The 115,343-nt window shown below is 64.7% G+C and carries 93 protein-coding genes, 2 tRNA genes, 1 rRNA gene, 1 CRISPR repeat array and 2 riboswitches (1 of these 99 running past the window's edge); of the genes, 22 read left to right on the top strand and 74 right to left on the bottom strand.

The window, feature by feature from the left end; genetic code table 11:
• The 12 genes from EWU68_RS05105 to sdhC all read right to left on the bottom strand — a co-directional run.
• On the bottom strand, positions 1-293 hold the 5' portion of the coding sequence (locus EWU68_RS05105; RefSeq protein WP_129315033.1) for a hypothetical protein. The gene continues 1,501 nt to the left of window position 1, outside the view; only the first 293 of its 1,794 coding nucleotides appear in the window; the start codon lies at positions 291-293; the stop codon falls past the left edge of the window.
• 76 nt (positions 294-369) lie between these two features.
• The gene (locus EWU68_RS05100; RefSeq protein WP_129315030.1) at positions 370-1,677 is read right to left on the bottom strand and encodes a thymidine phosphorylase; all 1,308 of its coding nucleotides are present in this window, start codon (positions 1,675-1,677) and stop codon (positions 370-372) included.
• 45 nt (positions 1,678-1,722) lie between these two features.
• Positions 1,723-2,148 carry a cytidine deaminase gene (locus EWU68_RS05095; RefSeq protein ID WP_238692331.1) on the bottom strand — a complete coding sequence of 142 codons (426 nt, stop codon included), beginning with the start codon at positions 2,146-2,148 and terminating at the stop codon, positions 1,723-1,725.
• 4 nt (positions 2,149-2,152) lie between these two features.
• Complete coding sequence (locus tag EWU68_RS05090; protein WP_129315027.1) at positions 2,153-3,460, bottom strand: ABC transporter permease; 1,308 nt, start codon at positions 3,458-3,460, stop codon at positions 2,153-2,155.
• Positions 3,457-4,773 carry an ABC transporter permease gene (locus EWU68_RS05085; RefSeq protein ID WP_129315025.1) on the bottom strand — a complete coding sequence of 439 codons (1,317 nt, stop codon included), beginning with the start codon at positions 4,771-4,773 and terminating at the stop codon, positions 3,457-3,459. Before EWU68_RS05085 ends, EWU68_RS05090 begins: the two co-directional genes overlap by 4 nt.
• A complete protein-coding gene (locus EWU68_RS05080) occupies positions 4,770-6,329 on the bottom strand; it encodes an ABC transporter ATP-binding protein (protein WP_129315023.1) in 1,560 nt (519 codons plus the stop codon). Before EWU68_RS05080 ends, EWU68_RS05085 begins: the two co-directional genes overlap by 4 nt.
• Positions 6,330-6,341: 12 nt before the next feature.
• Positions 6,342-7,460 carry a BMP family lipoprotein gene (locus tag EWU68_RS05075; protein WP_129315020.1) on the bottom strand — a complete coding sequence of 373 codons (1,119 nt, stop codon included), beginning with the start codon at positions 7,458-7,460 and terminating at the stop codon, positions 6,342-6,344.
• A gap of 135 nt (positions 7,461-7,595) precedes the next feature.
• A complete protein-coding gene (locus EWU68_RS05070) occupies positions 7,596-8,825 on the bottom strand; it encodes an amidohydrolase (RefSeq protein WP_129315018.1) in 1,230 nt (409 codons plus the stop codon).
• Positions 8,826-8,953: 128 nt separating this feature from the next.
• Positions 8,954-9,745, bottom strand: a complete 792-nt coding sequence (locus tag EWU68_RS05065) for a succinate dehydrogenase iron-sulfur subunit (RefSeq protein WP_129315016.1) — start codon at positions 9,743-9,745, stop codon at positions 8,954-8,956.
• The gene (gene sdhA, locus EWU68_RS05060) at positions 9,745-11,505 is read right to left on the bottom strand and encodes a succinate dehydrogenase flavoprotein subunit (protein ID WP_129315014.1); all 1,761 of its coding nucleotides are present in this window, start codon (positions 11,503-11,505) and stop codon (positions 9,745-9,747) included. Before sdhA ends, EWU68_RS05065 begins: the two co-directional genes overlap by 1 nt.
• 82 nt (positions 11,506-11,587) lie before the next feature.
• Complete coding sequence (locus EWU68_RS05055) at positions 11,588-12,073, bottom strand: succinate dehydrogenase hydrophobic membrane anchor subunit (protein ID WP_129315012.1); 486 nt, start codon at positions 12,071-12,073, stop codon at positions 11,588-11,590.
• Positions 12,074-12,076: 3 nt separating this feature from the next.
• Positions 12,077-12,478 carry a succinate dehydrogenase, cytochrome b556 subunit gene (gene sdhC / locus EWU68_RS05050; protein ID WP_129315108.1) on the bottom strand — a complete coding sequence of 134 codons (402 nt, stop codon included), beginning with the start codon at positions 12,476-12,478 and terminating at the stop codon, positions 12,077-12,079.
• Between the two features lie 331 nt (positions 12,479-12,809).
• Here sdhC and EWU68_RS05045 point away from each other — a divergent pair, with 331 nt between their 5' ends.
• Positions 12,810-13,919 (top strand): mannose-1-phosphate guanylyltransferase, encoded by a 1,110-nt coding sequence (locus tag EWU68_RS05045; protein ID WP_238692330.1) that lies wholly within the window; start codon positions 12,810-12,812, stop codon positions 13,917-13,919.
• Positions 13,920-13,997: 78 nt separating this feature from the next.
• Here EWU68_RS05045 and EWU68_RS05040 read toward each other — a convergent pair whose 3' ends face one another.
• From EWU68_RS05040 to glyA, 6 genes are all read right to left on the bottom strand, one after another.
• The gene (locus EWU68_RS05040) at positions 13,998-14,525 is read right to left on the bottom strand and encodes a 2'-5' RNA ligase family protein (protein WP_129315008.1); all 528 of its coding nucleotides are present in this window, start codon (positions 14,523-14,525) and stop codon (positions 13,998-14,000) included.
• Positions 14,526-14,576: 51 nt separating this feature from the next.
• The gene (gene trpS / locus EWU68_RS05035) at positions 14,577-15,614 is read right to left on the bottom strand and encodes a tryptophan--tRNA ligase (RefSeq protein WP_129315006.1); all 1,038 of its coding nucleotides are present in this window, start codon (positions 15,612-15,614) and stop codon (positions 14,577-14,579) included.
• Between the two features lie 67 nt (positions 15,615-15,681).
• Complete coding sequence (locus EWU68_RS05030; RefSeq protein ID WP_129315004.1) at positions 15,682-16,551, bottom strand: exodeoxyribonuclease III; 870 nt, start codon at positions 16,549-16,551, stop codon at positions 15,682-15,684.
• Between the two features lie 113 nt (positions 16,552-16,664).
• The gene (locus tag EWU68_RS05025) at positions 16,665-17,201 is read right to left on the bottom strand and encodes a hypothetical protein (protein WP_129315002.1); all 537 of its coding nucleotides are present in this window, start codon (positions 17,199-17,201) and stop codon (positions 16,665-16,667) included.
• A 101-nt stretch (positions 17,202-17,302) separates the two neighbouring features.
• Positions 17,303-18,256, bottom strand: coding sequence for a bifunctional methylenetetrahydrofolate dehydrogenase/methenyltetrahydrofolate cyclohydrolase (locus EWU68_RS05020; RefSeq protein ID WP_129315000.1), 954 nt, complete (start codon positions 18,254-18,256; stop codon positions 17,303-17,305).
• The gene (gene glyA, locus EWU68_RS05015; RefSeq protein ID WP_129314998.1) at positions 18,250-19,536 is read right to left on the bottom strand and encodes a serine hydroxymethyltransferase; all 1,287 of its coding nucleotides are present in this window, start codon (positions 19,534-19,536) and stop codon (positions 18,250-18,252) included. Before glyA ends, EWU68_RS05020 begins: the two co-directional genes overlap by 7 nt.
• Before the next feature lie 214 nt (positions 19,537-19,750).
• Here glyA and EWU68_RS05010 point away from each other — a divergent pair, with 214 nt between their 5' ends.
• Entirely contained in the window at positions 19,751-23,062 is a 3,312-nt protein-coding gene (locus EWU68_RS05010) for a beta-phosphoglucomutase family hydrolase (RefSeq protein ID WP_238692329.1), read from the top strand.
• Between the two features lie 387 nt (positions 23,063-23,449).
• Here EWU68_RS05010 and EWU68_RS05005 read toward each other — a convergent pair whose 3' ends face one another.
• The 8 genes from EWU68_RS05005 to purN form a co-directional block, all read right to left on the bottom strand.
• The gene (locus EWU68_RS05005) at positions 23,450-24,421 is read right to left on the bottom strand and encodes a bile acid:sodium symporter family protein (RefSeq protein ID WP_129314996.1); all 972 of its coding nucleotides are present in this window, start codon (positions 24,419-24,421) and stop codon (positions 23,450-23,452) included.
• Between the two features lie 9 nt (positions 24,422-24,430).
• Positions 24,431-24,976, bottom strand: coding sequence for a gluconokinase (locus tag EWU68_RS05000; protein ID WP_238692328.1), 546 nt, complete (start codon positions 24,974-24,976; stop codon positions 24,431-24,433).
• Positions 24,970-26,199 carry a D-mannonate dehydratase ManD gene (gene manD, locus EWU68_RS04995; protein WP_129314993.1) on the bottom strand — a complete coding sequence of 410 codons (1,230 nt, stop codon included), beginning with the start codon at positions 26,197-26,199 and terminating at the stop codon, positions 24,970-24,972. The genes EWU68_RS05000 and manD overlap by 7 nt, the downstream gene beginning before the upstream one ends.
• Positions 26,200-26,238: 39 nt before the next feature.
• Entirely contained in the window at positions 26,239-27,630 is a 1,392-nt protein-coding gene (locus EWU68_RS04990; protein WP_129314990.1) for a mannitol dehydrogenase family protein, read from the bottom strand.
• Positions 27,627-29,036, bottom strand: a complete 1,410-nt coding sequence (gene uxaC, locus EWU68_RS04985; RefSeq protein WP_129314987.1) for a glucuronate isomerase — start codon at positions 29,034-29,036, stop codon at positions 27,627-27,629. Before uxaC ends, EWU68_RS04990 begins: the two co-directional genes overlap by 4 nt.
• A 155-nt stretch (positions 29,037-29,191) precedes the next feature.
• Positions 29,192-30,211 (bottom strand): LacI family DNA-binding transcriptional regulator, encoded by a 1,020-nt coding sequence (locus EWU68_RS04980; protein WP_129314985.1) that lies wholly within the window; start codon positions 30,209-30,211, stop codon positions 29,192-29,194.
• 171 nt (positions 30,212-30,382) lie between these two features.
• Positions 30,383-31,993, bottom strand: a complete 1,611-nt coding sequence (gene purH / locus EWU68_RS04975; protein ID WP_129314982.1) for a bifunctional phosphoribosylaminoimidazolecarboxamide formyltransferase/IMP cyclohydrolase — start codon at positions 31,991-31,993, stop codon at positions 30,383-30,385.
• Between the two features lie 54 nt (positions 31,994-32,047).
• Positions 32,048-32,611: a phosphoribosylglycinamide formyltransferase gene (gene purN / locus EWU68_RS04970; RefSeq protein WP_129314980.1), complete on the bottom strand. Its 564-nt coding sequence runs from the start codon at positions 32,609-32,611 to the stop codon at positions 32,048-32,050.
• Positions 32,612-32,650: 39 nt separating this feature from the next.
• Here purN and EWU68_RS04965 point away from each other — a divergent pair, with 39 nt between their 5' ends.
• A complete protein-coding gene (locus EWU68_RS04965; protein WP_129314978.1) occupies positions 32,651-33,073 on the top strand; it encodes a hypothetical protein in 423 nt (140 codons plus the stop codon).
• Positions 33,074-33,095: 22 nt separating this feature from the next.
• Here EWU68_RS04965 and EWU68_RS04960 read toward each other — a convergent pair whose 3' ends face one another.
• The gene (locus tag EWU68_RS04960) at positions 33,096-35,063 is read right to left on the bottom strand and encodes a cell division protein PerM (RefSeq protein ID WP_129314976.1); all 1,968 of its coding nucleotides are present in this window, start codon (positions 35,061-35,063) and stop codon (positions 33,096-33,098) included.
• Positions 35,064-35,210: 147 nt separating this feature from the next.
• Here EWU68_RS04960 and EWU68_RS04955 point away from each other — a divergent pair, with 147 nt between their 5' ends.
• Positions 35,211-36,527, top strand: a complete 1,317-nt coding sequence (locus tag EWU68_RS04955) for a glycosyltransferase family 4 protein (protein ID WP_238692327.1) — start codon at positions 35,211-35,213, stop codon at positions 36,525-36,527.
• Positions 36,528-36,603: 76 nt separating this feature from the next.
• On the opposite strand, the gene EWU68_RS04950 is transcribed toward EWU68_RS04955, so the two are convergent.
• Both EWU68_RS04950 and EWU68_RS13245 read right to left on the bottom strand, forming a co-directional pair.
• Positions 36,604-37,044, bottom strand: coding sequence for a PIN domain-containing protein (locus tag EWU68_RS04950; protein WP_129314970.1), 441 nt, complete (start codon positions 37,042-37,044; stop codon positions 36,604-36,606).
• Positions 37,041-37,226: a hypothetical protein gene (locus tag EWU68_RS13245; RefSeq protein WP_129314968.1), complete on the bottom strand. Its 186-nt coding sequence runs from the start codon at positions 37,224-37,226 to the stop codon at positions 37,041-37,043. The genes EWU68_RS04950 and EWU68_RS13245 overlap by 4 nt, the downstream gene beginning before the upstream one ends.
• Before the next feature lie 27 nt (positions 37,227-37,253).
• Positions 37,254-37,385, bottom strand: a riboswitch (SAM riboswitch).
• Positions 37,386-37,468: 83 nt separating this feature from the next.
• Between EWU68_RS13245 and EWU68_RS04940 the strand changes: the two genes are divergently transcribed.
• From EWU68_RS04940 to EWU68_RS04925, 4 genes are all read left to right on the top strand, one after another.
• Positions 37,469-41,164, top strand: coding sequence for a DEAD/DEAH box helicase (locus EWU68_RS04940; protein ID WP_162421417.1), 3,696 nt, complete (start codon positions 37,469-37,471; stop codon positions 41,162-41,164).
• A 126-nt stretch (positions 41,165-41,290) separates the two neighbouring features.
• Positions 41,291-43,534 (top strand): choline BCCT transporter BetT, encoded by a 2,244-nt coding sequence (betT, locus tag EWU68_RS04935; RefSeq protein WP_129314965.1) that lies wholly within the window; start codon positions 41,291-41,293, stop codon positions 43,532-43,534.
• Positions 43,531-45,006 (top strand): aldehyde dehydrogenase family protein, encoded by a 1,476-nt coding sequence (locus EWU68_RS04930; protein WP_129314964.1) that lies wholly within the window; start codon positions 43,531-43,533, stop codon positions 45,004-45,006. Before betT ends, EWU68_RS04930 begins: the two co-directional genes overlap by 4 nt.
• Positions 45,007-45,031: 25 nt before the next feature.
• Positions 45,032-46,633 (top strand): GMC family oxidoreductase, encoded by a 1,602-nt coding sequence (locus EWU68_RS04925; protein ID WP_129314961.1) that lies wholly within the window; start codon positions 45,032-45,034, stop codon positions 46,631-46,633.
• A gap of 154 nt (positions 46,634-46,787) precedes the next feature.
• Here EWU68_RS04925 and EWU68_RS04920 read toward each other — a convergent pair whose 3' ends face one another.
• Entirely contained in the window at positions 46,788-48,173 is a 1,386-nt protein-coding gene (locus EWU68_RS04920) for an MFS transporter (RefSeq protein WP_129314959.1), read from the bottom strand.
• An 83-nt stretch (positions 48,174-48,256) separates the two neighbouring features.
• On the opposite strand from EWU68_RS04920, the gene EWU68_RS04915 reads away from it, so the two are divergent.
• The 4 genes from EWU68_RS04915 to EWU68_RS04900 all read left to right on the top strand — a co-directional run bounded on the left by EWU68_RS04915 (position 48,257) and on the right by EWU68_RS04900 (position 53,465).
• Complete coding sequence (locus EWU68_RS04915; protein WP_129314956.1) at positions 48,257-49,093, top strand: aldo/keto reductase; 837 nt, start codon at positions 48,257-48,259, stop codon at positions 49,091-49,093.
• A 235-nt stretch (positions 49,094-49,328) separates the two neighbouring features.
• The gene (locus EWU68_RS04910) at positions 49,329-50,735 is read left to right on the top strand and encodes a TY-Chap domain-containing protein (protein ID WP_129314954.1); all 1,407 of its coding nucleotides are present in this window, start codon (positions 49,329-49,331) and stop codon (positions 50,733-50,735) included.
• A 54-nt stretch (positions 50,736-50,789) separates the two neighbouring features.
• Positions 50,790-52,049 carry an MFS transporter gene (locus EWU68_RS04905; protein ID WP_129314952.1) on the top strand — a complete coding sequence of 420 codons (1,260 nt, stop codon included), beginning with the start codon at positions 50,790-50,792 and terminating at the stop codon, positions 52,047-52,049.
• Between the two features lie 213 nt (positions 52,050-52,262).
• Positions 52,263-53,465, top strand: coding sequence for a VIT1/CCC1 transporter family protein (locus tag EWU68_RS04900; protein ID WP_129314950.1), 1,203 nt, complete (start codon positions 52,263-52,265; stop codon positions 53,463-53,465).
• A 63-nt stretch (positions 53,466-53,528) separates the two neighbouring features.
• On the opposite strand, the gene EWU68_RS04895 is transcribed toward EWU68_RS04900, so the two are convergent.
• From EWU68_RS04895 to pcrA, 5 genes are all read right to left on the bottom strand, one after another.
• Positions 53,529-54,986 (bottom strand): protein adenylyltransferase SelO, encoded by a 1,458-nt coding sequence (locus EWU68_RS04895; RefSeq protein ID WP_129314947.1) that lies wholly within the window; start codon positions 54,984-54,986, stop codon positions 53,529-53,531.
• A gap of 133 nt (positions 54,987-55,119) precedes the next feature.
• Positions 55,120-56,037 (bottom strand): succinate--CoA ligase subunit alpha, encoded by a 918-nt coding sequence (gene sucD / locus EWU68_RS04890; protein WP_129314945.1) that lies wholly within the window; start codon positions 56,035-56,037, stop codon positions 55,120-55,122.
• Positions 56,038-56,074: 37 nt separating this feature from the next.
• Positions 56,075-57,244, bottom strand: a complete 1,170-nt coding sequence (gene sucC, locus EWU68_RS04885) for an ADP-forming succinate--CoA ligase subunit beta (RefSeq protein WP_129314943.1) — start codon at positions 57,242-57,244, stop codon at positions 56,075-56,077.
• A 207-nt stretch (positions 57,245-57,451) separates the two neighbouring features.
• Entirely contained in the window at positions 57,452-58,846 is a 1,395-nt protein-coding gene (locus tag EWU68_RS04880; protein ID WP_129314941.1) for an MFS transporter, read from the bottom strand.
• Positions 58,847-58,947: 101 nt separating this feature from the next.
• The gene (gene pcrA / locus EWU68_RS04875) at positions 58,948-61,506 is read right to left on the bottom strand and encodes a DNA helicase PcrA (RefSeq protein WP_129314939.1); all 2,559 of its coding nucleotides are present in this window, start codon (positions 61,504-61,506) and stop codon (positions 58,948-58,950) included.
• An 81-nt stretch (positions 61,507-61,587) separates the two neighbouring features.
• Between pcrA and EWU68_RS04870 the strand changes: the two genes are divergently transcribed.
• Entirely contained in the window at positions 61,588-62,286 is a 699-nt protein-coding gene (locus EWU68_RS04870; protein ID WP_129314936.1) for a hypothetical protein, read from the top strand.
• A 264-nt stretch (positions 62,287-62,550) separates the two neighbouring features.
• Positions 62,551-64,232: direct repeats of the CRISPR family, unit length 29 nt; unit sequence GGGAACACCCCCGCAGGCGCGGGGAAGAT.
• 78 nt (positions 64,233-64,310) lie between these two features.
• Here EWU68_RS04870 and cas2e read toward each other — a convergent pair.
• The 11 genes from cas2e to EWU68_RS04815 all read right to left on the bottom strand — a co-directional run bounded on the left by cas2e (position 64,311) and on the right by EWU68_RS04815 (position 76,500).
• Entirely contained in the window at positions 64,311-64,757 is a 447-nt protein-coding gene (gene cas2e / locus EWU68_RS04865) for a type I-E CRISPR-associated endoribonuclease Cas2e (protein WP_129314934.1), read from the bottom strand.
• Positions 64,754-65,698, bottom strand: coding sequence for a type I-E CRISPR-associated endonuclease Cas1e (cas1e, locus tag EWU68_RS04860; protein WP_129314931.1), 945 nt, complete (start codon positions 65,696-65,698; stop codon positions 64,754-64,756). The genes cas2e and cas1e overlap by 4 nt, the downstream gene beginning before the upstream one ends.
• Positions 65,691-66,374, bottom strand: a complete 684-nt coding sequence (gene cas6e / locus EWU68_RS04855) for a type I-E CRISPR-associated protein Cas6/Cse3/CasE (protein ID WP_129314929.1) — start codon at positions 66,372-66,374, stop codon at positions 65,691-65,693. The genes cas1e and cas6e overlap by 8 nt, the downstream gene beginning before the upstream one ends.
• On the bottom strand, positions 66,374-67,177 hold the full coding sequence (gene cas5e, locus EWU68_RS13500) for a type I-E CRISPR-associated protein Cas5/CasD (protein ID WP_129314927.1): 804 nt from the start codon (positions 67,175-67,177) through the stop codon (positions 66,374-66,376). Before cas5e ends, cas6e begins: the two co-directional genes overlap by 1 nt.
• Before the next feature lie 5 nt (positions 67,178-67,182).
• Complete coding sequence (gene cas7e, locus EWU68_RS04845) at positions 67,183-68,304, bottom strand: type I-E CRISPR-associated protein Cas7/Cse4/CasC (RefSeq protein WP_129314924.1); 1,122 nt, start codon at positions 68,302-68,304, stop codon at positions 67,183-67,185.
• Complete coding sequence (casB, locus tag EWU68_RS04840; RefSeq protein ID WP_129314921.1) at positions 68,301-68,921, bottom strand: type I-E CRISPR-associated protein Cse2/CasB; 621 nt, start codon at positions 68,919-68,921, stop codon at positions 68,301-68,303. The genes cas7e and casB overlap by 4 nt, the downstream gene beginning before the upstream one ends.
• Positions 68,918-70,567 (bottom strand): type I-E CRISPR-associated protein Cse1/CasA, encoded by a 1,650-nt coding sequence (gene casA / locus EWU68_RS04835; RefSeq protein WP_129314919.1) that lies wholly within the window; start codon positions 70,565-70,567, stop codon positions 68,918-68,920. Before casA ends, casB begins: the two co-directional genes overlap by 4 nt.
• A complete protein-coding gene (cas3, locus tag EWU68_RS04830; protein ID WP_129314917.1) occupies positions 70,560-73,460 on the bottom strand; it encodes a CRISPR-associated helicase Cas3' in 2,901 nt (966 codons plus the stop codon). Before cas3 ends, casA begins: the two co-directional genes overlap by 8 nt.
• A gap of 390 nt (positions 73,461-73,850) precedes the next feature.
• Positions 73,851-75,458, bottom strand: coding sequence for a DHA2 family efflux MFS transporter permease subunit (locus EWU68_RS04825; protein WP_129314915.1), 1,608 nt, complete (start codon positions 75,456-75,458; stop codon positions 73,851-73,853).
• Entirely contained in the window at positions 75,455-76,072 is a 618-nt protein-coding gene (locus tag EWU68_RS04820; protein WP_162421415.1) for a PadR family transcriptional regulator, read from the bottom strand. The genes EWU68_RS04825 and EWU68_RS04820 overlap by 4 nt, the downstream gene beginning before the upstream one ends.
• Before the next feature lie 355 nt (positions 76,073-76,427).
• A tRNA-Arg gene (locus EWU68_RS04815) sits at positions 76,428-76,500 on the bottom strand.
• A 41-nt stretch (positions 76,501-76,541) separates the two neighbouring features.
• Between EWU68_RS04815 and EWU68_RS04810 the strand changes: the two genes are divergently transcribed.
• Entirely contained in the window at positions 76,542-77,435 is an 894-nt protein-coding gene (locus tag EWU68_RS04810) for a DUF4031 domain-containing protein (RefSeq protein ID WP_129314911.1), read from the top strand.
• Between the two features lie 9 nt (positions 77,436-77,444).
• Here the strand turns inward: EWU68_RS04810 and EWU68_RS04805 are convergent, their stop codons facing one another.
• From EWU68_RS04805 to EWU68_RS04785, 5 genes are all read right to left on the bottom strand, one after another.
• Positions 77,445-77,705 carry a hypothetical protein gene (locus tag EWU68_RS04805; RefSeq protein ID WP_129314909.1) on the bottom strand — a complete coding sequence of 87 codons (261 nt, stop codon included), beginning with the start codon at positions 77,703-77,705 and terminating at the stop codon, positions 77,445-77,447.
• A 228-nt stretch (positions 77,706-77,933) separates the two neighbouring features.
• The gene (locus EWU68_RS13155) at positions 77,934-78,857 is read right to left on the bottom strand and encodes an NlpC/P60 family protein (RefSeq protein ID WP_202976689.1); all 924 of its coding nucleotides are present in this window, start codon (positions 78,855-78,857) and stop codon (positions 77,934-77,936) included.
• A gap of 180 nt (positions 78,858-79,037) precedes the next feature.
• Complete coding sequence (locus tag EWU68_RS04795) at positions 79,038-79,649, bottom strand: C40 family peptidase (protein ID WP_129314906.1); 612 nt, start codon at positions 79,647-79,649, stop codon at positions 79,038-79,040.
• A gap of 8 nt (positions 79,650-79,657) precedes the next feature.
• Positions 79,658-79,804, bottom strand: a riboswitch (cyclic di-AMP (ydaO/yuaA leader).
• Positions 79,805-80,238: 434 nt separating this feature from the next.
• Positions 80,239-80,865 (bottom strand): thymidine kinase, encoded by a 627-nt coding sequence (locus EWU68_RS04790; RefSeq protein WP_129314904.1) that lies wholly within the window; start codon positions 80,863-80,865, stop codon positions 80,239-80,241.
• 6 nt (positions 80,866-80,871) lie between these two features.
• Positions 80,872-81,567, bottom strand: a complete 696-nt coding sequence (locus tag EWU68_RS04785) for a metal-dependent transcriptional regulator (protein WP_129314902.1) — start codon at positions 81,565-81,567, stop codon at positions 80,872-80,874.
• 171 nt (positions 81,568-81,738) lie between these two features.
• Between EWU68_RS04785 and serC the strand changes: the two genes are divergently transcribed.
• Entirely contained in the window at positions 81,739-82,863 is a 1,125-nt protein-coding gene (gene serC, locus EWU68_RS04780) for a phosphoserine transaminase (protein WP_129315104.1), read from the top strand.
• Between the two features lie 53 nt (positions 82,864-82,916).
• Here the strand turns inward: serC and EWU68_RS04775 are convergent, their stop codons facing one another.
• From EWU68_RS04775 to EWU68_RS04765, 3 genes are all read right to left on the bottom strand, one after another.
• Complete coding sequence (locus EWU68_RS04775; RefSeq protein WP_129314900.1) at positions 82,917-84,179, bottom strand: MFS transporter; 1,263 nt, start codon at positions 84,177-84,179, stop codon at positions 82,917-82,919.
• Positions 84,180-84,313: 134 nt separating this feature from the next.
• Positions 84,314-84,835, bottom strand: coding sequence for a DUF3027 domain-containing protein (locus tag EWU68_RS04770; protein WP_129314898.1), 522 nt, complete (start codon positions 84,833-84,835; stop codon positions 84,314-84,316).
• A 30-nt stretch (positions 84,836-84,865) separates the two neighbouring features.
• Positions 84,866-85,249, bottom strand: coding sequence for a cold-shock protein (locus tag EWU68_RS04765; protein ID WP_129314896.1), 384 nt, complete (start codon positions 85,247-85,249; stop codon positions 84,866-84,868).
• A gap of 351 nt (positions 85,250-85,600) precedes the next feature.
• On the opposite strand from EWU68_RS04765, the gene EWU68_RS04760 reads away from it, so the two are divergent.
• From EWU68_RS04760 to EWU68_RS04745, 4 genes are all read left to right on the top strand, one after another.
• Positions 85,601-85,912, top strand: coding sequence for a hypothetical protein (locus EWU68_RS04760; RefSeq protein ID WP_129314894.1), 312 nt, complete (start codon positions 85,601-85,603; stop codon positions 85,910-85,912).
• A 103-nt stretch (positions 85,913-86,015) separates the two neighbouring features.
• The gene (locus tag EWU68_RS04755) at positions 86,016-86,723 is read left to right on the top strand and encodes a response regulator transcription factor (protein ID WP_238692325.1); all 708 of its coding nucleotides are present in this window, start codon (positions 86,016-86,018) and stop codon (positions 86,721-86,723) included.
• A 75-nt stretch (positions 86,724-86,798) separates the two neighbouring features.
• Positions 86,799-88,229 carry a sensor histidine kinase gene (locus tag EWU68_RS04750; protein WP_129315103.1) on the top strand — a complete coding sequence of 477 codons (1,431 nt, stop codon included), beginning with the start codon at positions 86,799-86,801 and terminating at the stop codon, positions 88,227-88,229.
• A 136-nt stretch (positions 88,230-88,365) separates the two neighbouring features.
• On the top strand, positions 88,366-88,656 hold the full coding sequence (locus EWU68_RS04745) for a WXG100 family type VII secretion target (protein WP_129314889.1): 291 nt from the start codon (positions 88,366-88,368) through the stop codon (positions 88,654-88,656).
• A gap of 7 nt (positions 88,657-88,663) precedes the next feature.
• Here EWU68_RS04745 and EWU68_RS04740 read toward each other — a convergent pair whose 3' ends face one another.
• The 7 genes from EWU68_RS04740 to EWU68_RS04710 form a co-directional block, all read right to left on the bottom strand.
• Positions 88,664-89,632, bottom strand: coding sequence for an RNase H family protein (locus EWU68_RS04740; protein ID WP_129314887.1), 969 nt, complete (start codon positions 89,630-89,632; stop codon positions 88,664-88,666).
• A gap of 10 nt (positions 89,633-89,642) precedes the next feature.
• The gene (locus tag EWU68_RS04735; protein ID WP_129314885.1) at positions 89,643-90,827 is read right to left on the bottom strand and encodes an isochorismate synthase; all 1,185 of its coding nucleotides are present in this window, start codon (positions 90,825-90,827) and stop codon (positions 89,643-89,645) included.
• Between the two features lie 73 nt (positions 90,828-90,900).
• Positions 90,901-92,037 carry a 23S rRNA (uracil(747)-C(5))-methyltransferase RlmC gene (gene rlmC / locus EWU68_RS04730; protein WP_129314882.1) on the bottom strand — a complete coding sequence of 379 codons (1,137 nt, stop codon included), beginning with the start codon at positions 92,035-92,037 and terminating at the stop codon, positions 90,901-90,903.
• Between the two features lie 44 nt (positions 92,038-92,081).
• A complete protein-coding gene (locus EWU68_RS04725) occupies positions 92,082-93,347 on the bottom strand; it encodes an MFS transporter (RefSeq protein WP_238692324.1) in 1,266 nt (421 codons plus the stop codon).
• Positions 93,348-93,530: 183 nt separating this feature from the next.
• Positions 93,531-95,168 (bottom strand): chaperonin GroEL, encoded by a 1,638-nt coding sequence (groL, locus tag EWU68_RS04720; protein WP_129314880.1) that lies wholly within the window; start codon positions 95,166-95,168, stop codon positions 93,531-93,533.
• 403 nt (positions 95,169-95,571) lie between these two features.
• Entirely contained in the window at positions 95,572-96,300 is a 729-nt protein-coding gene (locus EWU68_RS04715) for a LytR C-terminal domain-containing protein (protein WP_162421413.1), read from the bottom strand.
• A 106-nt stretch (positions 96,301-96,406) separates the two neighbouring features.
• Complete coding sequence (locus EWU68_RS04710) at positions 96,407-96,619, bottom strand: DUF3263 domain-containing protein (protein WP_238692323.1); 213 nt, start codon at positions 96,617-96,619, stop codon at positions 96,407-96,409.
• A gap of 49 nt (positions 96,620-96,668) precedes the next feature.
• Here EWU68_RS04710 and EWU68_RS04705 point away from each other — a divergent pair, with 49 nt between their 5' ends.
• Positions 96,669-97,349: a uracil-DNA glycosylase gene (locus EWU68_RS04705; protein ID WP_129314876.1), complete on the top strand. Its 681-nt coding sequence runs from the start codon at positions 96,669-96,671 to the stop codon at positions 97,347-97,349.
• 18 nt (positions 97,350-97,367) lie between these two features.
• On the opposite strand, the gene EWU68_RS04700 is transcribed toward EWU68_RS04705, so the two are convergent.
• From EWU68_RS04700 to EWU68_RS04660, 9 genes are all read right to left on the bottom strand, one after another.
• Positions 97,368-99,476, bottom strand: a complete 2,109-nt coding sequence (locus tag EWU68_RS04700) for a threonine/serine exporter family protein (RefSeq protein ID WP_129314874.1) — start codon at positions 99,474-99,476, stop codon at positions 97,368-97,370.
• A 79-nt stretch (positions 99,477-99,555) separates the two neighbouring features.
• Positions 99,556-100,668, bottom strand: a complete 1,113-nt coding sequence (locus EWU68_RS04695) for a lipid II:glycine glycyltransferase FemX (protein WP_129314872.1) — start codon at positions 100,666-100,668, stop codon at positions 99,556-99,558.
• Between the two features lie 206 nt (positions 100,669-100,874).
• Positions 100,875-101,153 carry an HPr family phosphocarrier protein gene (locus tag EWU68_RS04690; RefSeq protein ID WP_129314870.1) on the bottom strand — a complete coding sequence of 93 codons (279 nt, stop codon included), beginning with the start codon at positions 101,151-101,153 and terminating at the stop codon, positions 100,875-100,877.
• Between the two features lie 64 nt (positions 101,154-101,217).
• On the bottom strand, positions 101,218-102,915 hold the full coding sequence (gene ptsP, locus EWU68_RS04685) for a phosphoenolpyruvate--protein phosphotransferase (RefSeq protein ID WP_129314868.1): 1,698 nt from the start codon (positions 102,913-102,915) through the stop codon (positions 101,218-101,220).
• A gap of 37 nt (positions 102,916-102,952) precedes the next feature.
• The gene (locus EWU68_RS04680; protein WP_129314865.1) at positions 102,953-105,190 is read right to left on the bottom strand and encodes a PTS fructose transporter subunit IIABC; all 2,238 of its coding nucleotides are present in this window, start codon (positions 105,188-105,190) and stop codon (positions 102,953-102,955) included.
• A 78-nt stretch (positions 105,191-105,268) separates the two neighbouring features.
• Positions 105,269-106,228 (bottom strand): 1-phosphofructokinase family hexose kinase, encoded by a 960-nt coding sequence (locus tag EWU68_RS04675; protein ID WP_129314862.1) that lies wholly within the window; start codon positions 106,226-106,228, stop codon positions 105,269-105,271.
• Positions 106,225-107,016: a DeoR/GlpR family DNA-binding transcription regulator gene (locus tag EWU68_RS04670; RefSeq protein WP_129314859.1), complete on the bottom strand. Its 792-nt coding sequence runs from the start codon at positions 107,014-107,016 to the stop codon at positions 106,225-106,227. Before EWU68_RS04670 ends, EWU68_RS04675 begins: the two co-directional genes overlap by 4 nt.
• Before the next feature lie 165 nt (positions 107,017-107,181).
• Positions 107,182-107,775 (bottom strand): histidine phosphatase family protein, encoded by a 594-nt coding sequence (locus EWU68_RS04665; RefSeq protein ID WP_162421411.1) that lies wholly within the window; start codon positions 107,773-107,775, stop codon positions 107,182-107,184.
• A 100-nt stretch (positions 107,776-107,875) separates the two neighbouring features.
• Positions 107,876-108,802 carry a LysR family transcriptional regulator gene (locus tag EWU68_RS04660; RefSeq protein WP_129314855.1) on the bottom strand — a complete coding sequence of 309 codons (927 nt, stop codon included), beginning with the start codon at positions 108,800-108,802 and terminating at the stop codon, positions 107,876-107,878.
• Between the two features lie 91 nt (positions 108,803-108,893).
• Here EWU68_RS04660 and EWU68_RS04655 point away from each other — a divergent pair, with 91 nt between their 5' ends.
• Entirely contained in the window at positions 108,894-109,991 is a 1,098-nt protein-coding gene (locus tag EWU68_RS04655) for a TDT family transporter (RefSeq protein WP_129314852.1), read from the top strand.
• On the opposite strand, the gene EWU68_RS04650 is transcribed toward EWU68_RS04655, so the two are convergent.
• From EWU68_RS04650 to EWU68_RS04640, 3 genes are all read right to left on the bottom strand, one after another.
• Positions 109,960-110,883, bottom strand: a complete 924-nt coding sequence (locus EWU68_RS04650; RefSeq protein WP_129314850.1) for an SDR family oxidoreductase — start codon at positions 110,881-110,883, stop codon at positions 109,960-109,962. The two genes, EWU68_RS04655 and EWU68_RS04650, sit on opposite strands and share 32 nt — an antisense overlap.
• A 181-nt stretch (positions 110,884-111,064) precedes the next feature.
• Positions 111,065-111,141: transfer RNA gene (locus tag EWU68_RS04645), tRNA-Thr, on the bottom strand.
• Between the two features lie 123 nt (positions 111,142-111,264).
• Positions 111,265-112,158 (bottom strand): DsbA family protein, encoded by an 894-nt coding sequence (locus EWU68_RS04640; RefSeq protein WP_129314848.1) that lies wholly within the window; start codon positions 112,156-112,158, stop codon positions 111,265-111,267.
• A gap of 154 nt (positions 112,159-112,312) precedes the next feature.
• Here EWU68_RS04640 and otsB point away from each other — a divergent pair, with 154 nt between their 5' ends.
• Entirely contained in the window at positions 112,313-114,772 is a 2,460-nt protein-coding gene (gene otsB, locus EWU68_RS04635; protein WP_129314846.1) for a trehalose-phosphatase, read from the top strand.
• Between the two features lie 230 nt (positions 114,773-115,002).
• On the opposite strand, the gene rrf is transcribed toward otsB, so the two are convergent.
• A 5S ribosomal RNA gene (rrf, locus tag EWU68_RS04630) occupies positions 115,003-115,120 on the bottom strand.
• Positions 115,121-115,343: the final 223 nt, after the last annotated feature.

Below are 115,343 nucleotides of genomic sequence, written 5' to 3'. Positions count from 1 at the left end.
CAGGGCGACTGCGTATCGACCGTGGTCTTGCGTTCTGGCTTCTCGCTCGGGTCCATGACCGCGGTCATTTCGTTGCCCCGCTGATTCAGCTGGAGCGTGGCCACGCGGTCGGACTCCATCATCTTGACGATGTCCGGAAGGCCGTTGGTCGTCGGAAGCTCGGGGCGGTCCGGCAGAGCCCGAACTTCCGAGCCGGCAGTATCTTCGTCCTGCCGCTCCGTTCCGTTCAGCTCATCGTCCGAACGCCGCACGGCGTCGTCGTCCGAGTTCTTGCGGAAAAGCTTGAAAGCCACGACTCACCTTGATTTTCTGCGCCCGCACGGGCGCCTCGAGATCTGCCCCACTCGCACGGGACAAGAATGTTGAACCCTATTCTGCCGTCAGTCTATCGAGGATCAGGGGCCTTGCGACATCCACCGGGCCCGATGAAGAAATCTCAAAGCCGCCGTCCAGAGTTTTCAGGGCTCGGTCGAAGCGCTCTGGCGTGTCGGTCAGCAGGGTCATCAGGGGCTGGCCCGCCTCGACCCGGTCACCCGGCTTCGCGTGCAACCGGACTCCCGCACCCGCCTGCACCGGATCCTCCTTGCGGGTGCGTCCGGCCCCGAGCCTCCACGAGGCGGTGCCCACGGCCAGCGCATCGAGGCGGCTCAACGTGCCCGATTGCGGTGCGGTCAGAACGTGCGACTCGCGTGCCGTGGGAAGCGCGGCCTCAGGGTCTCCGCCCTGCGCACGAATCATGTCCTTCCAGACGTCCATGGCCCGCCCGTCCGCGAGCGCCTCGGCCGGGTCCTCGTCGATTCCGGAGGCCAAGAGCATTTCCCGAGCAAGCGCCACGGTCAGCTCCACGACGTCGTCGGGCCCGCCCCCGGCGAGGACCTCGACCGATTCCTCGACCTCGATCGCGTTCCCGACGGTGAGCCCCAAGGGGGCGGACATGTCCGTCAGCAACGCCGTGGTGCGCACCCCCGCGTCGTCTCCGAGATCGACCATCGTCTGCGCGAGCAGTCTGGCCGAGGCTTCGTCCTTCATGAAGGCCCCCGGGCCCACCTTGACGTCCAGGACCAGGGAATCCGTGCCCTCGGCGATCTTCTTGGACATGATCGAGGAAGCGATCAGCGGAACGGCTTCGACCGTTCCGTTCACGTCGCGCAACGCATACAGTTTCTTGTCCGCCGGGGCCAGCCCGGTACCGGCCGCGCAGATCACGGCCCCGACGCTCCCCAGGATCCGCATCATGTCCTCGTTGCTGAGGGACGCCTGCCACCCGGGGATCGATTCCAGCTTGTCCAGTGTGCCCCCGGTGTGCCCGAGCCCCCTGCCGGAGAGCTGCGGCACGGCGACCCCGTAGACGGCCACGAGGGGTGCGAGCGGCAGCGTGATCTTGTCCCCCACCCCGCCGGTCGAGTGCTTGTCGGCAGTCGCGATCTTGCCCCGCGGCCCGAGGATCGGGGAAAAGTCCAGTCGCTCGCCGCTGGCAATCATCGCTCGCGTCCAACGAGCGGTCTCCTCCGGCTCCATGCCCCTGAGATAAATCGCCATAGCCAGCGCGGACATCTGTTCGTCCGCGACCGTGCCCCTCGTATAGGCGTCCACGACCCAGTCGATCTGGTCTGCGCTCAATGACCCGCCGTCACGTTTCGTGCGGATGACGTCGACCGCGTCGAATTCTTCGCTCATCGCTCAGGTGTCCTTTGCTCGGGGTGGTCGGGGAGGTTGTCGGTATCAGGTCGGCCGGACGTCGAATCCGCCGACGTCGTGCGGGCCGAAGGCTTGGGGAAGCACCTCGTCCATGGTTCGCGGTCCTTCCGGGGTGAGGATCCTCATCTCCGGCGCGCAGTGCTCGTTCAGCAGCTGACGGCATCGTCCGCACGGCATGATGATGTCCTCCGCGCCGTTGAGGCACACGAAGTCCGTGAGCCTGCCGCCGCCCGTGCGGAACAGATCCGAGACCATCGAGCATTCGGCACACAGCGTCACGCCGTACGAGGCGTTCTCGATGTTGGCCCCGACGACGATCCGGCCGTCCTCGGTTCGGCCGGCGGCGCCCACGGGATAGTTCGAGTACGGGCTGTAGGACCTTCCGAGGGCCTCGCGGGCCGCATCGATCAACGGCCCCCACCGGGGATCGTCGACAGGGGGTGTGCTCATGCGATCACTCCTTGACATACGGGACGCCGCTGGCGGCGGGTCCGCGGGAACGGCCGACCAGCCCGGTCACGGCCGCGATGGTCACCAGGTACGGCAACATGGCCAGGAACTGGCTCGGAACCGTGGTCCCGAGAAGGGACAGGACCGACTGCAGGTTGGTCGCAAATCCGAAGAGCAGCGCGGCGAACAACGCGCCGAACGGGCGCCACCTGCCGAAGATCAGTGCGGCCAACGCGATGTACCCCTGGCCGGCCGTCATGTCCTTGTTGAAGGAGGAGACCGAGACGAGCGTGAAGAATGCGCCGCCCATGCCTGCCACGGCGCCGGCCACCAGCACATTCCAGAAGCGCAGACGGTTGACGTTGACTCCGAGCGTGTCGGCCGCCTTCGGGTGCTCGCCCACCGCACGGGTTCGCAATCCCCACCGGGTCCTGGTCAGGCAGTACCAGATCAGGAAGACGACGCCGTACATCAGGTACACGATCACGGACTGGTCGAACAGCACCGGGCCGATCACCGGGATCTTCGACAGCACCGGCACCGCGTAATCCGGCAGGTGGTCCGGGGCATTCAGACCGACATTGGAGCGCGAGAGCACCGTCGAGTAGAGGAAACCCGTCAGACCGGAGACCAGCACATTGACCACAACGCCCACGATCACCTGGTTGACCAGGTACTTGATCGAGAACACGGCCAGGACCAGGGACACCAGAACTGCTCCGAGCATCGCGGCGAGGAGACCTACCCAGGCATTGTGCGACACGGATCCGGCAACGGCCGCGGAGAACGCACCGAACAGCAATTGCCCCTCGATCGCGATGTTCACGACGCCGCTGCGTTCGCACAACAAACCGGACATCGACCCGAAAATCAGCGGCACGGCGAGCGTCAGTGAGCCCCCGAGCAAACCGGGCAGGGAAAGACTGTTGCTGTCCGCGTGGCTGACCGCCCACACCAGCATGGCGATCACGAAGGCCGCCCAGAACACTGCCGTGCACCACCAGGGAACCTTGCGTCCCTTCGAGCCGGCCGTCCACGCGACGGCGGCCATACAGATCGCGACGACGGCGAGCACCCAGCCCGTCACCCGGGACCCCAGGGCGACGTCGCCCAGGCGTATGGTGTCTCGAGTCTCCGAGAGCCTGAACACGACCGTGTCGTCGGCCGCGCTGATGGCGCAGACCAGCAGGGTGACAAGGGCAAGGACCGTGAAGATGATGGCGGTGCGCCAGTGCCTGACCACGGTCTTCTCCGGTTCGGAGGACTCGGGTGGCCGGACAGTGTTTCTGTTTTCCTGGACGGCGGTGCTCACTGGGCTGCTCCTGCCTTGGGTGCGGATGCCTTGCGGGCCTTTTTGTCGCGGCCGGTCTTCGACGGGTCGGGCAGGCGGAAGATCGCGCGGACCAGCGGCGGGGCCGCAATGAACAGAACGATCAACGATTGGACCACCAGAACGATGTTGATGTTGGTTCCGGTATTCGTCTGCATCGCCACTCCCCCTGCACGGAAGGCGCCGTAGAGAAGGCCGGCCCAAAAAGTCCCCCAGGGTTTCGACCGTCCGAGGAGCGCAACGGTGATCGCGTCGAATCCGAAGGACGCCGCGACGTCGCCCGTCAGGACCTTCTCCGTGCCCGAGATCTGGGAGACTCCGGCCATCCCGGAGAGACCACCCGCCATGACCATCACGACGATGTATCCGGCGGTCACGTTGATTCCCGCGGTCTTCGATGCTTCGGGGTTCGAGCCGACCGCGCGAAGCCGGAATCCGACCGTGGAGCGGTTGATCATCCACGAAACCAGCAGGACCGCCAGGATGGCCAGAACGAATCCCCAGTGGAGCCGGAAGGAGTCGCCGAACAGCCTGGGCAGTTGTGCGCTCCGGTCAATCTGCGGAGAGATCGGGTTCGTGGATCCTTCCCTCTGGAATCCCGGCGTAGTGAGGACGTACAGGACCAGGTTCAGGGCCACGTAATTGAGCATGATGCACAGGATCACTTCGTGGGCACCGGTCTTCGCCTTGAGCAATCCGACCAGACCACCCCACACGGCACCGCCGAGCATGCCCCCGACGATCACCAGGATCAGGTGTATCGCTACCGGCAGGTGCCAGCTGAATCCGATGTACCCGGCCACGATGGCGCCGAGGATGATCTGCCCCTGGGCGCCGATGTTGAACAGGCCCGATCGGAACGAAATGGCGACGCCCAGGCCAGCGAAGATGAGCGGTGTCGCAATGGTCAGCGTCTCGGTCAGAGGATAGATCCGTTGGGTCCAGTCCTCGCCGTGCGGGTCGAAGATTGCACCTTCGAACAGCGCCACGTAGGCCGAGCTGGCGGCCTTCCACGCGGCCTCGAAGGTGTCGCTCGGACGGTTGAAGAAATAATTCATGCGGGTCAGCACCCGCTGGTCCGTGAAGACGATGAGAAGTCCGCCGACGACGAGAGCGGCGATCAGCGCGGCCACGGAGAGAACGAGCGGCGACGACGTGAAACGGTACGCCAGAGACGGCTTCTCCGGCCCCGAGGCCCAGGGCGGTGTGACGGGAGCGGCCGCCGCACCTTCGGAGGCCGCTCCCGCGCCGTCCACGGGCGGCGCGACGGGCTGCTGCGACTCTGACGAGCTCATGCGGGCTCTCCTTCGGTGGTGTTCTGGACCGCGGGCTGCGGCGCGTTCGCCTGGAGCTCTTCCGCCGTGGCACCGGCCATCATCTGTCCGAGCATCTCGCGCGGAACGTCCGGGCCCACGATGCCCATCAGGCGTCCGTGGTGGAATACGGCGATACGGTCCGCGAGTGCATAGACCTCATCCAGCTCGGTCGAGACGATCACGACCGGGGTTCCGGCGTCGCGCTCGGCGACGATCCGCTCGTGGATGAATTCGATCGATCCGACGTCCACCCCGCGCGTCGGTTGGGAGGCGACGAGGAGCTTGAGCGGCCTCGAAAGCTCCCTGGCGACCACGACCTTCTGCTGGTTGCCGCCCGAGAGCGTCGCCACATGGTCGGACACCGAATTCATCCGGATGTCGAAGGCCGCTGCCTTCTTGCGCGCGTTGGATCTGATCGCGCCGCGCCGGAGCGACGGCCCGGCAGAAAACTGCTTGGTGTCGAATTGATTGAGCACCAGGTTTTCCTCGATGCTGAAGGCCCCGACCAGCCCGTCGACGGTTCTGTCCTCAGGGACGAAGCCGACGCCGGAGTCGATGATCTTCTTGGTGGTCATTCCCAACAGGTCCTCACCGTCCAGGACGATGCGTCCCGTGGCCTTCGGGTGCAGGCCCATGACCGTCTCCGTGAACTCGGTCTGGCCGTTGCCCTGGACACCGGCGATCGCGACGATTTCGCCGCCGCGGACGTCCAGGTCGATCCCATCGAGAACCGTGACCCCCGTGTCCGAGACGAGGGAGAGATCGCGAACAGAAAAGGTGTTGTCACCGTACTGTGGGGCTTCCTTGTCCACGGTGAGGTTCACGTCGTGGCCCACCATCATGGAGGCCAGTTCGGTCGTCGCGGCGGTCGGGGCCACGGTACCGACGACCTTGCCGCGACGGATCACGGTGATCTCGTCGGAAACCGCACACACCTCGCGCAGTTTGTGGGAGATGAACAGCAATGATTTTCCGTCGTCGCGCAGCTGGGCCATGATCGCCAACAACTCGTCGGTTTCCCCCGGCGTCAGTACGGCGGTCGGCTCGTCGAGGATGAGAATCTCCGCGTCGCGCACCAGGGCCTTGATGATTTCGACCCGTTGCTGCACGCCCACGGGCAGGTCCTCGACGACGGCGTCCGGGTCGACACGGAACCCGTACCGGTCCGAGATCTCACGGATGCGGCGACGCGTCTGTTCGAGGTCCAGGCTGGTGCCCCGCGTGGATTCGGCGCCGAGGGCCACGTTCTCGGCGACCGTGAAGACCGGGACGAGCATGAAGTGCTGGTGGACCATCCCGATGCCGGCTCGCATGGCCTCTCCGGGACCGGCAAACCGTTTCTCCTGCCCGTCCAGCAGGATGTGGCCCTCGGTCGGTTCGTACAGACCGTAGATCACGTTCATGAGGGTCGATTTTCCGGCCCCGTTCTCCCCCAGGAGGCAGTGCACGGTTCCCGGTTCGACCACGAGGTCGACCGAGTCATTGGCCGTGAACGCGCCGAAGCGTTTCGTCACTGACCGCAATTCGAGTTTCATCGTCGAGGGTCCTTACTGCTTCTTGACCGGGCTGGCCTTGGATTCGACAGGGACCTCTCCGTTGCTGATCCTGGTCTTGAGGTCCTTCAGCTCATCCTTCATGTCGTCGGAGACGTTGCCCGACTGGTCATGGAACGGAGCGAGCCCGACGCCGTCGTTCGCGAGGTCTCCGATGTACGGCTCATTGGTGAACTTGCCGTCCATGTCGGCGACGTAGGCGTCCTCGACCGCGTCGCCCATCTTCTTGATCACCGAGGTCAGAACGTACTCCTGGCCCCCGGCGAGGGTTTCGTATCCGTCCGAGTCAACCCAGATGATGCGGGCCGGGTTCTTGGGTTCGTCTGTGTTGAACCCATTGACGGCGTCCATGGCCCCGTTGCCCACGGGACCCGCCACGGGCATCACGATGTCGGCGCCCTCGTTCAGGAAGTTCTGGGTGGTCGTCTTGCCCTTGCCCGTGTCCTCGAAGTCGCCGGTGAAGCTCCCTGTCTGCTTGTCGACGTCCCAGCCCAGCAAGGACACGTCCTTGCCCTTCTGCTGGTTGTAGTAGTTGACCCCTTCGGCGAATCCGTCCATGAAGATCGTGACCGTGGGGATCTCCTGTCCCCCAAAGGTCGCGACCTTGCCGGTCTTGGTCGACCCTGCGGCCAGGTAGCCGGCGAGGAAGGCCGCCTGCGAGGTGTCATAGACGATGGGCCGGACATTGGGAAGGTCGATCGAGTCGTCGTCCACGGTCGCGAAGTGCTTGTCCGGGTGGGCCTCCGCGGTGGATTTCGTGACGTCCGACAGGTTGAAACCGACCGTGACGGTCAGACCGCACCCGCCCCGGACCATGGAGCTCACGTTGGGCTCGTAGTCCGTGATGGCCTGGGACTCTGCCTGCTTGGTCTCGATGCCGTAGTCGTCCTTGGCCTTCAGCAGGCCTTCGTAGGAGTTCTGATTGAAGGAGCGGTCATCGAAGCCGCCGGAGTCCGAGACGATACAGCCGGTGTAATCGGAGCGGTCCTGGGCAATGTCCGCGTCTTCGTCGGGTGCGGGCGCGCATCCGGTGAGCAAGAGCGCCGATGCGCTGATGATGGCGCCGCCGGTCACCAACGTTCGGCGCAGGCCCTGGGGGAAAAGGACGGGCATGAGGTACCTCCGGGTGCGTCGCCGACCACGTGGCGGCGGATTCCCTGCCCGTGCGGCGGCCGCGAATGATCTGCGGTGTGCACCACAGTGTAGCCCCTCATAAGCCCTTTTGCTGGGAGCCTCCCGGGTCGGAACTCAGAGTTTGCCCTGATCGCCACGCCGTTGGTGGTTGATGGCCCGCAGAGCGGTCGCGGTCATGACACGCACGCCGCACTCGATGGCCCGCTCGTCCGCCACGTAATCCGCCTGGTGCAGGTCGTAGGTCTGTCCACCCGGCGGGCGTGTTCCGAGCCGCATCATCGACCCCGGCACCTCCTGGAGCATCCACGCGAAGTCCTCGCCGCCCATCGACTGTTCCATGAGAACCACGGAGTCCTCCCCCAGCTCGGCTCGCGCCGCGTTCTCCAGCAAGGTGGTTTCGGTCTCCGTGTTGACCACCGGTGGGACGCCCTGGACGTGTTCGAGTTCGACCTCGACGCCGTAGGGAGCGGCAACCTGCTCGACCACCTCGTCCAGCAGCTCCGCGGCCTTGTACCACGCGTCCGCGTCCAGACACCTCATGGTTCCGGCCATGTAACCGGTGGCCGGAATCGCGTTCGGGGCCACCCCGGCCTCGATCTGCCCCCAGACCACCAGGACCCCGGCTCTGACATCGAGGTTCCTGGACAACACCGCAGGAACGTTGATCGCGATCTGGCCCATCGCGTAGATCAGGTCCTCCGTGAGGTGGGGCCGGGATGTGTGGCCCCCGTGTCCACGAACGGTCAATTTGATCGTGTCGGTCGCCGACGTGATCGCACCGATGCGCGTGCCCACTTGACCGACGTCGACCTTCGGCTCGCAATGGAGCGCGAAGGCACGCGGAACGTCCTTCAGTACGCCCTCCTTGATGACCGAGACTGCACCCCCGGGAAGCTTTTCCTCGGCGGGTTGGAAGATGATGCGGACCGTGCCGGCCAGTGGGGCAGACGAATCGATGTCCGCCAGGGTCAGGGCGACGCCGAGCATGACGCTCTGGTGGATGTCGTGGCCGCACGCGTGCATGACCCCTTCGTTGATCGAGGCGAAGTCCAGTCCGGTGTTCTCCTCGATGGGCAGTGCATCGATGTCCGCACGCAGCGCGACGGCGATCGGCCCCCGGCCGATGTCCACGTAGCACCCGGTGTACTTGAAACGCACCGGGTGGAGCCCCGCCTGCTCGAGGCGGGCCATGATGCGGTCGGTCGTCCGATGCTCACGGAAGGACAGCTCCGGGTGCTGATGGATCGTGCGACGGAACTCGATCAGCTCATCCACGAACTTGGCGACGAGCGGAGTGACGTGCAGCGGACTTCCGGATGCTGAGAGTGACGGACTATTACCCATACAAGCGACCTTAGCGCCCGGACCCGGGTTCGCGCCCACGTTGCAAACGTGTCAGAACATGACGACGCCGCCCGCGTCCCCTGGGGAACGCGGGCGGCGTCGTTGATTCGCTGCGGTGCGGCGTCGCGTCAGAAGGCGCGGGCCAGAACCGCCTGCTTGACCTCGGCAATCGCCTTGGTGACCTGGATGCCGCGGGGGCAGGCCTCGGTGCAGTTGAAGGTCGTCCGGCAGCGCCACACGCCTTCCTTGTCATTGAGGATCTCCAGGCGCAGGTCACCGGCGTCGTCACGCGAATCGAAGATGAAACGGTGAGCGTTGACGATCGCCGCCGGTCCGAAGTACTGACCGTCGGTCCAGAAGACGGGGCACGAAGACGTGCATGCCGCGCAGAGGATGCACTTCGTCGTGTCGTCGAACCGGTCCCGGTCTTCCTGGGACTGGTAGCGCTCGCGCTCCGGCTCGTGTCCCTCGTTCATGAGGAACGGCATGATCTCGCGGTAGGACTGGAAGAAGGGCTCCATGTCCACGATCAGGTCCTTCTCACAGGGCAGGCCCTTGATCGCTTCGACCGTGACCGGCTTGGACAGGTCGAGGTCCTTCAGAAGGGTCTTGCATGCCAGTCGGTTGCGGCCGTTGATGCGCATCGCGTCGGAACCGCACACACCGTGGGCGCAGGAGCGGCGGAACGACAGCGACCCGTCGATCTCCCACTTGACCTTGTGCAGTGCGTCCAGGACTCGGTCCGTGCCGAACATCTCCAGCTCGTAGTCCTCCCAGTGCGCCTCCTCGGAGACCTCGGGATTGTAACGACGGACCTTCAAGGTCAGGTTGTACGTGGGGATCTCTCCCCCGCCACCGGACTCACCCGGCAGATCGACCTTCGAAGCCGGCTCGGCTGCTTCCTTTTCCTGAGTAGTCATTAGTACTTACGCTCCATCGGCTCGTAGCGGGTGAAGATCACCGGCTTGGTCTCGAGGCGAATGCCGGCGACGCTGTCGGTCTCGGCACCTTCGTCCAGGTAGGCCATCGAGTGCTTCATGAACTTGTCGTCGTCGCGGTTGGGGAAGTCCTCGCGGAAGTGGCCTCCGCGGGATTCCTCGCGGTGCAGGGCCGCAACGGACATGACCTTGGCGAGCTCCAGCAGGAAGCCCAGTTCCACGGCCTCGAGGAGATCCAGGTTGAAGCGCTTGCCCTGGTCCTGGATCTGGATGTGCTTGTAACGCTCCTGGAGATCGGCGATCTTGTCCAGCGCGTTGTGGATCGTGTCGGCCGTGCGGAACACCTGCATGTCGGCGTCCATGACGTCCTGCAGTTCCTTGCGGAGCACGGCCACCTTCTGGTCGCCCTTGCCGTTGCGCATGAGGTCGAGCAGATCCTGCGTCGGCTGGGCCGCGTCCTCCGGGACGGGCAGGAAGTCCGCGGTCGCCGCGTACTCCGCAGCCTTGATTCCGGCGCGCTTGCCGAACACGTTGATGTCGAGCAACGAGTTCGTTCCCAGGCGGTTGGAGCCGTGCACGGACACGCAGGCGACCTCGCCCGCCGCGTAGAGTCCGGGGACCGTCTCCTCCGAGTTGCGGTACACCTCCGCGTCGATGTTGGTGGGGATGCCACCCATCGCGTAGTGGGCCGTCGGGAACACCGGGACGGGCTCGGTGTACGGCTCGACGCCCAGGTAGGTGCGCGCGAACTCGGTGATGTCCGGGAGCTTGGCGTCGATGTGCTCCGGCTCGAGGTGGGTCAGGTCCAGCAGGACGTAGTCCTTGTTGGGCCCGCACCCGCGGCCCTCGCGAACCTCGTTGGCCATCGAGCGGGCCACAATGTCACGCGGGGCAAGGTCCTTGATCGTCGGGGCGTAGCGCTCCATGAAGCGTTCGCCCTCGGAGTTGCGGAGGATTCCGCCCTCACCTCGGGCCGCCTCGGAGACCAGGATGCCCAGCCCCGCGAGACCCGTCGGGTGGAACTGGACGAATTCCATGTCTTCCAGCGGCAGGCCGTTGCGGAAGGCGATGGCCATGCCGTCACCGGTCAGCGTGTGCGCGTTCGAGGTGGTCTTGAAGATCTTGCCGCAACCGCCCGAGGCGAAGACGATCGACTTCGCCTGGAACACGTGGACTTCGCCGGTGGCCAGATCGTAGGTCACGACGCCGGACGGCCGGGGCTTGCCGTCGACCTCGGTCATGACCAGGTCGAGCACGTAGTACTCGTTGAAGAACTCGACGTTGTGCTTGACGCAGTTCTGGTACAGCGTCTGGAGAATCATGTGGCCCGTGCGGTCCGCCGCGTAGCACGCACGGCGAACGGGCGACTTGCCGTGGTCGCGCGTGTGTCCGCCGAAGCGACGCTGGTCGATCCGACCCTCGGGGGTGCGGTTGAACGGCAGGCCCATCTTTTCGAGGTCCAGCACGGCGTCAATGGCTTCCTTGGCCATGACCTCGGCGGCGTCCTGGTCCACCAGGTAGTCGCCACCCTTGATGGTGTCGAAGGTGTGCCACTCCCAGTTGTCTTCCTCGACATTGGCCAGCGCCGCACACATTCCGCCCTGGGCCGCACCGGTGTGCGAACGGGTCGGGTAGATCTTGGTCAGTACGGCGGTGCGGGCGCGCTGGCCGGATTCGATGGCTGCGCGCATACCGGCACCGCCGGCACCGACGATGACCACATCGTACTTGTGAAGCTGCATTCTTGGATGCTCTTTCCTTGTTGAGTCTCTGTAGGTGTGGGGCGGAGCGCCGTCCTGCCCCGGCGTCGTGATCCGGCCGCGGCTACGGTGCCGGGCAGAAGGACGGAACCAGCGAGGGATCTGCTCCCGTGGGGCACGGGGAGAAGGTGAAAATCACCAGGGTGCCGACGAGCAGGATGAACCCGGAAGCGAGGAAGAGCAGGGTCTTGAGCCAGAAACGGGTCCTGTCCTTCTCGGCGTAGTCGTCGATCACGGTGCGCACGCCGTTGGTCCCGTGGATCATGGCCAGCCAGAGCATGATGAGGTCCCAGGTCTGCCAGAAGGGATTGGCCCACTTGCCTCCGACGAAGCCGAAATCGATCGCGTGGACCCCGTCTCCCATCATGAGGTTGACGAAAAGGTGCCCGAAGATCAGGACGATCAGCAGAACACCCGAGACGCGCATGTACAGCCACGCGAACATCTCGAAGTTGTTGCGCTTGGAGCCCGAGCGGTTGTACTTGATGCCATCGACGCTGTTGTCCCGGCTCCTGGGGACCGCGATGCGAGTTTTCAACGGAGTTGCCATGGGTTAGTGACCTCCAAAAACGATGGCGAGGTGGCGGACGAGGAACGGCACGACGGCAATGACCCAGAGGATCAGCACGCCCCACAGCATCGCTTTCTGGTTCTTGGCCCCGTTCTTCCAGAAGTCGATCAGGATGATTCGGAGACCGTTGAAGGCGTGGTAGACGATCGCGGCGACCAGGCCCGCCTCGCCGAGACCCATGATGGGGTTCTTGTACGTGGCAATCACGTGGTTGTAGGCCTCCGGGGAAACCCGGACGAGTGCCGTATCAAGCACGTGGACAAGCAAGAAGAAGAAGATTGCGATGCCTGTGACGCGATGAGCCACCCAGGACCACATGCCCTGGCGGCCTCTGTAGAGGGTGCCCTTGGATGTATTCGGCACTGAATAACCTCCCTGTTTCATCAACCGGAGGGCCGCGGCGTCGGTCTTCCTTCCGGCGAGGGGCCCACGAATGCACTGCCACTGCGCAGACCGGGCGGGCCCGGGCGTCATGAGTGAGCGAGTTCTCCTGTCAGATTACCAGCAGCCGGAACGCTTAGTGACACCATGTCGACGCCGCTCTCCCGCGGCCTTCCGGGGAGAATAGGCCACAGTTTCTTGGCCTAATGCCGTGCTTCCCACTCATTCCGCCGATGCGATCGAGAGGGGAATCCGGAGTTCGGGTCGAGGCGCCCCGAAGGCACGCACGACGCCCTTGCGATTTATGACGAACGCAACCGGTACGATGTGTGCGATGAAAGCACCACATGCGCACTTCCACCCGTTTGTCCCGGCCGGTGGTGTCGGGTCCCGCCTTTGGCCTCTGTCCAGGGCCGATGCACCGAAATTCCTGCTCGATCTGACGGGCAGCGGACACTCGCTCCTGCGCTCGACCTACGAGCGCCTGATCGATCTCAGCTCCAGTGGTGTGATGATTGTCACGGGGCGCACCCATGCGCAAGCCGTGCGGAGCCAGTTGCCCGAATGTTCCGAGTCGGATCTGGTGCTGGAGCCCTCTCCCAAGGATTCTGGTGCGGCCATTGGGTTGGCCTCGGCGATCATCAGCCTCCGGGACCCCGAGGCCATCGTCGGCTCGTTCGCGGCGGATCATGTGGTGGAGCCGACGGAGGAATTCCACCGCGTCGTCGAAGAAGCGGTGCAGACCGCGGCCACGGGCCGCATCGTGACCATCGGCATCACACCGACCTCCCCTTCCACGGGGTTCGGCTACATCCGCGCGAGCGAAAGCCTCGGCCTGGAGGCCGCGCCGTCCGCGATGAAGGTCGACGAATTCGTGGAGAAACCGGACGAGGACACCGCACGCTCGTACGTCCGCAGCGGTGAGTACACATGGAATGCGGGCATGTTCGTTGCCCCGGCCAAACTCCTGCTGAGCCATCTGGCGGCGAACCAGCCCGAGTTGCACGCGGGCATCATGGAGATCGCCGAAGCCTGGGAGACCGACGAACGCGACGCGGTCATGGACCGGGTTTGGCCCAGCCTGCCCAAGATCGCGATCGACTACGCGGTGGCCGAGCCTGCGGCCGCGGCGGGCGACGTCGCGATGGTCCCCGCCTCCTTCACCTGGGACGACGTCGGGGACTTCGCGGCCATCAGCCGACTCAACCGCGCCGTGAACGTGGACGAGGTTGCCGTGATCGGCAAGAACAAGAGAGTCATGACGGACAACGCCTCCGGCATCGTCGCCTCGGACACCAGCCGCATCGTCGCCTTGATCGGGGTCGAGGACATCGTCGTGGTCGACACCCAGGACGCACTGCTGGTCACGACCCAGGAGCACGCCCAAAGGGTCAAGGATGCCGTCAATGCGCTCAAGGAGAACGGGGACACCGACGTCCTCTGATCCGCGTCGGCACGGGCTCGAGGGCCTGGTCTGCGGCCGGGAGCGTCGTCCCCCGATCGGGCGTCCGGTGCGAGGCGCTCAGCGGAGGTCGACGCGGCCCAGGGACCGCCACCCGGTTTCGTCACCGATGTAGGCGTCCAGCCCAGTGACCGGGAACGTCGCGGTGAAATCCCGGAAATCTGCCAACGCGGCCTCGAGCGTCCGCCGGCCCTCGTTCTGCGTCAGCGTCATGTGCGGGTGATAGAGAAACGGCGATGCGCTGTCCAAAAGTTTCAGGCACCGGTTGTGCAGTTCGTGGAGAAACTCCGTGCCCTCCCCCACGGACAGGAAGACCACGTCACTCATCGGACGGAACGTCCCGGTTCCGGTGAGGGTGATGCGCCCCGGACCGAGCCCCAGGCACTGATCCTCGAATTCCGAGAGGAACCGTTCGGCGCTTTCCTCCGGACGCTCGCCCAACTCCGCGATGAATACCGTGATGTGCAGAGGGTGCCCCGGGTGCGAACAATGGTGGGATCGCCATTGCATGACGTCCTCGTGCACGCACGCGGGCACGTCCAGGACAAGGCTCAGATAGCTCTTGCCCGGAAGAATCGTGGGGCTCACACCGATCTGTCCCCGATCGGCGGGACCCGTTGAGACCTTGGTTTGCACTACTCAGCCCCGCGGTGCAAGGAATCCCATATGTTCATAGGCTGACGCAACGGTCGGAGCCGCGATCTCCCGCGCCTTGGCCGCTCCGATGGCCAGCAACCTGTCCAGTTCGGCCGGGTCGTCCATGATTTCCAGGGTGCGTTCCCTGATCGGACCGAGGACGTCCACGGCGACGTCGGCCAGGCCAACCTTCAGGTGGCCGTACATCTTGCCCTCGTACTCGGCGACAATGTCCTCGACGGACCGACCGGTCAGGGACGAATAAATGGTCAACAGGTTCGAAACGCCCGGCTTGTTCTCCCGGTCGAAGCGAATCTCGGTGCCGTCGTCGGTCACCGCGGACTTGATCTTCTTGGCCAGCTTCTTCGGATCGTCCAGCAACCAGATGATGCCGCTCTCCGAGGCCGCCGACTTGGACATCTTCGCCGAGGGATTCTGCAGGTCGTAGATCTTGGCGGTATCGCCGAGGATCTTGGCCTCGGGAACCACAAACGTCTCGCCGAACCGGGCGTTGAATCGCTGGGCGAGATTGCGGGTCAGCTCGAGGTGCTGCCGCTGGTCCTCCCCCACCGGTACCTGATCGGTCTGGTACAGCAGGATGTCTGCCGCCATGAGCATCGGATAGGCGTACAGGCCCGCCGAGGTGTTCTCTGATCCCTGCTTCGCGGCCTTGTCCTTGAACTGCGTCATGCGGCGGGCCTCGCCGTCTCCGGTGATGCAGGTGAGCAGCCACGCCAATTGGCTGTGCTCCGGGACATGGGACTGGACGAAGAACGGCGTCGTCGTCGGATCGATACCGGCGGCGATGTACTGGGCGGCGGTCTTCCTGGTCCGTTCCGCGAGATGCTCGGGGTCCTGCGGGACCGTGATCGCGTGGAGGTCCGGAATGAAATAGATGCACTCGTTCTCGGCCTGCATGTCCACCCAATTGCGGACCGCCCCGACGTAGTTGCCCAGGTGAAGGGAGTCAGCCGAAGGCTGCGCACCGGAGAAGACTCTCGGTGCGCCGGTGGATGCGTTGGGGATGGTGCGTTCTGTCATGCTGTTCTTTTCTGCTCTCTGCGGCCCCGAAGCCCACCGGTTCCGGCGGGCTCGGGAGGCGCAACGTCTAGAAGTGGTAGTCGACCACGAGCGGGGCGTGATCAGAGAAGCGGGTGTCGTAGCTCGGGGCCCGATCCACCACGGCGTTCTGCGCGGCCTCCGCCAGGGCCGGGGTCGCCATGTGGTAGTCGATCCGCCAGCCGGCGTCGTTGTCGAATGCCTGCCCCCGGTAGGACCACCAGGTGTACGGGCCCGGCACCTCGCCCGCCAGGCCGCGGGCGACATCGCGGTATCCGAGGTCGCCGAAGAACCGGTCGAAGTAGGCGCGCTCCTCAGGAAGGAACCCGGCGTTCTTGACGTTGCCCTTCCAATTCTTGATGTCGAGCTCGGTGTGCCCCACGTTGAGGTCGCCGACGATCAGAGCGTGGTCCGAATGCTGCGCGAGCGCCGGGAGTCGTTCCACCATCACATCCAGGAACCTGTACTTGTCGTCCTGGCGCTCCGTGCCCACCTCGCCCGAGTGGACGTAGGCGGAGACCACCGTGAGCGTCTGCCCGTTGGGCAGTTCGTAGTCGGCTTCGACCCATCGCCCCGCGTGGGCGAAGTAATCGACGCCGATGTTCTCCCGCGTCGCCACGGGCTGACCGGACAGCCGGGAGGGCCGGTTTTCGGTGTCCTTGCGGGTCGCAATCGCAACACCCGCGCGGCCCTTGGCCTCGGCCTCGGCGTGCAGGATGTCCCAGTCCTCTTCTCCGAGGAGTTCGCGGAGCTTCGCGTCAGGAGCCCTCACCTCCTGGAGGCAGAGGACATCGATGTCCCTGTTCTCGAGCCAGTCCCCCATGGTCTGTTTCTTCTTGGGGTTGTAGGCGGCCCGAATACCATTGACGTTCACGGTTGCGATGCGCAGGCTGTTGGCGTCCCTGGCGGTCTGGTCCATAAAGTCTCGGCCTTCCTCGTGATTCTTCCGCTGGTTCGCACACGGTCCCGCCGTGCGGATTCAGACGTGCTCGTGGACGATCAATGCTTTCGCAACCGGCTGGTCGAGTGGTTCTAGTCCACGACCGTACCGTCGACGGTGTCCTGGGACTGAACCATACCCATCCCGTTCTTGGCCGTGAAATTGATGGTGTCGATGGCCCGGTCCACGACTTCCTGGTCCGCCTGGTCGCCCTTGGCAAGTTCTTCCTTGAGGACCTTGTTCTGGACCAGCACGATCTGGAAGGAATGCGCGAGTTTTTGGTCACGCATGGCGTCAGCTTCGGGAACCGCTGAGGTCCCGGACGAGGGCGCACGCATCTGGGCGTCCTCGAGATCGCTCTGCAACTTCCTGACGGCGTTCTTCCCGAAGCGGAGCGTTCCCCGGACCAGGAAGAGGGCGTAGGCCGCGAGCGCCAACCAGCCGAGAGCGATGGCCGCCAGGATCCAGCCCAGCACGGACTGCTCATTCGCGGCGGAAATCACGGCGAAGACGAAGATCAGAACCATCACCGCCATGCCGATCACGGTGGCCCAGAAGGCTCTTCCGCTGGCCGCGCTTCTGGTCTGTGCATTGCCCACACGGGCGTCTGAAGTTCCGATCGGTTGCATGGCCCCCATTGTACAAGTCCGCGGCCGGGCGTTTTCCGCCCCTCAGCATCACACGACGACGCCGGCCCCGGCGTTTCTCGCCGGGGCCGGCGCTCGTTTCTCTAGGCTTCCGCCGCTTCTCTTTCGGCCCTCTGGACCACGTTGACCAGCAGCATCGCCCGGGTCATGGGACCCACGCCGCCGGGGTTCGGCGAATACCACGATGATTTGGCCGCCGCGTCCGGGTGGATGTCACCCGTGAGCTTCTTTTTGCCCGTTTCCGGGTCCAGGACCCGGGAGACCCCGACGTCCAGAAGGATCGCACCATCGGCCACCTGGTCGGGGCGCACGGCGTGCGGAACACCGATCGCGGCGACGATGATGTCCGCCCGGGCGAGGACGTCGTCGAGGTCCTTGGTCCCGGTGTGCGCCATGGTCACGGTCGCGTTGATGTCCCGACGGGACAACAACAGACCCAGCGGTCGGCCCACCGTGATCCCCCGGCCCAGGACCACGACGTTCTTTCCGACCAAGTTGATGCCGTGACGGTGCATGAGCTCGATGATGCCGTTCGGCGTGCACGGCAACGGGGAATCGATATCGCCGTATACATTCAGCACGAGCTTGCCGAGGTTGGTCGGGTGGAGACCGTCAGCGTCCTTGTCCGGATCGATCCTGCCCAGGATCCTGTTCGTGTCGATGTGCGGCGGCAGGGGGAGCTGAACAATGTATCCCGTGCATTCGGGGTTCGCGTTCAGCTCGTCGATGACCTGTTCGAGTTCTTCCTGGCTGACGTCTTCGGGCAGGTCGCGCCGGATCGAGGCGATGCCCACCTCGGCGCAGTCCCGGTGCTTCCCGCCAACGTAGGAACGAGAGGCCGGGTCGTCCCCGACCAGCACGGTTCCCAGCCCCGGAGTGATGCCCCGGGCCCTGAGCTCGTCCACGCGGTCACGCAGTTCGTTCTTGATCGCACCGGCCGTGGCCGTTCCGTCGAGAACCTTCGGAAATGTTTCCTGCTGGGTGTCGGTGTTGATGTCCGAATACCTTTCCTGCTGTGCGGTTGTCGCGTTCACCATTCCTCGAGGCCCTCGTAGAGGGGGAACTGCTCGGCAAGCTTCTCGACCCTGGCGCGCAGGGCGTCGACGTCGACCCCCGGCTTGAGCGCTTCGGCGATGATGTCGGCAACTTCGGCAAATTCTTCGCGCCCGAAACCACGCGTCGCCAGAGCGGGCGTGCCGATGCGCAGGCCCGAGGTCACCATGGGCGGGCGCGGATCGTTGGGAACCGCGTTGCGATTGACCGTGATGCCGACCTCGTGCAGGATGTCTTCCGCCTGCTTGCCGTCCAGTTCGGAGTGACGCAAGTCCACGAGCACCAGGTGCACGTCGGTGCCCCCGGAGAGAACCGAGATGCCGTGCTCGGCGACGTCGTCCGCGGTCAAGCGGTCGGCGAGAATCTGCGACCCTTCGACCGTCCTCTTCTGCCGGTCCTTGAACTCCTCGCTCGCGGCGATCTTGAAGGCAACCGCCTTGCCCGCGATGACGTGCATCAGCGGACCGCCCTGCTGTCCCGGGAAGACCGCCGAGTCGATCTTCTTCCTGAGCTCCTCGGTGCACAGGATCACGCCGGACCGCGGGCCCGCCAGCGTCTTGTGCACGGTCGAGGTCACCACGTGGGCGTGGGGCACCGGGTTCGCGTGGATGCCGGCGGCGACCAGACCGGCGAAATGTGCCATGTCGACCCACAGGTACGCGCCGACCTCGTCAGCGATCTCGCGGAAACGCTCGAAATCCTGTTCGCGCGGGTAGGCGGACCACCCGGCGACGATGACCTTGGGCTTGGCCTCCAGAGCGACCTCACGGACGCGGTCCATGTCCAGCCGGCCCGTCTCCGGATCGACCTCGTAGGCCGCGATGTTGTACAGCTTGCCGGACACGTTGAGCTTCATCCCGTGGGTCAGGTGGCCGCCGTGGGCCAGGGACAGTCCCATCAGTGTGTCCCCCGGCTGCATGAGTGCCATCATCACGGCGGCGTTGGCCTGTGCGCCGGAGTGGGGCTGGACATTCGCGTGCTCCGCGCCGAACAGCGACTTGGCCCGCTCCCGCGCCAGGTCCTCGACGACGTCGACGTGCTCGCATCCGCCGTAGTAGCGGCGGCCCGGGTAGCCTTCCGCATACTTGTTGGTCAGCACCGAGCCCTGTGCCTCCAGGACGGCGCGCGGGGCGAAGTTCTCCGAAGCGATCATCTCGAGGGTCGCTCGCTGGCGGCCCAGTTCCTTGTCGATGGCCTGCGAGACCTCGGGGTCCAGCTCTGCCAGCGGCCGGTTGTTGACATCCTGCACGGACGAGTTGCTCATAGTTCTCCTGGGGCTGACTCCACGCCTGCGACGTGGCACGCGAATGGCTTCCGGACCATCCTATGTCACGCGGAGCCCCGGGACGCCTCCGTTTCACGGTGCTACGTGGATCGTCCAGCCATCGGTGAAAGCCATCGAACATGGACGGCTCGTCGTACCACCGGACGGCGTGAGCGTGTTTAATGGTTGCCTGAGCCAACAGGAAAGGTCCTTGATGAACTCTCTCACCTCGCTCGGAGCCAGTGATCCCTTGAACCTCCGCTCCGGTTCCCCGTATCGACCGGACTCGAGCACCACGAGAGAAAACCGATCGCAGATGCCTCTGTCGGTCCCGCAGAAGGCCGTCATCTTCGATATGGACGGAGTCGTCACGGACACCGCATCCGTGCATTCGAACGCGTGGAAGAAGCTCTTCGATGCGATCCTCGCGGATCCCCGCCTCGAGCCCTCGGAGGGTCACGACGCCGGGGACATCGACCGCAGGGAATTCAGCATCTCCACGGATTACAGGTCCTACGTGGACGGTCGCGCCCGCGAAGACGGCGTGCGCACTCTTCTGGCCTCGCGTCACGCCGCACTCCCCGAAGGCAGCGAGGACGACCCCGCGGGGCAGTGGACCGTCCAGGGCCAGTCGCGCCTCAAGAACGACTACTTCCAGGAAGAACTCGAGTCCAACGGCGTCACGGTGTTCAAGGGCACCGTCTCGCTCGCGCGCAGGCTCCAGCGAAGCGGAGTGCCGATCGCGTTGGTCACCGCGTCCAGGAACTCGTCCTCGGTTCTCGAGGCCGCTGGACTCGACGACCTGTTCGACCTCGTCATCGACGGGACCTACGCGCTCGAGAACAATGTGCCCGGAAAACCTGCGCCGGACATGTTCCTGGCCGCGGCCCGCCAGCTCGGGGTCTCCCCCGCCGAGGCCGCCGTCATCGAGGACGCCGTGTCCGGGGTCCAGGCGGCGCGTGCGGGAGGATTCGGGCTCGTCGTCGGGATCAACCGGCACGGCGACCGCAACGAGTTGGAGGAAGCCGGCGCCGATCTGGTCCACAACGACGTCGGGGAACTCGACCTGGGTGCGGAGCGGAACGACTCGTGGAAGCTCGTGTTCCACGGTTTCGACCCTGAGCAGGAAGGCCATCGCGAGGCCCTGCTGACCCTGGCCAACGGGTACATGGGGGTTCGTGGCTGTCGGCCCGAACGCGGGGACGACGGTGTCCACTACCCCGGCACGTACGTGGCCGGCCTGTTCAACCGCGTGGTCTCCCACATCAATGGCCGCGACCTCGAGCACGAGTCGATGGTCAATCTGCCGAACTTCCAGTTCTTCGATGTCCGCCTCCGAGGCGGGGACTGGTGGTCCGAGGGCGGCATGACCCCTCTGGACGAGGTCACCGAGTTGGACCTGCGCCACGGGGTTCTCACCCGGACCTGTCTGCTCGAAGAGGTGCCCAGCACGGATACCGAGCCCGTCTCGGAGACGCCCCGTCGGGTCCGGATCTTGCAGAAGCGCCTGGTGTCGATGGAGAACCGGCACCTGGCAGCCATGGAGACCACCGTGACGCCGCTGGGTTGGACGGGACGCATCCACGTCCGGAGCGGCATCGACCCGAACGTCACGAACAACAACGTCGCGGAATACCGCGAACTCGCGCGCCACCATCTGGTCGCGGAAGCCTCCACCACGCTTCCGGACAACACGCTGATCAATGTCGTGCGCACCAACCAGTCGGGGCACGAGGTCGCCGTCGCCCAGCGGACAACGGTCAACAGCTCGGTGACCTCGAGGCTCGAGCGGGAGATCCGGCCGGGCGGCGTCGAGATGCGTCGCTACAGGGTCGATGGGCAGGACGGCAAAGAGGTCGTGTTCGACACGACCACGGCCCTGGTGACGTCCCGCGATTCGGCCATCGCCTCCGCGGTGCTCGGCGCGGTCGAAGCCCTGAACAGGACCGACAACGGGTTCTACGCGCTGTACGGCCCGCACCAGAAGGCCTGGTCCAGGCTGTGGGCCCGCTTCGCCGTGGATATCGAGACCGATGTGACCACGATGCTCGCCCTGCGCCTGCACATCTTCCACATCGTCCAGACGCTCGGCCCCAACATGGAGCTCAACGACGCCGGCGTCACGGCCCGCGGGCTGCACGGGGAGGGCTATCGCGGTCACATCTTCTGGGACGAGATTTTCATCCTCCCGATCATCACGATGCGTCTTCCCTTCGTGACCCGTTCGCTCCTGCAGTACAGGTGGGCGCGGTTGCCCGCGGCACGAGACAAGGCCACGGAGTTCGGGGCCCGCGGCGCCATGTTCCCGTGGCAGTCCGGATCCGACGGGCGGGAGGAGACTCCCGTGGAGCTCTACAACCCCCATTCGGACCGGTGGATGCCGGACAACTCGTGGCGACAGTTCCACGTCGGGCTCGCGATCGCCTACAACTCGTGGACGTACTACACGGCCACGGGCGACACGAGCTGGTTGGCGCACCAGGGCGCGGAGCTCATGGTCGAGATCGCTCGGTTCTTCACCTCGTTGGTCACCTTCGATGCGGAGGACAAGCGGTACCACATCGAGGGTGCCATGGGACCGGACGAATACCACGACGGCTACCCCGGTTCCGTGGACGGCGGAGGCCTGAAGGACAACGCCTACACGAATGTCCTGGCCGCGTGGCTCTTCCGGCACACGGTCGAGATCTTCGAGGAACTGCCCGAGCACCAGGCCCTGCGGGTGACGTCGGCCAACAACGTGACCGAAGCCGAACTCGCTGCCTGGCAGCACATGGCCGCGAACATGGCCGTTCCCTTCAACAAGAACGGCACGATCAGCCAGTTCGACGGTTACGACGACCTGGCCGAGATCGATTGGGACCACTACCGCCGCAAGTACGGCAACATCGGTCGCATGGACCTCATCCTCGAGGCCGAGGACGACGCGACGAACAACTACAAACTGTCCAAGCAGGCCGACACGTTGATGCTCGTGTATCTCTTCGGCCAGCGCGGCCTGCAGGAACAGCTCTCGTTGCTGGGTTACGACGTCTCTCTGGCCAAGATCGAGGAGACCATCGACTACTACCTCGCCCGCACGTCCAACGGATCGACCCTCTCCCGGGTCGTGACCGCCTCGATCATGTCGCGCGTGGATCCTCGCCATTCGTGGAGCGTCTACCAGGACGCCCTCATGGCCGACCTGGACGACACCCAGGGTGGTACGACTCAGGAAGGCATTCACCTGGGCGCGATGTGCGGGACGCTCGACGTCGTGCAGCGCGCCTACGCCGGCGTGCAGGTGCTGACCGATTGCATCCAGCTGGAGCCCTCGATGCCAGAGGAGCTGAAGTCGGTGGGCTTCGAGGTCCAGTACCACGGCCAATTGTTGGACGTTTTCATCGATGCGACGCGCGTCCGTCTCTCGGCCAGATCCAAGAAGGCGAGCGCGGTCCGCGTGCGGGTGGGCGACTTCGAGACTGTCCTCCAGGGCGGGGACTCCTGCGAGTACCGACTCGAGGACCTGCACGCCGTGAAGCGCTAGCCGCCGGGGCCCTCCCCTTCCGCTCCCGCTCCCGCTCGTCGCGAGGTGGCAATCTTGTGCGGTTTCGGCCCTCCGAACCGCACAAGATCGCCACCTCGCGACGGGGTAGACGGGGTAGAGGTGATGTCGACGACGTCGCGCGCGTCCGCGGTTCGGGGTTCGGTGGGGGTTGCCCGATCGAGAGGCGATGGCCCCTGTGAGGAGGCGGTTCAGCAACCACCTAACGGGGGCAAACTACTCCTCATCGGGGTCATCGCCACCCAACGAGGACGGATGCGACAGGCAGTGGCACAAGGTAACCGCCCGCTCCCAGCCGCCCGCGCACAGTCGCCCGCGCCCAGCCGCACGGTCCCGGCCACCCACCGGTCCGTCCCGGGAGACCGTGCCTCAGTCGCGCGCGGCGGAGCGGCGGCGCAGGAACGCTGCGAGGAGTGCGCCGGAGACGTTGTGCCACACCGAGAAGACCGCGCCGGGCAACGCGGCCTCGGGGGTGAAGTATGTTCTGGCCAGCGAGGTCGCCAATCCGGAGTTCTGCATCCCCACCTCGATCGCGGTGGTCCGTCGGGCGGACACGGGCACCCTGAACAGTGTTGCCGCGCCATAGCCCAGCAGATATCCCAGCCCGTTGTGGAGCACGACGGCGAGCAGCACGAGCAGGCCGGCCGAAACGATGGCCGCAGCCGATCCGGCGACCACGATCGCGACGATCACGGAAATGGCCGCGACCGAAATCCACGGCAGTGCGGGCGTCACGGCGACCACGACGCGCGGGAGCAGGCCGCGGACCACGAGGCCCAGGACCACCGGAATCAGCACGACCTCGAGGATCGAGAGCATCATGTCGGTACCGCTCACGTCCATCCTCTCCCCCGCGAGCCACACGGCCAACAATGGGGTCAGGAAGGGGGCGATGAGGGTAGAGATCGACGTCATCGCCACGGAGAGGGCGACGTCGCCCTTGGCCAGGTAGGACACAACGTTCGACGCCGTGCCGCCCGGGCAGCAGCCCACCAGGATCACACCGACCGCCAGTTCCGGCGGGAGCTGGAGGGCCCACGAGACCAGAAAACCCAGCAGGGGCATGATCACGAACTGTGCCACCACTCCGATCACCACGGGTACGGGGTTCTTGACCACCAACGCGAAATCGGGCGCGGTCAGGGTGAGGCCCATGCCGAACATGATGATACCCAGCAGAGGATTGACCCATCCCGCGAATCCGGCGAAAGCACCGGGCAGGAGGAAGCCCAGCACGCCCGCGGCGAGGATCAGCAGGGGAAAGATCGTCACCGCGTAGAGGGCGTTGCGTTCTTCGGACTTCTTGGCAGGACCAGGGGTCCCTGACTGGGTGGAGTGCATGAGCACTGTCTACCAGGTCACGGCAGAGGCTGCTATGGCTCGCACGGAATCGTCCAGGATGTGATCGATCGTCGCGGCAACGTCGATCCGCGCCCCGGGTTCGTCGTCGTCGAGCTCCTCCAGCGTTTCCAACTGCGAGCGCAGAAGCCCCGTCGGCATGAAGTGATCGCTGCGGCCCTCGAGCCGGTGGGACAGGGTTTCTTCGTCGCCCGCGAGGTGGACGAAGAACGTCCGAGGAGCCTCGGCAAGAATCGCGTCGCGATAGGACCGCCGGAGGGCCGAGCAGGCGATGACCAGGCCCGTGCCCTCCGGCCCGACGGCCGCGGCCTTCTGCAGCGTCTGCCCGACGACGTGCAGCCACGGCCACCGGTCCTCGTCCGTCAGGGGGTTCCCGGCCGCCATCTTCTCCACGTTGGACAGAGGATGGAGAGAGTCGGCGTCGATGAACTCGGCCCCGAGACGGCTCGCGAGCAGAGAGCCGATCGTCGTCTTGCCTGCGCCCGAGACTCCCATGACCAGGATCAGCGGAGGTGCGGAGAGATGGTGGTCTACCAATTGTGAACGGTCCCATCGGCGAGTCGGTTGTAAGGAAGATAAGCCTGATCGTAGGGGAAACGACCGGCCGCCGTCTCATCGAAGTCGACTCCGAGACCCGGAGCGTCGCCGGGGTGCAGGTACCCGTTCTCGAAAGTCAGGCCCTCGTGGAAGACCTCGCGGGTCAGCCGGGAGTGCGGCATGTACTCCTGCAGGCCGTAGTTGTGAATCGACAGACCCAGGTGCAACTGGGCCGCGAACCCGATCGGCGACACATCGGTCGGCCCATGGAAACCGGACCTGACCTGGTACATCTCGGCGAAATTCATGACCTTCCGCAACGGTGTGATGCCGCCGAAGTGAGTCGACGCGCAACGAACGAAGTCGATCAGCTGCTCCTGGATGAGGTCCTTGATGTCGTAGACGGAGTTGAAAACCTCCCCGATCGCCAAAGGGGTCGTGGTGTGCTGGCGGACGAGACGCAGGGCTTCCTGGTTCTCTGCCGGAGTGCAGTCCTCGAGCCAGTACAGGTCGAACGGTTCCAGCGACTTGCCCAACTGGGCGGCCTCGCGCGGGGTCATCCGGTGGTGGCCGTCATGCAGCAGCGGCAGCTCCGGGCCGAATTCGTTGCGCACCGCCTCGAACACGGTGGGCACGTGGCGGAGATAGGCCCGGGTGTCCCAATCCTCTTCGACGGGCTGGGTTCCGCGGTTGGCGGGTTCGAAATCGTACCTCTCCCCCGTCGATTGTTCCTGCGCCGCGACGCCGTACAGCTTCTCGATCCCGGGGACCGATGTCTGGACGCGAATCGACGTGTACCCCAGGTCCAGTTCCTCGCGGATCGAATCGAAGAGGTGCTCCAGGTCCCGCCCCGAGGCGTGGCCGTACGCCCGGCAGGCGCGACGCGATGCCCCTCCCAGGAGCTGGTACACGGGCAGACCCGCGACCTTGCCCTTGATGTCCCACAAGGCCATGTCGACCGCGGCAATCGCGGCCATCGTGACCGGCCCACGACGCCAGTACGACGCCCGGTACAGGAACTGCCAGGTGTCCTCGATGGTGCTGGGGTCCTTGTCCAGCAGCAACTGGCAGACGTGTTCCTGGAGATACGTAGCGACGGCGAGCTCGCGCCCGTTGAGTGTCGCGTCCCCGATCCCGGTCACGCCGTCGTCGGTCGTGATCCTGAGCGTCACGAAGTTGCGGGAGGGACTCGTGACAAAAACTTCTGCCTTCTCAATACGCATTCTTCTCTTGTCCTTTCGATGGGTCGTCGTGGGGAACAGTCAGTCGCCGGCGATCACCAGTGAGCCGAGGTGCGCATCCTGGCCGAGACCCGGGCGGAGCACATCGAGCAGCGCCCGGGCGGGTTCTGCCCCGGCGAGCGCCTGCCGGAGCGCGTCGGCCTCGCCGTCCTCGAGATGCTCGGGATCCTGGGTCCGGAGCCAGTCGATCCAGGCCCGGATCGACCGGGCGGCCGCGGCGCCGGTCCGACCCGATGCGCGTTCCGCCTCGTACACGGGCACGGCACGGATGCGCATCTTCTGTGCCCCGTCCTTCCCGATCTGGGCCAGCAGATGGTGGATCCGGGGATTGCGGTAGCGGGCCAGCAGGCTCTCCCGGTATGCCGGGATGTCCAGGCGAGGATCGGTCAGGTGCCTGGCTGCTTCGTCCCAGAAGTCTTCGACACCCTGCAGGATCTCCGGGTCCGCGATGGCTTCGGCAACCGAACGGTGACCCGCCGTCTGCCCCGCATAGGCCATGTAGCTGTGGGTTCCGTTCAGCAACCACAGTTTCCGGCGCTCGAACGGCTCGAGGTCCTCGACGAATTCCGCACCCGCGTTCTCCCACGCGGGCCGTCCGGCCGGGAATTCACCCGCCAGGACCCAGGAGCGAAAGGGCTCCGCGACGACGGGGGCGACGTCGTCGTACCCCGTCTCCTCGGCCACCTCGCGCCGCAGGTCCTGCGTGGTCGCGGGTGTGATCCGGTCGACGGAGGTCCCGACCCACGAAACAGCTTCGTCGAGTCTCTCCGCGAGTCCGTCCTGGCACGCTCGGGCCATCCCGAGGACCGCGTTGCGCACCGCGGTCGCGTTGTCGGCCATGTTGTCGCACGAGACGACGGCGATACCCGACCGGTCCCCGAGAGACCGGATCCGCCGGTCGAGGCCCAGGACCAGCCGGCCGGCCGCGGTGCGCAGTTCCGGGGCCGCGGCGGGTTCCGGCAGGGCTTTCTTCAGCGCGGCGACGTCCGATGACACGGCTTCGTCGTCGGTGTCCAACCGTCCGGAAGGGTCCAGGTGGTACCCGGCTTCCGTCACGGTCAGGGTCACGACCGCCACATCGGCATCGGAGAGCAGCGCGACCAGCCGGGGCGAATCCGATGCCGGGTTCGCCTCGACGACGGAACTCATCAGTTCGAAGGCGTCTGCTTCGGCCGAGCGCTCCACCAGGATGTACAACCCGTCCTGGGCCGTCAGGTCATCCGCGGCCCGGGAGCTCCTGCCGGTGAAGGCAGCGATGCCCCACTCGGGGTGGGCGGCGTCCGTCTCGGCGTGCTGGGTGAACCATGCCTGGTGAGCGCGGTGGAAGGCGCCCAGACCCAGGTGAACCATGCGGACGGGCGGAACCGACCCCGTGCGTTCCCCCGCGGTACTCCTGTTCAGCGGTGTGCTCATAGGTTGAAGACCTTTCGGGGATTCGTGTCCGTGAGCTCGACCATCGCCGTGCGGGCACGCTCCTCGGTGATGCGGTGCTCGACCACAAGCCTGGCCAGAAAGCCGGCGTCGACGCGGCGGGCGGCGTCGTGACGGGCCGGTATGGAGCAGAACGCTCGCGTGTCGTCGATGAAACCGGAGCTTCGGGAGAATCCGAGGGTCCCGGTCGTCGCCGCGCGGAATCTGTGCATCGCGTCCGGCTCGTCCAGGAACCACCAGGGGGCGCCCGCGTAGACCGCCCTGTAGAACCCGGCGAGGGGCGCGATCTCCCGCGAGAACGTGGTCTCGTCGAGCGTGAAGAGCACCAGGTTGAAATCGTCAGAATTGCCGAAATCGGACAGCAACGGTTGCAGACCCCGGGTGAAGTCGACCGCGAAGGGGATGTCGTTGCCCGTATCCGGGCCGAAGCGTTCGACCGTGTGCGTGCTGTGGTCGCGATAGGAACCAGGGTGGATCGTCATGGTCAGGCCGTCGTCCGCGGACATCCGGGCGAACTGGTAGGTCATGTTCGCCTCGAACCGCAGGGCCTCCGCCTCCGTGGCCGTGCCCGAGATGCCCTTCTCGAACAGTTCGGCCGCCTCGGCGTCGTCCAAACGGACGGCTTCGGGCCGCCACACACCGTGATCGGCCGAGACCGCGCCGTTGCCCACGAAGTGACGACGACGATTCTCCATGCCGCGGAGATAGCCCCGGTACCCGGACAGACCGTCGCCGGCTTCCTGGACGAGTCGATCGGCGTTCGTGGCGAAGGACGGATTCCAGAATTTGACGTAGGCGTCCGGGCGGAACGTGGGAAGGACCTTCCCCGCAAAATCCTGGTCCTCTGCCAGCTGTCGGTGCGCCGACAGATCGTCCAGCGGATCATCCGTGGTCGCCAGGACTTCCAGACCGAAGTCCCGGAACAACTGCCGCGGACGGAAGGCGGGCCGTGCCAGCACGTCGGAGATCCGGTCGTAGAGTTCGTCGGCGTGGGCCCCATCGATCGTGGCGTCGTCGATGCCGAAGACGGTGACCAGCTCGCGGCGGAGCCAGTACCCGGATGCCGTGCCGTCGAAGAGCTCCCACCGCTTGCAGAAGGCCCGCCAGACGTCACGCGGGTCGGCGGCGTCGGAGGTGCCTGCGTTGACCTCCTCCAGATTCACGCCGTCGGCGTTGAGCAAGCGATACACATAATGGTCCGGGCTGATCAGCAAGGCCGCGGGATCCGGGAACGCATCATTGCGCGCGATGGCCTCCGCCGGAACGTGCCCATGCGGAGAGAGCAACGGAAGTGTCTCGGCGACCTCCACGAGTTCCCGCGCGATGGTCCGCGTCGCAGGGTCCGCGGGGAGGAGCCGATCGGGGTGTGTGGCAATGGACTGTGTCATGAGTCCATTGCACGTCGGGACGTGGTGACACGTGCAACGGTTGCCATGAGTTGCCACCAGGCCAGATCCCGACGAAGCCTCGGCAACCGGTCGACGTGCGGCGGCCGGTCACCAGAGCTGCGCCAGCAGACGGCCGTCGACGGCACGCCGTGCACTCAGGGCTGCGGCTCCGAGCTGCCCCGAGCAATCAATCGTGCGGGCATGACGACCGGCCGGTCCGTGGTGGCCTGTGCCCCGTTCGCTATCGCCATCACGTGGGCCGCAGCCGTGGCACCCATGCGTTCGAGCGGCCCGACGACCGTACTCAGCTGGGGCCTGGTCAGGCGGGAGGCCAGCAGGTCGTCGAAACCCACGATGCCGACGTCGTCCGGAACCTCCAGGCCCCGGATCTGGACGGTCTGCATGAAGCTGAGGGCCATCAGGTCGTTGTAGGCGATCACGCCGTCCGTGCGGGAGCCCAACCACGTTTCGGCGGCACGTTGTCCGCCGGTCATGGTGGGCAGGAACGGGCCCAGCCGCCGGGCCTCGATCCCGAGCGCGGCCGCCGCATCACGGACCCCCGTCCACCGCATGCCGTCGGCCCACGATCGTTCGGGGCCCGAGAGGTAGGCGATGCTGCGTGCCCCGTGGCTCGCCAGATGTTCGGCCGCGGTGCGGGCACCTTCGCGCTGGTCGATCACGACCGACGCGACGCCGCGCACCTCTCGGTTCATGACGACCATCGCCTTCTGTTTGGCGACAGTGCGGATTGTGGTGTCCGGCAGTCGGGACCCCGCGAGAAGCAGTCCGTCGACCGTCGGCAGGGCGCGGTTCAGCGCCTCGTACTCGCGCTTGCCGTTCTCGCGGGCATTGGAGAAGACCACCGTGAGCCCCGCCTGCGACGCGGCGTACTCCGCACCCCGCACCATCTCGATGAATACGGGGTTGGCGATGTCCGCGACCACAAGGCCCAGCGTCTTCGTTGCCGATCCACCGGCAGCGGAGGCGCGCGCCACGGCCTCGGTCCGGTACCCGATGCGTTCTGCCGCGGCACGCACTTTCTCCGCCGTGGAGTAGGAAACCCGGCCGGGCCGGGAAAAGGTCCTGGAGACGGTGGATGCGGCGACTCCGGCTTCAGCAGCCACATCGTAGATGGTCACTGATTCGCCCGCCTCGTTGTCCCCGTCACTGCGCATGACCTGATTTTGGTCCCCCTCGACCCGGAGGGTCAATTGCTTCGCCCGCCACCGCCGAGCGGTCCCACCCCAGAGGTGAGCGCGCGGCGTCGCCGGCCGCCGCGCCCCTGCCCGAACGAGACCTGTCAGGTCGATCGCGTGGAGGGAAGCGGCGTGCCGCCGGCAACCGTCCTAGTGGAAGAAGTGACGCGAGCCCGTCACGTACATGGTCACGCCAGCCTTCTCGGCCGCCTCGATGACTTCCTCGTCGCGGATCGAACCGCCCGGTTGGACGACGGCGCGCACACCGGATTCCAGCAGGACCTCGAGGCCGTCGGCGAAGGGGAAGAAGGCATCGGACGCTGCCACGGCGCCGCGGGCTCTCTCCTGGCCGTCCTGGCCCAAGGAGTTGGCTCGTTCGACCGAGAGCTTGCACGAATCGACTCGGTTGACCTGACCCATGCCGATGCCGACGGCGGCGCCGTCGTCGGCCAGAAGGATCGCGTTGGACTTGGCCGAACGCAGGGCACGCCACGCGAAGGCCAAGTCCTGAAGCGTTTTCTCGTCCGCCGCGGACCCGGCCACGAGGCTCCACGTCGACGGGTCGTCGCCTTCGGCCTGCAAGCGGTCGCTCTGCTGGAACAGGGCGCCCCCGGACACCTGCCGGTATTCGACGGATCCGCGCTCGAAGCCCTCGGGAAGAACCAGGATCCTGAGGTTCTTTTTCGTCCGGAGGAGTTCGAGGGCTTCGGGCTCATAGGACGGCGCAATAATCACTTCGGTGAAGATCCCCTTGACCGTCTCGGCCATTCCGCGGGTCACCTCGCGGTTGGCCGCGATCACGCCACCGTATGCGGACAGCGGGTCGCAGGCGTGGGCCTTGCGGTGCGCTTCCGCGATGGGGTCCTCCGCGTCGGGGCCGGCCACCGCGATGCCGCAGGGATTGTTGTGCTTGATCACGGCGACCGCGGGATCGTCGAAGTCGTAGGCCGCGCGGAGGGCGGCGTCGCCGTCCACGTAGTTGTTGTAGGACATGTCCTTGCCGCCGAGCTGTTCCGCCTGAGCGATGCCGGGAGCGGCCGCGGGGTCGACGTACAGGGCTCCGCGCTGGTGCGGGTTCTCCCCGTACCGCAAGGATTCCGAGCGTTCGAAGCCCATGCCGGCGTAGGGCGGCCAGAAGTTGGCGTCCGGGTCCTGGGCGAATTGCTGCTGGGTCCAGGTTGCCACGGCGGTGTCGTAGGCGGCCGTGTGGGAGAAGGCTCCCGCCGCCAACCGCCGCCTTTCGGCCAGATCGAACCCTCCGCCGCGGGCGGCCTCGACGACGCGCTCGTACTGCTTCGGATCCACGACGACCGACACGCTGTGGTGGTTCTTCGCTGCCGCACGGACCATCGAGGGGCCCCCGATGTCGATCTTCTCGATGATGTCCTCTTCGCCGGCGCCCGAAGCGACGGTGTCGGCGAAGGGGTACAGGTTGACGACGACGAGGTCGAAAGGCTCGACGCCCAGGTCAGAGAGCTGCTGGACGTGGTCGCTCTTGCGACGATCGGCGAGGATTCCTGCGTGGATCCGCGGGTGCAGCGTCTTGACCCGCCCCTCGAGGCATTCGGGGAACTCGGTGATCTCGGCGACCTCCGTGACCGGGACGCCGGCGTCCTTGATTTTCTGTGCCGTGGAACCCGTGGAGACGATGTCCACGCCGGCCTCGTGCAGGCCGCGGGCAAGGTCGTCCAGCCCGGTCTTGTCGAAAACGGAAATCAGGGCTCTCTTGAACGGCACACGGTCCAGTTCGGTCAGGGACACGGAAACTCCAACTCTTCGGTTCTGGCTGACTGCTTGTGGGTGACGACGTCCAGTCTATGGGCAGGTCGCCAAGTTCTTGATGGTGGTTACGAGCAGTGTCCGCTCCTCCTGCTTGATGCGTTCGTGGAGGGTCTGCTCGTCGTCGTTGTCCAGGACGGGCACCGCGGCCTGGGCCAGGATGGGTCCGGTGTCCACGCCGGAGTCCACGAGGTGGACCGTGACCCCCGTGATTTTGACGCCGTGGGCGAGGGCGTCCCGCACGCCGTGGGCGCCGGGGAAGGACGGCAACAACGCGGGATGCGTATTGATGATCCTCCGCTCGAACCGAGCCACCAGCCGAGCATCCACGATGCGCATGAATCCGGCGAAAACCACGTAGTCCGGATCGTACGAGGCGATTTTTTCCTCGAGGGCCCGGTTCCACGCCGCGCGGTCCGGGTAGTCGCCCGGCAGGACCACGAAGTCCTCGATTCCGGCCTCGCTGGCTCGTTCGATGCCACGGCACGGTTTGTCCGCACCGACCGCGACCACATCGGCGTCGAGCGTTCCGGCCCGAACGGCATCCAGCAGAGACTGAAGATTGGTTCCGGAGCCGGAGACCATGACCACTATTCGCATGCGATCAACCCTACCGATACGGCCGGTAGGGTTGACGACATGACATCACCCAGCCCCGCAGAGGACCAGACGAATCCACGGCATCATCACTCACTGGTTTATCGGTCGCGGATCACGATTCTGCTGTCGGTCGCGGGGCTCGTGGCCAGTCTGCTCTCCACGTCGCCCGTCGGGGCGGCGGCTCTGGTCGTGTCCATGATCCTCATGATTGCGGCCGCGCTCTGGTGCATCCTGACCATGGTCGCGTTGAAGCGGATCCGCGCGGGCTGGATCGGGTACGTCGTCCTGTCGCTCGTCCTTCTGGCCGACCTTTATTTCGCCGCCAACGCCGGCGTGAATCTTGCCCTGTGGGGAGTGACTTCCGAGTACCGTGAATGCGTCGAGAACTCGCTGACCATTTCCTCGGGGGACGGCTGCCGACAGAGTCTCTACGATTCCATGATGAGCAAGATCCACTGGTGACGCCGCCGCGTCGACGTCGCGGTCAGCGACGACGACGTTTCGGCCGCCCGATGACGGGGCGTTTCTCGGGGACCGCGTGCGGTTCCTCGGGCTCCGTCGGGGCCGACCCGCTCTCCTGGGCATCCCCGGAAGCGCCCGCGGCCGAGGTCGACGAGGCCTCCGACGACCCGCTGGATTGCTCGGCCGCCGAATCCGGACGCGTGTCCTTCTCGTCCCGTGCCTGACCGGCCCCGTCCTGCTCGGCGGCAGATCCGGTTGCTCCGGGGCCGGCCCAGGGCAGGGCCGAGTCTCCGGCGCCGGTTCCGGTTGTGGTCGCTTCGGCCTCATTCGACGCGGAGTCGGCTTCGATCGGTTCCTGTGCCACCTTGCGGGAAGAGGCCGTGACCTTGGTCGGTCGCTCCCCCGATCCGTGCTCGGACGATCCCGACGTCGATGAGGCGGGCGCGGAAGCAGATCGAGTCTTCGAGCCGGACCCGTGGGTTGCTCCGGCTCGTGAGGCGCCCGCCCCGGACGCCGTTCGGGTCGACGCCGTCCGCTTCGAGGTATTCGAGGCCGAGGCTCCGTCTCGGGAGGTTGCCCGGCCGGTCGTCCCGGTCGAGCTGCTCGACGACGTCGTGGCCGCCGTCGTACGCCGCGCACCCTTGGACGACTTCTCCGTGCTCGAGGCCTCCTTGGTCGGGCGCTTCGACCGCGGCTCGGGCTCGACGTCCGTGGCCGGATCGTGTTCGATCCACGGACCGACCAACTGACCGATCACGGCGCCGATCGCAACGGTCACCGCCGCCCAGATGCCCGTGACCCAAGGGTTGGGACCGAAATCAGTGAACCTGCCGACACCCAACGATCCGTGGGCCATGGCCGCCAGGAGACATGCGCCAAGACCGACCAGGATGCCCAGGCCGATGGCCAGGGTCAGCCCCGAGAGCACGGCGGCGAGCCAACGCCAGGACAGTTTGAGGGCGAACCATTCGTCGAGGTGGTTCTCGCCCTCACGAATGAAATACCACCCCGCGAGCGCACCGGCGAGAATCGGCAGGGCCAGAACAACGTAGGCCCAGGCCGTGGCGTCCGCGGGTACGGCCCCCAGGACCGGGAGGGAGGGCAGCGCGCCTGCGTGCGTGGTCGCAGGTGACACCAGGGTCCCCTCCCCGACGGAGAATCCGGCGCCGCTCCCCCAGGCGAGAGCGAAGACAATCAGATTGGGCAACAGGGCGAACTGCAACAAGGTCACCGAGAGGTCCCCGAGGAAGCCGCCATGCAGGCCCTGGTACAGCGCGATCATGCGGTTCCAGTGGAAGAAGATCGAGACACCGGCCAGGAGGGCGCCGGTCGCGATGAGGCCCATGAAACCGACCCAGGCCGCGCGAATCAGAGAGACCAGGTAGGCCCCGGCCCACTTGGAATACTGGCTGTACCGGTCGGAGAGCTCCTGCGGGTCGATGCCGACCAGACGCAACCAGGAGCCCGCGACCTTGTGCCCGCCCCAGAACATCCCGACCAGGAGCACGCCGAGCGGCACGATCGCGGACACCAAGGGGTTGGTCGACAGCGCCGAGGTGCTCGTCACGAGGCTCAGCGCGACGCCGATGGCCATGTAGACCAGCCCGGCCCCGACCAGGGCCTGCCAGAACTGGCCCTCGTAGGACGCCCGCGCGAGCCGCTTGCCTGCTCGCCGTGCGAAGAGGAGCAGCACCAGGGTCAGCCCGAGCGGCGTCAGCCTCGCGACTCCGCTGACGGCCTGCGCGTTGTCCGTCATGGGGATATTCAGGTGCAGGTCCACGCCGTGGCCCGCCAGCCACACCTGGCCCGTCGCCGCCACGACCGTTGCCGGCGAGCCGACGAACCCGAGGGAGGCCCATCCGATCAGGAGCACGACGAGGACGACGACCAGCGAAGCGATGCTGGTCAGGAGTATTTCGATCATGGCCTGGAGCCACAGCGGCATGGGCAATGACCGGGAGCGCGGGGGTCTGCGAGGCGTCTTCATCATCGCCTCTCATCATGTCACGCGCGCGGGCGTTTGGCTTTTAATCCACAGGCAATCCGAAGTCCCTCACGGCTTCACCCCATGTTCGGAATCGGCGGTTGTTCTAGGAGTGTGCGAATTCTGATGGTTGCGGAATCATTTGTCCCCCACATGAGCGGTGTGACCACTTCCCTTCTGCGCAGCGCCGAGAATCTGCGCCGCATGGGGCATGAGGTCATGCATCTCGCCCCCTCCGGCCGAGCCCTCAGACCCTCGGACTGGGCTCACCCCAGGACCGTTCGATCCACCGACACGACGTCGCCCGGTGGGCGGCGGGGAGACGACGCGGCGCCTCCTTCGGAAGGTGCCGGCGTCGTCCTTCCCGCACCGGGCCAGTGGGTCGACGACGTGGAAGGTGTACCGACCCTGCGGCTGCCGTCTCTGCCGCTCACGGGCTATCGAACCCTTCGGTTCTCCGCGGGCACGGTCTCGGCCGTGCGCAGGATCATGGTGGATTACCAGCCCGACGTCGTGCACGTCGCCTCGCCGTTCGTCCTGGGGGCACGCGCCGTGACTGCGGCGAAAAACCTCGGGATCCCCAGTGTCGCGGTCTATCAGACGGACGTGGCGGCGTACACGCATCGATACGGGATGCCGTGGCTCGAGTCGACGGCGGACCACCGCATCGCTGCGATCCACCGGGAAGCGACGTTGACGCTTGCTCCTTCCCGGTCCTCGGCAGAGTATCTGGAGACCCTCGGTGTCCCCCGCCTCTTCCGGTGGGGGCGCGGGGTCGACACCGAGCTGTTCCGTCCGGATCGCCGCAATGCTGATCTGCGACGCCGCCTCGGAGCCGGGGACGGGGAGACTCTCGTCGGCTTCGTCGGACGTCTGGCCTCGGAGAAGCAAGTCGAGGACCTGCGCGTGCTCCAGTCCTTGCCGGGGGTCAAACTCGTGATTGTCGGGGACGGGCCGGATGCGTCACGGCTCGCTTCGACGCTGCACCGAGCGACGTTCACGGGTCAGCTCACCGGCACGGACCTGGCCGAGCACGTGGCGAGCCTCGACGTCTTCGCTCACCCCGGAGAGTTCGAGACGTTCGGGCAGACGCTCCAGGAAGCAATGGCTTCGGGAGTTGCCACGGTGGCCGTGGGGCGCGGGGGCCCGTTGGACATCATCGAGGACGGCGTCACGGGCCGTCTGTACCGCCCGGGTGATCTCGGCATGCTGCGTGACACGGTGGAGTCGCTCCTCGAGCCGTCCGCTCGGGCCGAGTTGGCCATCAACGGCAGGCGCGCGATGGAGGCCAAGTCATGGTCGGCGACGTCCCGCGAACTCGAGCGGCATTATCATCGGGCCGGCGAGTTCCACAGAACCCGGCAATTGCACAGGTGGCGCGAACAGCGCGGCCCGGGCTCACCGGGACGCGGACGGCCGACGACGCGGCACCGGCCCCTGCCCTTTTCACGGCACGTCGGGGCGCCCTAGCCCCGATCCCCCGGGCCCGTTCCCCGGTCCCGTCTCCCCCGGCTCCGCCCTCGGGCGGACTGCCGGCGCAGCCGGCCTAGGCCTCCGTCCAGGGGTCGAGCGCTTCGACGCCCCACGAACGATAAGTTTCCGACTTGGACGAGATCACGGTCAGATCGTGGACCCGCGCGGTCGCCGCGACGAGCCCCTCGACCGCGGCTCCCGTCCAGGACGCGCCGGGACTCTTGCCCAGACGAAGGATCGACTGGGGCGTGGACCTTCCCGCCCATTCCCGAGCCACCCGGGAGTCCACCTCGAGCACGTGCCCGGCGAACCGTTCGACGAGTTCGTCCAACCAACGTTCCGTTTCGGGCTGGGGATACAGCCCCCTGAGCTCCCCCAAGGAGAGCGTGGAGAGAAAGAGGGTCCGATGGGCGCGGCGGCGCAGGAAAGCGACGATCGTGGGGTTCGGCCGTGAACGTCGGATCTCCGCGAGGACGTCCGAATCGAGCAACAGGCCTCTCGAGCCTGAACTCATGCGGCGCTGCCCACCGCCAGATCGACGATCGGCTCACCCGTTCCGGCCGGCGCCAGGAGGAAGTTGAGGAATTCGGACCGCGCGGAATCGACCCGGGCATATTCCTGGATGCTCATGGCCTGGTAGCCGCGGGAAACAGGAATTGCCGCAGAAAAATCGGGGCGGGCGGAATTGTGGGACATTGCCATCAGCGCGAGCGCGCAATCCTTTCGATGCTCTTGCCTATACCAAACTACTTCTGCCGCGAACGGCGAATATAGACCGCTTCGTCATCCGAACCACCCGTGAACATGGGGTTGGCGCTCAACCAAGTCGGAGCTTTGCAGTTGAGTCTCTTGAAGCTGTTCCTCAGCATACCCAGGGAGGGGCCGAGATGAAAAGACCCACCTCTCAATGTCTTCGCAGAAGTACTAGATTGGAAGTTATGCCATTTCCCGCCCAGCAGTTGCCGGTGTCCGTCGCACAGATCATCTCCGCGGCCGGACACAACGCGTTCGGTCGCGGTGAGCGCTACTACCGCGCGGGCAAGGTGCTCTCCGCGACCTACGACGCCGACAGCCTGACGTTCTCGGCCAAGGTCTCCGGCAGCCAGCGCCAGACGTATTCACAAACCGTCATTTTCCCCGAGGAAAAGGTCACCCACTCCGCTCCGTTCCACTCGTTCTGCTCGTGCCCGGTGGGCACCAATTGCAAGCACGTCGTGGCCGCGCTGCTGGGCTGGTTCCACGAGGGCGGCTGGGGCGAGCCGTCCGAGAGCCAACCGATCAGATCGGCGTCGTCCGGTGGTGAAACGCAGGAGAGGAATTCCGACCGCGGTGCCCTGCCGGATGCGGTCCGCCGCTGGTCCGAACAGTCCGGGGTGCAGGTTCCCGCCTCCGCCGCGGAAACCTTCACCGACTTTTCTGCCACGGAGACCGCGAACCGGTCCTCGAACCGTGCCCTGGGCGAGATGCAGTCCTCGTGGCGTCGCCGGATGACGCGAGCCCTCCAGTCCCAGCGCCAGGTCGTCGGTCAGAACGTTCCCAGCGCCTTGGACCTGGACTTCGAGGTTCCCCGTCATCATGGGTTGGGCCTGCACGGCGGGGATGCGGCGGCCCCGGTCCGCATCACCGCACGCCCGTTGAAATTGGGAGCACGGGGCAAATGGATCAAGGGCGGGCTGAGCTGGGGCGAGTTCTCCAAGTCCTCGATGCCGGACCTCGGCATTCCCGAGGACCAGGCCTCGTGGTTCCGCGAGTTCTACGCCGTGGTCCATGCGGATCAGAGTCCCTACGTGTCGTCGCACGATCATCTCTCCCTCGAGCACGTGACGTCTCCCCTGGTCTGGGACCTCTTGGAGAGGGCCGCCTCGATCGACATCACGATCCTCGTCCGAGGAAGGCCCGTGTCCCTCGGGCTGGCTCCGGACACGGAACTCGAGTTGCGGGTGGACAAGGACGAATCCGGTGGCCTGGAGATTTCCCCCGGTCTTCGGCTTCCTCTCGGGCCACCGACGGATGAGGACGGGGACCAGGAGACCACCTGGGTTCCCGGGCAGTCCCTCTTCCCCCTCGGCAACCCGCGCTCTCCCCAAGCGTATGTTGCGCTGGGCGGTTCGGTGCACGCGCAATACGTCAGCGAAGCGCAGGATTCCGGCACCTGGCAGACCACCCGGCCCTCGCCGCTGCCCGAACTGGCGACCCGTGCCGTGGACGTGGGATGGATTTCGGAGGATACCGAAGTCCTCTTCCTGCCCCTGTCCGAGCCGCCGAATCCGCTCGCACGGTCGATTGCGGAGGACGGCGCCCTGTCGATCCCCGAATCGGACATCAGGGATTTCGCCGAGGACTTCTACCCGCAGATCGCTCGCCGGGTCAGCATCGTCCCCGAGGGCGACGCCGCCTCCGCGTTGCCCGAGGTCGAGATCCCCGAACTGGTGCTCGAAGTGACCTTCCACGAACCTGCCGAAGAGAGCAGCACGGTGTTCCCGGCGTCGTCGGACTGGTTCTGGAATTACCCGAAATCTCCCGTGCGGTGGCCCGATGACCCCGCAGAGGATCCGGGGTCCGAGGGGGCGGACGGCGAGGACCGTGTCAGCGTTCCCGTGATCGTCGGCCGCCCGGATCCCTTCCGGGAGATTCGGGACAACGAGCTCGAGCAGGCGGTGGTCTCCGAGGTGCGCCGGGTTCTGCCCGAAATGTCGTTCCGGCACACGAACTGCTCCGGTTGGGAGACCCATGACCTGGTCGAACGGGTGATACCCGCGGTCGAGGCCCTGCCGGGCGTCACGGTCCGCACCCAGGGGGACATTCCTGAGTTCAAGTCCCTGGATGCGGACACGCAGATCACGGTGTCGGTCGAATCGACCGGCGACCGTGACTGGTTCGATCTGGGAGTCACCGTTCGTGCCGGAAACTGGTACGTGCCCTTCGCCGACATCTTCAGGGCGCTCGATTCCGGCCAGAAGCACCTCCTCCTGGGCGACGGTTCCTACTTCCGGCTCGACCGGCCCGAATTCCAGAAGCTCCGCGACCTGATGTCCGAGGCCCGCCAACTGCGCGACGAGTCTGCCCCGCTGCAGATCAGCCGCCACCAGGCCGGCCTCTGGGAAGATCTGGAGGACCTCGCGACGGACGTCCGTGTGGCCGAGGAATGGAACGAGTCGGTCCAGTCGCTCCTCGAGCTCGAGGAGATTCCCCAGGCCGAATTGCCGGAGAACCTGACGGCGCAACTGCGTCCGTACCAGCTCGAGGGGTTCAGGTGGCTCTCCTTCCTGTACGACCACCGGCTCGGCGGCGTGCTCGCGGATGACATGGGTCTGGGCAAAACCGTCCAGGCCATCGCGATGTTCCTGCACGCCTTCGAGGTCCACGAGAAGGAACGGTCCGACGCCGGCCAGCGCCCCCGTTTCCTGGTCGTGGCACCGACGTCGGTGGCCCCCAACTGGGAGCGGGAGATCGCCCGCTTCGCCCCGACCCTCAGCACCGCGTTGGTCACCTCCACCTCGGCCAAGGCGAAGTCCTCGGTCGCCGAGCGGACGGAAGGTGCCGACGTCGTCATCACTTCCTACGCTCTGCTCAGGATCGACGGCGACCAGTACGGCGAACTCGGGCTGACCGGTCTGGTGCTGGACGAGGCACAGTTCATCAAGAACGCCAAGACCAAGGCCCATCGCATCGCCCGCGATCTGCCGACCCGGTTCACTCTGGTCGTGACCGGCACCCCGATGGAGAACGACCTGATGGAGCTGTGGTCCATGTTCTCGATCGCGGCACCCGGCCTGTTCCCCTCGGCCAGGAAGTTCCGCGACTTCTACGCCAAGCCCATCTCGAGCGGCGAGGCACCGGACGCCCTGCCCAGACTGCGCAAGAGGATTCGTCCGTTGATGATGCGCCGCACCAAAGAGCTCGTGGCGGCCGAACTTCCGGAGAAGCAGGAGCACAGAGTCGATCTGGGCCTCACCGAGGAGCACCGCAAGGTCTACGACACGAGGCTCCAGCGGGAGCGTCAGAAGATCCTCGGTCTGCTCCAGGACATGGACAAGAACAGGTTCACCATTTTCCAGTCCCTCACGATGCTGCGCAGGTTGTCCTTGGCCGCGGGGCTCGTCGACGAGGAGCAACGGGACGTCGAGTCCTCGAAACTGTCCTATCTCAGGGAGCAGTTGCCGGAAATCATCCAGGACGGGCACAGGGCCCTGGTGTTCAGCCAGTTCACCAGTTTCCTCAAGCTCATCGGCCAGGTGCTGGACGAGGAGGGCATCCCCTACCTGTACCTCGATGGTTCGACGAGGGACCGTGGGGCGGTCCTGGACGCCTTCAACGAGGGCAAGGCACCGATTTTCCTGATCAGCCTCAAGGCCGGCGGATTCGGGCTGAATCTGACCGCGGCCGACTACTGCTTCATCATGGATCCGTGGTGGAACCCTGCGGCCGAGGCGCAGGCCGTGGACCGGACGCACCGCATCGGGCAAAAACGCAATGTCATGGTCTATCGGCTCGTGTCCTCGGGAACCATCGAGGAGAAAGTCATGGACCTCAAGGAGTCCAAGGCGGCTCTGTTCGACGCCGTGATGGACGAGGGCGAGATCTTCTCCTCGGCCTTCGGTGCCGAAGACATCCGGGGTCTCCTCGAAGGCTGACAGCACGACGTCGTCCGTCGAGTGAACGGTGACGACATCAAGTACCAGCACCACGAGGCTATGGGCTAATGTTGATCGGCTGGATATAAGCAGACTTATCAGTACGCAACCGATCGCAGAGACTCCATGAACAGACCCGAAGACAGCACAGCAGCCCCTACTCGTTCCCAGGAACCGTCCCCCACTCCCGACTCGGCCAACCCTCCGACCGGAGCCCACCGATACGCCCCGATGACCACCAACTGGAAGGTCTTTCTGGGCGCCGCCCTGGGCGTCGTTGCGATCTCCCTCTGGGCGCTCCTGGCCCCGGACTCGGCCAGCAGCGTCCTGGGGACCGTGGTCGCCTGGGTGTCCCAGAACTTCGGGTGGTTCTACATCCTGACCGGCACCGCCGTGGTCGTGTTCATCATCGTCGTGGCGGCGAGCAGACAAGGGAAGATTCGCCTCGGCCCGGACCATTCGCGCCCGCAGTTCCCGTTGTTCTCCTGGGCCGCGATGCTCTTCGCCGCGGGCATCGGCGTCGACCTCATGTTCTATTCCGTCCTGGAACCGGTCACGCAGTACTACGGCCCCGCGCAGGGCAACGGTGAGACCGCTGAGGCCGCCCGCCAGGCCGTCGTCTGGACCCTGTTCCACTACGGGCTGACCGGTTGGGGAATGTACGCGCTGATGGGCCTCGCCTTCGGCTACTTCGCCTACCGGTTCAACCTGCCGCTGTCGATCCGCTCCGCCCTGTACCCGATCATCGGCAAACGCATCAAAGGAGCGGCGGGCGACGCCGTCGACATCTCAGCTCTGCTCGGAACCGTGTTCGGTGTGGCGACGTCGCTCGGAATCGGCGTCGTGCAGATCAACTACGGGTTGCAGTTCCTGTTCGACGTCCCTCAGAGCGTCGGCGTCCAGGCCGGACTCATCGCGGTCTCGGTCCTCATGGCGATCGCCTCCGCGGTGTCCGGCGTCGACAAGGGCATCCGCCGCCTCTCCGAGCTGAACATCTACCTGGCCCTCGCCCTGCTGCTGTACGTCCTGGTCTTCGGCGACACCGACTTCCTGATGAACGGCTTGGTCATGAACCTGGGCGATTACCTCAGCCGCTTCCCCGGCATGACCCTGGACGCGATGGCCTTCGACCACCCGACCGACTGGATGAACACCTGGACCCTGTTCTTCTGGGCCTGGTGGGTCGCGTGGTCCCCGTTCGTGGGGTTGTTCCTGGCCCGCATCTCCCGCGGCCGCACGATTCGCCAGTTCGTGGTGGGAACCCTGACCATCCCGTTCGCGTTCATCCTGATCTGGATCTCGATCTTCGGCAATTCCGCCTTGAACCTGATCTACGAGCAGAAGAACACGGCCTTCGGCGATTCGATCATGAACACACCGGAGCAGGCCTTCTACACCCTCCTCGGCCAGTACCCGGGGGCGACGGCCGCTGCGGCCGTGGCGACTTTCACGGGTCTGCTGTTCTACGTGACCAGCGCCGACTCGGGCGCCCTGGTCATGTCGAACTTTGCCTCGAAGATCGAGGACCCCAACCAGGACGGCCCCAAGTGGATGCGGATCTTCTGGGCCGCGGCCACGGGTCTGCTGACTCTGGCCATGCTCCTGATCGGAGGTATTGCGACGCTGCAGTCGGCGACGATCGTGTTCGGCCTCCCCTTCGCGATCGTCCTCTACCTGGTCATGTTCGGCCTGTGGAAAGCGCTGCGGGTCGAGGGCGCGGACATGGAATCCCGAGAGGCCGCATTCGCCGGTGTGCGCGCGGCCAACCGCGCGGCGTCGATCGAGCCCTCGTCCCAGACCCGGAGTTGGCGCCAGCGCCTGAGCCGCTCGGTCTCCTACCCCGGCCGGAGGTCCGCCACGCGGTACGTCCGGACCGTGGTGGCCCCTGCCCTGGACGAGGTCGGGGAGGCCCTGCGCGCCGAGGGCGTGGACGCCGTCGTCGAGCACGGGGTCGACTTCGCGACCACCATCCCGTACGTCACGCTGACGGAGAGGATGGACGGCGAGCGCGATTTCACGTACCAGGTGTACCCGGTCGCCTGGCCGACGCCGGGGTATCTGCTCAGTCCGGCGCGCACCGAGGACAACTACTACCGCCTCGAGCCCTTCGCCCTGACGGGCTCCCGTGGCTACGACGTCTACGGGTACACGAAGGAGCAGCTCATCCACGATGTTCTGGACAACCACGAACGTCACATCGAATTCATCCGCATCAGCGGACCGACCGTCGAGGAGGCGGGCTCGACCGAGATCATCGGTTCGTCCATGGCCACGACCGACTGGTCCATGGACTTCACGGCACCGCTGGACGTCCCTGTGGCGGATCATGAGAACACGGAGAATTCCGCGACGAAGGAAGGAAATCAGTGAGTAACACGCTGTACATCAACGGCCGGTGGGTCCCCGCGTCCGAAGGCGGGACCCGCACCATCGTCTGCCCCGCCGACGGCACCGAGGTGGGAGTCGTGGCCGAAGCGACCTCGGCCGACACGGAGTCCGCGATCGCCGCGGCGCGCGCTGCATTCGACGACGGCGCGTGGCAGTCCACCGCACCCGAGCGAGGAGACTTCCTCCTCGACGTCGCCCGCCGGTTGCGTGAGCGCAAGGACGAATTCGCTCGGGCCGAGTCCTTGGACACGGGCAAGCGCCTGGTCGAATCCGAGCTCGACATGGACGACATCGCGGCATGCTTCCAGTACTACGGCAAGATCGCCGGCCAGGACGCCGGGCGCGAAGTGGACGCGGGCGATCCGAACGTGTCCTCCCGCGTGGTGACCGAGCCCGTGGGTGTCTGCGGCATGATCACTCCCTGGAACTATCCGCTCCTCCAGGTCGCCTGGAAGGTCGCCCCCGCTCTGGCGGCCGGCAACACCTTCGTTCTCAAGCCCGCGGAGCTGACCCCTCACACGGCCATCCTGCTGATGGACATCCTGGACGAGCTCGGCCTGCCGGCCGGCGTCGGGAACCTTGTTCTGGGCGCGGGCGCGGAGGCCGGCGCTCCCCTGTCCTCGCACCCGGACGTCGACCTGATCTCCTTCACCGGCGGTCTGGTCACGGGCCGGAAGATTGCGGCCGCCGCAGCGGCAACGGTCAAGAAGATCGCCCTGGAGCTCGGAGGGAAGAACCCCAATGTGGTCTTCGCCGACGCCGATTTCGACGCCGCCGTGGACAACGCCCTGAACGGCGCATTCGTGCACTCCGGCCAGGTGTGCTCGGCGGGCTCCCGGATCGTCGTCGAGGAGTCGATCGCCGAGGAATTCACCGCGGAGCTCGTGCGTCGCGCCGAGAAGATCAGGATCGGGGGTCCTTTCGACGAGAACGCCGAAACCGGCGCGCTGATCTCGGAGCAGCACCGCCAGAAGGTGACCGACTACGTGAAGGCCGGCGTCGAGGAAGGCGCCCGGATCCGTTGCGGTGGTGAGTGGGCAACCGAGGGTGACCTCGCGCAGGGCTACTACTACAAGCCGACCGTGATCGACCAGGTGCGTCGGGGCATGTCGGTGGTGCGCGACGAGGCCTTCGGTCCCGTGGTGACCATCGAGACCTTCACGACCGAGGACGAGGCCGTGGCCACGGCCAACGACACCTTCTACGGACTCGCGGGCGCCGTCTGGACGAACGACGCCGGCCGGGCCGAGCGCATCGCGTCCCGCCTGCGCCACGGAACCATCTGGATCAACGACTTCCACCCCTACCTGCCGCAGGCCGAATGGGGCGGCATGAAGCAGTCCGGCATCGGTCGCGAACTGGGTCTGCACGGGCTCGGCGAGTACCAGGAGACGAAGCACATCTACCACAACACCGCCCCGGCCGTGACCGGTTGGTTCGGCGACGACCAGTAGACGCAGACGGAAAGGAAACCAGGATATGACTGAAACCCAAGAGCGGGAATTCGACTACGTCGTCGTGGGAGGCGGCTCCTCCGGTGCGGCGACCGCGGCGCGGTTGAGCGAGAAGAACCCCGAGGCGCAGGTCGCGCTGATCGAGGCGGGCCCCGACGACGAGGGCATCGACGAGGTCCTCGCCCTGAACCGTTGGATGGAGCTGCTCGAGTCCGGATACGACTGGGACTACCCGGTCGAGGAGCAGGAGAAGGGCAATTCCTTCATGCGCATGGCCCGGGCCAAGGTCCTCGGCGGATGCTCCTCCCACAACTCGTGCATCGCCTTCTGGGCGCCCGAAGAGGATCTCAACGAGTGGGAGGACAAGTTCGGGGCCAAGGGCTGGGACGCCGAGACCGGATTCCGGTTGTACAAGCAGCTCGAGAAGAATGAGGACGCCGGAACCCCGGGCAACGAGCACCACGGCGATTCCGGTCCGGTGCACCTCATGAACGTTCCGCCGAAGGATCCCTGCGGCGTCGCGGTCCTGGACGCCTGCGAGCAGGCCGGGATCCCCCGGACCCAGTTCAACTCGGGCAAGACCGTGACCAACGGGGCGAACTTTTTCCAGATCAACCGCCGCGCTGACGGAACACGCTCGTCGTCGGCGGTGTCCTACATTCACCCGATCCGTGGTCGGGAAAACTTCCATCTCATCACCGATACCCAGGTCAAGCGGGTTCTGTTCGACGAGGACAAGCGGGCCATCGGCGTCGAGGTCGTGGACAATGCGTTCGCGATCGCCAAGACGATCCGCGCACGCAAGGAGGTCGTCCTGTCGGCCGGCGCGGTGGATACTCCGAAGCTGCTGATGCTCTCCGGTATCGGGCCTGCCGATCACCTGCGTGAAGTCGGCGTGGAGGTGCTGCAGGACTCCCCCGGTGTGGGCGAGAACTTGCAGGACCATCCCGAGGCCGTCATCCAGTGGGAGGCCAAGAAGCCGATGGTGCAGGATTCGACGCAGTGGTGGGAGATCGGAATCTTCACCCAGCTCGATGTGCCCTTCGAGGACGAGTTCCCGGGTCGGCCGAACTTCATGATGCACTACGGCTCGGTGAACTTCGATATGCACACCCTGCGCCGCGGCTACCCGACCGCTGACAACGTCTTCTGCCTGACCCCGAATGTGCCTCATGCCCGTTCCCGCGGAACCGTGCGCCTGCGGTCCCTGGACTTCCGCGACAAGCCGAAGTTCGATCCGAAGTACTTCACGGACGAGGAAGGCTACGACATGGCGATCATGGTCGCCGGGATCCGCAAGGCCCGGGAGATCGTCTCCCAGCCCGCGCTCGACGACTGGCGCGGACGCGAACTGTTCCCGGGCGATGACGTGCAGACGGACGAAGAGATCGCCGACTACGTGGCCAAGACCCACAACACCGTCTACCACCCGGTCGGCACCGTGCGCATGGGACCCGAGGACGATATCGACTCGCCTCTGGACCCACGCCTCCGGGTCAAGGGTGTCCAGGGACTCCGCGTGGCCGATGCGTCGGTCATGCCGGAAATCGTTGCAGTCAACCCCAACATCACCTGCTTCATGATCGGCGAGCGCGCCGCGGAGCTGGTGACGGAGGACAACGCCTAGAAGCTCGTGTTTGCCCCGGGGCACCCGGTCGTCGTCGAGGCGGCGACCGGGTGCCCCGTTGTTTTTGGGGTATCCCGTTGATCCGAGCCCGCGGTTTCCTCGTGCGCCGTTTCCTCGTGCGCCGTTTCCTCGTGCGCCGTTTCCTGGCGCGCCGTCAGTCTTCGTCCGGGCGCTGGGCCGGCGGAGGCGGCACCCGAGGGATCTCGGCGGTCTCGGTGCGGGCCTGGGGTGTCTGGAGGGTGTCGATGGCGGAGGTTTCCGGCGGTACCGGTGCGTGGTAGGCGCGCAGTTGCGGGAACTTCGCGCTGAGCGCTCCGACGCTCGCCGCGCACGCCACGGCCCCGTAAACCAGGGCCAAGCCGGGTCCCGCCCACTGGCCGGCCGCCCCCATGACGCCGGACCCGATCCGGGGCCCGCCCGTGACGGTCACGATGAAGAGCCCCTGGAGCCGGCCGCGCATCGTGTCCGGGGCCGCTGTTTGGAGGATCGTCGAGCGGTAGATGCCGCCCACGGCGTCGGAGGCGCCGGCGACCATGAGCCCCACCATGCAGGAGGCCAGCCCGCCCCACGCCGTGGGGGTCCCCGGCGTCGTCGCCGCCGCGATCCAGGCGATCGAGACTCCCGACCAGAGCATCCCGATCGTCCACCCCGCGTACGTCCAGGTCAGTGCCGCGCCCTGGCGGGTGACCGCAACGGCACGACCCGAGAGAAGCGTCCCCAGGAAGGCCCCCAATGTCATCGTTCCGGAGAGCAGGCCGGCCACGGCCGCGTTGCCCCCGACCACCGTGATCGCCATTGCGGGGAACAGTGCCTGCGGGAACAGGAAGACCATCGCGCACACGTCCAGCACGAACGTCATCGAGATCACGGGCGATCGCCGCACGAACCCGAAGCCGTCGATGACCGCTTTCACTCCGCGGGCCGGTGCGGTCCCGTCGTGTTCCGGAACCTGGGCGGGCAGCTTGTAGAGCGCCCAGAGCCCCACCGTGAAGGTCACGACGTCGACCGCGTACGTCCACCCGTATCCCACGGCCGCGACCAGGAAGCCGCCCAGCATCGGGCCGAGCGTCGTCGCCAGAGTATTGACGGACATGTTCAGGGCGTTGGCCGCCGGCAGGCGTTTGAGCCCGACCACCTTCGGAATGATGGCCCCACGGGCGGACTGATTGATCGGGTGCACGAAGGACTGCACCGCGATCAGTCCGTAGAGAACCCACACGTTCTCCAGGTGCAGGAAGGCCTGGAGCGCGATCAGCACGCTGACGAGCCACAGGATCACCGATACCGTCAGTGCGACGAGGCGCCGATCGCGCGCGTCCGCGATGACTCCCCCGTAGAGGCCTCCGATGATCAGGGGCAGAACGGCGACCAGTCCCACGGATCCCACGGCGAACGTGGAGCCCGTGATGTGGAAGATCTGGAGCGACACTGCCATGGACGTGACCTGGAAGCCCAGGGTCGAGAACGCAGACCCCATCCACAGACGTCGGAAGTCCGGATACTTCTTCAACGGCGAAAGGTCCATGAGCAGTCTTGCCATGACCAAAGACTAGCCGGGAATACCTTCGCCGGGTCAGGGGTTATGCACCACGAATACGGTTCCACGATGAAAGGAATGCTTTCTTGGCAACCTCACCGAACATCACGTTCAATGACGGCAACCAGATCCCGCAGCTGGGGTACGGCGTGTGGCAGGTCGAGGACGACGTCGCCGAAAAGGTCGTCGTTCAGGCCCTGGACGCCGGGTACCGCCACGTCGACACCGCAAAGATCTACGGCAACGAGGCGGGCGTCGGACGGGCACTGGCCGAGTCCGACGTGGACGAGAACGACGTCTTCGTGACCACCAAGCTGTGGAACGACGATCAGGGCTACGAGTCGACCCTCGAGGCCTTCGACGCCTCGATCGAGCGTCTCGGGCTCACCAAGCCCCTGGACCTGTACCTGATCCACTGGGCACAGCCGGCCAACGGCAAGTACCTGGACACCTGGAAGGCTTTCATCGAGCTCCAGAAGCAGGGGAAGGTCAAGTCGATCGGTGTCTCCAACTTCCCGGAGGAGCAGTTGCGGGAGATCATCAACGAGACCGGTGTGACCCCCGCAATCCACCAGATCGAGTTGCATCCGTACTTCAACCAGGAGCACATGCGACGCGTCAACGAGGAGCTCGGCATCAAGACCGAGGCCTGGTCGCCTCTCGGCCAGGGCGGCGACGTCCTCAAGGAAAAGGTCGTGACCGATATCGCTGAGAAGCACGACGCCCAGCCGGGGCAGGTCATCATCGCCTGGCACCTGGCGATCGGCAACGTCGTGATCCCGAAGTCGGTGACGCCGGAACGCATCGTCAGCAACCTCGCTTCTGTGGATGTCCGCCTCTCGGACGAAGAGGTCGAGGCCATCAACGGCCTGACGCGCGACGACGGCCGCATCGGAATGAACCCGACCGAGACCATGGAGTAGGCGCCGGGTCCGACCCATGACGAGTGCCCCCGCCCTGTTTCAGGGACGGGGGCACTTTCATGCGTCGTCACATCGGCGAAGGAGAGCGAAGCAACAGGTAATATCCGGTTCCGTCCTTGGCATGCCTGGGCGGCGATGCATACTCTCATAAGGAAAGACGCAGTCAGTGACGGAGGTTCGCTCCCGTCTTTCGCCCCGCCGCACGGCGGTCCAATCTCGGTGGGATGAAGGGAACATGGTCGATTCGGAAGGCTCAGGGTACAAGGAGTTCCTCGACGCTTTCAGGCCCCTGGTCGATGAGCTCGCCGAAGCCGGCTGGACGCGCAGCGAGTGCCGCCACCGATTGGTGACCTTGTACCCCCAGATTGCACGGCATCACCTGGACCGGGTCCTGTCCCAGTATCCGCAACGCTTCGTCCACCCCAGTGACGAGTCGCTCAACAGCACGCTCATGGCCGCGGGGGTCTGGCTGGCACTGAACCATTTGCTCGATCTGGGCGAAGACCGACGTTTCATTGCGGTCTCCGGAGATCCCGCGATCGTCCAGGATCTCTCCCGCATCTTCGAGGGCGCCGGTGCCACCGACGAACAGACCGCGAGGCTTCTCGGACGCATCGGTGCCACGTTCTCCTTCCTGACCGAGTTCCCCGGCGCCTCGATCACCAGCGCCGAATACGAATCCTTCCGCCACGACATGCCGGAGGACCTGACGCGCATGTCACGCCTGGTCCGGAGCAACTGGCCGGCGAGCGCGCGTTCTCTGAGTTCCCAGTTCGGGGAAGGCTCCTGGTCCAGGGCCTTGGTCTCGATCGGGCTGTCCCCCGGGCAGAGGTACGCGCCGGACGGCACGGACCGCGTCCCCGATTTCACCCAGGACCGGTTCCGCAGCGCGATCGCCGACTTCCTGACGTATTGCATCCGGAACAACCGCAAGCCGCTGGCGCTCTTGTACGGCCGGTGGTCCGCCGACGTCGCCCGCCACACGACCCCGCGCCCCACGCTGGCTACGGTCCGGCACCGTTTCGGCTCGTGGCACGAGGCCCTGTCCCACGGACGTCGGCTCATCAACGAGGAGGCTCCGGGCCGCGGCGACCCGCGGTACGAGGAGAACTGGGTCGGCCCGTGGGGGAACACCGACGACGTCGGCACGCAGCAACCGGGGTCCTGGTCTCCGCAGCATTGGATCGACCGGGGAATCGGCGTGGTCGAGCACATCGGCGAAGCCACGGGCGACGAATCCTCGTGGCGCAATCTCGTCGCCGAGATCGCCCACGCCATCAGGGAGCTCCCCTGGAAGCATTTCCTGACGGTCGACTATGAGACCGGAGATACGGGCGGGGACTCACCCTACGCGCAGGCGTTCACCGGCCCGGGCGGGGTTTCCGTGACCGTGGTTTCGGAGCAGTTCCTGCCTGCCATCAAGTGGCCCATGGACGAGGAATACCTGGCCGAGGCCGGGTGGACCCCGCCCACTCCCCACCAGTGGCATTGGGAACGTTCCGGCCTCTCGCTGGACGAGGCGGCCGACGTCCTGGTCGACGCCCTCAGGTTCGGCCGCGGTTGCCCCGACCCGTACCGGTTCCGTTGGGGGTCCGGCGCGCTGTACGAACAGGACCGTTCGGCAACGGTCCCCACGCTCTGACCCGCCCCCGGTCTGCGCACACTTTCTTCCGCTCTCGACAGGAGATGATTTTCGGTGTCTTCGACGCCTCCGACGGATTCATTCGACAACGAATGGTTGGGGTACTCCAGAGGCACACCCGAATTCACGCGAATGCTCGTGGCCATGTTCTGTGCCGGCGTCGCGACCTTCGCGCCGCTGTATTCACCGCAAGCCGTTCTCCCCTCGATCGCGGCGGATCTCCACCGGGACGTCGCTTCGGTCGCCCTCATTGTCTCTTCCTCGACGCTCGGTCTGGCCCTGTTCGCCCTGCCGTGGACCTATGTGGCCGACCGCTGGGGCAAGAACCGAGCCATGGCCGCGGCCATCATTGCGGCGACCGTTCTGGGCCTGATCATCCCGTGGGTACCGCATTTCGGGATGCTTCTGGTGCTGAGGTTCGTCCAGGGTGCTGCCCTGGCGGGTCTCGCCGGCGTCGCCGTCGCTTTCATCACGGAGGAGACGCAGCCCCTTCACGCGGGCGCGGCCACGGGGCTGTATGTCTCCGGTACCACGATCGGCGGACTCGCCGGACGCCTCATTTCGGGGCCCGTCGCCCAGTTCTCCGGAAATTGGCGCCTCGCTATCATGGCCGTCGCGGTTCTGGCGACGGCGGCCGCCATCTCGTTCCTGCTTCTTCTTCCACGGGCGCGCAGATTCACGCCCGTCCCGGCGAAGGGCGCCATCCGGACCACCGCATCGCGCATCGGTCGGCACGTGCGGAATCCCGGAATGGTCAGCCTGTTCCTCCTGGCGTTCACCCTGATGGGCGCATTCGTGACGGTCTACAACTACGTCGGCTTCAAGCTCGAATTGCCACCGTATGCTCTGTCCGAGGTGGCCATTTCGATGCTGTTCCTCGCGTACCTTTCCGGCACGTTCACGTCGAGCATCGCAGGGCGTTTGACCGCCCGGTTCGGAAGGCTCACCACGATCCTGGTTTCGATGCTCGTCATGATCGCCGGGGTGGTCCTGACCACGACGTCGCCGTTGGTCGTCGTCGTGCTTGGTCTGATCATGCTGACCATGGGGTTCTTCGCCGCCCACTCCGCCGCCTCCGCGTGGACGGGACTGTTGGCCGGGGAAGGCAAGGCCCAGGGAACCGCGATGTACAACCTCTTCTATTACGCCGGCTCGGCCTTCATCGGTTGGGTCGGTGGTTTCTTCTACATCGCCGGCGGCTGGACCTTGACGGGCTGGTTCTGCGTGGCGGTTGTGGCGTTCGGCGCATTGATTGCCGGAGGGGTGCTCCGGCGGGAGAAAACCGCTAGAGTGGGGCAGATCGAAGGGGAGTAGTTCCCAGCGGCGCATACGTGCCAGAGCGGGTTGTCGACACACTGGAGAGTGTTTCTCCCGGCAACCCACCCGTCGAACCGTCCCGGCCACGGCCAGGGATCGTCCGGGCGGGCGAGCGAGACCTTCGGCCCAAGCCCCTTCCAGGGATCAACAGACTAGGGCCGAAGTCTCCGCGGGAGTCCCTCGCGGCCTCGGCCCGAAGGAGACACCCTCATGAGCCAAGAGCCGATCACCCCACGCCCCGAGGACTCGCACGCAGGCGGAGACTCGGATACCCCTGACGCATCAGCATCCGGGAGCGCGCCTTCGACTGCCGGATCTGGCAACCATGCGACGGCAGCTCAACGTCGGCGTTGGCGCCGCTATCTGGCCGACGAAATCTCCGAGGCCACGGTCTACCGTTATCTGGCCGAACGCACGGACGGACGGGAATCCGAAATCCTGCGCGAAATGGCCGACGCCGAGAAACGGCACGAGCAGCACTGGCGCAACCTTCTGGGCCCCCAGGCCGACCCCGAGCCCCGTCCCTCCGCCTCTTCCCTGGCCCTGCAGTTCATGGCCAGGCATTTCGGGACGGTCTTCGTGCTGGCCCTGGCCCAAAGGGCCGAAGGCCGCTCGCGCTATGACGAGGATCCGGATGCGCCCAGTTCGATGGCGGCGGACGAGGCAGTGCACGAGGAGGTTGTGAGGGCACTCGCGACCAACGGCAGAGAGAAGTTGTCCGGCAATTTCCGCGCCGCCGTCTTCGGTGCCAATGACGGGCTCGTCTCGAACGTCGCACTGATTATGGGAATCGGCGCCTCAGGCGCGAGCCCGCACATGGTTCTGCTCAGCGGCGTCGCCGGCCTGCTCGCCGGCGCCCTGAGCATGGGCGCGGGCGAATTCGTGTCCGTCCGGTCGCAGCGAGAACTCCTGGATGCTTCCCGTCCCACGCAGGTGACCCTCGACGTCGCCCCCGACCTGGACATCGACAGGAACGAACTCGAATTGATCTACCGGGCCCGGGGCATGAGCGAAGAGGCCGCGCACCACCGCGCCCTCGAGCGGTTCGGGCATTACTCCTGCGACTGCGACCCGTCCTTCTCCCACCAGCCGGAGGCCGAGGCCGAGGAGGAGAACACGGAGAACGTGGCTCTGGGGACGGACCTCGGCGCGGCGGCGTCGAGCTTCTGCTTCTTCGCCTCGGGCGCGATCATCCCGATCCTGCCGTACCTGTTCGGGATCTCCGGATTCCCGGGGATGGTGATTTCGCTGCTTCTCGTCGGGATCGCCCTCCTGGGCACGGGAGCCGTGGTCGGACTGCTCTCCGGGGCGTCTCCCCTGAAGCGTGGCCTCCGGCAACTTCTCATCGGGTACGGCGCCGCCGCGGCCACGTACCTGCTGGGGCTGTTGTTCGGCACCTCCGTCGGGGGCTGACCCTCCCCCACCGCCGACGTCGGCGGCTCGCCTGATGCCGGGGGCGCACTCGCGCTCCCCGGCTCAGGTGCCGCAATAGGTCACGTATTTCCCCTGGTCCGCTGGAGCAGGCTCAGCATAGGCCTCGTGGCCCGGCTTCCAGGTGTATGGATCGGTCACCACGTCCAGGAGCTTGAGAAACGGGTCGAGGTCGCCGTCGTAGGCGGCCTCAAGTGCCTCCTCGACCAGGTGATTGCGAGGCACATAGATCGGGTTGACGCTGTCCATCAGGTCCGGGTCGGGGCCGAGGGCCTGCCACCGGACGAACCAGGCGTCGAAGCGCGGGTCCTCGACCCGATCCCGCAGCTCCTGCGCCGCTTCGCGGTCGCGGACGGCATCGGCAAGCGCACGGAACGTGCTCGTGAAGTCCAGCGACGAGCCCTCCATGAGGCGCAGGAGCTCCTGGGACACGTCTCTGGCTGTCTGCTCGTCCGTGGCGGTTTCGGTGAGACCGAGTTTGCGCGCCATGGCCTGGATCCAGGCTGCTTCGTAGAGCGGCGCGAAGCTCTGCAGCGCCTCTGTCGCCTTCCGGATGCCTTCGTTGGGGTCCTCGTCGATCACGGGAAGCAACGTCTCCCCGAAGCGGGCAAGGTTCCATTCGGCGATTCCGGGCTGGTTTCCGTAGCGATAGCGGCCTTGGGCGTCGATCGAGCTGAACACGGTCGAGGCCGAGTAGGCGTCCATGAAGGCGCAGGGGCCGTAGTCGATCGTCTCGCCCGAAATGGTCATGTTGTCCGTGTTCATGACCCCGTGGACGAACCCGACGGCCATCCACTGCGCGATCAGCTCGGCCTGAACCTCGATCACGTGCTCGTACAGGTCCAGGGCCGGGTTCTGCTCGCCGTCCTCGTCGTCATCGTCCTTTGGGACGTGACGGTCGCGGGCGACGTCGACCAGCCTTTTCACCAGGTCCGTGTTGCCCAGGCTCTGGGCGGCGTACTGGAAGGTTCCGACGCGCAGGTGGCTGCTGGCTCCCCGCGCGAGAACGGCGCCGGGGCGCGGGAGGTCCCGGAATACTTCCTCGCCGGTTTCGGTCACGGCCAGGGCACGCGTGGTTGGAATGCCCAAAGCGTTCATGGCCTCGCTGACCAGGTATTCCCGGAGCATGGGTCCCAGGACCGCTTTTCCGTCGGCGGCTCCGCGGGCGAAGGGCGTGCGGCCTGAGCCCTTGAGGTGGATGTCCCGGAGGCTTCCGTCGTTGGCCGTGACCTCTCCGAGGAGCATGGCTCGCCCGTCGCCGAGCCGGGGTGAATAGGTGCCGAATTGGTGGCCGGCGTACGCCTGCGCCACCGGCCGGGCGCCCTCGGGGGCCGACGCCCCGGTCAGGAGGCGAAGTCCTTGTTCTTCTCGCAGCGTGTCAGGGTCCAGTCCGAGCTGCTCGGCGTACTTGTCGTTGAGGATGACGATCCGGGGATCTGTCGGTTCGTCTCCCGTCCATGCGATGGACAGCTCGGGAAAGGCTTCGGCGAAAACGGACTGCATTCGGCTCCTTCGACGAGGGTGTACCCGGTAGAACATTCTCGCGGCGGATATATTCCTCGGGCGCGGGCACTGGAGACACGAAACCGCCCGGACCAGTCTGCGGTCCGGGCGGTTCGGTGAAGCCTGGTCGGGCTTACTTGTTGGCGAAGATCTCGCGCATGAGTTGGGCGGACTCGGACGGAGTCTTGCCCACCTTGACGCCGGCGGCCTCGAGGGCCTCCTTCTTGGCCTCAGCGGTTCCGGAGGACCCGGAGACGATGGCGCCCGCGTGGCCCATGGTCTTGCCTTCGGGAGCGGTGAAGCCCGCGACGTAGCCGACGACCGGCTTGGTCACGTGTTCCTTGATGTACTCGGCGGCACGCTCTTCGGCGTCGCCACCGATCTCACCGATCATCACGATGGCCTCGGTTTCGGGGTCCGCCTCGAACGCCTCGAGAGCGTCGATGTGGGTGGTACCGATGACCGGGTCGCCGCCGATGCCGATCGCGGTCGAGAACCCGATGTCACGCAGCTCGAACATCATCTGGTAGGTCAGGGTGCCCGACTTGGAGACCAAGCCGATCTTGCCGCTGCCGGTGATGTTCGCGGGGGTGATGCCCACGAGGGACTCGCCGGGGGTGATGATGCCCGGGCAGTTGGGTCCGATGATGCGGGTCTTTTGCTTGCCGTCGGCGTCGGTCGAGGCCTTGGCGTGCGCCCAGAATTCGGCCGCGTCCTGCACCGGAATGCCCTCGGTGATGACGACGACGAGCGGGACCTCGGCGTCGATGGCCTCAATGACGGCGTCCTTCGTGAAGGCCGGCGGGACGAAGACGATCGACACGTTCGCGCCGGTCTCCTTGACCGCCTCATCGACGGTTCCGAACACCGGAAGCTCGACGTCGGCACCGTCCTGGGCCTTGTGGGACACCGTGGTTCCGGCCTTGCGGGCGTTGACGCCACCGACAACCTGGGTACCCGCGGCAAGCATGCGCGCGGTGTGCTTGGTACCTTCGCCGCCGGTGATGCCCTGAACGATGACCTTGGAGTCCTTGTTCAAAAAGATAGACATGTTTTCCTTAAGAATTTCGAGATGTATCGGCGGAGTCTTAGGCGGCCTGGTGGGCGAGCTCTGCGGCCTTGTCGGCACCGGAGTCCATGGTGTCTGCCTGGGTGACCAACGGGTGGTTGGCTTCGTCCAGAATCCGACGGCCCTCTTCGACGTTGTTGCCGTCGAGGCGGACAACGAGCGGCTTGGTCGCGCCGTCGCCCAGGATCTCCAGGGCCTTGACGATGCCGTTCGCCACCGCGTCGCAGGCGGTGATTCCGCCGAAGACGTTGACGAAGACCGACTTCACCTGGTCGTCGCCCAGGATGACGTCGAGGCCGTTGGCCATGACCTCGGCCGAGGCGCCACCACCGATGTCGAGGAAGTTGGCCGGCTTGACGTTGCCGTGCTTCTCTCCCGCGTAGGCCACGACGTCGAGGGTCGACATGACGAGTCCGGCGCCGTTGCCGATGATTCCGACCTCGCCGTCGAGCTTGACGTAGTTGAGGTCGTTCTCCTTGGCCTTGGCCTCGAGCGGATCGGTCGATGCCTTGTCCTCGAGACCGCCGTGGTCCTCGTGGCGGAATTCGGCGTTGTCGTCCAGCGAGACCTTGCCGTCCAGGGCGATGATGTCTCCCTCACCGGTCTTGACCAGCGGGTTGACCTCCACGAGGGTTGCGTCTTCCTTGTCGAAGACCTCGCCCAGCGTGACCAGAACGGGCGCAACCTTGGAGCGCAGCTCCTCGGGGAACCCTGCCGCGGCAACGATCTCCTCGGCCTTCGTCTGGTTGAGGCCTTCACTCGGGTTGACCTCGACGCGAGCCAGGGCTTCGGGGCGCTCTTCGGCGAGTTGCTCGATCTCCATGCCGCCCTCGACGGAGCACATGGCCAGGTAGGAGCGGTTCGCACGGTCCAGAAGAACCGAGAAGTAGTATTCCTCGGCGATGTCCGCGCCCTGCGCGATCATCACGCGGTTGACGGTGTGACCCTTGATGTCCATGCCCAGGATCTGGGAAGCGTACTCGTAGGCCTCGTCCGCGGTCTTGGCGACCTTGACGCCACCGGCCTTGCCACGACCGCCCACCTTGACCTGAGCCTTGACGACGGTCACGCCGCCGATCTTCTCGGCGGCCGCTTTTGCTTCTTCGGGAGTTTCGGCAACGATCCCTTGAAGTACGGGTACACCGTGCTTCTCGAAGAGATCGCGTGCCTGGAATTCAAACAGGTCCACGGATATGTGTCCTTCTTCGTCGAAGTCGTACCGGGTGAACCGTCCAGCCCATCCGGCTCTTGTCGTGGAACGCCCTCATCCGCTGCGACACATCTGTCGGCGCGGGAGACAGACGCTCCCCTGATGTGACTTTAGCTCAGAAGGTGGGACCGACCCTAACGAGAAAGGTCGTGTTTCGCCCCAATGCAGTGCTGCCTGAGTCGTAACTCACTCAACGGGTTCGGCCACCGACTCTTCGGCGTGATCGAAATCTATCGAGGACTTCGAGCGGTCCTTCGACCACAGGACCGCGCCGAGGGCGAGCAGGGCCGCCCCCATGAGCAGGAACGCCGGCCACAGGGTGTTCCCCGTCCTGGAGATGAGCCACGTGTTGACCGCGCTCATCGGCCCGCCGAACAGGGCGTTGCCGATGTTGAATACCAGTGCAAATCCACTGAAACGGACCGCGGTCGGGAACAGTTCGGAGACCGCCGAGGGCAGGGCGCCGTCGTTGAGGGACAGGAATGCCCCCATGATCACCAGCGCCAGGACGGCCAACCAGTAGTGGCCGGTGCCCATCACGAGGAACGCCGGAATGGTCAGGACGATGAACAGGCAGGACGCGAGGATCAGCGTGTTGCGGCGACCCATGCGGTCGGCCACGGACCCCGTCAGGAAGATGAACGCGATGTATGTGACCAGCGACAGCGTCGTGGCCAGCTGGGACGCCGCGGCGTCGTACCCGAGGTTCTCCGAGAGGTAGGTCGGCATGAACGTGAGGACCACGTAGAACCCCACCGCGTTGAGGAGCACGATGCCGAGCCCCTGGATCATCTGCTTCGGGGCGCTGATGAGCAGCTCGACCAGCGGCGGGGTCGGCTTGTGCCCTCGTTTGACCTGTTCCATCTGGCTGGTGGTGTGCTTCACGAAGGCGGGCGTGTCCTCGATCTTGCGTCGGATGTAGAGGCCGATGAGCCCCAGCGGCGCGGCGACGAGGAAGGGCAGCCGCCACCCCCAGGAGGCCATGGCGTCGTCGGACAGGAGGCCGTACAGGAGTGTCGCGGCGAGGGAGCCGAGCAACAGGCCCGACGCGGTGGATGCGGGAACCACGGATGCGTACCGTCCGCGCTTCCCGTGCGGGGCGAATTCGCTGAGGAGCGCCGAGGCGCCGGCGTATTCGCCTGACGCGGAGAAGCCTTGGACCAGCCGCAGCAGCAGGAGGATGAGCGGCGCGGCGATGCCGATCGTCGAGGCTCCGGGCAGGCAACCGATGAGGAAGGTTGCGCCGGTCATCAGGAGGATCGACCAGGCCAGGGTCTTCGTGCGTCCGAAACGGTCGCCCCAGTGGCCCCAGAAGAAGGCCCCGACGGGTCTGATCAGGAAAGCGACGGCGAACAACCCGAAGGCCATCAGCGTGGACTGTGCGGCATCGCCCGGGAAGAATTCGGAGCCGATCGTGACGGCGAGATAGCTGTAGGCCCCGTAATCGAACCACTCCACGAAATTGCCGAGGAAGCTGGAGACGATTGCCTTTCGCCGTTGCCCGGCATCCGGATCTGTGGGGTGGGGAGCGTCCGCCGCGGCGGAATGGTTCGGCTCGGAGGTCTCGGATGAGGAGGTCATGAGGGCCCTTCGGTGTGTGGTCTGCACAACACAATACCGATATATCCCCTGGTCAGCAGCGATTCAACGCACGCTGGGACCTGTCCGACGAGGGCTGCCCGCTACTCATCGACCTTGGTCAGTGGCGCGTAGCGGAGGAGAAGGCGCTTTTCCTCGTTCGCGAATCTCACCTTGGCGACGGTCTTGTCCCCGCCGCCTTCGACGCCGATCACGCGGCCCTTCCCGAACGTTTTGTGCTCGACGGTGTCACCCACGGACAGGGACGGGATTTCCTTCGTCTGATTGATCCTCGATGGCTTGGAGGCGCGCGCACCCAACGCGGGCGACCCCTCGATACCGCCCGAGTACCCGGCATCCTGGCTCGCGGGGGCCGGCCGCCGGGAGGGACCGGAGCCCCGCCCGCCCCAGGCACCCGAACCGCTCCAGGACGTGGAGTCTCTGCGGCCGGCGCCCCCGGAGAAGGAGCCCGAGCCGTAGACGGCCGAACCGAATCCTCCGGGCGAGAACCCGGAGGCGGACCCCAGGCGCTTCCAATCGATGAGGTGTTCCGGGATCTCCTCGAGGAATGGAGACGGCGGGTTGAACTGCCCCTGGCCCCACATCGACCGGGATTCGGCACGGGTCAGGTAGAGCCGCTCCATGGCTCGGGTCAGACCCACATAGGCGATCCGGCGCTCCTCGCTCATTTCCTTCTCATCGGCGAGGGCCCTCTGATGAGGGAAGATTCCATGTTCCATACCCGTCAGGAAGACCACCGGGAATTCCAGGCCCTTGGCGGTGTGCAGGGTCATGAGCGTCACGACTCCCTCCTCACGGGCCTCGGCCACTTCCCGTGCCACCTGTTCGGCGGAAACCCCGCCGTCCTCCTCGTCGCCGGCCTTGGGGCGATTCGGGATTTGGTCGGCGTCGGCAACCAAGGAGACATGCTCGAGGAATTCGGCCAGACCGCCGTCCGGGTTGTCCCTCTCGAATTCGCGGACCACGGCCACCAGCTCGGCGAGGTTCTCGACCCTGGACTCGTCCTGGGGATCGTCCGAGGTGCGCAGGGCCTCGAGGTAGCCCGATTGCTCCAGGACCGCCTCGAGGCACGTCGCGGCGGTTTCGGTGGACGCGATCTGCTGAAGGTCGTCCATCAGCGTCACGAATGCCCCGATCTTTTTGGCACCGGCGGCCGCGAGTCCCGGAGCCTCATCGGCCGTCCGCGCCGCCGCCATGAAGGAGGTGCGATTGCGCGCGGCCAGGTTGGCGATGGCGCCCTCGGAGCGCGCACCGATCCCCCGCTTGGGTTCGTTGAGAATACGGCGCACGCTGATGTCGTCGTCGGGATTCATCAGGGCGCGCAGATAGGACAACGCGTCCTTGATCTCCTTGCGTTCGTAGAACCGCGTCCCTCCGACCACTCGGTAGGGCAGACCGACGCGCATCAGAATTTCTTCGAGGGACCGGGACTGGGCGTTGGTCCGGTAGAAGACGGCGACGTCGCCCGGGGCCACGCCGTCCTCGTCGCGGAGCCTGTCGATTTCCTCGGCGATGAACCTCGCCTCGGCGTGCTCGTTCTCGGCCACGTAACCGGTGATGAGGGGGCCGTCTCCGGAAGCGGTCCACAGCTTCTTGTCCCGGCGATCCGGGTTGCGCTGGATCACCGCGTTGGCTGCCGTGAGGATGTTCTGCGTGGACCGGTAGTTCTGCTCGAGCAGGATCGTGCGGGCCGAAGGGTAATCGCGTTCGAAATCCGTGATGTTCCTGATGTCCGCACCGCGGAAGGCATAGATGGACTGGTCGGAATCTCCCACCACCGTCAGCTCGGCCGGTTCCGTCCCCTGGGGGTAGGGAGTCTGTCCCGTTTCCGCGGGAGCCGAATCGTGCCCGGTCAGCTCCCGGACCAGAGCGTACTGGGCGTGGTTGGTGTCCTGGTATTCGTCCACCAGAATGTGCCGGAAGCGCCGCCGGTAGTATTCCGCGACCTGAGGGAAGGCGCGGAACATGAAGACGGTTTCCGCGATGAGGTCGTCGAAGTCCATCGCGTTGGCCGCGCGCAGCCGGCGAGCGTATTCGCTGTACACCCTGGCCACGGTGGGTTCCCACGGGTCATTGCTCGATGCAGAGGAGGCGTTCTGCTCGGCATCCACGAGTTCGTTCTTCAGCGCCGAAATCCGATGTTGCAGGGCCTTCGGAGCGAATTTCTTGGCGTCCAGCTCGAATTCCTTGGCGATCAGGGTGATCAGTCGGAGGGAATCGGCGGCGTCGTAGATGGAGAACGAGGATTTCAGCCCGAGAGTCGCCGCTTCGCGCCGGAGAACTCGGACGCAGAAACTGTGGAAGGTCGAGATCCACATTTTCTCGGCCCTGGGCCCCACGAGTTCGACGACGCGTTCCCGCATCTCGGCCGCGGCCTTGTTGGTGAAGGTGATCGCCAGGATTTCGCCCTGGTGGGCGCGACCGGTGGCCAGCAGGTAGGCGATCCGGTGGGTCAGGACACGGGTTTTTCCGGAGCCCGCGCCCGCCACGATCAGCAGGGGCGCACCCGAGTGGGTCACCGCGGCAGCCTGGTGCTCGTTGAGTCCCTCGACCAGTTCTTCAGGGCCGCGGGAACCTGCCCCCTGGCCCTGGGGCTGGGAGGTCTGGGGTTCGAAGAAGGAAGAATCGCGCAAGAAATCCATACTGGTTCCAGTCTAGGGGAACACAGTTTCGATTCGCGTCCCCCGGCTGCGGGTGTGACGGTCCATAATTGGCATATGGGCATGTCGAAGGGACAAAAGCAACGGCTGTACGGCGACCGGGCGGGAGCGTCTGCGTCGCCCCCGAAAGCCGATTCGACCTCTCGGAGGCCGGGCGGGCAACGCGGCGGCCCCGACGCCGAGGGCACGACTGACCGTTCGCCGCAGGCCGAGCCGGCCAAGAAATCCTCCGCGGGGATCATCACCGGCGTGCTGGTGGTCGTGTCCATTCTGATGGTCGTCTACCTCCACGCGTCGCTCCTGCCCCGGCTGGGTGCGAGCGCGCACACGACCGTGCCCGAATTGGATCCCTTCGGATTCGTCTCCGATGCCCCGCACATCGCCCGGAGCCTGGGCGACGCCGGTCGCAACGCGTACGTCGCCATCCACTGGTCCTGGGGCCTGATCTCCCCCATCTTCCTCGGCGCCGCGTGGTTCGCCATGGTCGCCGCCTCGGGCATCCGGGGACGACGCCGCATCGCACTGTGGATCCCGCCGCTCGTGTTCGTCGTCCTGACGATCGCCGGAAACCTTGCGGTCGACGCCGCTCTGTCCGACCCCGCCGGTGCATGGCCGGGACTTGCCGCCGGGCTCGTCGTCGCACGCTGGTTCTTGCTGGTGATCATGGTCGCCGAGGCGGTGTGGCTCGCCGTGCGCCTCGTGAGGGGAAAGCTGGATGCATTCTCCCGGGGAGAGCTCGAGGGCCAGCAGCCGCGCCGCTGACCCCACGTGCAGGAGGTATAGCCTTTTACCCGACAACTATCCCAATTACTTCAGCTTCGTTGCTCTCTCGTAGCGCCTGGATCCTAGAAGATAAAGCCGTAGGCGACCAGCCGGCCCCGACGTGGAGAATGGCAGAGGGCGGGTGCCCCCTCGTCCTGGGCCCCACGGTGCCGGGAAGATATTCGGCGACGCCTGGGTGCCAGTGGTCCCGTCCCCGGGCGCGGTGATGGTTTCGGTTGCTGGGGAGTTCTGCCTGTCCCCTTCGGGAACACCCCCGCGGGTGCGGGGAAGATATCAACGCCATCCTGGTCCCGGTGTTCAGCTGGGGAACACCCCCGCAGGCGCGGGGAAGATGCTTACCCTCACGTCGCCGCGCACTTCGATGAGGGAACACCCCCGCAGGCGCGGGGAAGATTCATCGAGCATTGCCATGACAGTTCCTCTCTGGGGAACACCCCCGCAGGCGCGGGGAAGATGATGGTGTGGGCCAGTTGTACCGGGAGTGGATGGGAACACCCCCGCAGGCGCGGGGAAGATCTTTTAACCTCCCTATGGGGACCGGGGTCTCAGGGAACACCCCCGCAGGCGCGGGGAAGATCCCGAAAACCACGAAGGGCTGGACGAGGCCCGGGGAACACCCCCGCAGGCGCGGGGAAGATTTTGGTCGGTCATTCGACGGGCTGGACCGGCGGGGAACACCCCCGCAGGCGCGGGGAAGATCCCGAAAACCACGAAGGGCTGGACGAGGCCCGGGGAACACCCCCGCAGGCGCGGGGAAGATCTCGTTGCACGCCGCCCGCATGGCCGCGGCCTGGGGAACACCCCCGCAGGCGCGGGGAAGATTTCGCGACCTTGCGGGCGTGCTTCTTCTTAGTGGGAACACCCCCGCAGGCGCGGGGAAGATTCGTCTGAGGCTTTGGCGGCTACGGAGACCGGGGGAACACCCCCGCAGGCGCGGGGAAGATGCCCGGATAGCGCAGAACTGGAACTGCCCAAAGGGAACACCCCCGCAGGCGCGGGGAAGATTGCGCCGGATGATTTCGAGGTGATCCGGGCGTGGGGAACACCCCCGCAGGCGCGGGGAAGATTAGTTCACCAGCTCGCACTACGCACCCCCTGGGGGAACACCCCCGCAGGCGCGGGGAAGATATCGTGTTGGGGGAGCCGCGCCCGGATTATTCGGGAACACCCCCGCAGGCGCGGGGAAGATTGCAGGGCGGCGCCCTTGTATTCCTCGCCCTGGGGAACACCCCCGCAGGCGCGGGGAAGATGACATCACCCGGCTGCAACGGAACCAACCTGGGGGAACACCCCCGCAGGCGCGGGGAAGATAATGTCATAAACAGAGTCCAAGTCCCGCCCCGGGGAACACCCCCGCAGGCGCGGGGAAGATCGGGCCTAGGACGCCACCGACGGGGCGTTGAAGGGAGCACCCCCGCAGGCGCGGGGAAGATCAAACACAGCAATATCGCCGGACAGACCGACCTGGGAACACCCCCGCAGGCGCGGGGAAGATTCCCACACCCATTCGCTGAATCGCTCTGCGAGGGGAACACCCCCGCAGGCGCGGGGAAGACCCGCCGCTGCTCGGGCGCGTTCACGCGCAGCAGGGAACACCCCCGCAGGCGCGGGGAAGATGCGTACGCCGAGATCACCGGCGAATACCCCGAGGGAACACCCCCGCAGGCGCGGGGAAGATTCACTTTGTTCGTCCCGAATGTAGAGCGCTACGGGAACACCCCCGCAGGCGCGGGGAAGATGTCAATACACCGTGGCCGGCCATCGTGCCACTGGGAACACCCCCGCAGGCGCGGGGAAGATTGTTTCATGTTTTCCGGAGCTGGTACCTCCGGTGGGAACACCCCCGCAGGCGCGGGGAAGATACCGCCCCGCTGCACCAAAACCGACACTATCCGCGGGAACACCCCCGCAGGCGCGGGGAAGATACTGCTTTCCGTAGACAACTGTAGTCCCAAGCAACAAAATTCATTCACTTTCGACGAGGTCAGGATCGCAGGACAAGGCTAATCTTTGGTGCGTTTAAGGAACCGCCTGCGCGATGCCTTGCTCCATCCCCTATCTGGCGTACGTCCTGACTCCCCCGATTCCTGGCCCTTAAATTGAGGAGAGTCGTTGGGGCCGCCCGACGCCTCGGAATCGAAGTTTTTAGTTCGAGAGATGGTCCCGCTGACCGGCCCTGGTAACGGACGTTGCATCAGGGTCAGGCCATCAAAATCTTTGGGAATCCAATCGTGTCGATGTACTCGAAAATCCAGCCCTTGCTCGTTATCGGCGTCAATGACCATGATGGAACGTCCGTTCTTGGCCAGGTCCACCGTTGCCTTCCAGATCTCGTCACGAACCCGCGCACTAACACAGCCCACAAATACCCCGGCTGAAATTTCAAGCAACCAACGGGTGATAAATCCACGCAGTCCAGCAGGACAAGCGGTGAGGATGAGGACCGTCACGCTATCCAGCCCTCCTGATTTATTCCACCCTCCACAAACCCTTGATGAGGATCCCAGAGGGCAACTCTCGATGAGAGGTCCTCCTCCGTCCTGTTGCGGGGAAGGATGAGCTGATGAATGTCCCGAACGCAACGCTCCATAAATGCCTGAGAAGTGATCTGTTCGCGGACTGCATGACGAACACGAGAAGCTACGTCGTCAGGGTTCTCGGCTGTAATACGGAAAGCCAGCGGAATGGTCGTCTCCGCTTTGTACAGGTCTGCGACATCATGAACGAAAGAGTTCTCATGTCCCGTGTGGACGAACCCGAGCCCGGGTGAGAGGCCCAAGGCCACAATCACGGCGTGGACAATTCCGTAAAGGCATTGGTGGGCAGCAGTGAGTGCCTGGTTGATCTCATCCGAAGCCTCAAAATCTCCCGTCTTATAGACCCGCCGCTTCCAACAGACACCGTATTGTTCGGATGCTTCGCGGTAGATTCGGCGTACTCGCGATCCCTCTCGCCCTCGAAGCTGTTGCATTGTCAAGTGTTTGACTTCTTCATCTGGGAACCGCATCGAATACATCTTCTTGGCCACAGCCAGGCGGGATCTGGTCGATGAAACCAGGCGGGCCTGCTCTTGGAGTAGCCGTGTATTGCCGGATAGGGGTCGTGCGTGCGCGTAACAACGCACGCCCCCTCCTCCGCCCCAGACCACGGAGGTCCCTGATTCGCTCAGCAATGACATCCCGGCATGGGTGATCCTCGTGCCTGGCCCCAGCAACAGGACTTGGATCATCGCTGAAGGAACGTTGAACACACCGGACTCATCCTGAAATGTGATCGCGTTCTGATCGCGATGCACCGTCGCCCTCTGGACGTAGAGAAAGGAAATGCGGTCGGACGCTCTTCCCAAGGATGAACGTGGAGACGGGCGACCGGCAACTTGTCGTTCAGACATGAGTCACCGGAGAAATCGTCAGCATTCCAAAACCGTAAGCTTTCCCTTTGCCGATTCCTTGGCTTAGCCCCGCCAGGAGCCGCTCCGGGTCTGTTACCGTCAGGATCCCATCGAACTGCACCACATTGAGCGTCACCGTCCGCTCGCGCCTACCATCAGCTGTCCACTTGCCGATCCGCTCTTGGGGTAGGGTTCGTGCTACGACTTCACGACGATCGACGCTGAAACCGAACCTCTCGCCCTGTCGAACGAGCCACTCCTGTTGCTCTTCCTCCTTGATCAGCCCCATTGGTTTGCCTCGCGTCAGATGTGGTTTGGAAGCGTTAGTGGATCCCGCTCGCACCACGTGTTTGATCACGTTGGCTCGGAGGCTGAAACGGAGACGCTGCCCTGGTCGCACCTTCGCAAGCGCGGCCCCCAAATCCAGACTCGCGGGCTGGCTGCCTAGACGTCCAATGCGACCGTTCAGCTCAGCAAGGTCCACCGGTGCTGGGGTGACGATATGGAGAACAATCTGTTCGCCAAGCCGGTCTAGCCTCCAGAGGAGTCGGCCCTGGGCGTACTTCATTCCATCCGTCAGCCGAGCAAGCTCGCCGTGCACTCTCCTGGGATTTGAAAGAATACGCACCGCCTCCCGGGACTTCGGATCGATCACGATTCTTGAAAGAGTTGTCATCAGGTCTCCTCTGTGCCGACGGATTTACCAGCCGGCCCGCCTTGATAGCAGGACCCGCGCTCACCGAAACTCGAGGAAATTGACATCGGATCGTGAAGGCCCAAGTCCGGTGGTGTTGGCATCGTTGGCTCGGAACGCTGACGAGCATGCGCGAAGGCGACCTTCTGAGATCTGTTCTCCTCAAATCGTCGTTCATGGTGAATGCGACGCTCGAGCGAGAAATCCACTGGGATGTCTCGGGCGACTTCGTATCGAGTCGACTCGGGCCGCGCATCGGTGTAAATGTCCAGTACGACCCGGTCTTCGTCCGAGCGATGCCGTGCGAAGACTTCGCTCTCCTGGGCCGGGAGGTCCTTAAGGATTTCGACCGGCCGCCCTTCTACCAAGCTATGTACCACGGGACCCATAGGTGGACACGAGCGTCGGCCCAGATAAAGCGGCCAACGCGGGTGTAAAAGTGCCCGCCGTATGACCTCAAGCTCCTCTCGGTCTCCCCCGAGCCCGGCGGTGAAATGGGCGTCACAAAGGTATTGCCTCCGAGACAGCATCGGCGTGACCGATCCGGCGCGGGTTGCGTTGTGGTTGTCCTCCATAAGGACACCTTGACGTTCAATCCGAACCGCGAATTCGAGACTAGCCAAATCTTCGAGGGACTCGCCTCGACGCCGGCCGAGGGCGCAAGCCACCATCCCGAGTACGCCGGACTTCGAAGGCACCCTGCCGGTGCGACGTACGGGAAAGACGCTGTCTACACCCCACGCCTGAAGTGGCCCCTTCAGGTTGATGAGAAGAGTGGATGACATAGTATTCACCTCCCGGCTGCCACGTCGGCTGCAACCTCACGAACTCGTTCCACAAGGGCATCCAGATCGACCGTTTCCCCCAGTCTGGCAATACTGTCCCCTGCCACCGGCAGTGCCAGGACAAGTCGAGTCGCCGACTCGCCGTAGGCCGCGTCCAGATCTGTCGCATACTTGGCCATCGCCGTGGCCGCCTCGTACACGTACCCGTTCTGCCCGGCAAGCACAGGTTTCTCGAATGCTCCGACCCAGTTGGAAGGCTGACTCGTAGAGAACGAGACCACGACGACGCTGGGCAGTGTGCGGTTGGCAAAGGTGTTCTGTTTGCCCGTAGGCATGGCTCGTATAAAGCTGCGGACGAATTCGGCCGAGGCCAGTGAGGTCGCATCGGCGTCGCCCAGATTTTCCATGAGTGCCGGTACGTTGAGCGTGGCGTAGCGGTAAACAGTGGATGCAGTAAATTCCACAGTCCCGATCATGTCCGCGCCTTGCCCGTCTTCACCACGCAGATCATCCACGGCCGTGAAGTAGTCGAATTCAGGAGTGTTCTCGTGAACACTGATCGAGTGAGCGACCTGAACCGCGGCGTCGACATTCAGGTCGGCGGCGTCCGCAACCATGCGACCGAAAAGTGATACGTCGATCGCTTGGTCCTGTTTCAAGGCTGCCTTAGCAGCCGTCTTGGCGGACTTTTCGGTGAACGTTCCTTGGTTTTCGACGGCGAGCCGAGCGAGCTTCTTCACCTGGTACTGTCCGACGAAGACAAGGTACTTGGTCTCTTCCGGCTTTGGTTCATCGCTCTTCTTTGTTTTGGGTCGTTCGGGTTTCAGACCAGCGGCCTTGAGCGCCTCAAGCGCCCATTGCATAGCTGTTTCGGGGCTTGCATCCGTCAGCTCGAGGACCGCCTGCTGCACCTGGACAGGAAGATCCTTGGTACGCAGCCCGAGTCGGTTCCCGCTGATGGATTTCGCCATGTCCGTGCGGACCGCTCGTTTGAATGCCTGGCTTGAGATACGTTGACGAACCGCCCCGCCGAAGATAGCCGACTTGGGGCTACCAGTCTCATCCCGATTGATGTTGTTTGGGGGCAACGTCTGCAGAACGTGCACGTCGATGTAGAGGTTGTTCATGATTGCTCCTGATCGGTGGTAGTGGAATTACCTGCGAGGACCGGGGCCAAAGTAGTACGTGAATACTGCCTGGCCCATTCCAGCTGGGCCCGGGAACGGGTCCGGGGATTGAGGAAACGGGTAATTTCCGCGGCGAACCGCGGGTAGTCGAATCCGATCCGTTCTGCACGCAACATACGAATGAGGGCGCCCAGGTGATGTTGAAATTCGGCTCCCGAACTTGCCGTGACAAGGGCGTCTAAACGTCGCCGCACCCCACCGCCGTTCTCACCGCGTGCCGCCTCGAGGAGCCGGATCGCCTCTCCGAAGGTTCGCTCAGAACGTTGCATGGGCTCGGAGATCGACTGCTGATGAAGGGCAAAACTGGTCAGCGCGAGGTGCGCAGCCCACTCTTCGGCGGTCGGCGAGGAGTTGGCCCGGGAGACCGGAACGTCCAACCCCTCCAGCGTGACTTCCCAGATGGACGGATCTGTGCCCGGCATCTTGCCCACGCCCCGTCTCAATGCAGCTAGACGAGCCGGCACATCGGTGCGGCCCGCCTCTGTGGCCGCTACGAGTCCCCTGATACGAGATCGAACAAACTCTCTCGGCTTCATACCGGTATGCCGTTCGTTCATGAGTGGGCTCCTTCTCGCGGAGTGTCCGCAGGTATAGGTTTGAGTCTTTTGCGCAACGTGGAGACGAGAGCATTGAAAGCAGACAATGCGCTCGTGCCTCGCGCAGTTTCGGCGCCTGAACGCCCCACGAGTGCACGCGGCCCGAGGCGAAGCATCTCAGCCTTGGCCGTTGTCATCAGCAGGTCGAACAGAGTCGAGCACCAGTTTTCGATGTGTTCGTCCACCCGATCGACGTCCAGATCGTTCAGCCATCTTCGAAATGCAGGATCAATATCGAAGTACAGCCTGCTGAGCACGGTCGCTGACGTATTCTCTCCGGAAGCTCCTGCCGCTTCGCGCGCGTCCTTGACTCTGTAAGCCACCTGGTGAGCCATCTCGTCCGTCAGCCGAGCGATATCGACCACCCGTGCACGAGCCCTGATACTCGGGGGAAGGAGGAGCCGCGAAGCGAAGGAAACGCGATCGGAGTACATATCCGTTACCACAGAGTCCTGTGTTCCATAAACCAAACCCACGGTTTCGACCAGAACCTTCGTGTCCGACGAAAGCACCCCATTAGCGATTAGTTCTCGCAATTGGCTGATAAGCAGCGGCATAACAACTTTTTCCTGCCCCTTAAGGGGAACGGTCCCAGGATGAGCAAGAACAGAATCGATGCGCTGCCAAGCGGCCCGATTTGGGTCGTGAGACCGTGGCATGAATACTGCGTTCGAGGTCCCTAGCGCTTTAGCTTGTGCAGGACTGTTCCTCCAGAACGACGCGGGCTCCGTCCTTTCCTGACCATAGGCGAGAAGTCGGTCCCCCTGAGTGATCAGCACTCCGTCAACCTCCCCGGTGCCAGTGAAATGGAGGCGGATGCGGCGAGAAGGCCAGGTATAGAGATCCGCATCTCCCCTCGGCTGACTGTTCTCAGGCCTTGACACCGCGCCGGTCAAGACATCATCGCGCTCCCACAACGCCATATCCTGTACAGCGTCGTCGTACCCTTGAAACCGGGTATTGAACATGAGTGTTTCAAATAGATCCTTGCCAACCAGACGAAAGGCACCGAGCCTCCCCAGCCAGCCCGTGCCGATGCCGTAACCCTTTCCTCCCTTCGCGCGGTCGTCGCCGAGGGCACCCGGCTTAATACCCGCCACATCGAACCCCATCGCATGTATAACCCATTGGGCAGCCTCCGCAGGGCTCATTGTGTCTGTCTGCTCTCCCGCTCGCGAAGTGAATTGCGAACTACCACGAGGCACTGTGGAGAGCAGAGCGGCAGGTTTAAGGTATTCGTTCTTGACCGTCGCCAATCCGGGAGCCTGCAAAAAGGGCCTTTCGGGGTGGAAAAGATCGAACCGGCCGGAGTATGCCTGCCCGTAGGACCTGATTTCGTCCGTCGGGAATCGGCCTTCCTTCCAAATTCTGGCCCATACCTGGTGGCCGTTCTCGCCCTGTCTGGGCTCGACGGCCTGCCTCAGAACCGTGGACAGAATCCGCTGAATGGCAAGCGGCATGGTCGGCACCTCTCCCTCAAAGTAGGCCAGCTCGCCGGCCCGGTCGAAGAAGTCCTGAATGGATACCAAAAGTGAGTTTTGGCCTAATTTGACGGGGATCCAAGCTTGGGACCACAGGTCGAATGATGGTCGTGACTGGTCAGCCATCGCTGCCTCCTGAACAGTTGTGAAGCATCAAACCGAATTCCGACGAATACTCGAGAGTTTTTCCGCCGAGCTTCGTTTTCAGGTCTGAGTCGAGACGTAGTACCAGCTCGCCAGCGAGCAAACGGTGCTGCTGGAACAGGTCAACCTTTTGAGCTTCGAGCTCGTCCAGGACCGCCAGAGTCCGCGCCTCCCGAGCCTCCGCGGAGTACGTTCCAGCCGTAATGAGACGTCGGGGTAACCGGATACGTTGCATGAGGAACTCCTGGGCTTGCATAGCAGTCAGCACTGCCAGATCAGTCAGCCGTACATCGTTCAGCGGGCTGTTCGGGCTGGCCGCGGATACAGCGCCATCATCGTCCCGCACCAGGATCACTTCGAAGGAGTCCTCTGCGTCACGGACTCGAGCGGCATCAAAGGCTTCCGGTTCTGTCCAGTTGTTGCGACGCATGAGGTCCTCACGCGAACCCACACCGGGCAGCGCACCCTCGAACTCGGCATAGGCCGGCGAACGCAGACAAGCGGATCTTGCGATGGCGCATCTCGCATTGACTTCCCGCCCTTCTTCATCGCGAAGCGAATCCAAGTCCAGATTCCATCCTCGTTCTTTGGCGGGTCGTTCGAGATAGACCTGACGCACCAGGTGACTGGCTTCGTGGGGCAGCCGGAGGGTTCCCTGTTGCGGACTCCCTACGTGGGTGATGGCAGCCAAGGTTTCATAGAGGATACTTTTCGGATGGATCGAGGCAACGGCCTGGTCCAAAACTGGACTCCCCGCAAGGAATGAAACCCCTCGGATGAGTACCCGCGGACTGTCGAGGCCCCTGGGGCGCACTCTTCCGGGGTGCCTGTGGAGCCTGCCACAACGCTGAATGAGGAGATCCATCGGAGCCAGGTCGGTGACTAGCAGGTCTACGTCGATGTCGAGGGATTGCTCCAAGACTGACGTTCCGATCACGATCAGACGATGCGGACGAGTGACTTCCGGGGAATCTGCAGGACCAAGTTGTCTCAGAAGTGCACGTTCCCGCGAGGCACGGTCTGCTGCGGTGAACTGTGAATGCAGGAGGACGACTCCCCCGCCGACGCGCTTGCTGACTTCTCTATAGAGTTCCTGGGCGCGTCGAATCGTGTTGCATATGACCGCCACACATCCGCCGTCGCGAGTTCCTTCGTCCAGGCGAGCGGCCAATTCCGCGTCGCTGTCCTCGATGACACTCACTGTGAGTTCAGTTGGGGTCTGGTCCAGTGGGACGGGAATGGCCAGGTCCTGAGTAGGATCCTCCGGGGAGATATAGCACAGGCGGGGATAATCATCAGAAAACACATCAGTTCCCGCGGCCGACGAGGCCAGGGGATTTCCACGCTGCTGAAGCCGGTCCCGTTCACGCCACCCGAGTGGCTCACGATAGGCACTGACGATGTCTTCACGAGCCGCGGGCGGCAAGGTAGCAGTCATGACGACCACCGGTACACGTAACGCCGAGAGCCAACGCAACGCGGCACTGAGAAACACCCGCATGTAAGGAGTCGTGGCGTGGACCTCGTCGATAATCACGACTTTCCCAGCCAGTCCCTCATGGCGAATACTGACGTGTTTGGAATCCAGGCCCGCGAATAGCAGCTGATCGATGGTGCCAACGACTACGTGCGAATTCAGGCGCAACTTTCGGCGCGCACAAGATGCATCGGCATAGACCCGCTCCGATGGAGCGTCCAGGTCATCGATCGGCGCATGTGGGCGTGAGGGGAGCTCAGTGAAAAATTCGTTGAGTTCGGCACGGCCGTGGGCCAGCCCCATAGAGGCAACCTGGTCCCGCGGAAGAGCTCTTTCCAACCATCCCCGAATACGACCGAGGACACCGTCGGCGGTTGCCGTGGTGGGAAGTAGGAAGGCCAGCCCTTCGTAGCCGAACCGAGCAGCGAGAACCTCAGCGTAAGTGAGAGCCAGCTCAGTTTTGCCCTGACCGGTGGGCGCCTCGACCAGAAGCAACCCCGCAGGATCCGACAGTCCACACGCGATGTCCCAAGCCTGACGCTGATACGGATTGGCTGAAAACGATCGGGACCGAGCAAATCTGCTGGAGATAAAGTGATCCGCCGTCATTGCAAGGCTTGGATCGGTGAATCTAGGGGCGGCCTGACGATTGGTCAGGGAGGCCGCACGATGTTCACGTGCCGGTCGACCCTCCCCAGAGACCGGCCCTAGGGGATAGTAGAAAGAGTTGCTGGCAGTCCAGTCGGCTTGAATGACCAGGCCAGTCAGGAGAGAAACGACAATATTGCCGAGAAACGGTACTTTCAGAGCGTTGAGCGCAGAAATAGCGCCCGTCCGCTCAGCAATAAGATCAAGAAGTGCCGATTGGGCGGCAAACCACGGGTCCTCCCCCTCCGCCTCCCCCACCAGCTCCAGAGGGAAAGACAAATCTGTCTTTCGTTGATAGACCCCGTGGTGGCCACCAGGAACAGCGGCAAGATCGAATTGAAGAGACGGAGGGATATCCAGGTCCGGACGGCTCCTGAACCATCGGACCAGGGCCAGAGCAGAGTGGAAGGCATGAGGCTGGTCCAGATCATCAGTGGGAGACGAGCCCTCCAGCGCAGCTTCGATAGGTGCCCAGAGCTCGGAATTCTTGACGGAGAAAGCTCGCGAGCACTTGCCGACGTCGTGCGCTCCGGCCAAGAAAACTAACACCCGTCGCACTTCGTCGACTGACAGATGCATGAGATCAGCAAGGCGATGGCGCACAGCAACGGGTCGGGAATCCCAAAGAACCTCAGCCGCATGCACCGAGTCAAGCGCGTGGTCAGTCAGTTTAAGATACTCGAGAGGCTCACCAGGCCCGGGATAGTTCGTCTTGGCCCACATCAGCGGCAGCAGATTGTCGCGCCCCAACTAGCTCCCCTATCTGCCGCGTTCAGTGCAATACTTCACAACATAGACCGACCCCTATGACGAGTCAAGCCTCTCCACCCCTCTCTCTTACTCTTTCCCAGACCAAAGTTATTTATGATTCCTCCGGGTGGAACTTCACCTCAGCAACCGCTGAGAAAGGTTCATCATGGACGGGCTCTTCCCCAGTCCAAAAGGAACACCAAGGCATTCGCCTTGAGCGCCAGAGGCTCTGCACACTGCCGCTCCGCATGAACCTACATTACAGCCCTCCATCCCCCCTGTATCGGACCAAGGCGGAAGCATTCGCACAGACACCACAGCCGACACCTGCTTTTCCTGAATTGCAAGAAGAGGTGAAGGTGGGGGGCGACATACCCTCCGGACGTGTTCCTACGAAACCCGCCGAGCTCCTTTGGCCCGCGGCCGGAAGAACGCCGCGACCACGGCGCCCACGAGGACGGCCGCGGCCGGCAGGAGAATGCTCTCCCCCATCGCCGTGGTGTACCCGTCGCGCAGCATGTCCGGCAGTTGCGAGCTGCCCGCCGCCGCCTCTCCGCCTTGGGCCGACTGACCGGCCATCTGCGGGAGATGGGCCGCGATGCGGTTCTCCATCATCATCGCGATCAGCGAGGACCCGAGCACCGCGCCCACCTGACGCGTGGTGTTGAAGACGCCGGATCCCGCTCCGGCCTGCTTCGGGGCGAGGTCGCGCGTCGTCGTGATCGAAATGGGAGACCACATGCAGGCACCGCCGATACCCATCACGAACGAAGGAATCAACAGGACCCAGATCGAGGCGTCCGGGGACATGAAGAACCAGTAGCCCACGAGCCCCAGGACGTTCATCAGCAGCCCGAAGACGGCGATGAACGGAGCCCTGGCCGCCGTGATGAGGCCGCCGACCACAGGAGCCAGCGCACCCGAGACAATCGCCATCGGGGCAATCATCAGGGCCGCCTCCGTGGGCGACATGCCACAGACCAGCTGGAAGTACAGCATGAGAGGCAGCACGAACGAGACGATCATGAGCCCGACCATGCCGATGGCCGCGTTGCCCAGCGAGAAATTCCTGTCGCGGAAGAGCCCCAGGGGAATCAGCGGCTCCGTACTGGTCACCCGCTGCCACACGATGAACAGGGCGAAGATCACGACTCCGGCGATGATCAATTCCGGCACGGTGATCGGGCCCCAGACGGCGCCCCAATCGTGCCCATGGCCCTCTTGGATTCCGTAGACAATGAGGAACATGGCGATCGCGCTCAGGACCACGCCCACGTAGTCCATGCGGTGGGCGTGGATCTCCAGTTTGGGGATCTTCTGCCAGGCCCGCACGAACGCGAAGATGCCGACCGGAATGTTGACGAAGAAGATCCATTCCCAGCCGAGGCCGTCGACCAGGAGGCCGCCCAGAATCGGCCCGAGGAGGCTCGCGACGCCGGCGGTCGCACCCCAGACACCCATCGCAGGCCCCCGGCGCTCCGCCGGGAAGAGTCGGGTGATGATCGCCATCGTTTGCGGAGTCATGACGGCGGCGCCGAGCCCCTGGAACACGCGGGCGACAATGAGCATTTCAATGGTTCCCGAGAGCCCGCACCAGAGGGATGCCGCCGTAAAGAGAGCCAAGCCTCCCAGATACATGCGGCCCGGTCCAATGCGGTCACCCAGTCTGCCGGTGACCAGCAGCGGGACGGCGTAAGCGAGCAGATACGCACTGGTGACCCACACGACCTTGTTGATGCCGGTGTCGAAGTGGTTCATGATGGCCGGCATCGCCGTGGACACGATCGTCGAGTCGATCAGGATCATGAAGAACCCGATGACGATGGCCCAGAGGGCACTCCAGGCCTGTTTGTCTTCGCCCTTGCCGTGGGCCTTGTTCTCGTGCGCGGTGTCGAGGTCCTTCCGGGCGCGCGTGCTGGTGTCGGCCGATTCGCCCGTGGGCGACCCGGCCTTCGCGGTCGCGGCACTGCTGTGCCGCGGAGTGTATTCGGAGTTCATGCTTCTTCTTTCGGGGCGTCCGGCCGATCGGATTGCGCGGGCCAGGTCAGGGCGCCGCTGTCGACCAGGTCTATGGTTCGTTGCATGTGGTTGATCTGTGCCGCCTGGAGTTCCAGCACGTAGGTGTCCTCGAGCAGGAGGATTTCGTCGATGCCCTCTGTTCGTGCCCGGTCCAGCCTGGATTCCCGGCCGGACACTTGATCTCGGAGCACCGCGATCCGTTGTTGGAAGGCGGCCCGAACGGCCGACCACGGCAGCTTGGGGGCCACCGCAAGCGCTACCGGAAACACGGGATATTCGCTGCGCACCGTGGACAGCTCGGCGACCACCCATTCCCTGGCGGCGCGTTCGCCGGCCGATTCGACCGCGTAGATGGTTCGTTCCGGCCTGTTGTTGGTCTGTTCCACCCGGTCGATTCTGACCAGTCCGTGGTCCTGGAGCTTCTCGACCGTGTGGTACAGGGCTCCGGGGCTGACCCTGACGAGGTGGTCGTCTCCCCGCTTCTTGAGGATCTGGGCCATTTCGTACGGGTGCATCGGACGTTCCCGGAGTAGCCCCAGAACCGTCACGGCCAATGGCGTGAGTTTCATCCGCCGCTGAGAGTCGTGTTCCACTCGGATTATTCTACGCGGAATAAACATTGCTTCACAAACGGAGCATTCGTGGGCGATGGACAGGATGACGACGTCACACCTTGTGGAAGCCATCCCCAACAAGTAGTGTCCTTTTCGTACTCGCGAGTATGAGCAAGAGAACCACGGATCGAAACCCTGCCGAAGGGGACCATTCCGGCGGCTTGTTGGGGCGTGTGCACGACGCCTGCAGCATCTATGGGAACCGCCCGAACCCCTGAGGCAGGGTTTCGACGTTCCGGCTCGTTGGCCTGCCGCCGGCACGGGCCTCGGGAGCAAAAACAAATCCGCCACGACCGATCGGGAAAGAGCCCGACCACGTGACGGATTGCGAGAGTGCCCTCGAGTGGATTCGAACCACCGACACCGGCTTTAGGAGAGCCGTGCTCTATCCCCTGAGCTACGAGGGCGCACCGCACCAGTGTACAGGTTCCCGTGCCATGCTGGGTTCATGGCCGTTCTGATTGACCCTCCGCTGTGGCCAGCCCACGGCACGATGTTCTCCCACCTCGTCTCGGACACCAGTCTGGACGAACTCCACGAACTGGTCGGCAGGACTCCCATCAGCCCCAAGGCTTTTGACGAAGACCACTACGACGTCCCGCGACACCTGATCGATGACGCCGTCGCCGCGGGCGCCACGAGAGTCACGGCCCACGAGCTGACCCGGCGCCTGGCGGCCTCGGGCCTGCGCATTCCGGCGAAGGAGCGTCCGGCAAAGATCCGCCCTCGCTTGTTGCGGAGTTGGAAGGCCACCGTGCCCGGCGCCCCCGAGACCGGCCAGGAATTGTTGGACCGCTGGGACTCACCAGGTCGCGAATATCACACCTCGGTTCACCTGGCGGAGGTTCTCGACAACATACATCGCCTCGGTTCCGCATCCTCCGAGGACTCCGATTCATGGCTCGTCCTGCGCTTGGCGGCCTGGTACCACGACGCCGTGTACAGGGGTCGCCCCGAGGAGGATGAACGGGACAGCGCGGATCTTGTCACGGCAGACTTGACCGGCGTTGTGGATCCGGGGGCACTTGATCGCGTGCGCGGGCTGATTCTGGGCACCATCGACCACACGGCGGCCGGGCGCGATCCGTTGTGGCCAATTTTCCACGATGCCGACTTGGGCATTCTGGCGGCGTCTCCCGGACGGTACGGAAGGTACGCGAGCGCCGTGCGCAGAGAGTACTCGCACGTTCCCGAAGAGGTCTTCCGCCGCACGCGGGCGGAGATCCTCGAGGGATTCCTGAATCAGGACAGGATCTACCTGACGGACGTCGCCAGCGCCCAGTGGGAGGGCGTCGCGCGGAACAACCTGAGGTCGGAGATCGCCTCCCTCCGACACGGATGAGCCGGTGAATCAGGCGCCGGTTTTGCCTCCGGCGTCGTCGCCCGTTCCCTTCTTGCGGGCACGGGCCCTGTTGTAGAGAACCGCGGCAACAAGCCCGATGATGATACCGATTCCGCCGGCGATCGAAACCCACATGGCCGGGTTGCCCAGTGAGAGGGAAAGGATGAGGCCCACGATGATCCCGGGAACCGCCCCGGCCACCATGCCGACGGCCATCGCTCGGAATTCCTGATCGCTGTTGCTCTGGGGAGGTTCGAATTGTGAGGGCATGCCCTCATGATAGAACCTCGAACTTGGCGGTTGCAGAACGGATCTGTGCCACGTCCACGCCGTCTCGCCCTGACTGCACTCACCCTGAGCACAAAAAAGGTGCGACCCCCACTGGTCGAGGGGGCCGCACCACCCGGAGCCTTGCGCGGTCCGGAATTGACGAGATCACATTCTTCACAAGTGCCTCGCCCAAGGAGGAAAACCTACTTTTCCATCATAGCCATGAATTCAACGATCCACACGGATATAGAGAGGAGATGACGCATAAGGAAGTTCCGTACCGAATTCGGCGGTCGTCCCGCCTTCCCATCCACCGTGGATGGCCCGGCCGTCGCCGATGTATATCGCGACGTGTGATCCGCCCATCCCGTTCGACGCGTAATAGACGATATCGCCCGGTTGCGCCTCCTCGGCACTCACGGTGTGGCCCAGGCTGAGATAGTCCTTCGGCCATCCGTGGAAAGAAATTCCGCGCGCCCTGAGGGCATTCGTGACCAGCATGGTGCAGTCCTGATGGACACCCACCTGGGCCTTGGCGGCCTCTGCCACGGCGTCTCCCAGAGTGGTATGCAGTGAGGCCGGTCGAGGCACCCCGTTGCCACCGATCTCGGCCGCGGGCACGATCCCCTGGGTGTGGGGGCCACCCGTTCTGCCGCCCTCGGGAAGCTGCGGATGATCGACCGAAGACTCCTCGGAAAATTGCGCCCGAGCCACGCCGATGCCCTCGCTCGTGTCGTTCGGCGTCGCGAGAACCCCCTCGACGTCCGGGGCGTCGTCGGCCTGGACCTGTTGTTCGGACTGCGTCGGGTTCTCGACGGCCTGTTCCGTTTCGGCACGACGCTGTTCTTCGAGCCGCGCAGCCTCTTCGTCGGCCGTCCTCCGATGCTCGGCGCGCTGCGCCTCCAGTTGCGCGAGCACCTGCGGATCGGTCTCTGGGCGCTTCAGGGCCACCGGTACGAAGGTCAGATTCGCGTGTGCCGAAGCCAGCGACGTGCTGGGAACCGTGGTGGAAGCTTGCGGGGATGCGCTCGGCTCGGGTTCGGCCGATTCGAGGCCGTGAACGAGCGCGATGCTGCCGACCAGAAGTCCCGACGCCGTCAGGGCCCCGGCCGTGCGAAGTGTCTTGTGCGAGAGGTAGGTAGTCGGTGCCATGAAAATTCCTTGAATTCATGGAGGGGTGCCGTTGCATCCGGCACGTCCCTCAGTTCCGTGCATCGACAACATGCGCGGAAGTGTGCGAGCAGAGGGGTGTTCAGATACGAAAAAAGGGGCGCCCGGGTTTCCCTCCCGGGCGCCCCTCTGTCCTCATAAGGCGAAGTCAGTAGACCGAAATTACATTCCGGGCATGCTGTAGTAGCCGTCAACCGGCATCATTCCGCCACCGTCGACCGAGGTGATGGTGGTGCCCTGGTCGGGGTTCAGAGCGGAAATCATCTGACCGTCACCGAGGTAGATACCGACGTGCTCGTAGCCGTTGGTGAAGACAACGTCACCGGGCTGCGGGGAATCGGTCGGGGTGAGCTGGTTCACCATGGAGTGGGTGTAGGCATCCAGCTGGATGCCGGACTGCGAAGCAACCCAGGAAACGAAGCCGGAGCAGTCCCAGGCCTTGAAGTCACGGCCGCCCCAAACGTAGGAACCGCCCTCGCCGGTCTTGGCATCCTCGACGATCTTGGCACGGCTACCGGTAGCCTGCGAGCCGGCGTCCTGCGTGTTGTTGTCGGCCGGGGCGCTGTAGTCAGCGTTCTGAACGCTGATGCCGCCCTGCTGAGCCGAGGAAGCCTGAGTGGTGCTCGCGGCGTTCTCAACCGGAGCGGCCGAAGCGAAAGCGTTGGCCGGAGCAACCGAGCCGGCGATGACGCCAGCGGCGGCAACTGCGATACCGGTGTTGCGAACGACGTGGGACTGAGTTGCAGCGCGGTGGCGAGCAATGTGCTTAGTCATAATAAAAGTTTTCCTCCCTGCGCCTACGAGGTGAGCTGTCGGGTTCGGATGGGAGTCACCCGGTCGCTGTTGCGACTTAACCCCGAGGGCTCTTCCGTGGAAGAACCCGTTGTTGGGTCCCCCGCCTCTGCCAGCGGACTGTTGGTTTTTCGATTCTTCGGTCAGTGGCAGAGCTAGGCGTTCTGACCGAAGGTGCCGTCTCGACCAGTGATTGGCACGATGTCGAGAGTACACACAGGGCAAGGAAAAGTCACGTTTTGGTCACGAGAGCGACCCCCGCGAAGGGGTCGCGACCCCACCGCCGGGATGACCGATGTCACCCGCGGGGCTTTTCGAGCCGAACCAAGCCCCCTTTGATCAGCGCAAACGCGGGGAAGGGCCAAAATCAGCGGGAGTGACATGGCACACGATGCAACACTTAAAATTTTTTTCGTGTCGTGTCACACAGGTGCCTCCGAGGCCCCTCGGCACCCCCTTGAGCCGATGCAGAGCCCCACCAAAGGTGCCGCAAAGGTCACGAAACGATTAAGAGGATCCCGGCTTGGGTCACGATTCGATATCCGGCGCCCCTGGCCGGGGGCGGCGAGGTCTACTCGCCCAGAACCCCGCCGGTCTCCTTCAGATAGCACGCCGCACACAGCGACTCATAGGTCACTGTTTCGCCGTCGATGGCGATCTGGCTCCCCGAAAAGACGAAGTCCTGCCCGACCCTGCGACCGTTGAAGAGGGCCTTCCGGCCGCAGCGGCAAATGGTCTTGAGCTCTTCCACGGTGTGGGCGAGCTCGAGCAAGCGGGCAGAACCGGGGAAGGCACGCGTGCGGAAATCTGTTCTGATCCCGTACGCCAGGACCGGCACGCCATCCAGCACGGCGATCCTCATCAGGTCATCGACCTGCTCCGGGGTCAGAAATTGGGCTTCGTCCACCAGCAGGCAGGCAACGGGCGGCAAGTCCACGTTCACCCCGAGCCCGCCGTCGTCGTCACCATGGGCGTGATGGAGAAAGGTGTCGCGGGCGGATTCTTCCGGCGCCAGGAGGATATTGACTTCGCGCTGGACGCCCAGGCGCGAGACGATGTGGCCCTCCCCCTTGGTGTCCACCTTCGGCTTGACCAGCACGATGCGCTGTCCTCGCTCCTCATAGTTGAAGGCCGCCTGCAGCAACGCAGTGGACTTGCCGGAGTTCATGGCTCCGTAACGGAAATAGAGCTTGGCCACGTCCGTTCAGGCGCCGCGCTTGACCACAATGTGGTCCGCGATGTCCATGTCGATGTCCACGCCTTCGGCCTCGCCTTCGACGCGGACGTGAATCGCTCCGACCTTCGGTTGGATGCCGACGACCGATCCTTGGCGGAGGCCGGCACGACCGAGAACCTTCATGATGTCGACGTCGGCCTGAAGCACTTCTGGGAAACGCGCGATCGTGAATCGATCCTCATCCGAGGAATCTTTGGCAGCGATCGTCAGGGTCACGGTCTTGGGATCGTCCTTCTCGCTGGTCACCCCGAGTTCTTCGAGCCCCGGGATCGCGTTGCCGTACGGCGAGAACTTCGGCGAGTTGAGGAGCTCGACGAGCCGGCGCTCGACGCGTTCGCTCATCACGTGCTCCCAGCGGCAGGCCTCGTCGTGAACATAGACCATGTCCAGCCCCACGACGTCGGCCAGCAGTCGTTCCGCCAGGCGATGCTTGCGCATCACCGATACGGCGCGGCTCCGGCCGTCCGGGGTCAGGGACAATGAACGATCGCTCTCGACGTGCACGAGCCCGTGGCGTTCCATGCGTGCCACGGTCTGCGAGACGGTCGGCCCGGAATGGTCGAGCCGCTCCGCGATCCGGGCGCGCATCGGTGTGATGCCTTCTTCCTCCAGATCCAGGATGGTCCGGAGGTACATCTCTGTTGTGTCAACGAGGTCCGTCATCGGAGATATAACGCCCTTCTCGTAATTTTCCTGCCTGTTTGTCCGTCCATTCTAGGTGCTTAGGTTCATCTTCCGTCGAAGATTCACTCCTGGAGGACTCTACGAAGCACAATGGTGGAGTCAGGACGCCGCGGAGACCACGCGCACCCCTCACTGATCATTGGAGCACGAATAGTGGCCGAGAACATTGTCATCCCCCAAGAACTTCTTCCCGCCGACGGACGTTTCGGCGCGGGCCCGTCCAAGGTTCGCCCCGCACAGGTCGAAGCCGTCGCTTCGGCCCAGTCCCTCCTCGGAACCTCCCATCGTCAGGCTCCGGTCAAGGACTTGGTCGGTTCGGTGCGCTCCGGCCTGGAGAACTTGTTCGAACTGCCGGACGGGTACGAGGTCATTGTGGGCAATGGCGGGGCGACGTCGTTCTGGGACTCGGCCGCGTTCAACCTCGTACGCAATAAGGCGGCTCACCTGAGCTTCGGTGAGTTCGGATCCAAATTTGCGGCGACCACCGACAAGGCTCCGTTCCTCGACCCGTCCGAGATCACCTCGGCCGAGCCCGGAACCCGCCCGACCGCATCCCCCGTTCCCGGCGCCGACGTCTATGCGTGGCCCCAGAATGAGACCTCGACCGGCGTCGCTGCACCCGTCCAGCGCCCTTCCGGTGTGGAGGACGACGCCCTGGTCCTCATCGATGCGACGAGCGCCGCCGGGGGCATGGCCGTGGACCCGCGGGAAGCCGACGTCTACTACTTCTCCCCGCAAAAGAATTTCGCGTCCGACGGCGGCCTGTGGCTCTCCTTCTTCTCCCCGGCAGCCCTGGACCGGGTCAGCAACATCGCGTCCACGGACCGCTGGATTCCGGATTCCTTGAACCTGACCACTGCCGTGGACAATTCACGGAAGAACCAGACCTACAACACGCCGTCCTTGGCGAACCTGGTCATGCTCGACAACCAGATCGCATGGATCCTCGAGAACGGTGGTTTGGGCTGGGCAGCCGAGCGCACGGCGCGTTCATCCGACCTCGTGTACCGGTGGGCCGAGGCCAGCGACGTGGCCAGCCCCTTCGTCGGGCGACCCGAGGACCGGTCGACCGTCATCACCACCGTCGACTTCGACGACACGGTTGATGCCTCCGCTCTTGCCAAGGCGCTGCGTGCCAACGGCATCGTGGACACCGAACCGTACCGGAAGCTCGGTCGCAACCAGCTGCGTATCGCGACGTTCACTGCGATCGACCCGGACGACGTCGCCGCCCTGCTGTCCTGCATCGATTACGTGATCGAACGCCTGGCCTGATCGGCCACGGGCCGTGAGCGTCCGGCCGCCGGGGTGCCCCGGTGGCCAGGCGCTCACCGCGGCTCTTGGACCTCCAGTGCGGCGGTGACGGGCGAGTAGTCCGCGTCCTTCTCCAGACGCACGAAACCTCGCCGTGACCGGTCGAAGGTCAGGTGGAGGTGCTGGCTGCGCCAGTACCAGAAGAAACCGAGGGCCGCGGTGACCAGGCCCGCGATGACGGCCACACCCAACCCCCATCTCGCTCCGAGGGTGTCGTTGACGACGCCGACCACGGGTGCGCCTATGGGGGTGCCTCCCATGAACACGGCCATGTAGATGCTCATGACCCGGCCGCGCATCTGGGGCTCGGTGGAGACCTGGACGTAAGCGTTCGCCGAGGTGATGAAGGTGAGCGCCGCCAACCCCATCGGGATCAGGACGACGGCGAAGACCACGACGGTCGGCGAGAGCGCTGCGAGAAGGCATGTGAGACCGAAGGCGCCGGCGGCACCGAAGATGAATCGGAGCCGGGGCCGTTCCCTCTTGGCCGCCATGAGTGTTCCCGTGATCGACCCAATGGCCATCGTCGAGGTCAGGAAGCCGAACTGGTTCGCGCCGTATCCGAATTCGGTCGTGGCCATGGCCGCGATATTGATCGCGGAGTTCATTCCGAAGGTCCCGACCAGGAAGGCTCCGATCATCACGACCAGAATGTCCGGCCGGCTCGTGATGTAGGCGATTCCGTCCCTCATCCGCGAGTTTGCTCGGGAGACCCGTGGCATGGGTCGCAGGCTGCCGGTGTCGATTTTCGCTATCGCGATGATCATGGCCACGAAAGTGACCATGTTGATCAGGAACACCGGGCCCGGACCGACCGCGCCGACCAGGACACCGGCTATGGCGGGACCCACCATGCGAGCCGAGTTGAAGGACATCGAATTGAGGGCGACGGCGTTCGGCAGGTCCGCGTCCGAGACCAGGTTCGACACGAAGGTTTGCCGCACGGGTGAGTCGAGCGCCGTGATCACTCCGAGCAGAAGCGCGAAGATGTAGACGTGCCACAGTTGCGCCGCTCCGGAGAGGACGAGCCCGCCGAGGAGACCACCCAGAACGGCCATCGAGGTCTGGGTCAGGAACAACAGCTTCCGCCGATCGGCGCGGTCCGCCAGGAGACCCGCGTACGGCGCGAGGACGAGTTGCGGCAGGAACTGAAGAGCCATCACGATGCCCATCGCGGTGGAGTCCTCATGGGAGAGATGGTTGAAGACCAGCCAGTCCTGGGCGATCCTCTGCATCCAGGTCCCGATATTCGAGATCAGGGCACCCGCGAACCACAGGCGGTAGTTCGGAACCTTGAGGGATCGGAAGGTTCCTCGGCGCGAGCTGCGGGCGTTATCGGTTTTTCGGGTAGGCGTTCCGGGTCATCTCCTTGCGGGGCGACGACCGATCGTGGACCGAGCCCCCTGGTTAACTATTCCTTGTCCGCGGAAGCTTCCTCGGTCTCCTCGTTGTTCTTCTCGGCGCCGGAGTCCTCGGCATCTTCGTCGGATTCACCGTCGTGGCCCTCGGCGTGCTCGGCGACGTCCTCGGGACGCAATCGGTCTGCCCAGGGTATCCATTCGGGGGCGAGCAGGGCGTCGTCGCCGGGCAACAAGCCGACCTCGCACACGGTCGCCTTTTTCGAGCGAGGCGCGCGTGCGACGGTCGAGAACCAGAACCACCCCCGGTACCCGGGAAGGGTGCATTCGAAGAGGTGCGTGCTGAGCCGGTCCTCTTCCCCGCGAATGTGGTGGACCGTGCCGACCGTCTCTTCGGGAGTGATCTCCAGGACGCTGCGGTACGCCGTTTCCTTGGCCTCGGCCAGAACGGAGTCCAGCCGGGTCGTCCGCCGTCGCGGCGTCCTCTGGGCGCCGAGGGTCGGCCTCGCCGGTTCGACGGCTGCTTCAGTGCCGTCGACCGCGACCGCCGATTCATCGTGCAGTGTTTTCGCCATATCCCTTATTAAACCCCGTGACCAGCAGATTTATGCATCAAGGTTGTCAGCGACGTTGCGCAGGATCGTCGCTACCTTCTTTCCGACCGCTCGATCCGGATACCTTCCGCGGCGCAATGTGTTGGACACGCCGTCCAGCAGTTTGATGAGGTCCTCGGTGATGACGGCCATTTCGTCCGCGGGCTTGCGGTGATTCTTGACCGACGACGGGGCCTTGTCCAGCAGGCGGGCGGACAGCGCCTGCGCGCCCCGCCGGCCTTCGGCAATACCGAATTCGAGCCGGGTGCCGGACTTGACGCCCTTGGCATCGGGCGGAAGTGCGGAGGACGGCAGGAAGACCTCTTGGCCGTCCTCGGCCGTCACGAAGCCGAAGCCCTTCGACTCGTCGTACCACTTCACTTTTCCGGTGGGCATGATCGTTTCCTTTGCATTGTGGTGGGGGCCTTGTCCCCCGTTGGTGGCGCACCCGGTCTCGCCGAGGAGGCGACGCACGACGGCTCGCTGCACCCCTGGTCGAGTGCCGCGAGTCGATTCCGTCCGCCTCGCCAGAAACCCAGGATCCAGGGCAGGGACGCCGGACCGTGGGTTGCACACGCTGGTCCGCGGCGTCATGACCGAACCCTGGCGGCCCCTCGATGTTGGGCCGTGATGCCCGGTTTCTCCCGCCCGAGCGATTCCGGTGCGCGAAAGCCTGAAGTCCCTATTATACAGCGGGCCAGAACTTCGTGCGGGCTCGAACTCCCGAAAGACGGTACCGTTGAGGCCATGAACAACTCCTCTTCTCCCCGCGCGAACTCGCCACTGAGCTCCGACCGTGAGGCCACGGACGATTCGATGGGGGTTTCGCAGCCGGGAAAGGGTGCGGCGGAGTCCGGAGCATTCACCTGGTTCGCGGGTCTCGCCGCAGTCATCGCCGTGCTCTGCGTGGTCTGCGGCGTCGTCATGCTGATTCTGAAGTGGTCGGGCTTCCACCCGTGGAGTTTCCTGACCCAGGTGCCCCTGATCTGCCTTCCGATCGCATTCGTCCTTCTCATCGTCGCGCTGGTCCTCGCTGCCAGGCGACGTAGATCGCTCTGACCGTCTGACAAGGGCTTCCAACCCGGAGTCGCCCAGACCTGAACCAGGATTCCCCTGACCAATGCCCAGCGTCCATTCAGATAGTTGGGTCAGACTTGACCCTGTGAAAGCACAACAGTCAGAAGCCAAGCTGCTAGTCGTCGACGATGAGCCCAACATTCTCGAGCTCCTCGCCACCTCGTTGAGGTTCGCGGGATTCGAGGTGATCACGGCCGCCAATGGTCGCGAGGCTCTCGACAAGGCGACGGCTGATGCCCCCGATCTCGCCGTCATGGACGTCATGCTCCCGGACATGGACGGGTTCACCGTAACTCGCAAGATCCGAGCAACCGGTCTGGTATTCCCCATCCTCTTCCTGACGGCGAAGGACGACACCGAGGACAAGGTGACCGGCTTGACCGTCGGCGGGGACGACTACGTCACCAAACCGTTCAGCCTGGACGAGGTCGTGGCACGCATCCGCGCGGTGCTGCGCCGGACGCAGGCGCTCGAGGAAGAGGACTCCAGGTTGCACGTCGAAGACCTGGTCCTCGACGACGACGCCCACGAGGTCTACCGCGGCGATCGTGAAATCGACCTGTCACCCACGGAGTTCAAGCTGCTCCGTTACCTGATGCTGAACCCGAACCGGGTTCTGTCCAAGGCGCAGATCCTGGACCACGTCTGGGAATACGATTTCAACGGTGACGCCTCGATCGTCGAGTCCTACATCTCCTACCTGCGCCGCAAGATCGACAATGACAAGTCCTTGCCGCCGCTGATCCATACCAAGCGCGGCGTCGGCTACCTCCTGCGAACAACCAAGCACTAATCCGTGGTGTACTCCGTCACCAACCGAGTACGACAATCCAAATTGGGTGCGCTGTCCCTGCGCACCCAATTGGTCATGCTGACCGGATTGCTGCTCGCCCTGGCGATCGCCGTCACGAGCCTGGTGGCCATTTCGGCCCTCCGAGGACAGCTGGTCCAGCAAATCGACACCGAGATGAAGTCCAGTTCGTCGTCGTTGACCAAGTACTTGGGCAATGACAAGGCCGTGTCCTCGAACGGTCCCGGGTTCCGCTATTCGGCGTACTTGATGGACTCGGACGGCAACCTGGTCAGTTCCATCGTCGCCGACGACGGCAACTCGTCTCCCCGCCTGAACGGCTGGAACCATGACAACGGGATGCGTTACAACGGCCAGGGCCTGACCGTGCCGAGCAACAACGGCGACACCGAGTGGCGAATCCTTCCCCTGGCGACCGACGACTCCGGATACACGGTCATCATCGCCACACCCCTGACACAGACCAACGCCGTGGTGACTCTCGTCGGGCTTCTGACCCTCGCCTTCGGGCTGGCGACCCTCGCAGCCGCCGCGGCACTGGCCTGGGTTCTGGTCACGCGAGCCTTCGAACCACTGACGCGCGTGGAGCGCACCGCTGCCCGCATCGCGGCCGGCGATCTGTCCCAACGCATCGAACGTCACGATCCCCGCACGGAGATTGGTCAGCTCTCGCTGTCGCTCAACGTCATGCTGACGCGTATCGAGGAATCCTTCGACGCCCAGAAGCGCTCCGAGGTCAAGATGCGCCGCTTCGTCGGAGACGCCTCTCACGAGCTGCGCACTCCTCTCGTCTCGATTCGCGGATACTCCGAGCTGTACAGGCACGGGGCCCTGCAGACGGACGAAGACGTCGCCAAGGCGATGTCCCGCATCGAAGCGGAGTCGAAACGGATGGGCCAGCTGGTCGAAGACCTCCTGATGCTCGCCCGCATCGACGAACGTCGAGCGATGGAGATGACCCAGGTGGACCTTCTGAACCTGGCCAACGACGCCGCCGGCGACGCCGCGGCCTCGGCCCCGGAGCGAGAGATCGCCGTCGTGGGCCTGGATTCCGGCCCGGGCCTGCCCGCACCCGTTCTGGGCGATGAGTCGCGTCTTCGGCAGGTTCTCGCCAACCTGGTGACCAATGCCCTGCGGTACACGCCGGAGGGCACGCCCATCGAACTGGCCGTCGGGTCCCGCCCCGGCATCGATGGGCAGTTCCTCTCCGTCGTCAAGGTCGTGGACCACGGACCGGGAATCCAGGGCGAGGAAATGCAAAAGGTTTTCGAGCGCTTCTACAGGTCCGACGAATCGCGGGCGCGGGACACCGGCGGCACCGGACTCGGTCTGGCCATCGTGGCTGCCATCATCGCTCAGCACAACGGATCCGTGCGCGTCGAGGAGTCCCCCGGTGGAGGCGCCACGATGGTCGTCCAGGTTCCGCAGCACGCCCCCGAGGCCGAGGACGGAACCGCTCATCCACAGACCGGGGAAATCCCTTCCTGACGGTTGGCTGTCCCGTGAACGGTGATTTATCGCGAAGGGCCAGGGCTCTGCCGAGGGCGTGACGTCTTATCCTCCTGTCACCGGCCCGTTCCGGCCGGCATGGGGCGCATCGGCGCCACGAGATCAGGAGGAAGACATGGCCCAATTCGTGGTTGATTCGGAAGTCATCGCGGCCAAGACGGCGGAGGCGCACGGTTACGTCGAGCGCATCTCGTCCGAGGTCAACGGCATGACGTCATCGCTGCAGGATCTCCAGTCCAGTTGGACCGGTTCCGCGGCGGCAAATTTCCAAGAGGTTCTCTCCGCGTGGAGGGCCACCCAGGCTCAGGTCGAGGAATCCATCGGCCAGATCAATACCGCACTGGCCAACGCCGGTGTCAATTACGCCGAGACGGAAGCCGCGAACGCATCCCTGTTTGCCGGGTAGCCACGGCTCAGAGCTCGAGGGTGTCCTGACGCATCGCCAGTGCCCAGGCGCCATGGGTGGTTCGGGTCCAGAGACTTGACCGAACCGCCGGCCCACGCGCCGTCCGGACGTTGCTGACGACCAGCCCGGTGTCCTCCGAGACCGCGTGGGACCGGACGAGATCCGGATCCCCATCGAGCGCGAAGGCCTGTTCCGGATAGTTGATGGCGGCCGTTTTGTCGGCCAGTCGGCCCTTGGCCGTGACCCACACGAGGTCCTCTGCGAGCAGCGGCGCGAGACGTTGGGCGTCGGCCCAGGTCTCGCGGTCGCTCAGGAGCTTCTCGTGCTCGACGGCGGCCTGCGCAGATTTCTCCTGCGGGCGGGAGGGATGGTCCCCCGCTTCCGTGGACGCGTCGTCTGCGCCCGCGGGTTCGTCCCCGGCGCCCCCGGCACCGGGGACGAACCCCGGCCCCGTCTCCGGGTCCTGGCCGTTCTGGAACGCGGTGGCCGCGGCCCGGGCGCGTTCGTCCGCGGCCTCGTTGAGATGATGACCGGCGTGGCCCTTGACCCATTCGAATTCGTACGTGCGCCCGGCCAGGGCTCGATCGAGCTCTTCCAGCAGGTCCCTGTTCAGAACGGGTTTGCCGTCCTTCTTCTTCCAGCCCTTCGCTTTCCAGCCGGGCATCCATTGGGTGATGCAATTGATGACGTATTTGCTGTCGCACAGGATCCGCAGTGGTCTGTTCGGACGGTCTGCCGTGGCCTGCAAGAGGGCGAGAACGGCTTTCAGCTCCCCCATGTTGTTGGTCCCGTGGGGCCAGCCACCGGCCTGCCAGGACCCTTCGTCCACGTACCAGGCCCACCCCGCGGGTCCCGGATTCCCGAGGGCCGAGCCATCGGCGGCCGCCACGATCACGGCGTCGTCGGCACCTCGCGGCGATGCCTCGCCGGTCTCGTCGTCGCCCGTCGGGTCCGTGATCGCGCCTTGTGTGCTCATTGTCCCCACTTTACCGAGAGACGGCTGCGACATCGTCGAGGTCCAGGCCGAGGGCGGCCAGGAACGTCGAGAGCTTCACGGCTGTCTCGTGGTGTTCGTTCTGAGGCGTGGACCCGGAGACGATTCCGGCTCCTGCGCAGAGAGTTGCACGCCCCTCTCCCACTCGACCGCTCCTGAGATTGAGAGCCCATTCGCCGTTGCCGTGCTGGTCCATCCAGCCCACGAGGCCTCCGTAGAATCCCCTTTCGTAGGGTTCGACCTCTCGGATGAGGTCCAACGCCTCGTTCCGGGGCATCCCGCAGATCGCGGGGGTCGGGTGCACGGCCCGGGCCGCGTCCAATGCCGTCACGCCCGGCCGCAGTGTCCCGCTCATGGCCGTCCCGAGATGCCACAGCTGGGGCGTGGCCAACAGGGTCGGGGCAGGTGGAACCGTCAACGAGGCGCACAGCGGCCCCAAGCGTGCCGCGATGTCGTCCACCACGGTTGCGTGCTCCGCCCGGTCCTTCGCGGACCGCAACAGGGCTTCTCCCGCTTGGGCGTCCTCGGTCGGGCCGTCCGCCGTACGCCGGGCCGACGATCCCGCCAACGGGTGGGTCGAACACCGGCCGTCTTCGACCCCGACCACGAGTTCGGGACTCGCCCCCATCACGTACTCCCCCGTCGAGGGGTTTCGGACGGAAAAAACATACGCGGTCGAGTACAGCGCGAGGAGATTTCTGTACACGGCTTCGGGGTCGATGGTCTGGGCGTCGTAACAGAGGTCCAAAGCCCTGGACAGGACGACCTTGTCCAGTGTCCCCTCGTGGATCCGGGCCACGGCCAGCGCCACGGCGTCGCGATATATTTGGCTGTCGAGCCCGTGGGCTGCCGTCGGTCGGGCGACGTCGAACGGGGGCAGAGGGCTCTCGTTCCTCGTCGTCCATGCGGCGTGTTCGGGCACGAACAGCAGCGGCTCGCCCTCCGGGTCAAAGGGCAGCATGCCGACGACGACCGATTCGTGCTCCGCCGCGGCCTGAGCCGCCCGGCCCTCGGACACGCGTTCGCGAACGCCCGAAGCTTCGAGAGTCCCGCGCCCCGTGGACAACGCGAAATCGGTCATGCCGCTCTCGGTCCCCCGCACGGCGGATTCGTTGGGGACGGCACTGGGGGCAGAGACCCCCACTGCTTCGGCGCCGCGCGCGTCCGTCCAGTTCATCGTCGTCCTTCCTCTTCCGCGGCCTCCGTGCCACGGTGTTCCGTGTATTCCGCCGGATCAACCAGCCGTACCGTCAGTTCACCCGCTCGAGCAGAACCATCGACTCGTAGTGGTTGGTCTGGGGGAACATGTCGAACATCTTCGCTTCCCGAGGCCTGAACGACGACAACGCACGCAGATCCTTGACCAGCGAACGAGCATTGCAGCTCGAGTACATGAGAGTGCTCGTCGCGCTCGCCTCGATCCATTCCGTCATTGCCGGTCCCAGACCTCGCCGGGGCGGATTGACCATCATCATGTCGGGGCTCTCGGCAGAGCCTGCGGCAAATGCTCCGGCGTCGGCGTCGTCGAAGGTCACATTGTTCAGCCCGGCCTCCGCCGCGCTGGCCTTGGCCGCCTGGATGGCCTGGGCACTGATCTCCACTCCGCGAACCGTGCTCCGAGGACCGAGCCGCCGTGCCGCGTGGAGAGCGAATCCTCCGACACCGCAGTACAGGTCCCATACCCTGTCCGGCCCCCGTTGGGCGGCCCAGGCCGCAGCTTGCTCGTACATTCCCGCCGCAATCCGCGAATTGGTCTGGAAGAAACCTTGTGGCCTGAGGTTCAGTGTGAGCCCATTGAGCCGCATCGGCAGCAACTGCTCGTCCGTGAGCGGCACTTCTTCCTCGCCTTCGACGAGAGCTTTGTGTTCGCGCAGAATGTTCGCACTGACCACTCGGACGCGCGGAAGAGCGTGCCGCAGGTCTGTCATGGCGCGGCGTATCGGGACCACCAACTTCTTGCTCCGCAGTACGAAGCGGATCATGACCTCCCCGTCGGGTGAAACCGTCACCAAGATGTTCTTGAGCTCACCCCGTCGCGAAGGCACATTGTAGGGCGTCAGGCCGTGGGACCGAATGAGGGATTTGAGGACGGGCATGCATTGCAGGACCGGCTCGGGGTAGAGCCCGCACTCGGACAGGTCGATGCCGCGCCCTCCTCGGTCGAGGATTCCCAGCATCGGCCGGTCCACGGTACCCGAAACGACCATCTTGGCCTTGTTTCTGAAACCGGATTCGGCGCTCCCCATGGGGGCTGACCAATCGACTCCCTCGAATTCGGCCAACAATGTCTCGACGTGATTCTGTTTGTCCTGAAGTTGGGTGCGGTACGGGACCCCCATCAGGGAACAGGACCGGCAGGCGCCGGCGTCGAAATCATCGCATTGCATGGTGACCCCATGGTATCCCGCGAAGCCGAGTCCCCGGATCCGGGTCAGAGGTCGGCACTCGTGGCTCCTTGTCGCGAATACCGGAGCGCTTTCTCTCCTGCCGACCCCAGGAGCAGTGCGCAGGTCAGCCAGATGGCTCCGGCGGGTCCCACGGGCGCGACGACGGCGCCGGCCACCAGCGGGATGAGGACCTGCCCCACCCTGTTGCCGGTCAGGCGAACCGCGAGCGCAGGAGATCTCCATGTGGTCGGAACGGATTTGATGATCATCGTCATCGTCAGAGGCTGTGCGAGTCCGATGAAGAAGCCCCCGATCAGGAGCAGCACGAGGGCCGCGGGAATCACGGACATGACGGGTGGTACGGCGGCGACCGTGAGGGAACCCAGCACGAGGGAAACCAGCACCAGTTGTGTCCTGTTCCACCGGGCGGACAGGACGGAGATCATCGATCGGGACACGATCGAGGCCAGGCTGCGGGCGGCCAGGAGGATACCGACCCAGACGGGAGCGACGCCGTGCTGTTCGCCGACGAGCGGAAGGAAGGAGGTCAGGATGTCCATGATCGAGAGCATGGCCAAGGACGCAAGGATGTGTGAGGCGACTCCGGGTGTCCGCAGAATCCTCGTGGTGGTGGCCTTCGAGGCGGGCTCGGTTGCCTCCGGGGCGTCCCCTGTGTCGGCAGCCTGTGACGGCGAGGCCCCGGTCTGGGCCCGCGAGGTGGTCTTCACCACGGGAAGGAGCATGAAAACAATCGAGACCAGGGCGCACCCGGCACCGATCCACGAGGCGATCGCAATGTCATTGAGCCTCTGTGCTTCGCTCGGGTCGGCGTGGAGCCCCAGAACCCAGCCACCGATCAGCGGCCCGACGAGCTGACCGGCAGACAGCCCCGCGGTAGTCCAGCCGAATCCCTGGTCCAGGCCGGAGTCGGACGCGTACCTGGAGACCGCTGACTGTGAGCCGATTTGGGAGACGAGGTGCCCCATGCCGAAGACGAGACTGGCGCACGCGATGGTTCCCACGCCATCGACGACGGCGAGCATCGCGGTGCCTACCGCGATGAGGAGTCCGCCCCCGAGCACAAGGAGCCTCAATCTTTTGATCCTCTGGGCCAGCCGTCCCATGGCGATCGCGGCAAATACGGGGACAATCGCGTAAGCAGAGGTCACCAGACCAATCGTGAATGGTGGCGCACCGAGGGCTATGAGCTTGTAGCTCATCTGCGGCCTGGCGATGTTGAGGCCCGTTTGGGAGAAGAACATGAAGGCAACCAGCGCCCACAACCAGGCCTTGCTCTTCGTGTTCCCCACCCGTCGTCCCAACTCCTCGAAGGATTTTTTCCGGTTGCCCACCTTACTCCGACCGGCCGAACATGACGCATCGACGTCATTCTCACGCCCCGGTAGGCCCGGAACGCAACAGAAAGGCCCCGCACGAGTCGAACTCGTGCGGGGCCTCGGAGGCTGCCGGGCAAGTGCCCGGAGGGCCGATGACTACATCATGCCGCCCATGCCGCCCATTCCGTCCATGCCCTCGGCACCGGCACCGCCGGCGTTCTTCTCGGGCTTGTCGGCGACGACGGCCTCGGTGGTCAGGAACAGTCCGGCAATGGATGCAGCGTTCTGCAGTGCCGAGCGGGTCACCTTGACCGGGTCGTTGATGCCCGCGGTCATGAGGTCCTCGTAGTCCCCGGTTGCAGCGTTCAGGCCGTAGCCCTGCTCGAGTCCACGAACCTTGTCCGCCACGACTCCGGGCTCGAGGCCAGCGTTCGTTGCGATCTGCTTGAGCGGAGCGTCCACGGCCACCTTGACGATGTTCGCGCCAGTAGCTTCGTCTCCTTCAAGGCTGAGGGAATCGAAAGCACGAACACCGGCCTGGATGAGTGCCACGCCGCCGCCGGAGACGATGCCTTCTTCCACTGCCGCCTTGGCGTTGCGGACTGCGTCCTCGATGCGGTGCTTGCGCTCCTTGAGCTCGACCTCGGTCGCGGCACCAGCCTTGAGCACGGCCACACCGCCGGCGAGCTTCGCCAGGCGCTCCTGCAGCTTCTCACGGTCGTAGTCCGAATCGGTGTTGGCGATCTCGGCGCGAATCTGGGCCACACGGCCCTCGATCTCCTCGGCGGAACCCGCGCCATCGACGATCGTGGTCTCGTCCTTGGTCACGACCACCTTGCGGGCCTGGCCCAGCAGGTCGAGGGTCGCGGTCTCGAGGGAGAGACCAACCTCTTCGGTGATGACCTGGCCGCCGGTCAGGACGGCGATATCGGCCAGCTGAGCCTTGCGACGGTCGCCGAAGCCCGGTGCCTTGACGGCCGCGGACTTGATGGAGCCGCGCATCTTGTTCAGGACCAGGAGTGCCAGGGCCTCGCCCTCGACGTCCTCGGCAATGATCAGCAGCGGCTTGCCGGACTGCATGACCTTCTCCAGCACGGGGACCAGGTCCTTCACGTTGGAGATCTTGGAGTTGACGATGAGGATGTAGGGATCCTCGAGGACCGCTTCCTGGCGGTCGGCGTCGGTCACGAAGTAACCGGAGAGGAAGCCCTTGTCGAAGCGCATACCTTCGGTCAGCTCGAGGTCGAGCCCGAAGGTGTTCGACTCCTCGACAGTGATGACGCCTTCCTTGCCGACCTTCTCCATCGCCTGCGCGATGAGCTTGCCGATCTCGGGGTCACCGGCCGAGATCGAAGCGGTGGCCGCGATCTCTTCCTCGGTCTCGATCTCCTTGGCGGAGGAGAGCAATTCCTTGGTCACTGCCTCGACGGCCTTTTCGATGCCGCGCTTGAGAGACAGCGGATCCGCGCCTGCCGCAACGTTGCGGAGGCCCTCGCGGACCAGGGCCTGGGCCAGGACGGTCGCGGTGGTCGTGCCGTCACCCGCGATGTCGTCGGTCTTCTTGGCAACTTCCTTGACGAGCTCGGCGCCGATCTTCTCGTACGCATCTTCCAGCTCGATCTCACGTGCGATGGAAACGCCGTCGTTGGTGATCGTGGGGGCACCCCACTTTTTCTCCAGCACAACGTTGCGACCGCGGGGCCCAAGCGTGACCTTGACCGCGTCGGCAAGGGTGTTCAGGCCCTTCTCGAGTCCGCGCCGTGCCTCTTCATCAAAAGCAATCAGTTTTGCCATGGTGGCTTACGTCCCTCCTGGACGGTAGACGGATACATCAGCCACGGTGCCCGCGACGGACGGCTGGTGACCAGACCACGCTCTGGGCGACCTGCTCCCACACCTCACCGTGGTGACTGTGTCTTTGCCCATCGATCCGCGACGCCTGCCGCCCGGCCGACAATCGGCCGGCCCAAGCGACGTGTTTAGCAGTCGAGGTGGATGAGTGCTAAGTCCAATCTTGGCACTCGGCGACGGAGAGTGCAAACGTTCTCCACAGACGGCAACGGCTCTTCGCTCACAGCACATCCGTAGGATCGGCCGCCGCAAGCACCGCTCACCGTCCCTCCGATACGTCGTGCCGATGCGTCGTGCCGATAGCAGGAACGCAAGCGGCCACGAGGTGCCGAACCGTGACGATCTACTACTGGCCCGGAATCCCGGAGTCCTGACCGATACCGCTGCCGTTTTGGCCCGCTGTCCCGGAGTCCTGGCCCAGTCCTCCGGAATCCTGGCCCAATCCTCCGGCGTCCTGTCCCGCGCTTCCGGCGCCCTGGTCGGCGTTCTCGCCGCCCTGGCCGGATTCCGCGGAGGTTCCGCCGTCATCGGAGAGAACGACCACGACGTCGTAGCCGGAGTCGGTAGCCGGTTTGACGTTGTCGATGTCCAGCTTGTCGGCTACCGCTTTGGCCTGGTCCTCATGGCCGTCGGTGTAGAAGACCACGGTGGCCTCCTGGGAGGGGCCGTCCCAGTTGCTGACATCGGAGACCTTCCAACCGGCGTCGGTCAGGGTCGACGCGGCATTGGTCGCCGTGCCTTCCGCCGCGCCCTGGTTGTACACCGCGAGCGACGTCGAAGAATCGGGTTCGGTCTCGGACGAATCCCCGTTTTCCCCGCCCTTCGAGGATGAAGAGTCCGAGGAAGAGTGACTGCTCGAGGACGACTTCGTGGCGCTCGCCGACTCGGGCGAGGCAAGTTTCGGGGAGAGCAGGAAGAACACGCCGCCCAGAACGAGCGCGCAGACGCCGGCGACGATCAGGGCCGCGAGATGCTTGTAGCCGCGAGTTTTCTCGGGCACCTCGCCGCGGTATGCGCCGCGCCGTGGCGAGTCCGCGGGGACGTCGTCGAATTCATCGTGTTCGTACTCGGCCATCAGTGTCCTCGTCGTTTTCGGGGTTGCGTACGCTCGGCCGCGCATCGGTCAAGCATCCACAATATCCGGCCCGGCTGGTCAAATTCTGCACGTGCAACGAAGATCGTCAGAGATCCCGCCGTTGCCTGAGTCTCCGGGTCAGCGCCGGCTCCTCCCGAATGGCGCGCACATCGTCGATCAGGCGGTTGAGGCGCATGTAGTATTCGGTCGCCGGCATGTCGAGTTCCCGGCGCACGGCACGCTCCTTGGCGCCCGGATACCTCCAGGTTCTCTTCTCCATCTCAAGGATGGCGCGCTCGGCTTCGGTCAGGGACTCCACGAGGATAGTCTAGGGACCACCGTCGTCGTACACGAACCAGGGAGCAACTGTGGGCGCTCAGCCGCTGTCCGAGATCATGGCCCGTGACTGGGCCGAGGCCCTCGAACCCGTCGAGCCGACGATTCGACGCATGGGCGATTTCCTGCGGGCCGAGCATTCCGCGGGACACCGCACCTTTCCGGCTGCCGGCCAGGTGTTCCGCGCCTTCCAGGAGCCCATGGATTCGGTCAAGGTCCTCATCATCGGTCAGGATCCGTACCCGACACCGGGTCATGCGATGGGGCTCTCCTTCTCCGTCCAGCCCCACGTGCGTCCGTTGCCCCGTTCCTTGGGAAATATCTACAAGGAGCTGGAAGCGGACCTCGGGATTCCACCCGCCCGGCACGGGGACCTGACCGCGTGGTCGCGCCAGGGAGTCATGCTCCTCAACCGGTGCCTTTCGGTGCGCGAGGGCGAGGCCGGTTCCCACAGGAACCAGGGATGGGAATCCGTCACGGACGCCGCCATCCAAGCTCTGGGCGCACGTCACAAGCCTCTCGTCGCGATCCTGTGGGGCAGGGACGCCCGGAACGCGGGTGCCCAACTGGGCCCGGACGTACCGAAGATCGAGTCCGTGCACCCTTCTCCCCTGTCCGCATCCAGAGGATTCTTCGGATCGCGGCCCTTCAGCACAGCCAACCAGCATCTGGAGTCCCTGGGGCTCGAACCGGTCGATTGGCGCATCCAGTAACTCTCGACGACGCCGGCTTCAGTTGCCCAGCGGCTCCGGCTGTTGTCTCCTCCTACGGACAAGCCTTCGCCTGACTTGCGGATCCTTGCTCATCAGCGGACGCATCAGGTAATTGCCGAGGACGACTGCCGCGGCCATGGACATGATGATCGCCCCGGCGTTGAGCATGGGGATGATCCCGGTGACCGGGTCGATATTGACCGTCAGCGTGTACATCCCACGGAAAATGGTCAGTCCGGGGAGCAAGAACGTCAGCCCGGGAACGGCGATGACGACCTGCGGGATGACCCGACGCTGTGCAATGAGCGCGGACGCGGAGCCCACGCCGATCGCGCCGAGCATCGAGATCATGCGTCCGCCCGCACCGAGCCAACCGAACAGGTGGTAAACCATCAGGCCACAGAAAGCGCTGAATACCCCGTAGAGAATATGTTCGGGTTTCACCTGGACCGTCACGGCGATCAGAGCGGTAGCAATGAGCATGAAGATGATATTCACCAACGGTTGCGCTCCGGAGAAGATCACGCTGTCCACCTTGATCTCCTCGAATCCGGCATAGCTGGTGATCGAGATGGCGATCGCGATGCCGACGATCAGCCCGAGGAACGACAACCCCGTGGCGACCAGCCTCCCGGCCGAGGTCACGGGGAACCCGTTGATCGCGTCCTGAATGGTCGAGACCAGGGTCAGCGTGGGCAGGAGCATAATCAGCCCGGACGCGACAATGTGTGGTGGCGAAATGGGGGCACCGATGGCCCACAGCGCCATCGCGATGAGCGTGACCACGGCGGAACACGCGGCCATGGTGAAGAAGGAAGGAATCCTCCACGAAGCCAGTTTCCCAGCAATCACCTGGACGAGCGCGAACGTCACGAAGGAGACGATGGCGCCAGGCCAGGTGCCGCCGATACCGATCGTCAGGACCGCGGCCGCGAGAGAGTTGCAGAGGCTCACCAGCCAGCGCGGATACGGCTTGGGCTTGGACAGGATACGGTTGAGCCGCGCTTCCGCCTCGGACCGGGACAGTTCACCGTTGGTGATCGTCTTGACCAGGCGGTGGGTCTCGGTCAGCCCGGCGTAGTTGTCGGACCAGGACCGGACCACGCGAACCACGGTGTGGCTGAAGACGCCGCCGTTCTCGTCCGTCGCTTCATTCGCATCCGAGTGGATTCCGTACTCGGAGATGTAGTTGATGATCACCGACTGGTTGGTGATGTCGATGTCGACGTCCTCGACGCCGTAGGTCGCGCACGTCGCGACGATGGCCGTCTCGACGTCGCGGGAATCGGCGCCGAAGTGGAACATGGTCTCCGCCATGCGCAACGCGAAATTGAGCGTTTTGCGGGCCTCGGTATTCTCCTTGCGACGTCGAGGGTTGGCGAAGGGCGAGTTCGCGAGTCTTTCGACCACCCTCATGGGGGCCGTGGGCAAGTTTTCGGAGCGCATCATCCGACGCAAGCCGATGCCGCGTCGGGGCTGCGACGGCCGGGCGGTCGGAGCCTCGGCGGAAGGATAGCTGGCACGAGCTATCGGTTGTTCCGCGGGTGCCGCCTGCATGCCCGCCGCATAACTGCCGGTCAGGTCTTGGGTATTGCGGAAAACATCCTGCGGGGCGGTCCTGGTGGCGGCGATCCGCTCGGCGTCCTGGACCCCGGATCCCTGGGTCGCGGCGCCCAAGCTGCTGATGTCGGCCTCGGGCTGGGGGTTCTCCTCGGAGTACGCGGTCGATCCCGTTCGGCCACCGGCCGATGCCGAACTGTGGTCGGCCCCGGACTCGCCGTGCTCCGGTCGTCCGAGGATCTCCGCGAGCCGTTCGTCCCGGATCTGGGACCTGCTGACGGCGGGGAACCCCGTCGACTGCTGTTCGGCGCGAGTCGGCGGTCCCGTCAGGGGTTCCTCGCCATACTTCCCCTCAGAGTCGAGAAGACCCGTCGTGGATGCGGCAGACTGCTCGGCCGTTGTGCTGTCGGGAGCGATGGGGGCCGTGTGACTTCCGGAGAACGGATCCGTGTAGACGTCTTCTGCGACGTCGGGGCCGAATGGGTCGGCTTCGGACCCGGACTCGTGCGGCAAGTCCGCGGAAGGGTAGGCACCCGAAAGGTGCTGCTCCCCTTGCCCTTCGCTCATCTTCCCTCCTAGGCACATGACTCACTTCGACGCTACCGAGCGCCCCTGAGAATCGGTTCGCGAGAACCTGAGGGTCGGCTCAGTAGAAAGGCTGCTTGGTACGGCGCCACCAGATCTGGCGTACAACGCGTTCGACCACGGAGACCCAGGCCTTGTACGCAGTCGGGTTCAGGACCTGGTCGTAGACACCGACGAAGTCGATCACCGTCTTCGTGAAGCTGGTCTTGAACAGTCCCAACCCGTAGTAACCGTGTTCCTTGTTCTTGAGTTCCGCCTTGGGCGGCGTCCCACAGAAGTCGTATTCCTCGATCCCGTAATCGGTCATGAGGTCCGTCAGCGCGATCCACTGCACCAAGTGCGAGTCCCCGTACTGACGACGACGCGGCTTGGACCCGCCGTCCTTGTAGGTGCCCTTGCGCCCGTAACGAATGACGAAGGCGCCGACGGACGGTTCGCCGTCCTCATAGGTGAAGTAGAGGCGTCCCTGTCCGGCGCGGGCGAAGGTGGTCCAGAACTGCTTGTAGTACTCGAAGGACCTCAGGTTCACGTTCGCGTTGCCCTGGCCGACCGTGTCCATCAGGGAGAACATCTTCTTCATGTTCTCCTCCGTGAGTTCGACCTGTTCGACTTCTGCCCCTTCACGCTTGGCGCGGCGCACGGCGTTCCGCCCGCGGGAGTGCAGGGACTTGAGAACCGTCTCCTCGTCCGCGTCCGTGCGAAGAATCGCCGTGGAGTCATTGGGCTGGATGTTGAACTGCTTGACCAGGCCGGCACGGTGGAGGAACGCGCTGCGAGATTCGGAATCCTCGATGTCCGGTTCGATCTTGATGGCGAAGACCTTCAGGCCGTTGGACCGAACGAACTCCCGGTTGGCCTCCATGATCGCGGGGATGTCCTCGATGTCGGTGACGTCCGGTCCCTTGATCATGTACCAGATCTTGCCCAGGAGAGGAATGCTCTTCTCGAGGATGAGGTTGTAGCTGGAAACCTCTCGCTCCTCGACGTCGTTCCCCTCGCCGACTTCGGTCACGCCCTCGTAGACCATGAACACGGGCTTCCACCCGTGAGCGGACTTGACCGAGGCAAAGGATGCGGACTGGAGGAGGTTGCCACCGTTGGGGTTGGAGGTGACGTGGTCATCCCAGTTGTCGATTTCCTGATCGGTCGCGAATCGAGCGGTGAAGTGTCGCAAAGAATCCTCATCTGCCGTGCGCGGAGGTATTGCCCCACGCCATGGTTGGTTTTCCCGCGCCGCGGGCTGGTCTCCACCAGTTTACGGCGGAGTTTCGGAAAGTCCTCACACAAAGGCCCGAGATCGTCGTCTTCTGTGGACAACGAACTCGGGCTCAATGCTGGGCCGGGGCGGCTCGAGGCGTCGAGCACCTCGGCCGTCGCCGACTATTCGGCGTCGTGATCCGTTTCGAGAATCTTGACCAGGCTGTCCAGGGCCTCGTCAGCGCCCTCGCCCTCGGCTCGCAGGACTACCTTGTCGCCGTGCTTGGCACCCAGGGACATGAGGGACAGGATCGACGACGCGTCCATTGCCTCATCAGCCGACTCGCCCTCGGCGGCGATGGTGACCTCGACGGGAAGGTCGCCAGCAGCCTCGGCAAAAATCGCAGCCGGTCGAGCGTGGAGGCCGACTCGGCTGGCGATGGTGGCGATACGTTCTGCCATGATTGTTCTCCTTGATTATGTGGTCAGGCGGGGCGTCGGAACGTCCCTTGAGATGCCGGACTGATTACAGACCGAGGTCATCAAGGATGGGCAGCTCCGCGCGAGCCACATCCTTTGTCTCTTCAGCAGATCGCGCGCCCAAGGCCTTGGATGCAATCTGTTGTGCTTGTTCCAGCGTAACGGATTTCAAGACGGCGGCGACGGCGGGCAAGGAACGGGTATTCATGGAAAGCGCTTTGACTCCCATCCCGACCAGAACCACGGCCAACGCCGGATCGGCCGCGGCCTCGCCGCAGACCGAGACCGTTTTCTCCCGGCCGGTCGATTTTTCGGCCCGCTGGGCGCCTTCGACGGTGAGCCGAATCATTTCCAGGACCGCCGGCTGCCACGGGTTGTTCAGCTCGGCCAATGCCCCGAGCAGGCGGTCCGCGGCCATCGTGTACTGCGTGAGGTCGTTCGTTCCCATCGAGACGAAGTCCACCTCCTGGAGGATCGCCTCCGCCGTCACGGCGGCCGACGGGGTCTCGACCATGACGCCGTGCACGTCGAGGCCGACCTCATCGAGCATAACCGCGAAGTCCTTGGCTTCCGGGGCCGTGGAAATCATCGGAGCCATGACCCAGACGTCGGCGCTGGACTCCTTCGCGGCGGCCGAGATCGCCTCGAGCTGGCGTTTCAGGACGCCCGGAGTGGTCCAATCCGTCCGGTACCCGCGGACGCCCAGGGCCGGGTTGGGTTCGGAGGCGTCCGTGAGGAAGGGCAGAGGCTTGTCCGCGCCCGCGTCCAGCGTCCGTACGACGACGTGCTGCCCCGGGAAAGCGTCGAAAACGGCTTTGTACTCGACCTTCTGCTCCTCGACCGAGGGTTCTTCCTCCCTGTTCAGGAACGCGAATTCGGTCCGGAAGAGGCCGATACCCTGGGCCCGGTTCTCCGCCGCGGTCAGTGCCGCCTTGCCGTTGCCGACATTGGAGTACAGCGGGATACCTGTTCCGTCCGCAAGGACACCCGCGCCGTCGAACTCCGGAATCGCCTTGCGGTTCGCGTACTTCTCGGCCAAATGCTTTTCGGCGTCTCCGGGTTCGACGACGATGGTCCCGTCGGTTGCGTCCACGTAGACGACCGTGCCTTCCGGAACCTCGGTTGCACCGTTGGCGGCCACGATGGCGGGAAGGCCCAGGTCCCTGGCGAGGATCGCGGTGTGGGCCTGGGGCCCGCCCTCGGAGGTCACCAACGCAATGACCTTTTCGGGGTCGAGCGTTGCGGTGTCGGCCGGGGCCAGATCTTCCGCAATCAGGATGAAGGCGTCCTCGGACTCGGGGATTCCGGGTGCGGGCTCACCGGTCAGTTCCGCCACGATGCGCGCCCTGACGTCCAGGATGTCGGTCACCCGCTGGGCCATGTAGCCGCCCAAGGCCTTCATCTGCTCCGCGTACAGGCCTGCCGCTTCCCAGATCGCGCGCTCGGGGGTGTAGTTCTTGCCGGTCACGAGCTTGCTCGCGCTCTTCAACAACGCCTTGTCTCCGGCCATGAGGGCCGTGGACTTCAGAACCGCGGCGGCATTGCCCGAGGTCCGCCCGGAACGCTCCTTGAGGTTCTCCTTGACGGAGGCGGCCGCCTGCTGGAGACGTTCGACCGCTTCCTCGGGCGACTGGTCGTCGCCGAGGGTGGATCCGGGCGTCGGCTCCTGAATGGGTTCGGGCATCTGCAGCACGGGGCCGATGACCCGTCCGGCGGAAACGCCTACTCCGGTGAGTTTCTTCATCGCTATCAGTCCTTACTCGTGAAGCTCGTGCCGACTGTCAGGAAGCTGCCGCTACCTCGTCGGCCTTTTCATTGCCGGTCTTGGCGTTGCCGAGGCCCTTGAGGACCAGGTACACCGCTGCGGTCACGATCGTTCCGATCACAACCGAGATCAGGTACATCGGCCAATTGTCCACCAGGAACACAATCCAGACGCCGCCGTGGGGCGCGGGTGAGGCGACGTGCGACCCCATGCACACGGCACCGGCGACGGCGCTTCCGACCATCGAGGACGGAATGACGCGCAACGGGTCCGCCGCCGCGAACGGAATGGCTCCCTCGGAGATGAACGACGCACCCAACAACCAGGCCGCGCGTCCGTTCGAGATCTCCGCCTCGGTGAAGTGCTTCTTGCGGATCGTCGTCGCGAGCGCCATCGCCAGAGGCGTGACCATTCCGGCGGCGATGACCGCGGCCATGATTTCCTTCGAGACGTCGTTTCCGGCGGAGAGCCCGGCCGTGGCGAAGAGGTATGCGGCCTTGTTGATCGGGCCGCCCAGATCCGCCCCCATCATCGCGCCCAGGATGAGGCCCAGGACCACGGCGGATGCGCCGGACATCGACATCAGGAAATCGTTGAGCACGGTCATGATCCAGGCAATCGGTTGCCCCAGGATCAGGAACATCAGACCGCTGGAGATCATGGTCGCGAGCAACGGGATGATGACGACCGGCATCATGCCGGCCAGCCACCGAGGAAGCTTCGGTTTCGCCAGCAGATAGGCGACGACGCCGGCCAGGAGACCACCGACGATCCCGCCCAGGAAGCCGGCACCCACGGTATTGGCGACCAGGCCGGCCGCGAATCCGGGAGCGATGCCCGGTCGCCCCGACATGCCGAAGGCGATGTACCCGGCCAAGGCCGGCACCAGGAGCCCGATCGCGAAGTTGCCGATCACGTTCGCCACGGCGGCAAGGTACTGGAGAAGGCTCGTGTCTCCGAGGTTGAACAGCGACGCGCCGTCCCCCGTGACGGCGTCGTCCGAGATTCCCAGGATGTCGTTGGCGTTGTTGGCAATCTCGTAGCCGCCCAGGATGAAGGAGATGGCCACCAGAAGACCGCCCGCCGCGACGAACGGGATCATGTAGGAAACGCCCGTCATGAGCGAGCGGTAGATTCGTCCGCCCCACGTGCCTTCGTCCGATGCCGCGGAGGCATTCGCGGACTTGGAACCGGACACCCGGCGCGCGTTCGGGTCCTCCGAGGCCGAGATCGCTTCGTCGATCATGGCCTCGGGTTCGTCAATCCCTCGTTTCACCGGGGATTCGATGACCGGCTTGCCTGCGAAGCGCTCTCGGTCCCGAACGTCGACGGACACGGCGAAGATCACGGCGTCGGCGGCGTCGATGGTCTCCTGCGACAGCGCTTCGTTCCCCGAGGACCCCTGGGTCTCGACGTCGAGACGGATGCCTTTTTCCTCGGCAACCTGGGCCAGGGAATCCGCCGCCATGTAGGTGTGGGCGATCCCCGTGGGGCACGCGGTCACGGCCACGAGTCTTTTTTCGGTCGAGTCTTTCGTCGAGGCTGCATCCTCCGTGGCGGACGTCGTGCCGTGATCGTCATCGGACGCGGCTGTGTCTGCGGACGAAGCGGCCGCTTCAGCCCCCGACGCGCCAGCGGTTGCAGTGGCGCCAGCGGTTGCCGTGGCGCCGGCGGCTGCCCTTGCGCCGGCGGCCAACGACGTGGATCCTTCGCCCGTGGGCGTCTTCGATCCGCCCTCCTGGCTTACCTGATCCGACGACGGGCCCGCCGACGCCCCGGCGTCGGAGGCCTCGCTTGCACCGCCGAGCCCGAGCGCCCCGTTGACCAGGTCCACGACGTCCTGCGGATCCTCGGCCGAACGGAGGGACGCCACAAAACTCTTCTTGACGAGCGAGCGCGCCAGTTTGGACAGCAGCGTGAGATGTTCCTGGTCTGCGCCTTCCGGTGCGGCGATGAAGAAGATGAGGTCGGCAGGTCCGTCCTTCGCCCCGAAGTCGACGCCGGGTGCGGGCCTGGCCATGGCCAGTGTTGCCTCGGTGACCGACTCCGACCGACAGTGCGGAATGGCGATTCCGCCCGGGATTCCGGTGTCGGTCTTGGATTCGCGGGCCTTGGCGTCCGCGTAGAGGCCCTCGAGGGACGTCGCCCGGCCTTGTTGGACGACTTTTTCGGACAAATTCCTGATGAGGTCGAAGCGGTCCTCGCCCAGGTCCTGATCCAAGACCACGAGATCTGCGGTGATCAGTTCGGACATGAGGTTCTCCTTGATGGTGCGGGCCCGGTCGGGCGGCCCGATGGGGCGGCCCGCCGGGGCGTGATATGGGTCGTGCTGTCAGTCGATCTTTGTCACGGTCACGGCCTGAGGGGTCGTGTCCTGAAGGGTAGGAACCTGGGTCCCGGGCAGGGACGCGGCCGCCGACCCGTGGGCCACGGCCTGGCGCAAGCATTCCTGCGGCTCCTGACCGGCTTCGTGAGCCAGGAGGTATCCGGCGAGCGAGCAGTCCCCGGCACCGACCGTGCTCCGGGCCCGGATCGGTGCGTGCTGGGCATGCCACGAACCATCCGCAGTCACCAAGACGGCGCCTTTGGCACCGAGCGTCGCCAGCACGGATCCGACGCCGCGGTCCACGAGTTCACGGGCGGTCCTGGCGGTCTCCACCGGATCGGATTCGAGCGTTTCCCACGCTCCCGAACGTCCCACCAGTTCCGCCAGCTCCTCGGAGTTGGGCTTGATCAGGGTCGGCAGGCCGTCCTGGCCGTTGAGGGTGTCCCTCAGCGCGGACCCGGAGGTGTCCACGGCGACGCGGGGAGCCTCGTCCCCCAGGCCTTCCCTGACCGCCCTGGAGATCACGGCGTAGTAGTCACTGGGCACTCCGGGAGGCAATGAACCGGCAAGCACCAGCCAACCGGCGCCGTCGGCCTCATTGATCAGCAAGCGAGTCAGCTCGCGCTGCGCTCTTTCGTCGAAGGGCTCGCCAGGGGCGTTGATTTTGGTCGTTGTCCCGTCCGGCTCGGCAACGGTCACGTTTGTTCTGATCGGGTAACCGGTCGCCAGGTTCGAATACCTGACGTTCGCCTCGGCAAGACCGGCCAGAACGGGATCGCCGTCGTCCCCGGGCAGCACGGCGACCGTCTCGACGCCGCTGACGCTCAGAGCGCGGGCAATATTGACGCCCTTGCCACCGGGGTCTGCCACCGAACGGCTGGCACGGATCACGGTTCCGCGATCCAGGGCAGCAGGAATCTCGACGGTTCGATCAAGGCTGGGATTGGCTGTCAGGGTAACGATCATGCGATGAGAACCTCTACGTTCGCTTCTTCGAGGGCGGCTGCCAAGGATCCTTCGGGCGCCTTGTCAGTGATGAGGGCGTCAATGTCGGGCAGGCTCGCGAACCTCACGAGCGACTCCTGACCGAATTTGGCCGAATCGCACAGAAGGACCACGCGGCGCGCGCTGCGCACGATCGCGGTCTTGACGATGGCCTCGTTCAGTCCGGGAGTCGACAGCCCGAACTCTTCGTTGAGTCCGTTGACGCCGATCAGGGCTATGTCCGGGCGGATGGTCGAAAAATGTTCCGCAGCTCGGGTACCCACCGCGGCCCAGGTCATCTTGCGCAGTTGGCCGCCGACGAGGTCGAGAACGATCCCGTCGGCCTCGGCGAGTTTGACCGCAATGTGCAGAGCGTGGGTGACGATCAGGCGATCGGCACCGGATTTGAGGGAGAAGTCCGAAGTTGCGATGAGGTCGGCCAGGATTTCGGTCGTCGAACCGGCGTCGAGAACCACGGCCCCGGCGTCGGCGTCCTGCAGGAGCTGGTACGCGCGCGACGCAATCCGATGCTTCTCCGGGGTATTGACTGTCTGGCGGGAGGAAATGCTGGATTCGACCGCAGTGGACTGTTCGACGGTCACGGCCCCGCCGTGCACGCGGCGCAACCGGCCATCGGCTTCGAGGGCCGCCAGGTCACGGCGCACGGTTTCCATCGTGACCTCGTATCGTCGGGCCAGTTCGGCACCGTTCACTCGCCGGGCGCTGCTGACCAGCTTGGCGATCTCCGCCCGTCGTTCTTCAGCGAACATGGTGAAACACTCCCGGTTACGTCAACGGGAAACCCCCGTTTGTGCGTGTTTGATTTTATGTGGCATTAAGTGGTTCGGTCAACGGGATTGATTGCGATCGCTAGCGTTCGCAGGGAAACGCACATCCCCGGCACACCGCTTTCGTGGTCTCCATGACGGAACGTTTCAGTCCAGGACCAGCTGCTCCGGATCCCATGCGAACAAACCTTCGATGTCGACCTCGATCGGGGTCGCGTTCGGCACGTGTTCGGTCCAGTCCCCCGGCGTCGTCGCCAGGAGAACCCTGCGGATGAGCGTCCCGTGGCTCACCACGAGGAGGTTCTCCCCGGGATGCTCCAGGACCAGGTCCTTGAGGGTTGCAACTCCCCGACGGTAGACATCCCCTTCGGGCTCGACTCCCGCGAACAGGTCCTGCGGATGGCGCGAGTCCTCGAAGGTCAGCGTCTGTCCTTCGGCGTCACCGTAGGCGCGCTCAATGACGCCGGGGACGGTTTCGATCTCCGACAAGCCCACGTGCTCACCGATGATGCGGGCCGTTTCCTGGGCACGGGAAAGCGGGGACGCCCCGAGGTAGTTCCAGAACTCATTCTGTTCTGCCAAGGCCCTTCCGGCCTCGTGCGCCTGCTCGCGGCCCCTGTCGTTGAGGGGGATGTCCGAGCTGCCCTGCATCCGACCGGCCTTGTTCCAGTCGGTCTGCCCATGGCGCACGACGACAAGACGCCCCGTCATCACGGATTTCTCGGCCTGTTCCTGTGTCACTCGCTGTCTCCTCATAGATCGATCCGGATCGATCCTACTCGGGCCTGTGGGCTTGCGTGGACTTTTGTGTGACGCCCAACATCCTCTTGCCCACTCCCTGTTACGGGGATGCCGGGTCCTCCGCCGCCGCAATCAGGGAACTCGCGACGGCGGACAGCTGACGACCTCGGCGCCAGATCGCGCGAATGGGACGCCCGACGTCGAGACCCTCGACACGCACGGGTACCAGGGGCTCGACAATCGCCCGCGACGGCAAGAACGTGGGGATCCCGGTCGCGCGAGCCGTGCGCCACAGTGCGGAAAGGGAACCGACCTCCGCCGCGGGAGCGGCCATTCCCGGTAGAGCCTGTTCGACGGCGCGGCGGGTTCCGGAACCGTACTCCCGAAGCAGCAGTGGTGTGGCGCGAACCTGGTCCACCGTCGGTGGTTCCTCGGCCCAAGGGTGGGCCGAGGTCACGGCCAGGACGATGCTGTCCCAGGCCACCGAACGAGCCAGGAGCTTGCCCTGCCAGCGGGCTTCTTCGCGCAACCGCCCCGCGTCCGGATCGCCACCGGGACTCTCTGGGGTTTCGACAAAACCGATCTCGACGTCTCCGGCCACGACGTCGCGCATGACCTCGCGGGAGTTCGCGGCGACGACGTCAATCCTCACCCCGGGATCCCTGCGGAGCATGGCCCCGGTCCACGTTGGGAGATAGTGCTCGACCACCGTATTGCTGGCAGCGACCGTGAGCCGCCTCGAGGTGCCCCCGCGAACCGAGTCGACCGCTTCCGCAAGCGAGCGCGCCGACTCGAGCAGACCCGCTGCGGCCTCGAGCACCGTGCGCCCTTCCGGGGTCGCGACGGCGCCCCGTGGAGAGCGCACGAACAGGTCGACCCCGAGGAGACTTTCTGCGCCCCTGACTTTGGCCGAGGCCGCCTGTTGCGTCATCCCCAGGGCTCGGGCCGCCGCGCCGAGACTTCCTCGCCTGTCCACCTCGTCGATCAGTGCCCAGACCGAGAGGTCGGGAAGTCGATGCACGCTCATGGTCCAAGCCTAGCTGGTCACAAGCTGTAGTTGTGACCCGACAGGTGAATACCCTCTACTCGAGGCGCAACGGCGGGAATAGGCTCGATTCATGCTTCGTTCAGCGCAACATTTCGACACGCGCCCGCTGGAGGATCTGGCGAGCGAAGGACGCCCCACCGTGGTTCCCGCAGGCCCCGCGTGGTTCGGTTCCGTGATGGGCACGTCGTTGCTGTCGTCCCTTCTCCGGGCCCATGGAATCGCGGTTCTGGACGTGGTGCTGTGCTTGATCGGATGGGCGTTGCTGATCCTGCTCACCGTGGGTTTCCTGGCGAGGTGCGTTCGTAGACCTCGTGTTCTCAGGGACTCATTGTCCAAGCATTCCGAAGTCAGCGCCTGGGGCATGGTCTCGATGGGGTGCCTGTCCATGGGCTCGGCGACGTCGACCGTGATCCCTCATTGGCTTCCCCAGTTGGAGACAACCGCCTGGTCGGTGGATTGGGTCCTGTGGTTCATAGGAACCGCGATCGGATGGGTCAGCGCAGTCGGGTTCGCGGCCAAGCTCATGAAGATTCACCATGAGCGCCCCCTGCCCGCGTGGGGATTGCCCGTCGTCGCGCCCATGGTGACGGCGACGACGGGGGCCCAACTGGTCGCGCACGCCGCGTCCCCGCACGGAGCGATCCTGACGGGCCTGTTGTCCGTCGGAAGCTTTTTCGTGGCCCTGGCCATGGGCGTCGCAGTGTTCGGAGTCGCCTATGAGCATTCGTGGAGGCACGAGGCGCTCCCAGCGGCCGCCGCGGCGTCGTCCTTCATTCCTCTGGGCATTGTGGGGCAGTCGACGGCAGCTGCCCAGTCGTTGGCCATGGCCGCCGCCCCGTTCGTCAGCCCGGGCGTCGACTCCATCCTGTCGGAGATCGCCCACGGGTACGGCGTGGTCGTCTTGTGCATCGGAATCCCGGTCTTTGCATGGGCGGCCGCGACGACGTACCGGCAGTTTCTCCGCGGCATGCCGTTCACCCCCGGCTGGTGGGCCATGACCTTCCCCGTGGGGACCTGCAGCCTCGGGACCCACCTGATGGGGTGGGATCTTCTGTCCCTCGCGCTGCTTCTTGTTCTCGCGGTGCACTGGTGCATCGCGGCCACGGGGTCGGTCACCAACCTCGCCCGCGCCGTGGCTACGGCGAGACCTGTCCGCCCGTCACGTTGAGGGTCTCCCCGATCACGTAGCTGGATTCGGACGACGCCAGGAAGACGTATGCGGGGGCCAACTCGGTGGGCTGACCCGCGCGTCCGAGCGGAGTGTTCTTGCCGAACTGGGGAAGGGCGTCCTTCGGTTGGCCGTCGCTGACCTGCAGCGGCGTCCAAATCGGCCCCGGGGCCACGGCGTTGACGCGGATTCCCTTCGGGGCCAGTTCCTGGCTGAGCCCTTTGGAGAAGTTGTTGATGGCCGCTTTGGTCGAGGCGTAATGCATGATGTGCGGCGACGGGTCGTAGGCCTGGATCGACGTCGAGTTGACGATCGAGGAGCCAGCCGGAAGATAGTTCAGGGCATGGCGGGTGACCCGGAAGATGGCCAGAATATTGACGTCGAAGGTCGCCTCCAGCTCCTCATCGCTGAGGCCCTGCAGTCCGTCGGTCACCACCTGCTTTCCGGCGTTGTTGACGAGAGTATCGAGCCCGTCCATGGCTTCGTGGGCTTGGTCCACCACGCTCCGGCAGAATTCCCTGTCGGTCAGGTCGCCCGGGAGCAGGTGCACCGTGTGCCCCTCGTTTTCCAGGAGGTTCTTGAGGTACTGGGCGTCCTTTTCCTCGGCCGGAAGGTAGTTGAGGGCGACCTCGGCACCTTCCCTCGCGAAAGCGATGGTCACCGCGGCCCCGATTCCGGAGTCGGCGCCAGTGATCAGGGCTTTGCGCCCTTCCAAGCGTCCGGTCCCCCGGTAGCTGGTCTCTCCCCTATCGGCCTTGGGGACGAGCTGTTCGTCCAGGCCGGGCTCCGGTTGATGCTGCTGCGGGGGCTCGATCGAGGGAAAACGGTTCACGGGATTCTGAAAAGTCAGCTGATCGACGCCGACGTGGTTCTGCGTATTCTTCTGAGTCATGGTGTCTCCTCCAGAGGGGTCCAACGGAAGTACGCTTCGACACCAGTCTAGGAAGGTGGAGAATCCCCTTGTCACCAGGTCAAGCCACACGCTTAATCCACATGCCAGCACGCGACGCCGCATGACCCGGGACATGCAAAAGGGCCACGAACGGTTGATGCCGTTCGTGGCCCTTTGATTTTGGAGCCCCCTGCCGGATTCGAACCGGCGACCCTCTGTTTACAAGACAGATGCTCTGGCCATCTGAGCTAAGGAGGCAGGCGCCGAGGCGCTTGATCAGATTACCTGGCGCCCAGGACTATCCCAAACCCGCCGGGCCGCGTGTGAGGCACGACTCCGTCGACCGGCATCGTGCCTCACAGGCTGCGCCCCAGGCATGGATCACTGACCCGATTTGTCCTTGATGATGCCGTTGAGGAAGTCGGGGAAGCTCTGTCCCGTGAACTTTCTTCCGTCCACATAAGTGGTCGGGGTGCCTTGCACGTCGTTCTTCTTCGACTCGGCAACCAAGACGTTGACCATGGGCCTGTACTTGTTGTTGTCCAGATCGTCCTTGATGTCGGCACCGTACTTGTCCGCGATCTTGGCGATCTCCTTGTTGCTCATGCCTCCCTGCCCCTGGTGGGAGAACATTTCCTGCTGCCAATCGAGGAATTTCTCGGGCGAGACCTGGTCGGCCACGGAGTAGGCGGCCGCCGCGGCACGCGAGGAGTACTCCGTGCTTGTCTCCTGGTCGAGGAAGTTCAGGTTACGGATTTCCAGGGTGATGTCTCCGTTGAGAACCTTCTGCTTGATCTCGTCCCCGTTGGCCTTTTCGAACTCGGCGCAGTGGACGCAGTTGTAATCCTGGAACGTGGTCACCCTCGCCGGTTCACCGTTCTTCTTGGAGTCCTCGGACGTGGTCATACCCAGGGGCAGGGTGGTCTCCTTGCCGTTGGACTCGTCATCCGGCGGGGCGGACTCGGAGGACTTCTTGACGTCGTTGACATCCCGCTCGTCGACGTCCGAGGTGTCCTTCTTGATACCGTCCTTCGTCAACACGATTCCGCCGTACTGGTTCGCGCTGGCGGGCACCGGACCGGCATCCGGGATTTCACTCTTCTTGTTGTGCGTGTAGACCGCAGCAATGATGCCGATGATGAGCACCAGCACGACGACCACGCCGATCTGCCACCAGAGACGGGACTTCTTGCCGGCCCCTTTGCTCTGCTTTGCGGCGATCTGGCGCGCCTTTTCTCTCGCCTCGCTGCTGCGCGGCGAAGTGGAAGATGCCACGATATGCTCCCTGTTCGAGTTGGACGGTACTTGCAGTCGCGAATAGCCTAGCCGAATTTGCTGAATAGCCGGTCAACGAATTCCTCGGAGAACGCTCCTTCCTCTGCCGCCAACTGCGGATAGGCTTGGTACAGGTTGGTTGAAGGGAGAAACCATGAATCCGAGTGAAGATCTGACGCAGGATCGCGTTGCTTCCGAAGAAGGCCCCGTGGGCGACTACGACTTCGTCGTCGTAGCCAACAGGCTGCCCGTGGACCGAACAGTAGACGAGGCCGGTGAGTCCACGTGGAGGCGCTCTCCGGGTGGGCTGGTCAGCGCCCTGGCCCCCGTCATGTCGAGTCATTCCGGCGCTTGGGTCGGCTGGCACGGTGCCGCCGACGAAGAGCTCGAACCCTTCGACCATGATGTATTCCATCTCGTGCCGGTCAGGCTCTCGGAGGGCGAGGTCCGCCGTTACTACGAGGGCTTTTCCAACGCGACCATTTGGCCGCTGTACCACGACGTGATCGCCCCACCCGAGTTCCACCGTACGTGGTGGGACACATACCGCGCTGTGAACCGTCGTTTCGCGGAATCGGCGGCACGCAGCGCCTCCCGCAATGCCACGGTCTGGGTCCAGGACTACCAGTTGCAACTGGTACCCGCCATGTTGCGGCACCTCCGTCCCGACCTCACCATCGGGTTCTTCGACCACATCCCGTTCCCGCCGTTGGAAATCTTCGCGCAGCTCCCGTGGCGCAAGCAGGTCCTCACCGGGCTGCTGGGCGCGGACCTGCTCGGCTTCCAGCGTCCCGGAGACGCCCAGAATTTCCGGAGGTGCTGCGACCAGATCCTGGGCGTCCAGTTCGACGGCGAACGGGCCGAGGTCACGCAGACGCCTCAGGAGCAGCATGAGGACGAAGAGAACGAACGGTTCCGCCGGGCCTACACCAATGCCATGCCGAACGTGACATCCCGACGTCGCGCCCGCAAGGAACGACTCAATCGTGACCTCCCCACATGGATTGCTCGGGCGACGTCATACCCCATTTCGATCGATGTGGAAGCCGTGACGGAAATGGCTTCCCTGGCCTCGACGAAGAGGCGCGCACGTCAGATCCGGGAAGAACTCGGCAACCCGAAGACCATCTACTTGGGCGTGGACCGGTTGGACTACACCAAAGGCATTCGCCACCGCCTGAAGGCTTATGGGGAACTTTTGAATGACGGTGACCTCACCGTGGAGAGCTCGGCGATGATCCAGGTGGCGAGCCCATCCCGCGAGCGGGTCGCCTCGTACATAGAGCTGCGAGAACAGATCGAGGGCATGGTCGGAAGACTCAACGGCCAATTCGATACGATGTCCCACACCGCGATCAGGTACCTGCACCATGGCTACCCGTTCGAAGAGATGATCGCTCTGTATCTGGCCAGCGACGTCCTGGTGGTCTCGTCCCTGCGTGACGGCATGAACCTGGTCGCGAAGGAGTTCGTGGTGAGCCACCTGGATCACACCGGCGCCCTGGTCCTTTCCGAGTTCACGGGCGCTGCCGAGCAGCTTCCGGACGCGATACAGATCAACCCGCACGACATCGACGGGTTCAAGGAAGCCCTGCTCTATGCCAAGAACATGACGATCGAAGAACAACAGGATCGCATGAAGGGCATGAGGGAGCAGATTTTCGCGCACGACGTCGAGGACTGGTCGACGCGGTTCCTGGAGGACCTGTCCAAGACACGAGAAGACAATCTGGGTCCGGAGCCGTCCACGGACGAGCTGCCCGCGGTGGGCCACATGGATCGTGGCCACGGCCCCTTCCCCACCCCGGCCGTGGAGGAGGAGCTCCAACGTGCAGCAAGTGTGGACAACCTGCTGGTTGCGATGGACTTCGACGGAACGCTGGCCCCATTCACGACCGACCCGGAGGAGGCGCGGGCCCTGCCGCTGTCGGAGAACGCCCTGGACTCTCTGGCGGATCTCCCGAATACCTCGGTCGCGCTCATCTCCGGACGCCCGTTGGACTTCCTCCGCGAGGTGGCCGATCCCAGGCGCAAGATGTTGCTTGCCGGGTCGCACGGCGCCGAATTCGATTTGTCTGTTGCCGGTGAGGAGTCTCCCGGCCTGCGACTGAGCGACGACCAACGCGCGGCGCTCGAGCAGGCAACCCAGGCCGTAGAAGATCTGGTCCGACGCCATCCCGGCTCTGAAATAGAGCACAAACCGGCCGGCGTGGGATTCCATACGAGGACCATGGACGACGACGAGGCAGCTCAGGCCGCCGAGGCGGACGCCGTGCAGACGCTCAAACGGATTCCGGGAGTCATGTTGTCCCCAGGCCAGTACGTCGTCGAATGCGCGGTGCTCGAGGTGAACAAGGGCGACGCCATGAAGACCGTCCGAGATGTCGTCCAGGCGGACGTGTCCATCTTTGCCGGTGACGACCTCACGGATGAACACGCTCTGGCCGTCCTCGGACCGGATGACCTCGGTATCAAGGTCGGAAGGGCGGATTCCGTGGCACGCCTGCGAGTCACGGGGCCCGAAGCGATGTCCCATGCCCTCGCTCGCCTGGCCCACCTTCGCCGTAAGCACTCTGCTCAGGCAGACTGGCATGACGCGAACGCCACCGACTGAACCAGCCGACGACGGGTCCCTCCGTTAACCGACTAAAGCCCCGGCCCCTTCCAAGGGGCCGGGGCTTTATCTATGGGCTACAGGGACCGGACAGCGGCGTGGGGTGTGATCACCCCACCGACCCGCACCGACACCCACACACCGGGGGTTAAACAAAAAAAAGGGGGGAGTGAGCACACACACAAGGAGCAAAAACCCCTCGCACACGCACACACTCCCCCAAAAAATATTTTCGGCGGCGACCTACTCTCCCACACACCTTCCGGGTGCAGTACCATCAGCGCTAAGAGCCTTAACTACCGGGTTCGGAATGAGACCGGGTGTACCCCTCTTGCCATAACCACCGAAAAAACCAACCACACACACCAACCCACACACGGGGCTGGCATGGTGAAAACCAATCAAACAACACACCTGAAACAGGACCACACGGCCCCGCCGGTTGTTGTTTCAAAACCATACAGTGAACACGAACACACAACAATCATCTACAAACCCTCGCAGCAACCACCCAACACCCCACACGGGAGTGTTTTGTGTATAAACCTTCGGCCTATTAGTACCGGTCAAC

Source organism: Rothia koreensis, from assembly GCF_004136575.1.
Classification (GTDB): Bacteria; Actinomycetota; Actinomycetes; order Actinomycetales; family Micrococcaceae; genus Rothia; species Rothia koreensis.
Note: the sequence above shows the minus strand (reverse complement) of the source record. Positions and strands in the feature narration are given on the sequence as shown.

What these genes read in the sequence shown, in the direction of transcription:
- EWU68_RS05100 (WP_129315030.1), bottom strand. Translation starts at nt 1,677, where the DNA reads ATGAGCGAAGAATTCGACGCGGTCGACGTCATCCGCACGAAACGTGAC.
- EWU68_RS05095 (WP_238692331.1), bottom strand. Translation starts at nt 2,148, where the DNA reads ATGAGCACACCCCCTGTCGACGATCCCCGGTGGGGGCCGTTGATCGAT.
- EWU68_RS05085 (WP_129315025.1), bottom strand. Translation starts at nt 4,773, where the DNA reads ATGAGCTCGTCAGAGTCGCAGCAGCCCGTCGCGCCGCCCGTGGACGGC.
- EWU68_RS05080 (WP_129315023.1), bottom strand. Translation starts at nt 6,329, where the DNA reads ATGAAACTCGAATTGCGGTCAGTGACGAAACGCTTCGGCGCGTTCACG.
- EWU68_RS05075 (WP_129315020.1), bottom strand. Translation starts at nt 7,460, where the DNA reads ATGCCCGTCCTTTTCCCCCAGGGCCTGCGCCGAACGTTGGTGACCGGC.
- EWU68_RS05070 (WP_129315018.1), bottom strand. Translation starts at nt 8,825, where the DNA reads ATGGGTAATAGTCCGTCACTCTCAGCATCCGGAAGTCCGCTGCACGTC.
- EWU68_RS05065 (WP_129315016.1), bottom strand. Translation starts at nt 9,745, where the DNA reads ATGACTACTCAGGAAAAGGAAGCAGCCGAGCCGGCTTCGAAGGTCGAT.
- sdhA (WP_129315014.1), bottom strand. Translation starts at nt 11,505, where the DNA reads ATGCAGCTTCACAAGTACGATGTGGTCATCGTCGGTGCCGGCGGTGCC.
- EWU68_RS05055 (WP_129315012.1), bottom strand. Translation starts at nt 12,073, where the DNA reads ATGGCAACTCCGTTGAAAACTCGCATCGCGGTCCCCAGGAGCCGGGAC.
- sdhC (WP_129315108.1), bottom strand. Translation starts at nt 12,478, where the DNA reads ATGAAACAGGGAGGTTATTCAGTGCCGAATACATCCAAGGGCACCCTC.
- EWU68_RS05045 (WP_238692330.1), top strand. Translation starts at nt 12,810, where the DNA reads ATGAAAGCACCACATGCGCACTTCCACCCGTTTGTCCCGGCCGGTGGT.
- trpS (WP_129315006.1), bottom strand. Translation starts at nt 15,614, where the DNA reads ATGACAGAACGCACCATCCCCAACGCATCCACCGGCGCACCGAGAGTC.
- EWU68_RS05030 (WP_129315004.1), bottom strand. Translation starts at nt 16,551, where the DNA reads ATGGACCAGACCGCCAGGGACGCCAACAGCCTGCGCATCGCAACCGTG.
- EWU68_RS05025 (WP_129315002.1), bottom strand. Translation starts at nt 17,201, where the DNA reads ATGCAACCGATCGGAACTTCAGACGCCCGTGTGGGCAATGCACAGACC.
- EWU68_RS05020 (WP_129315000.1), bottom strand. Translation starts at nt 18,256, where the DNA reads ATGGTGAACGCGACAACCGCACAGCAGGAAAGGTATTCGGACATCAAC.
- glyA (WP_129314998.1), bottom strand. Translation starts at nt 19,536, where the DNA reads ATGAGCAACTCGTCCGTGCAGGATGTCAACAACCGGCCGCTGGCAGAG.
- EWU68_RS05010 (WP_238692329.1), top strand. Translation starts at nt 19,751, where the DNA reads ATGAACTCTCTCACCTCGCTCGGAGCCAGTGATCCCTTGAACCTCCGC.
- EWU68_RS05005 (WP_129314996.1), bottom strand. Translation starts at nt 24,421, where the DNA reads ATGCACTCCACCCAGTCAGGGACCCCTGGTCCTGCCAAGAAGTCCGAA.
- manD (WP_129314993.1), bottom strand. Translation starts at nt 26,199, where the DNA reads ATGCGTATTGAGAAGGCAGAAGTTTTTGTCACGAGTCCCTCCCGCAAC.
- EWU68_RS04990 (WP_129314990.1), bottom strand. Translation starts at nt 27,630, where the DNA reads ATGAGCACACCGCTGAACAGGAGTACCGCGGGGGAACGCACGGGGTCG.
- uxaC (WP_129314987.1), bottom strand. Translation starts at nt 29,036, where the DNA reads ATGACACAGTCCATTGCCACACACCCCGATCGGCTCCTCCCCGCGGAC.
- EWU68_RS04980 (WP_129314985.1), bottom strand. Translation starts at nt 30,211, where the DNA reads ATGCGCAGTGACGGGGACAACGAGGCGGGCGAATCAGTGACCATCTAC.
- purN (WP_129314980.1), bottom strand. Translation starts at nt 32,611, where the DNA reads ATGCGAATAGTGGTCATGGTCTCCGGCTCCGGAACCAATCTTCAGTCT.
- EWU68_RS04965 (WP_129314978.1), top strand. Translation starts at nt 32,651, where the DNA reads ATGACATCACCCAGCCCCGCAGAGGACCAGACGAATCCACGGCATCAT.
- EWU68_RS04960 (WP_129314976.1), bottom strand. Translation starts at nt 35,063, where the DNA reads ATGATGAAGACGCCTCGCAGACCCCCGCGCTCCCGGTCATTGCCCATG.
- EWU68_RS04955 (WP_238692327.1), top strand. Translation starts at nt 35,211, where the DNA reads ATGAGCGGTGTGACCACTTCCCTTCTGCGCAGCGCCGAGAATCTGCGC.
- EWU68_RS04950 (WP_129314970.1), bottom strand. Translation starts at nt 37,044, where the DNA reads ATGAGTTCAGGCTCGAGAGGCCTGTTGCTCGATTCGGACGTCCTCGCG.
- EWU68_RS13245 (WP_129314968.1), bottom strand. Translation starts at nt 37,226, where the DNA reads ATGTCCCACAATTCCGCCCGCCCCGATTTTTCTGCGGCAATTCCTGTT.
- EWU68_RS04940 (WP_162421417.1), top strand. Translation starts at nt 37,469, where the DNA reads ATGCCATTTCCCGCCCAGCAGTTGCCGGTGTCCGTCGCACAGATCATC.
- betT (WP_129314965.1), top strand. Translation starts at nt 41,291, where the DNA reads ATGAACAGACCCGAAGACAGCACAGCAGCCCCTACTCGTTCCCAGGAA.
- EWU68_RS04925 (WP_129314961.1), top strand. Translation starts at nt 45,032, where the DNA reads ATGACTGAAACCCAAGAGCGGGAATTCGACTACGTCGTCGTGGGAGGC.
- EWU68_RS04920 (WP_129314959.1), bottom strand. Translation starts at nt 48,173, where the DNA reads ATGGCAAGACTGCTCATGGACCTTTCGCCGTTGAAGAAGTATCCGGAC.
- EWU68_RS04910 (WP_129314954.1), top strand. Translation starts at nt 49,329, where the DNA reads ATGGTCGATTCGGAAGGCTCAGGGTACAAGGAGTTCCTCGACGCTTTC.
- EWU68_RS04900 (WP_129314950.1), top strand. Translation starts at nt 52,263, where the DNA reads ATGAGCCAAGAGCCGATCACCCCACGCCCCGAGGACTCGCACGCAGGC.
- EWU68_RS04895 (WP_129314947.1), bottom strand. Translation starts at nt 54,986, where the DNA reads ATGCAGTCCGTTTTCGCCGAAGCCTTTCCCGAGCTGTCCATCGCATGG.
- sucD (WP_129314945.1), bottom strand. Translation starts at nt 56,037, where the DNA reads ATGTCTATCTTTTTGAACAAGGACTCCAAGGTCATCGTTCAGGGCATC.
- EWU68_RS04880 (WP_129314941.1), bottom strand. Translation starts at nt 58,846, where the DNA reads ATGACCTCCTCATCCGAGACCTCCGAGCCGAACCATTCCGCCGCGGCG.
- pcrA (WP_129314939.1), bottom strand. Translation starts at nt 61,506, where the DNA reads ATGGATTTCTTGCGCGATTCTTCCTTCTTCGAACCCCAGACCTCCCAG.
- EWU68_RS04870 (WP_129314936.1), top strand. Translation starts at nt 61,588, where the DNA reads ATGTCGAAGGGACAAAAGCAACGGCTGTACGGCGACCGGGCGGGAGCG.
- cas1e (WP_129314931.1), bottom strand. Translation starts at nt 65,698, where the DNA reads ATGTCTGAACGACAAGTTGCCGGTCGCCCGTCTCCACGTTCATCCTTG.
- cas6e (WP_129314929.1), bottom strand. Translation starts at nt 66,374, where the DNA reads ATGACAACTCTTTCAAGAATCGTGATCGATCCGAAGTCCCGGGAGGCG.
- cas5e (WP_129314927.1), bottom strand. Translation starts at nt 67,177, where the DNA reads ATGTCATCCACTCTTCTCATCAACCTGAAGGGGCCACTTCAGGCGTGG.
- cas7e (WP_129314924.1), bottom strand. Translation starts at nt 68,304, where the DNA reads ATGAACAACCTCTACATCGACGTGCACGTTCTGCAGACGTTGCCCCCA.
- casB (WP_129314921.1), bottom strand. Translation starts at nt 68,921, where the DNA reads ATGAACGAACGGCATACCGGTATGAAGCCGAGAGAGTTTGTTCGATCT.
- casA (WP_129314919.1), bottom strand. Translation starts at nt 70,567, where the DNA reads ATGGCTGACCAGTCACGACCATCATTCGACCTGTGGTCCCAAGCTTGG.
- EWU68_RS04825 (WP_129314915.1), bottom strand. Translation starts at nt 75,458, where the DNA reads ATGAACTCCGAATACACTCCGCGGCACAGCAGTGCCGCGACCGCGAAG.
- EWU68_RS04810 (WP_129314911.1), top strand. Translation starts at nt 76,542, where the DNA reads ATGGCCGTTCTGATTGACCCTCCGCTGTGGCCAGCCCACGGCACGATG.
- EWU68_RS04805 (WP_129314909.1), bottom strand. Translation starts at nt 77,705, where the DNA reads ATGCCCTCACAATTCGAACCTCCCCAGAGCAACAGCGATCAGGAATTC.
- EWU68_RS13155 (WP_202976689.1), bottom strand. Translation starts at nt 78,857, where the DNA reads ATGGCACCGACTACCTACCTCTCGCACAAGACACTTCGCACGGCCGGG.
- EWU68_RS04795 (WP_129314906.1), bottom strand. Translation starts at nt 79,649, where the DNA reads ATGACTAAGCACATTGCTCGCCACCGCGCTGCAACTCAGTCCCACGTC.
- EWU68_RS04785 (WP_129314902.1), bottom strand. Translation starts at nt 81,567, where the DNA reads ATGACGGACCTCGTTGACACAACAGAGATGTACCTCCGGACCATCCTG.
- EWU68_RS04770 (WP_129314898.1), bottom strand. Translation starts at nt 84,835, where the DNA reads ATGGCGAAAACACTGCACGATGAATCGGCGGTCGCGGTCGACGGCACT.
- EWU68_RS04765 (WP_129314896.1), bottom strand. Translation starts at nt 85,249, where the DNA reads ATGCCCACCGGAAAAGTGAAGTGGTACGACGAGTCGAAGGGCTTCGGC.
- EWU68_RS04760 (WP_129314894.1), top strand. Translation starts at nt 85,601, where the DNA reads ATGAACAACTCCTCTTCTCCCCGCGCGAACTCGCCACTGAGCTCCGAC.
- EWU68_RS04750 (WP_129315103.1), top strand. Translation starts at nt 86,799, where the DNA reads ATGCTGACCGGATTGCTGCTCGCCCTGGCGATCGCCGTCACGAGCCTG.
- EWU68_RS04745 (WP_129314889.1), top strand. Translation starts at nt 88,366, where the DNA reads ATGGCCCAATTCGTGGTTGATTCGGAAGTCATCGCGGCCAAGACGGCG.
- EWU68_RS04740 (WP_129314887.1), bottom strand. Translation starts at nt 89,632, where the DNA reads ATGAGCACACAAGGCGCGATCACGGACCCGACGGGCGACGACGAGACC.
- EWU68_RS04735 (WP_129314885.1), bottom strand. Translation starts at nt 90,827, where the DNA reads ATGAACTGGACGGACGCGCGCGGCGCCGAAGCAGTGGGGGTCTCTGCC.
- rlmC (WP_129314882.1), bottom strand. Translation starts at nt 92,037, where the DNA reads ATGCAATGCGATGATTTCGACGCCGGCGCCTGCCGGTCCTGTTCCCTG.
- groL (WP_129314880.1), bottom strand. Translation starts at nt 95,168, where the DNA reads ATGGCAAAACTGATTGCTTTTGATGAAGAGGCACGGCGCGGACTCGAG.
- EWU68_RS04715 (WP_162421413.1), bottom strand. Translation starts at nt 96,300, where the DNA reads ATGGCCGAGTACGAACACGATGAATTCGACGACGTCCCCGCGGACTCG.
- EWU68_RS04700 (WP_129314874.1), bottom strand. Translation starts at nt 99,476, where the DNA reads ATGAGCGAAGGGCAAGGGGAGCAGCACCTTTCGGGTGCCTACCCTTCC.
- EWU68_RS04690 (WP_129314870.1), bottom strand. Translation starts at nt 101,153, where the DNA reads ATGGCAGAACGTATCGCCACCATCGCCAGCCGAGTCGGCCTCCACGCT.
- ptsP (WP_129314868.1), bottom strand. Translation starts at nt 102,915, where the DNA reads ATGAAGAAACTCACCGGAGTAGGCGTTTCCGCCGGACGGGTCATCGGC.
- EWU68_RS04680 (WP_129314865.1), bottom strand. Translation starts at nt 105,190, where the DNA reads ATGTCCGAACTGATCACCGCAGATCTCGTGGTCTTGGATCAGGACCTG.
- EWU68_RS04675 (WP_129314862.1), bottom strand. Translation starts at nt 106,228, where the DNA reads ATGATCGTTACCCTGACAGCCAATCCCAGCCTTGATCGAACCGTCGAG.
- EWU68_RS04670 (WP_129314859.1), bottom strand. Translation starts at nt 107,016, where the DNA reads ATGTTCGCTGAAGAACGACGGGCGGAGATCGCCAAGCTGGTCAGCAGC.
- EWU68_RS04660 (WP_129314855.1), bottom strand. Translation starts at nt 108,802, where the DNA reads ATGAGCGTGCATCGACTTCCCGACCTCTCGGTCTGGGCACTGATCGAC.
- EWU68_RS04655 (WP_129314852.1), top strand. Translation starts at nt 108,894, where the DNA reads ATGCTTCGTTCAGCGCAACATTTCGACACGCGCCCGCTGGAGGATCTG.
- EWU68_RS04650 (WP_129314850.1), bottom strand. Translation starts at nt 110,883, where the DNA reads ATGACTCAGAAGAATACGCAGAACCACGTCGGCGTCGATCAGCTGACT.
- otsB (WP_129314846.1), top strand. Translation starts at nt 112,313, where the DNA reads ATGAATCCGAGTGAAGATCTGACGCAGGATCGCGTTGCTTCCGAAGAA.